Genomic DNA, 115,343 nt, shown 5'->3' with positions numbered 1-115,343 from the left:
ATGAACAAGAGAACAGGCATGGCGATGAGGGCCATGCCGAAGACAGGTCGCGCAATACTATCATGCGTCACGCCGCAGCCGGACAGTGGCGGCACGCCTGATGACGTCAGTCGGACTGGCGACTCTGACGCCGCCTGGCCGTCAGCTGCATCATCAACTCGCGCGAACGCAGCGGACGGTCCCCCAGCAGCGGCGCCAGCGCACGCCGCGCCAGCCATAGGCTCTCGCGGGCAAGCCCTGCATGGCCCCAGTCTTCACTGGCCAGCAACTTCAGGGCGCGCCCTTCGATGCCCGCCGCACCTGGCGGCTGCGCCTGAAAGCGACGTTCACTGACCACATAGTCATAGCGCACATCCGGCATCAGCGGGCTGTCATCCAGAGCGCGAAACTGCGGCAGTTGCTCCAGCGCTTCCAGCAGGCTGTATTCGAGCCGCCTGAGCGCGGGCGCGCGTCTGGCGGGCAGTGCCACCTCATCCAATGTCAGCGAGTAGAGCGCGAACAGCTCCGGCACCGGCATTTCCACCGGCAGCGTGCGGGTCAAAAGCTCATTGGCGTAGAACCCGCACAGCAGCCCCTCGCCCGCCAGCAGACTGGCGCTGCCGCCGGTCTCCATCAGATTGAGAGTCTTGAGATCGCTCTCGCCACGCCAGGTGACATGCAGGGGTGTGAACGGCTGCAGTCGTGCACGCGCCTTGCTGCCCGGGCGCTGAACGCCACGCGCCACCGCGCGCACCCGTCCGTGTTCGAGGGTCAGCAATTCGATGATGGCACTGGTTTCACGGTAGGGCTTGCGATGCAGCAGGAAGGCCGGTTGCGGCGTCATCAGGCAGGCTCATGTCAGACGGTGGCTTGGCAAAAAAAGCTGGCAGAAGGACTGGCAGAGGGGCTGGCAAGAAACGAGACCGCCTGGACAGGGCCAGGCGGTGCGCGGCAGAGACCGCGAGAACATCGGATCAACGACGGGCGGCACACGGCAGTCGCGACCCTTTTGGGTCGCCACCGCCCTGCACCGCTCGCGCGGCGTCGTCAGTCCTTGTCGTGGGTGTAACCCAGACTCTTCAAGGCACGCTCGTCATCCGACCAGCCACGCTTGACCTTGACCCACAGGTTCAGCATGACCTTGGCATCGAAGGCACGCTCCATCTCGAGACGCGCTTCACGACCGATGTTCTTGATGCGCTCACCGTTCTCGCCGATCAGGATCTTCTTCTGACCCTGACGCTCGACCATCATCAGCGCGCTGATGTGCAGGGTGCCGCGCTGATCGGTCTTGAATTCCTCGATCTCGACGGTCATCTGGTAGGGCAGTTCGTCGCCCAGCTGACGCATTACCTTCTCGCGCACCAGCTCGGAGGCCAGGAAGCGAGAGCTCTTGTTGGTGATCTGGTCGTCCGCGAACATGTGCTCGCCCTGCGGCAGACGCTTCATCACGTTCTCGAGCAGCAGATCGATGTTGGTGCCGTTCTTGGCCGACATCGGAATGATGGCCGCGAAGTCACGACGTTCCTGCAGGCTCTGCAGCCAAGGCGCGAGGGTGGTCTTGTCCTTGAGCCAATCGATCTTGTTGACCACCAGGATCACCGGCGCCTTCACGTGGGCCAGCTTCTCGAGCACGATCTGGTCTTCTTCCATCCAGCGGGTGCGGTCGACGATGAAGACGACGGCATCGACATCACGAAGTGCCTGGGTGGCGGCCTGGTTCATGAAGCGGTTGATCGCCTTGTTGCGATCGCGCTGCATGATGTGGATCCCCGGGGTATCGACGAAGACGCACTGGGTGCCCTCTTCGGTGTGGATACCCATCACCTGGTGACGCGTGGTCTGCGGACGACGCGAGGTGATCGAGACCTTCTGGCCCAGGATGTGGTTCATCAGCGTCGACTTGCCGACATTCGGGCGACCGACGATGGCGACGAAGCCACAGCGGGTGTCCGGCAGCGGCTGATCGCTGACACCGGCGGCGGCCAGCATGCCCTCGAGGGCATCCGGGGTGCCGGCGCCGTTATCAGTGGAGTGATCAGGGGCGTCGCCGCTCGGGGTGACGTTGTCTTCTGGGGTATGGCTCATGAGCGGCCTCCGCGGGCAGGTTCGAGCAGTTGCAGCGCGAACTCGGCCGCCTGCTGTTCAGCATGACGACGGCTGGAGCCGACGCCTGTGGTCTTGGTGTCGATCATCTCGACGTGGCAATCGACGCTGAAGGTCTGCGAATGCGCTTCGCCTTCGACGCTGGTCACCTCATAACGCGGCAGTGCCGCCTGACGCGATTGCAGGAATTCCTGCAGACGCGTCTTGGGGTCTTTCTGGGTGTCCTGAAGATTCAGCGCTTCAAGACGGGTGGCGTACCAGCGCAGCACGTGTTCACGCGCCACCTGCATGCCGGCGTCCAGATAGATGGCGCCGATCACGGCCTCCACGGCATCGGCCAGAATGGACTCGCGACGGTGACCGCCGCTTTTCATCTCGCCGGAGCCCAGACGCAGGTTCTCGCCGAGATTGAATTCACGCGCCAGCTCCGCGAGGGTCTGGCCCTTGACCAGGCGCGCACGCAGGCGTGACAGCTGGCCTTCACGGGCCTGGGGGAAGCGCAGGAACAGCGCTTCGGCGATCACGAAGTTGACGATGGAATCGCCAAGGAATTCGAGACGCTCATTGTTCTGGCCACCATAGCTTCGATGGGTCAGAGCCAGTTCCAGCAGGCTCGCATCCTCGAAGGTGTGGCCGATACGCTTTACAAAGGCATTCAGCGGGCTACTCACAGGTCTCCCTACTCTCTTTTTGTCGCTGACGCCCGCGGGCGTCCTGTCGAATGGTGCATCAGTCATGCTGGCTGATGCCTGTCGTCTTCGACATGTCTCGCGATGCCCGAAGCCTACGCGGCTTGAGGAGTTGCCGATTGCCACCATCCCAATCCGATATTCGTCAGCCGCACTGCCCGCAAGCTTGTGGCCACGGGTCCGACATGATGAACAGCAGGTTGACATGGCAGGCACGACGCATCGTCCCATGTCGAAAATCCGCACTGATAAGGCCGGCGGGCCAATGTGGCCCTGCCAGACACGACCGGGCCGCCTCTCGGCGGCCCGGTCAATGCACTGATCAATGAATCAGGCGTACCGAGGAAAAGTCCGGGAACCCTTCTTTCCAGTGCATCCACACCGCCACCGCCTTGCCGACGATGTTCTCTTCCGGCACGAAGCCCCAGTAGCGGCTGTCGTTGGAGTGATCACGGTTGTCACCCATCACGAAGTACATGCCTTCCGGCACCCGGATCTCGCGCATCTGCGGGCCGGGGTCCTGAGGGTTATTGTAGATTTGATGGGCGTGTTTCCCCAGTGTCTCATCCAGCAGGTCTTCACCGGATTGTTCACTGGAGTTGCGCGCATTCAATGTCTTGTCGATGGCCTCACCATTCACGTAGAGCTGCTTGCCTTCGTAGCGAATGGTATCGCCCGGCAGGCCGACGACGCGCTTGATGAAGTTGGTGGATGGATCTTCCGGGAAACGGAACACCATCACATCGCCACGCTCCGGCTCGCCGACTTCCAGCACCTTGGTGTCGACCACCGGCAGGCGCAGGCCATAGTCATACTTGTTGACCAGGATGAAGTCGCCGATCTTGAGCGTCGGCAACATCGAGCCGGACGGAATCTGGAACGGCTCGAACGCGAAGGAGCGCACCACCAGCACCAGCAGCAGTACCGGGAAGAAGGACTTGGCATAGTCCACCGGCCACGGGTCACGCGCCAGCTTCTCACGCGTGCCGGCGTCCAGTTCTCCTTCGACGGAGGCCTCGGCCTTGGCCACACGCGCCTTGCGCGCACTGCGCAGGGCAACCAGGTCTATCAACCACACCACGCCGGCTACCGCTACGGCAATCACCAATACTAGCGAGAAATCCATCGTTGTCCCTGTCTGCCCTGGGTCTTGGTGGCAAGCCGCCAGACGGCGGCCTGCCTCAGTCGTTCATCTTGAGCACGGCAAGGAAGGCGTCCTGGGGAATTTCCACCCGGCCGACCTGCTTCATGCGCTTCTTGCCCGCTTTCTGCTTCTCGAGCAGTTTCTTCTTGCGGCTGACGTCGCCGCCGTAACATTTGGCGGTCACGTTCTTGCGCAGCGCCTTGACGGTGGAGCGTGCCACGACCTGGCCACCGACGGCGGCCTGGATCGCCACATCGAACATCTGACGCGGAATCAGCTCTTTCATCTTCTCGACCAGCAGACGGCCGCGGCCATGTGCATGATCACGGTGGATGATCGCCGCCAGTGCATCGACGCGGTCGCCGTTGATCAGCACATCCAGACGCACCAGCTTGGCCGCCTCGAAGCGCTCGAAGCTGTAATCCAGCGACGCATAGCCCTTGGAAATGGACTTGAGGCGATCGAAGAAGTCCATCACCACTTCCGCCATCGGCAGTTCATAGATCAGCTGGATCTGGCTACCCAGGAACTGCATGTCGAGCTGGACACCACGACGATTGACGCACTCGGTGATGACGTTGCCGACATATTCCTGCGGCACGAGGATGGTAGCGCGGCAGATCGGCTCGCGCAGCTCATCGACGTTGGCCATGTCCGGAAGCTTGGACGGGTTGGACACCGGCAGCACATCGCCGTTGTCCATCAGCACCTCATAGATCACCGTCGGCGCGGTGGTCAGCAGATCGAGATTGTACTCGCGCTCCAGACGCTCCTGGATGATCTCCATGTGCAGGGTGCCGAGGAAGCCGACACGGAAACCGAAGCCCAGCGCGTCGGAGTTCTCCGGCTCGTAGTCCAGCGAGGCATCGTTGAGCGCCAGCTTCTGCAGCGCGTCACGGAAGTCCTCGTAGTCATCGGAGCTGATCGGGAACATGCCGGCATAGACCTGCGGCTTAACCTTCTGGAAGCCCGGCAGACGCTCGACCTTGTCGGCGGTCTTGGTGTGCACGATGGTGTCACCCACCGGCGCGCCCATGATGTCCTTGATCCCGGCGACGATGAAGCCGACCTCACCGGCGCGCAGCACGCCGGTTTCCTTGCGCTTGGGCGTGAAGATACCGATCGCGCCGGTTTCCCAGTCGCGGCCGGTGGACTTCAGGCGGATCTTCTCGCCCTTCTTCAGGGTACCGTCGAAGATACGCACCAGCGAGACAACGCCGAGGTAGTTGTCGAACCAGGAATCGATGATCAGCGCCTGCAGCGGTGCCTCCGGATCGCCCTTGGGCGGCGGAATGTCACGCACCAGACGCTCGAGCAGCGCTTCCATGCCCATGCCGGACTTGGCCGACACCTGACAGGCATCCGTCGCGTCCAGACCGATGATCTCCTCGATCTCCTGGGAGACCTTTTCCGGGTCCGCCTGCGGCAGATCCATCTTGTTGAGGACCGGCAGCACCTCGAGGCCCTGCTCGATGGCGGTGTAGCAGTTGGCCACCGACTGGGCTTCGACACCCTGGCCGGCATCGACCACCAGCAGCGCCCCTTCACAGGCATACAGCGAGCGCGAGACTTCATAGGAGAAGTCGACGTGCCCCGGCGTATCGATGAAGTTCAGCTGATAGGTATTGCCATCGTCAGCGTGGTAGTCGAGGGTCACCGACTGCGCCTTGATGGTGATGCCGCGCTCACGCTCGATGTCCATCGAGTCAAGCACCTGCTCCTTGAGCTCACGGTCGCTCAAGCCTTCGCACAGCTGGATGATGCGGTCAGCCAGCGTGGACTTGCCGTGGTCAATGTGGGCGATGATTGAGAAGTTGCGGATATGCTTCAAGGACGGCGGCGTTACGCGTTCGGTCATGGATCACTGCTCTGTATTTGTGCCCGTCTCCGTGAAATCACACGGCCAACACGGGAGACGACGGAAATCGAATTGCACGCATTGTACAGTCCGACCACAAGCGATGATAGAAGGCGTTGCCTTTTGCGCCCGTCCGGCCCTGTCACAACCCGCCTGATCTCGGGTGAACCGCAGGGCCGCCCGGCAGCAGACGGGGCGCACAGTCGCCCGTGCGCCCCGTCTGCTACCGGAGTGACCGCCTTCGTGCCGGTGGCGGTCACCTTCTGTTGCCTGCGCGCTCGTCGCTCAAGTTCTTGACGCTTGCGTCAGGCGCTGGCTGGCTCACTTGTCGCTGTCGGCACGCATGCGCAGTGCGATGTACAGCGGGCGACCATTGCGCACCAGGCGCAGCGAGACCGGACGGTTGGTCGGCAGCTTGGCGACCACATCGCGCAGCGCCTGCACGCTGGTCAACGGCTGCTGGTTGAGTTCGACCAGCACATCGCCGGCGCTGATGCCTGCCTCGGCAGCCACGCCCTGCGGGTCGACTTCCATCACGCGCACCCCGTGATCGAGGTTGAGCTCGTTCAAGCTGGCCTTGTCGAGCTCTGCCACCGCAACGCCCAGCCCTTGCTTGTCGTCACTGGCCTTGCCGGCATGCGCCTGCTCACTGCCCGGCCAATGGCCAACCTTGGCAGTCAACGTCTGGCTCTTGCCATCGCGCAGGATGGAGAGCTTGAGCGAATCGCCCGGCGAGCTGGCGCCGACCATGCGCGGCAGGTACGCCGAGCTCTCGACCGCCTTGCCATCGACGGCGGTGATGATGTCGCCACTCTTGAGGCCAGCGGCGGCGGCAGGGCCGTCCGGATCAAGATCGGCGATCAGCGCACCGCGCGCACGGTCCAGTCCGAAGGATTCGGCCAGGTCCTTGGAGACCGGCTGAATGACGACGCCCAGCCAGCCGCGATCCACGCGCCCATCGGTCTTGAGCTTGTCGGCGACATCCATCGCCACATTGATCGGAATCGCGAAGCTCACGCCCATGAAGCCGCCGGAGCGGGTATAGATCTGGGAGTTGATGCCCACCACATCGCCATCGAGATCGAACAGCGGCCCACCGGAGTTGCCCGGATTGATCGCCACATCGGTCTGGATGAACGGCACATAGGCGTCCGACGGCAGGGTGCGATCGATGGCGCTGACGATACCGGCGGTGACGGAATGATCGAAGCCGAACGGTGAGCCTATCGCGGCCACCCATTCGCCGACTTCCAGCGCATCACTGTCGCCCATCGGCAAGGTCGGCAGGTCTTCCGCCTTGACCTTGAGCAGCGCGATATCGGTCTTCTTGTCCTCACCGACCACCTGCGCCTTGAGTTCGCGACGGTCGTTGAGGCGCACCATCACCTCATCGGCACCGTCGATGACGTGGGCATTGGTCATGATGTAGCCATCATCGGAGATGATGAAGCCAGACCCGAGACTGGAGCGCTTCTCGACGCCCCCGCGGCCCGGACCAGGCAGCTGATCACCGAAGAAGCGCTTGAAGAATTCAGGCATCTCTTCGCCATTGGGCCCTCGGAACACCGGCCCCGAGCTGCGCTGGATCTCGGTGGTGGTCGCGATATTGACCACCGCGGGCGCCGAGTCCTTGACCAGCTGGGTGAAGTCGGGCAATTCACGAGCCTGAACCAGCTGGGAGCCCATCAGGGCAGCCATGGCCAAGGCAGGTACCATCAGGCGGGAAAGGGATTTCATCAGTGCGGCTCCTGGTACGTCCTGTCATCACTTGTTATCAGGCGTGCAATCACGCAACTACTGACGATGGCAGCGTCACATCGCTGGCGGCGTCCTTCTCATTGACGTCGAAGCGTCGTTGAAGTTCAGCGATTGGTGCCGCGCTGGACGCAACCATGCGTCGCCAACATCCGACAGGTGCCGATGCCAGCCCGATGCAGACTGACGACGCCACCTGCCGACTACGCAAGTCACTCCCCCGATCTGCCGAGAGAGTCGACTACCGCTATCACTTGAGCACGTCATCACTTGAGCACGACGCCTACAGCGCCTTGATCGCCATCGCGTCCATGCCGAGACGACGCATCAAGCGCGGCCGATAGAGTGCCTGCCGCTCAGGGCGCGCGGCATGCCAGCGCACGGCCATCAGACCCGCCGCCAACGAGAGCGCGAAGCCCAACGGCACCACCAGGGTGCCAGCGCCCGCCAGCTGCTCGGCCACGATCCCCCCCAGCATGCCGCTGACCAGCGGCAGGCCATACAGCAGGCCCGCACTGCGCAGAAACGCCGACTCATCGATGCCGATCACCACCCGCTCGCCCACCATCGGCAAGTCTTCGCCTGCCGGCACATGGATCAGCACGCGATGCGGCTTGCGACGCGAAAACTGGCTCAACAGGCCGCTGCCACAGCTACTGCGCGCATTGCAGGCACCACAGGTGGAGCGACGCTGGGTCTCGACCCAGACGCCTTCCTTGCCATGCCCCGTGACCTGCCCCTCTTCCTGCATCATCTTGCTGACTCCTGCAAAAACTCGCCGCGCACTGGCGACACATACGCGTAGAATAGCGTCATTCACGGCGGCACTTCACGCGCCCCAGGCCCGACAAGCGCCCACGATACCATCAACAGGAGCCCGCATGAGCGACGCACCCCCATCCACTTCCCGCCTGGACCCGCTGCACGGCGTCACCCTCAAGGCACTGCTGACCTGGCTGGTGGACCACTACGGCTTCGAGACCCTGGGCGAGCTGATTCCCATCAACTGCTTCCTCAGCGACCCGAGCATCAACTCGAGCCTCAAGTTCCTGCGCCGCACGCCCTGGGCACGCGCCAAGGTCGAGGCACTCTACATCCAGACAGCGGATCGCTATCTGCATGACTGAGGCCGAGCGTGGTCACACCGGCAAGTGACGGCGCTGGCCGGACGCGACCAGGTCATGTGGGCGCAACCAGGATATACAGACAAGAAAAGAGGGGCAGCCAATGGCTGCCCCTCTTTTCTTGTCCATCCATGCTGCTTTCATCTGCCTTGGCAATGACGCCAGCGCAAGCCAGTCATCCAGAAGATGTTACTGGGCAACATCCTGCAGGCTGATCCACTCACTGCGCTCCGGCACCGGGCCGCGCGAGGAATGCTGGCTCAGGTAGGCCTCGAGCAGACGACGCTGGGCGAGATCCGCCGCGGCGACATTGCTGGACGACATGCCGGAATCGTAGCTGCCACTTTGCGGCGCCATGAACATCGGACGTGAGCTGGAGGGCGTCACGCCGACCTGCATCAAGCCGCTGTTGGCACCGGGCTGTACCCACTGAGACGCCTCGGCGTCCACCGACGGCTGGCTGACCTGACGCACGGTGCCGCCCTGGATGGCTGAACCACCCTGGTTGACGGAAGAACCGCTGGCAAGCTCTGCGCCGCTGTTCACGCCGCCGGGCACCCCATTGTCACCGCCATTGAAGACCTGCACGCCGGTGATCACCATCACCGCGACGCCTGCCGCGATGGCCGCGGAGCCGGCAAAGGAGAACAGACTGCGGCGCTCGGCCACGGGCGGTGCGCTCGCGGGAGCCTCGCGGGAGATCAGCTCGACCTCGGCGCTGACCGCCGACGCGATATCCAGAGTGAAGGTGCTTTCACGCTCACGATGCATGGCACTGCGCGCCAGGTGATAGCGGCGCCAGGTGTCTGCAGCCTCAGGAGACTCATCGAGCCCCTTGAGGACACGACGCAGATCCAGCTCGTCACCCTCCGCATCCATCAGCGCGGACAGCGACTCCTTCACGGATTCGGTGGTCTTCAGATTCATGCGTAAATACCCTCACACTCGTCAGATTGAACGACGACTTCAATCTGCACTCCTGGCAACAAATGGCGTCATTCACCATGGCGGCTGATGACCCGAGCGGGCCAACGGCAAACAGCGTTACTGCGCCGTGGAAGAGGGGCTTTCGTGCCCTGCCCCTCACCACTCAACTTTCCAGCGCTCATGCACGCAGTCGCTGAGCTACATGACTACTGAACAGTAAGAACACGCGCCGCACGGATTGTTCCGCCATTCGTTCAGAAAACATTCACTTTAGCTGCAAGATTTCGCCAAGCCACTGAGTTGATTGAATTTAACCAACAAAATTTTTGTGGCTCTTCTCTCACAGGGGCGACGCAGAACAGCGACGTCACTCGACGGCAGACACCGCCGCGGCGGGACTGACCAGCCCCTGGATCGCCTTGTCGACCGCTTCACGTGCGCGGAAGATACGCGAACGCACCGTGCCCACCGGGCACTGCATCACCTCGGCGATATCCTCATAGGACAGGCCATCGAACTCGCGCAGCGTGATGGCGGTGCGCAGATCTTCAGGCAGCTTCTCGATGGCCTCGAAGACGACCTTCTCCAGCTCATCGCGCGCCATGGCAGCTTCCGGCGTCTCGATGTCCGACAGGCGACCGGACTGATCGACCACCTCGGCATCGCCGATATCCATGTCGGTACCCGGCGGACGACGGCCCCGCGAGACCAGATGATTCTTGGCCGTATTGATGGCGATCCGGTACATCCAGGTATAGAAGGCGCTCTCGGCCCGGAAGTTGGGCAACGCACGATAGGCCTTGATGAAGGCTTCCTGGGCGACATCCTGCACTTCTGAATGATCGTGTACGTAACGGCTGATCAGGCCGAGAATCTTGTGCTGATATTTCCTGACCAGCAGATCGAAGGCGCGGTTATCCCCTTTCTGGGCGCGCTCGACCAACTGCTGGTCCGTTTCATTGACACTCATTCACTCGCTCCCTCCGCGGGAGTGGAGGCACCGCTTGCGGACTCCACATCAGGAATCCCCGGGGCATCAGCACCTGACAGGAATTGCGACTCGCGCATGCGTTATCCGGCCCCTTTGATATTCGTTGTGATGGATGCGATGCCTGGCGCGGGGCGAAAAAGCGCCCGACGGCCCGCTGACGCGACCAAAATCAACGCACAGTGTTCCTGTTTATCATTTGTACGGCAAGACGCCATGCCGTCAAAGCCTCAGGTTTTGCGTGTTCACTCCCGCCATGACAGCGTTTGGCGACGCTGACACGTCAAAGCGTAACGATTTCTTTACGATTTACGCTCATCTTGATGCGCACGAGCCCCAAGTCAGCGCCAGTCAGCTTGACAGTTGATTAAATTTGACCCAAGGACGCTGACAAGCCGGCATGCAGCAGATACCATGGACATCATTCAGTACGCACAACACGGATGGCGGGCGCGAAGACGCCCGTCTGACTCTGCTAGCAGCCATGCAGACCGCACACCGCTCAGGACACTGTCATGTCAGAACAACACGTCAACAACCTCAACGTCCTGTCACAGGACGTGCTGATCACCCCCGAAGCGCTCAAGCAGGACATCCCGCTGACCGCCAAGGCCGAAGAGACCGTCATCGAAGGCCGTCGCACCATCCAGCGCATTCTGGACGGTGAAGACCCGCGCCTGCTGGTCGTGGTCGGCCCCTGCTCCATCCATGACCTGGACGCCGCCCGCGATTACGCGCGCCGCCTGAAGGTGCTGGCCGAGGAAGTGAAGGACAGCCTCTACATCGTGATGCGCGTCTACTTCGAGAAGCCGCGTACCACCGTCGGCTGGAAAGGCCTGATCAACGACCCGCACCTCAATGACACCTTCGAGATCGAGGAAGGCCTGCACATCGCGCGCGGCCTGCTGGTCGAACTGGCCGAGATGGGCCTGCCGCTGGCCACCGAAGCCCTCGACCCGATCTCCCCGCAGTACCTGCAGGACTGCATCAGCTGGTCTGCCATCGGCGCCCGCACCACCGAATCCCAGACCCACCGCGAGATGGCTTCTGGCCTGTCGTGCCCGGTCGGCTTCAAGAACGGCACCGACGGCTCGCTGGATGTTGCCGTCAATGCCCTGCAGTCCGTGTCCCACGGCCACAACTTCCTGGGCATCAACCAGGCCGGCCAGGTCGCGATCATCCGCACGCGTGGCAACGCCTACGGCCACGTCGTGCTGCGTGGCGGCAACGGCAAGCCGAACTACGACAGCGTCAGTGTCGCGCTGGCCGAGCAGGAACTGGCCAAGGCCGGCGTCACCGCCAACCTGATGGTCGACTGCTCCCACGCCAACTCCAACAAGGACCCGGACCTGCAGCCGCTGGTGCTGGAGAACGTCACCCAGCAGATTCTCGAGGGCAATCGCTCCATCATGGGCCTGATGGTCGAGTCGCACATCAACTGGGGCGCCCAGAAGATCAATGCCGACCGCAGCAAGATGGAATACGGCGTCTCCATCACCGATGCCTGCATCGACTGGGCCACCACCGAAGACACCTTCAAGACCATGGATGCCAAGCTCAAGGATGCGCTGCGCGCCCGCCTCGAGCAGCCTGCCGAAGCCTGAGGCCGGAAGCTTCATCAACCCGGAAGCATTGGATGAATGAAAAAGCCCCGCCGATTGGCGGGGCTTTTTTTGTGGCCGCTGGGTCGACAGCTGACGGGCCAGCTCTGACCGTTCAGCCCTGCCCCATCAGTTCTGACCCGTCACTTCTGCCCCATCAGTTCTGGCGCACACCATCGATCTCGCGCACGAAGGGCGGCAGTGCCTCGATCAACTGCTGACCATAACGCTTGGTCAGGATGCGTCGATCCAGGATCGTGATACGCCCTTCATCGGCTTCCTTGCGGATCAGGCGCCCGCAGGCCTGCACCAGCTTGATCGAGACATCCGGCACCGCGATACGCATGAACGGATTGCCGCCCCGCGACTCGATCCACTCCGCCAGCGTCGCACCGACGGGGTCATCCGGCACCGCGAACGGCAGCCGCGTGATCACAACGTGGGTCAGATACTTGCCGGGCAAGTCGATGCCCTCTGCGAAGCTCGCCAGCCCGAAGATGATGCTGCCGCGTCCGCCATCCACCGCCTTGCGGTGCTGACTGAGCAGCTCATGCTTGGGCAGACGACTCTGCGCCAGCACCCGCTTGCGGGTCTCGCTGTCCAGCGCCTTGTTGACCGCCGCCAGCTGCTTGCGCGAGCTGAACAGCACCAGCACCGCCTCACGCACATCCAGCGCATTGACGAAGTCGACGATCGCCTGCTCATGCGGGCCGGGTGGCGACGGCTCCACCGCCTCGCGCGGGATGGCCAGCACCGCCTTGCCATAATCGAACGGGCTGGGCAGACGCTGATAGCGATAGCGATTGGCCAGGCCCGCGCGCTCCTGCAGGCGTTCGAAGCGATTGAGCGCCGTCAGGGTCGCCGACGTCAGCACCGCACCGAAACAGGCGCCCCACAGATGGCGTGCCAGCGTTTCCGCGGCCGACACCGGACTTGCCGAGACGGTCATCTCCGGCTCGCCATTGAAGCGCTCGAAGGTCAGCCAGCGCGCATGCGGCGGCCCATCGGCAGGGTCGCTCAGGCCGATGGCCTCCCACAGCGCATGGGCTTCCAGCGCACGCCCGTGCAGCAGGGCCACCAGCGGCAGCCAGTCCTCGGCATTCTCCTTGGGCAGGCCGGTGGCCTTCTCCGGGTCCAGGCTCTCACGCAGGATGTCGGCGATCTGCTCCAGCGCCCGCGACAGCTCCGCGAAGCCCTTGAGCAGGTTGTGGCCAAGATCCTTGAGCGCCTCCGGTGCCTGACCGCGCTCGAAGCGATGATTGGTGACGTCCTCGCCGGCCCCATTGGGCAGATCCGCCAGCTGATGCCCCAGCCCGAACACCTCGCCCAGACGCGGCTCGATATCCGCCAGCAACTCGGGCATGCGCGCCAGCAGGCGGCCGATGGTCGGCTGACTGCCCAGCGCCGCATTCAGCTCGGTGAGCGACTTCTTGAGATTGCCCAGCCAGCGCAGCGTCTGATTGATCGGCGTGCGGTGGTGGAAGTGATCCAGCGCCTTGTCAGGCAGATGGTGCGCCTCGTCGAAGACGTAGATGCAGTCACTGGGCGATGGCAACACCAGCCCGCCGCCCAGCGAGAGGTCCGCCAGCACCAGGTCATGGTTGGCGACGATGATATCGGCCTGCTCCAGCTGACGACGGGCACGGAAGAAGGCACACGCCGAGAAGTGGCTGCAGCGGCGATTGGTGCACTGACGGTGGTCCGTGGTCAGACGCGCCCAGTCGCGGTCCTCGACCTGCAGAGGCCAGCTGTCGCGGTCCCCTGCCCACTCGCCGCTGGCATAGTCCTCGGCCATCTTGCCGGCCAGCTCCACGAAGCTGCCGCCGTCGCTGGCGATCATGTCGCGCTCGAACAGCGCCATGGTCGGGTTGTCCTCGACACCTTCCAGCGCCTGATCCAGCTTCTGCACGCACAGGTAACGGCGACGGCCCTTGGCCAGGGCGTAGTCGAAGGTCAGCCCCGAATGCTTCTTGAGCGCCGGCAGGTCCTGATGCATGACCTGCTCCTGCAGCGCGATGGTCGCGGTCGAGACCACCAGCCGCTTGCCGCGCGCCTTGGCCACCGGCAGCGCGGAGAGCAGATAGGCCAGCGTCTTGCCGGTACCGGTACCGGCCTCCAGCACGCAGACATGCTCGTTGCCGAGGCGATAGCCTTCCGGATTCTGCTCGATGTTGCCCAGGGTGCGCGCGATCTCGGCGATCATCAGCCGCTGCCCATAGCGCGGCGTCAGCTCAAGACCCTCGAGCAACTTGCGATAGGCGCCCTGAATCTCGCCCTTGAGGCTATCTTCCAGCATTGCGTGTCTCTCTCCTCAACTGGCCATCCACCCCTGACCCACGACATCCGGTCGACAACAACTGGCAACTGGCTGCTTGTCGTCAAACGTGCGGGTCATGGAGCGCAAGACGGCGAACAGCCTGAGCTGTCCGCCGTCTTTGCGTGCTACTGCCATCTACCTCGACTGCCCTGCTCGGCCGGACACTCTACGCGTCCGGCCAGAGGCAAGCAGACGTTACAGCAGGCCCTGGGGCGGCTGCTGACGCGGCAGCGTTTCCTGCAGGTAGTCTTCGATTTCCGGCAGCGAGAAGACATCTTCCTCACCGACGAAGCTGATCAAGGTCACATCGCTGAAGCTTGCACGGTGGACGTAGTCTTCCGGCACTTCTGGCAGCGTGAAGTTGATCGCATGGGTCGCGTCTTCGAGTGCGAAGCCACGCCCGGCGACATCGCTGACCACCAGCACCTTGAGCTTGCCGTTGCGGAAGGCCTCATGGGCTTCCAGGCGCTCGGTCTGGGTCTCGGCGCCGGACATCACCGCCGACTCGATGCCGGCTTCCTTGAGCGCGGCGTTGATCTTGCGCACCAACCCACGGCTGTTGCCGAAGACCACGGAGCGCTCCATCTCGCCCTGCTTCACCAGATTGATCAACAGACGCAGCTTGTCATCATCGCTCACGGTGTAGGTCTGCACGGCGTCGTTGTCCGCAGCGATGGCAGCCGTCGCTTCGTGCTCGACCGCGACCTGAGTCGCCTCATGCGTCCACTGCTCGGCCAGCCCCAGCACGTCGGAAGACAGCTCGGCGGAGAACAGCAGCGTCTGGCGCTCTTCGGGACGCGGTGTGGCGCGGATGATGCGCTTGACGTCGGGGATGAAGCCCATCGACAGCATGCGGTCCGCTTCGTCGACCACCAGCACCTCGGTCTCGGAGAGATCGACATCGCGCTTGGTGTGGAAATCAAGCAGACGGCCTGGCGTTGCGACCAGCAGGTCGACCTTGCGCTCGAGGCGTTCACGCTGCTTCTGGTAGTCCATGCCACCCACCACGCAGGCCACCGAGATGCGCGCGAATTCGGAGAACGCCTTGGCGTCCTTCTCGATCTGCAGCGCAAGCTCACGGGTCGGCGCGATGATGACGGCACGCGGCGCGCCCGGCTTCTGGCCTTCCGGCGCCTTCTCTTCCAGGAAGTAGGCCAGGGTGGCGATCAGGAAGGCGGCGGTCTTGCCGCTGCCGGTCTGGGCACGGCCGACCACGTCACCACCCAGCAGTGCCTTCTCGAAGGTCTGGGCCTGGATCGGGGTGCAGTATTCAAAGCCGGCCTTCTGGATGGCTCGCATCAGCGGCAGCGGCAGATCGAAATCATGGAAGCGCCACTGGCCGGCGACCGGCGCGACCGGGAACTGATCGAGGTTCCACTTGGACTGGGAGCGACGCGGCTTGCGACGACGACGCTTGGGCTTTCTCGGCTTCTGGTTCGGGTCCTGCGGCTCTTGCTGAGTCTGTTCAGCGGCTGGCTGGGTCTGATCCGTCTCGCTCATGTAATCCGTTCTTTTCAAGGGTTCATATGCGACAGGCGCGGGTCGTTCTCGGAATCTCGCCGTGACAGGCCACACCCGGTTGGTTCGTCATGCCCAGTCGTCTCACCTGGTTCGCCTGACTCGCGCCTGATGCGCGGTAGTCTCGGGCTGCATGCGCCTTTACCGGATTGGGAGCCATCCCCTGCACTTCTGCGGTAACACCCCCTGGGTGTGCGTCTCCGAGGCCACGCAGGCCTCGGGTGCAGAAGGGCACGAATGCTCTCACCTGTTCTTGACGGATTCACGCATCCAGCGCTCCCCTGCCCGAATGTTCGGCAAGGGACTGGAGCGGACGTCTGCCATGAGGGTCTGCTCACGTGGCACCGGTCATGTCATCGCCGGGCTCACGCAACGGACAGGCTCATGGGTCGCCACAAGGACGGCCGATACTGCGTGTCGGTCGAAAGGGCTTCTTCATCGGGCGGGCATCAGGCTGCCGGACAACCTTGGCCACGCCACGGGACAGTTCGCCGCCGCCCGTCTGTCTATCTGTCTGTGTGGGCCGGGGCGGCGTACCTGCCAGGGTCATTCAGGTAACACTCACATATTGCATATTGCATATTGCATGTCGCTGGCACGGGCAATGGCAGCAAGACTGGCGCGTCCGGCAAGCCGTTGTCTCTGACATGCGTGAGGGGAAGCGCGCCCCGAGGGGCAGGCGACCCGCCATCGTGCATGAGACACAAGGCGCCGATTCAAGCGGCCAGTCACGCACCTCACCTGCGGGCAGCGACGATAACGCCGACATATTGTACCAGCCCGCCGGCGTCTTCGCGCCCCTGCATCATGACGCACTCGGCGCGAGACATCCTCGCGTGCACGACACGCGATGCTTCTCACCACGACGCCCCTCATGGCACCCGCCCCATGCAGGCTGGTAGAATGCCCGACAACTGATGCGGTTGCCCGCGTGCCGCGGCCTTGCCGTGCGACTCAAGGCTGGCGACTGCCGACACCGAACAGGAAAGCCCGAAGATGACACGTAGAAAGAAGAGCCGCTCCATCGCCGACAAGGTGCAGATTCGTACCGGCCGCCGCAAGGACTTCAAGAAGTGGCGCGCCGAGAACCCGGACCAGGTGCATTCCGGCCCGCGTTACGTGGCCAAGAAGAAGGACCAGCGCAAGTCCCAGGCTGCCGCCAAGCTGGAGCGCATGAACGCGGCGCCGCTGTTGCCGCTACACCCTGATGCGCCGGCCAAGGAAGACAGCTCCTCCAAGGATGATGGTGGAGGCGAAGCGTGATGCGTCTGATTTCCTTCAACATCAACGGCATCCGTGCGCGTCCGCATCAGCTGGAAGCGCTGATCGAGACGCATCAGCCGGAAGTCATTGGCCTGCAGGAAACCAAGGTGCAGGACAGTGAATTCCCCCACGCGCACATCGAGGCGCTGGGCTATCACGTGGTGTGGCACGGCCAGAAGGGCCACTACGGCGTCGCGATGCTGACCCGCCAGGTGCCGAAGAAGGTGCACTACGGCATGCCGGATGACGACGAGGATGCCCAGAAGCGCATGATCGGCGTCGAGATCGATGGCCCGAACGGCGAGCCGCTGATCGTCTACAACGGCTACTTCCCCCAGGGCGAGAATATCGAGCACCCGGTGAAGTTCCCCTACAAGACACGCTTTTATCAGCAGCTGTTCCGCCTGCTGGAAGAAGACCACCAGCCCGAGCAGCATGTAGTGGTGATGGGCGACTACAACATCTCGGCCACCGACCGCGACATCGGCATCGGCGAGCCCAACCGCAAGCGCTGGCTGCGCGAAGGCAAGACCAGCTTCCAGCCCATCGAGCGCGAGTGGATGGAGCGCCTCTACGCCTGGGGCCTGACCGACAGCTTCCGCCACGTGCACCCGGAAGTCGATGACCAGTTCAGCTGGTTCGACTACCGCTCACGCGGCTTCGAGCGTGAGCCCAGGCGCGGTCTGCGCATCGACCTGATCATGACCAGCCCCGGCCTGACTCCGCTGATCAAGGATTCCGGTGTCGACTACGCGCTGCGCGGCATGGAAAAGCCGTCGGATCACGCCCCGGTGTGGACCGATATCGGCTGATACGCTGAGCAACGCCAGCGCGAACACGATCGCCAGACACGCAAACGCCGCCTTCCCCGTCTCAGGACGATCAGGAAAGGCGGCGTTTGCGTTGCAGTGACGCTCAGACAGCGCTAGATCGTAAGCGTCTCACGTCATCAGCGCTGCGCGACGGATTTCAACCAGGCATCGGCCCCTTCGGCGCCCCGCGCCTGAGCCTTCTTGAAAGCTTCACGCGCAGGGTCGAACTGCTCCAGCTGACTGGCGACCACGCCGGAGAGCAGCCAATGACGCGCCGAGTCATCGCCACGCTCACCGGCCGCGGCCAGCGCCTGCTGCGCCGTTTCCCAGCGGCCCCAATCATAGGCAAGCTCGGCATACTGCCGAGCATCCTCGAGTGACTGGCTCTGCTGCGAGACGGCTGCCCACGCCTTGAGCGCATGCTCGACATCGCGTGCCGCCGTCCAGGCCTGCGCCAGCTGGCGACGCAGCGCCGGGGTGTCTTCAAGCAGCGGCTGCCCCTCGGGTGTCGCGGATTTCGAAAGCCCCGCCTCGATCAGTTCCGCCGCCCGCGCTGGCGCACCGGCCGCCAGCTGCAGGTCGACTCGCTGCTGGTAGGCGTCACTGCCGCTGACGATCCCCGCCGCCCACGCCGCTTCCCAGGTGCTGGCGGCGCGGGTGTTCTGATTGAGGCGCTGATAGAGCGCCACGGCACGCTGCCAGTCCTGCGGGTCACGTGACTCGCCCAGTCCCTGCTCGACCAGCGCCACCGCCGCGCCATGGCGGCCGGTCTGCTGATAGACACTGACGGCCAGCTTCAGGCGATCGCCGCTCGGCGCACTCGCCTTGCTGGCACGCTCCAGCCAGTCCTCGGCGCGCGCCCAGTCACCTCGATTGGCTTCCAGACTGACCGCCAGCCACAGGTCATCGGCACTCGCCGAGCCGCCGTGCAGATATTCCGCCAGACGAGCGATACCGCTGTCGCGCTCACCGGCGCGCAGGCGCAGCATCGCTTCACGACGCAGCCACTCGCGAGCCTGGGAGGCATTGACGCCCGGCAGGCGACGCGCCTCGGCATACAGACGCGCCGCCTGGGCCTGATCGCCCTGGCGCGCTCGCGCACTGGCCGCCAATGACAGATACAGTGCACGTACCTCGCCGCGCTGGCGCTTGGCCTCACGCTCGGCGCGCTCACCGACCGCGTCATAATCGCCTTCATCCAGCCGTGACTGCAGCGTGCGCAACTGCCCCGCCACTTCGGCGGAGACACGCGTCGCCGCATGGGCCGCGCTGATGCCACCGACTTCCATCATCAGCATCAGGCAGGTCGAGACCAGCGTCACGCGGGTGAGTCGGCGCCCGCCGCGTGTCAGCAGCTGGCGCGCCCGCGCCATCAGGCCACGCGATCGCTCAGCGCTGTCGGCGTCCTGTGGCGGTGTGGATTTCGCTACCATGAGTCTTTCCTCTTGCGTTCATCCGCTGCCATGACCCGGCGCATTGCCGACAAGTCCACGGCATCAGAGATGACGACATATGACACACATCAGACACCCGATGAAAGCCCGCGCCATGGGGTCATGGGTTGCCTCAACGCAACTGGAACTCGAGCCGCTGGCGCGCCTGGCGCGCATTGCCCGCGGCCGGGAATTCCCAGCGCGCGATCGCCTTCATCGCCGCCCGGTCAAACACGCCCGACGGCTCGGCACGCACCACCCGCAGCGAGCCGCCATCGACATTGCCATCCGGACGAATCACGAAGGCCACCTCGACGAAGCCCTCGATGCCGCGGCGACGCGCACGACTCGGATATTCGGGAGCGGTGCGCACGGTGGGCCGCGGTGAACCACCCTGCGCCGCCGGGGCCGCCTTGGGCTTGGACGGCTTCGCCGCGGTCTGTGATGACGCATCAGACGCCGACTGCGCCGATGAAGCGGCCTCGGCCTGCCTGGCGACCGCCTTGGGTTCCGGCTTGGCCTTGGGTGCAGGCTTGGGCGTCGGTTTCGGCTTGGGGGTCGGTTTGGGCGGACGCTCGACTTCCAGCGGCGGCAGGCTGTCATCCATGGTCAGCTCTGGCGTCGGCGGCAATGGTGTCTTGACCTCGGGAATCGCCACCGGGCTTGTCGCCTTGGGCGCCGGCATCGGGGCTGCCTTGGGTGGCGGCGGTGGCTCGGCCGGCGGCGTGGGCAGACTTTCACTCGCCGCCGGTGCGGGCTCCGGTGCCTCTTTAGGCGCCTGAACGGTGGAGACCGACAGCGGCTCCGGTGGCGGCGTGTCGTTCACCGGCGGCGCGACCAGCAAGGCCAGCGCATAGAACAGCACCAGCGCCAGCAAGGCACCACCGACAAGCCCGACGAGTCGATTGGCATACAGGCGTCGCGTCATGTCATTCGCCCTTCGAGGCGGCGACCGCGATGTCCTGCACACCCGCGTTGCGCAGCGCATCCATCGTCTCGACCAGCAGACCGGTCTGTGAGCGGCTGTCGGCCTGGATCACTACCGGCTGACCATCGGCAAGATCGGCCACGGCGTCGCCGACGCGATGGGCATCCACCGGCTTGCCGTCGACCCACACCGCGCCCTCGGCGGTGATGGCGACCATGACCGCCGCGTCAGGGCGCGCCGTGGCGTTGGAGGCTTCCGGACGCTGGATCTCGACCCCGGACTCCTTGACGAAGCTGGTGGTGACGATGAAGAAGATCAGCATGATGAAGACGACATCCAGCATCGGCGTCAGATTGATCTCGCCGCTGTCTTCCGCGGCCTCCATGCGACGTCTACGCATGTGGTGTCTCGCTTGTATCAGAGGAGGAATCAAAGCCGTTCGCAGCGGACATGCCGGAACGTGCATCATCGACGGCGCGCGCCAGACGGTCGTGCAGGCGCTGGTCTTCACGACGCACCACGCGCTCGAAGCGCGTGACGAACATCAGGCCCACCACCGCGACCGCCATGCCGGCCAGCGTCGGCAGCGTGGCACGTGCCACACCATCGGCCATGGCACGCGCCTGGCCGGTGCCGGCGATCGCCAACGAATCGAAGACATGGATCATGCCGGTCACGGTGCCCAACAGGCCTGCCAGCGGACAGATCAGTACCAGCAGCTTGAGCCACGGCAGCGGCGCACGCAGGCGTGACAGCAGCTCACGGGTCAGCACTTCGCGATGGGTGAGCGCCGACCAGCTGTGGTGCTCGCTACGCGCCACCCAGTCGTGGATCAACTGCTGACGCGCCGGACGATGCACGAGCCGCCAGTAGAGGCCGCGTTCCAGCGCCAGCCCGAACAGCACCATGGCGATCAGGCAGATCACCACGATCAGCGGGCCACCACTTTCCACCAGCCGCATCACTGGCGCGAAGCCACCGCTCAGCAAGGAAGAGGCGGCCAACGAATCAGGCATGCTCGGTATCCCGCTGACGCGCCGCCGCGCTGGCAGCCTTGCTCGGGGCGCGCTTCTCGAGGTGGTCGGCCAGACGTGCACTGGCGCGGCCCTCGAGACGGCCCATCAGGCCCTTGGACAGGCTGGAAAGCCCGGTCTGGGCGAACAGCAGCGGCACGGCGGTCACCAGACCCAGCACGGTGGTCACCAGCGCCTGGGAGATACCGCCGGCCATCAATTTGGGGTCGCCGGTACCGAAGACGGTGATCGACTGGAAGGTGCCGATCATGCCGGTCACGGTGCCCAGCAGACCCAGCAGCGGCGCGATGGCAGCCAGCAGCTTGACCAGCGCCTGGCCACGCTCGAGCCTGGGCTGCTCGGCCAGCAACGCCTCGTCGAGACGGGCTTCGAGCGCTTCCGGCTCGTGATCGTGGCGCATGCCTTCAAAGCGATGCAGCACACGGCCCAGCGGGTTGTCGTCACTGAGCTGGCTCAGGTCGGCTTCCTGACGTTTGACTGCCCGGCGGGTCAGCGACAGACGCACCAGCTGGATCAGCGCGATGATCAGGCCCAGCACGCCCAGGCCGACGATGACATAACCGACGGCACCGCCCTGCTTGAGGCGCTCACCGAGACGCGGCGCCCGCGCCAGTGCCTGGGTGACATCGCCACCGGTGGGATCGAAGCTCAGACGATCACTGTCGCCGGCATCGAAGGCCGCCAGCTGCTTGCGAATGCGCAGCGGCGTGGTGCCCGCAAGGCCGAGGGTGTCCAGCGCCGAGGGACCATCCACGGCCTTGTCTTCCGACAGCGGCGCCAGCAGGTGGCGACCACTGAAGGCCATCTGCTCGCCGACGCGCACGATCTCACGCGGCTTGATGCTGCCATCCGGCCCGGCCAGCGGTGCCTGGAAGCGCAGTGCGCGACCGCTTTCGGTGGCGATGCTGCGGATGTCCGCGGTCAGGGCGGCGAGACGCTCGCGGCCCGGCACCTCATCGCGCGGCCCCAGGTCCGGCAGACGTGCCTGGCCGCCGACCAGCAGCCAGTTGCCCGCCAGTGCTTCACGCGTCTCGCGGGCATGCTTGCGCGCCACCTCGAACACCTGACCGAGATCGCCCTGCTGGGCCTGACGCTCTTCGTCCAGACCGCTGAGGGTCGCCTGTTGTTCCTGCGCCTCGGCCTCGAGGGTCGCGCGCGTCTCGCGCAGGCTGTCACGCCGCGCCTCGGCCTCGCTGACCGCCGCTTGCAGTGCCTCGCGATCCGACAACAGGGTGTCGAGACGCGCCTGGTCGCGGCCTTCGGCCTGACTGGCGGCCTGTTCGAACTGCTCGACGCTCAATGACTGCTCGGCACTGCCGGTCGCCGCCAGCACGGCGGGAGACGACAACGTCAGCAGCCCCAGGGTGCCGGCCGTCAGCAACAGGCGTGACAGAGACGCACGTGGCGCTTGTGAATTCGTCGCCATCAGCTGGACTCCTGCGCGGTACGGGTAGAGGTGGTACGTGTGCTGGTGACTGCTGCGGCAGCCTGATCGGCGCTCTCGAGCGCGGACTGCGACAGGCGCCCCTTCGGAGCCAGCTCGACATCCTCGACCGGCACCGACAGCGGCAGGGTCACCAGTGACGGTGCCTGCTGGTCACGCGCCATGCTGATACCCTTGCGCAGCGCCTCCAGGCCGCTGTCATCCAACACCTGCCAGCTGCCATTTCTGGCCTGCCAGGCGCCACCATGCTGACCATCCAGCGTCAGGTAATAGAGGCCCACGCGGCCGACACGCAGATACTGCACCTCGGTGTCTTCCCCACCGACAAGTCCTGCGCGCCAGGTATCGAAGCCCTGACCGTAGCTCAGCTCCTGCTGCCAGGCGTTGAGCAGCTGATCGAGGCGCTCGTCATTGCTCAGGCTGGCATTGGAGAGGTTGTCACGCAGACGCTGGACGCGCGCGAGGCGCTCGTCCTTGAGAAACGGCAGGTCCTGCTCAATGAACTCCGCCAGCTCCTCGACCTGCTGACGCAGCAGGCCCGGCAGCGACTCGCGCGTGGCCTCGAGATTCTCCAGCGCCGTGCGCTGGCGCTCGATACGCGCCGCGCGGTCAGCATTCAGTGGCGTCAGTTCCGCGGTATAGCTTTCCAGACGCGCAGCTTCCTGACGCGCTTCACGCAGGCGCACCAGCAGCGCACGCGTCTCGTCATCGGCGGCGTCGATGCGCGCCTGCAGCTCACGCTGGGTTTCCTGATGAGTGGCGGCACTGTCACGCAGTGTCTCGGCATGCGCCGGCAATGCGGTGGCTGTCAGCGGTGCAAGCAGCACCAGCGCCGGGAGCAGGCCGCCAAGGGCTCGCACGCACGGGAAGGGGAAAGAAGTCGAACGCCGCACGGACATCTCCTGAAGAACTAGGCTTGGTTGCATCCTCGGTCGCCTGCCAGGCCGCTAGTGGCTTCCGAGTGGAAATGCAAATCACTGGCATGGACGGTATTACAAACAAGAACAATTATCAATTGATCTTGCCTCGCTCTGCCCCATCAGCAGGCCCTGAAACCTGCAATGCAGCGTTGCACTTTTCTCCTGACGCTCTCTCCCCTGCCCTCGCCCCAACCCTTGCCCGCAGACACAAAAAAACGCGACCCGCCGAAGCGGGTCGCGTTGATTGGCCAGGGCACCTTGCGGTGTCTCGGCCTCAGCCTTGCGGGGCGTTGCTCAGAGCTTGCCTTCCAGCTCCGGCAGTACCTCGAACAGATCGCCGACCAGGCCGTAATCCGCGACCTGGAAGATCGGCGCTTCGTCGTCCTTGTTGATCGCGACGATGACCTTGGAGTCCTTCATGCCCGCCAGGTGCTGGATCGCCCCGGAGATGCCGACAGCGATGTAGAGGTCCGGCGCGACGATCTTGCCGGTCTGGCCGACCTGCATGTCATTGGGCACGAAGCCGGCGTCGACCGCTGCGCGAGAGGCACCGATGGCGGCGCCCAGCTTGTCGGCGATACCGTTGAGCAGTGCGAAGTTCTCACCGTTGCCCATGCCGCGGCCACCGGAGATCACCACCTTGGCGGAGCCAAGCTCGGGGCGCTCGCTTTCGGCCAGGGTTTCCTCGACGAAGCTCGAGACGCCTGCATCCTCGACCACGTCCACGGCCTCGATGGCCGCCTGTCCGTCGAGCGCGACCGGATCGAAGCCGGTGGCACGCACGGTGATGACCTTGAGCACATCGTCACTCTTGACGGTGGCGATGGCGTTGCCGGCGTAGATCGGGCGCTGGAAGGTATCGGCACTATCGACGGCGATGATCTCGGAGATCTGTGCCACGTCCTTCAGTGCCGCGACACGCGGCATGAAGTTCTTGGCGGTGGTGGAGGCGCTGGACAGCACGTGGCTGTAGTCATCGGCCAGCGCCACGACCAGTGCCGACAGGTTCTCGGCCAGCTGATGGGCGTAGACGGCATTGTCGGCGACACGCACACGCGCGATGCCGGCAAGCTTGGCGGCCTGCTCGGCGACGGCACCTACGCCCTCACCGGCGACCAGCACGTCGATATCGCCACCGATGGCGGTTGCGGCTGCCACGACACTCGCGGTGCTGCTGGTCAGCTGGCCATCATGATGATCGGCAATGACGAGAATGCTCATGAGATCACCTTTGCTTCGTTCTTGAGTTTGTCCACCAGCTCATCGACGGAGCCGACCTTGATGCCGCCCTGACGCTCGGCCGGCGGCGTGACCTTGACCAGCGACACCTTGGAGGCCGTGGAGACACCCAGCTCTTCCGGCGTCTTGACGTCCAGCGGCTTCTTCTTGGCCTTCATGATGTCCGGCAGCTTGGCGTAGCGCGGCTCGTTGAGGCGCAGGTCAGTGGTGACCACCGCCGGCAGGTTCAGCTTGACGGTCTGCAGGCCGCCATCGATCTCGCGGGTGACGTTGACGCTCTCGCCATCGACCACCACTTCGGAGGCGAAGGTACCCTGCCCCATGCCAGTGAGTGCCGCCAGCATCTGACCGGTCTGGTTGTTGTCGGCATCGATGGACTGCTTGCCGAGAATCACCAGCCCGGGCTGTTCTTCCTCGACCACCTTGGCCAGCAGCTTGGCCACGGCCAGCGAGTCGACGGCGTCATCGGTCATCACCTGCACGGCGCGATCGGCACCCAGCGCCAGCGCGGTACGCAGCTGTTCCTGGGCGGCCTTCGGGCCGATGGTGACGGCCACGACTTCGGTCGCCACGCCTTTTTCCTTCAGGCGCACCGCTTCTTCCACGGCGATCTCGCAGAAGGGGTTCATGGCCATCTTGACGTTGGTCAGATCGACGTCAGACTGGTCCGACTTGACGCGAATCTTGACGTTGTAATCGATGACGCGTTTCACCGCGACGAGTACTTTCATGGTGTCCTCGCTGATTTCTCATGGAGTACCAGTGACCGTGAGGCCGCCAGCGCTCGATTCATGCAAGCGTTTGATAGGTGAATATCTTCCACAGATGACCGTGATGACAAGTGTCTCGCCACGATATCCGCTGGCACCCGACGGATGAAGTCAGCCAGACCGGCGTGGTTTTCACTCTCCGGGCGCCGCCATTCTCATGCGGGCATCTTGCGCAGAATTGGTTGCCGGGGTCAAACCTGACAATCACTCTCAACACGCCCGAGCGTGAAACCCATCGGGCGATTTCCTGCAACGCCCCCGGTGGCTATTACGTCAGACCCAAGCATAATAAACAAACGGTCGTTTTAAATGCTACTGTTGCGGCATGCTATGCGGCTGCTTCGCGCCAGCGCCTTGTGTCGAGCGGCCGATCGTCCGTGCAGGACATGGCGTACCAGCGTGAGTCGCACCCCTATTTTCACTCCGACGAGTCGTGCCCTGACGCACGCCACGTCGGAGGTTCACTGCCCAGCGAACGGCCATGGTCGTTCGTGACACGCCCGCCCCGCCGGATCCGCGGGGCCCTGACGGCGCAAAGATTGAGGAGACGGGTCATGGAACGCGAATTCATGGATTTCGACGTGGTCATCGTCGGTGCCGGCCCTTCCGGCCTGGCGGCGGCCTGCCGACTGATGCAGCAGGCCAATGCGGCCGAGAAGGAGCTGACGGTCTGCGTGGTCGAGAAAGGTTCTGAAGTCGGCGCGCACATCCTGTCCGGCGCCGTGCTCGAACCGCGTGCACTGACCGAGCTGTTCCCCGACTGGGCCGAGCGCGGCGCACCGCTCAAGACGGCCGTCACCCGTGACGAGGTCGTGCTGCTCAAGGATGACCAGAAAGCGCAGGTCATCCCCAATGCACTGGTCCCCAGGACCATGCACAACGACGGCAACTACATCATCAGCGCCGGCAACCTGACACGCTGGCTGGGCGAGCAGGCCGAGGAGCTGGGCGTCGAGATCTTCCCGGGCTTCGCCGCCCAGGAAGTGCTGCATGGCGAGGATGGCACGGTGCGCGGCATCGTGGTCGGCGACATGGGCGTGGCCGCCGATGGCAGCGAGAAGGATGGCCACATGCCGGGCATGGAACTGCGCGGCAAGTACACCCTGTTCGCCGAGGGCTGCCGTGGCCACCTGGGCAAGCAGCTGATCTCACGTTTCTCGCTCGACAGCGAAGCGGATGCCCAGCACTACGGCATCGGCTTGAAGGAGCTGTGGGATGTGCCCGCCGAACAGCACCAGCCGGGACTGGTGGTGCACGGCAGCGGCTGGCCGCTCAAGGGCAACGCCGAAGGCGGCTTCTTCCTCTATCACACCGATGACCAGCAGGTGGTGGTGGGCCTGATCGTCGATCTCGCCTACGACAATCCGTACCTGTCGCCCTTCGATGAATTCCAGCGCATGAAGCAGCACCCGACCCTGGCCCGCCATCTCGAGGGCGGCAAGCGAGTCTCCTACGGGGCGCGCGCCATCGCCAAGGGCGGCCTCAACTGCCTGCCCAAGATGAGCTTCCCGGGCGGCCTGCTGATCGGCTGTGACGCCGGCACCCTCAACTTCGCCAAGATCAAGGGTCTGCACACCGCGATGAAGTCCGGCATGCTGGCGGCGGAAAGCGTGTTCGACGCCATCAAGGGCGGCGACGAAGGCGGTGAAGACCTGGTCGACTTCGGCAAGCGCTTCAAGGACAGCTGGGCCTATGAGGAGCTGGACGCCTCGCGCAGCTTCGGCCCGGCCATGCACAAGTACGGCACCTTCCTGGGTGGCGCCTACAACTTCCTCGACCAGCTGACGGGCGGCCGCCTGCCGACCCTGCATGACACCACACCGGACTACGCGCGCATGCGCCCGGCGGCTGAGTGCACGAAGATCGAGTACCCCAAGCCGGACGGCAAGCTGTCCTTCGACAAGCTGTCCTCGGTGTTCCTCTCCAACACCAATCACGAGGAAGACCAGCCGTGCCACCTGCGCCTGTCCGACCCGGAGCTTCCGGTGCGTGACAACCTGCCGCGCTACGCCGAGCCCGCCCAGCGCTACTGCCCGGCCGGTGTCTACGAGATCGTCGAGGAAGCCGGTGAGCCGCAGTTCCAGATCAACTTCCAGAACTGCGTGCACTGCAAGACCTGTGACATCAAGGACCCGGCGCAGAACATCACCTGGGTCGCGCCGGAAGGCGGCGGTGGCCCCAACTACCCCAACATGTAAGCCCCTGCTGCCCGCCAGCTGACAACGCCGCCACGGCCCTGCCGTGGCGGCGTTGTCGTGTCTGGCCCTCCTCATTCCTCAGCGCCGCAGGCGCGGAAGCCTTGCGCCCCGTAAGTGCTTCTTGTTTTATTCCAAAACAATCTCAAAGCGATTGTTGATATAACAGCTTCTCGGTAGCACATTAGCCTCCCTCGAATTCAGACTCACGCCATCGCTTCGGAGCCACCATGTCCGTCACACGCCAGATACTGCACGCCCTGGGGCTGGGCATTCTCAGCGGCCTTGCCCTGAACGCCGGGGCAGGCGCTCTGCCCGAGGGCAGCGTCGCCTGGCTCGACAGCCATCTGCTGACACCGGTGGGCCAGATCTTCCTGCGCCTGCTGCAATTCGTGGTGGTGCCGATGGTGTTCGGCGCCCTGATCATGAGCCTGACCAACCGCGAAGGCGGCGCCGACGTCGGTCGCCATGCCGGCCGCCTGCTGGGCAGTTACGTGGTCACCAGCGCCGTGGCACTGACACTGGGCATGCTGGTCGCGCATTGGCTGACGCCGGGCAGCGGCGCCGAGAGCCTGGTGGATTCAGCGCCTGAAGGCCGCAACGCCGACAGCATCGCCCAGTGGCTGGTGGGCCTGGTGCCCAACAATCCCTTCACCGCGCTGGGTGGCGGCGGCCTGCTGCAGGTCATCTTCGCGGCCGCCCTGATCGGGCTGGCGATGCGCGCCCTGCCGCAGGAAAGCGCGCCGCTGCATCGCGTGATCGAGAGCGGTTACACCGTCAGCCTCAAGGTGCTGTCCTTCGTGCTCAAGCTGGCGCCGGTGGGGGTCTTCGCACTGATCACCTCGGTGATCGCCACCCAGGGGCTGGACCTGCTGATGCGCCTGGGCATGTACGTGATCGGCCTGATCATCGCGCTGGCGCTGATGGCACTGCTCTATCTGGTGCTGCTGGCCGTCACCGGTGCCCGCCCGCTGGCCTTCGTGCGCCACTTCGGCCAGAGCCTGGGCTTCGCCTTCGGTACCGCAAGCTCCGGTGCGACCCTGCCGCTGGCGCTGGGCAATGCCCGCGACTACGGCATGAATGAATCCCTGGCCAGCTTCGCGCTGCCCTTCGGCACGGCACTCAAGCGTGACGGCGCCGCCGTGCTGCAGGGCTTCAATGCGCTGTTCGTGGCGCAGCTGTTCGGCATCGATGTCACCACCTCGCTGGTGATCACCGTGTTCACCACCGGCCTGCTGGTCAGCTTCTCGACGGCTGGCGTACCGGGTGCGGGGCTGGTCGCGATGACCACCGTGCTGGGCGCGGCAGGGCTGCCGCTGGAAGGCGTGGCCGTGGTCGCCGGGGTGGACCGCTTCACCGATGGCCTGCGCACCACCCTCAACGTGATGGGCAACTGCGCCAACGCCGCCCTGCTGGAACGCTTCGATTCCCGCAAGCCCGCCGCTGACCATGAGACACAAGCGTAAGCACGCAAAGAGTCAGAAAAAGCGCTCCACAAACGACAACGCCCGTCAGAGAAACCTCTGGCGGGCGTTGTCATATCTGAACAGCCGTCATCGCACTGGCGCGTGCGGCTACTTCTCGCTGGCCTCTCCGGTGGCGACCGGGCGCGCGGGATCACTGATCCAGTCGCTCCAGGAGCCGGCATACAGGCGCGGCAGCGGCAGCCCCGCGATCGCGAAGGCCAGGATGTTCTGGCAGGCACTGATGCCGGAACCGCAATAGGCGATCACCTCACACTGCGCCGGCAGCAGGCTGCGCAGCTCACGCATCAGACTCATGCGGTCCTTGAAGCGTCCATTGGCTTCCAGATTGCTGGGGGTCGGCCGGCAGAATGCGCCGGGGATATGGCCTGCCACCGGATCGACCGGCTCCTGCTCACCGCGAAAACGCGCCTCGCCGCGGGCATCCAGCAAGCTGTCATCCGTGGCGGCCACCTCCTGGGCGCTGACCAGCAGGCTGTCATCAAAGCTCGGCTGCCAGTCGCTGGGTGTGGGGCTCACCGGTTGGGCAGGCGCACGCTTGAGCTCGCCCATGGCCTGGTTCCAGGCCTGGATGCCGCCATCCAGCACCCGCACATCCAGGTGCCCGGCCCAGGTCAGCATCCACCATAGCCGAGCCGCCGCCATCTGTCCGCCCATGTCGTCATAGACCACCACCTGCTGCTCGGGCGTGATGCCGAGGCGGCGGAACAGCTCGGCCGTCGCCTGATGTGACGGCAGCGGATGCCGCCCGCCCACGCCGTCCTCGCGCACGGCGGCCGAGAGATCACGGTCCATATCGACATGGATGGCACCCGGCAGATGGCCTTCACGCCACAGACGCTCGCCGGCTTCCCCATCATCAAGACGCGCACGGCAATCCAGCACCACGGGCGACTTGAGGCCCGCCATCGCCAGCTGGGTCACCAGCTGACTGGCATCGATCAGAGGCGCCTGGCGCTGGTCCGGCACCAGCAGCGATGAGGCGGAGACGGAGGCTGCCGCCAATGCGGCAGGATCGGGATACTGAGCCATGGGAACTCCTTTTCGGGCAGACGAAGATGCATTGGAGGCATGATGGTGCTCGGCGCAAGGCTTGGCAATCGCGCTGCCTTGTCGCCCGAGTCTCAAGTCCGTTGTCACAAGGGTCACAAGGCTGTCAGCGGGGCACGCGTGGCGATCAGGCGGCGCTTGGTGCCATCGGCGAAGCGCACCTCGATCAGCGGATTGGCCTCATTGCCGGAGACCTCTTCGATCACCCCCTCCCCGAAGCTCTCGTGACGCAAGCGCTGACCGACCTCCCAATCACCGACGCGTCGCAGCACGGCCGGCTCGCCGCGTGGAGTGCGATTGCCCTGTCGAGCGCCACGAGCATAGGTACCGCCCGAGCTGGACTGGCCTTGCGCAGCCGACTTGCTGGCCGGCTTGCCCGAGGACTTGGCGACCTTCTTCGGCAGCGCTTCCAGCGTCGGCGGCGTGATGCCGTGACGCGCCAGAGGCAGCCGCGCCAGATAGGCCTCGCCAAGTGCCGGCGCCGCCACACGCAGGCGCTCGTCACTTCCGTCCGCTGACTCGCGGGCGCCCTCATCGCCGTCCTCGGCCTGCAGACGGGCGAGCTTGGCGCGCTTGCCGGCACCGTGAATCCAGTCACCGAGGCGGGTGCAGTCCTCCACGCACAGCTCCGCGAGGAAGCGGCTTGGCGTATGCGTGCCGCCGTCACGCCACAGGTGCAGCTGCTCGCGGGCACGTGTCACGCCGACATAGCACAGGCGTCGCTCCTCCTCGAGACGCTCCGGTGACAGCGGGTTGTCACGCGAGTAGGCCGGGAAGTCTTCCTCGTTCATGCCCCACAGCCCCACCAGCGGCCACTCCAGCCCCTTGGCCCCGTGCACCGTGGTGATCAGCACGCCGTCGGCGGCGTCCTCGACCGGATTGCGCAGCAGATTGATGAAGGCGTCGGGATCATTGGCCAGCTCCCCTGCCTGCTCGATCAGCACATCCAGCAGGCGCACATCCTCCTCGCCCTTGTCACGCCGGGCCGCGGCGCGGCGCAGCACCTTGTCGGCCTCCAGCTCATCGACCACATGGCGCAGCAGCCGCGCAGGCGCCCAATCGCCCAGCGAGGGCAGATCACACAACAGCTTCCAGCGCTTGTGCAGGTTGCGGCGTTGCAGCGGCTTGAGCCCCTCGAGGATAGGGTCTTCCTTGCGTGGCCAGCGCTGGCTGTCGGCCAGCTGCTGACACAGGCGCTCGAGGCGTTCGCGCGCGACGAAGGCGGTGGGCTGAGTGAACAGCAGCAGCAGGTGCGCCGGGTCGCGCAGACGCGTGGCATCACGCGCCAGCTCCAGATAGCCCGCCAGCGCCTGCACCAGCGGCAGGCGGAACACGAAGCGATCCCCCTGCCCCAGCCGGAAGGGAATGCCGGCCTTGAGCAGCTGCAACTGCACCGGTACCGACAGCGCCCAGCTGCGCACCAGCACGGCGGCCTCGGCGCCACTGCGACCCGACTCTCGCCAGGCCGTGAGCGCCGCGACCAGACTGGCGGCGCCCTGGCCTTCGAACAAACGCGTCGCCGGCGTGCCGGGCGCAGCCAGACACAGCTGGTCCGGACGGCGCGCATTGGCGGCGATGGCGTGATTGGCCGCCAGCGCCAGACGATGGCCATGGCGGAAGGTGTAGCTGAGCGGGAAATCCAGTGGCGCGGCAAAGCTCTCGGCAAAGCGCGTCAGCATGTAGTCAGGCCGCGCGCCACGCCACTCGTAGATGCACTGGTTGGCATCTCCCACGGCCATGACTTCTGCCATGGCGCTGGAGGCTGCGGGCGAGGCAGCTTCGCCGGGCGACGCCTCGCCGCCGGATGGCGCACCCGCCAGCAGCGCCAGCATGCGCTGCTGCGCCTCATTGATGTCCTGATACTCATCGATGATGACGTGCTGCAGATGCCCCTGGATGCGCGCGCGGGTCTCGGGCTCCTTCTCCAGCTGACGCAGCGGCCGGTAGAGCAGATCGGCATAGGTCATCTGGCCGTACTGCTCGAGCAGCTGCTCGAGCTGTGCGAAGGACTCGACGAAGTGGCCGGTGTGCTCGCCGAGGTTCATGCGCTCATACAGCAGCGTCGGCTCGCACATCTCGGCCTTGACCAGATCACAGAACTGGGCGAGCGCTTCGAGACGCTCGCCCTCGAGCGCTGCCTCACGATCGGCGCGATCGGCATCGCCCAGCGCACGCTGGGCGGCCTGCTTGAGCAGACGTTCCAACGCCCAGTCCTGCTGGATGAGTTCACGCGGCTCGAGGCTGCCCCAGCGCACCAGGGTGGTGGTCAGGCGATGGCCGATGGAGTGGAAGGTGCGAATGTCGGGCAGCCGTGCGCCCGGCGGGGCCGACTGCGCCAGCTTGGCGACGAAGTCCTCGCGCGCCGAGCGGTTGAACATCAGCACCAGAATCCGCTGCGCCGGAATGCCTTCCGCCAGCAGGCTCAGCACCCGCGCCACCAGCGTGGTGGTCTTGCCGGAGCCCGCCACCGCCGCTACCCGCGCATGCCTCCCACGATGCGCCACCACGGCGCGCTGCTGATCCGTCAGCCGTTGCGTCAGCTGATCGACGGCCAGCGCCAGTGGCGATGCTGCAACGTCTGGCCCGGAGGTTGCGGTGCTGTCGGGCTCGATGGGAGGAAGTGGTGACGACATGAAGACCTGCAATGGCTGACGGCGAGAGAAAAGGAGCGAAGCAGAACGCGAGGGGCATACGGAAGAGAGAGCAGAAGGCGGCAAGTTCAAACAAGTTCAGACAAGCTCAGACAGGTTCAGACCTCGACCTCATCGGCCGCCAGCTGTCCCAGAATCTGGAAGCGCCCGCCGCTCATGAAGCCGAGTGTCAGGCTGCCGTCTTCCTGCTCATGCGTCTCGGCGCTCTCGAGCAGCCGATAGTAGAGATTGCGGTGCAGGCGCGCGGCAAGGCCGAAGCGCACCGGCACTTCCGGTAGCCACAGGCCGTCCGGCGTCTCGCTCAGCGTCAGGCAGGTCTCCCCTTCCAGTCGCACGACATCGCCCTGATCGGTGACCAGCTGCCAGACGTCCGGCCGAGGCTCTGTCTGTCCGGGCTCCGTCTGTCCGGGCTCGGCCTCTCCAAGCTCAGTCGGCGCAGAATCGCTCTCGATGCGGGAGCAGTCCACCGCCAGGAAGGGGCGGTCCTCGACCTGGATGGTGACCTTTTCCGCCGGCGTGACCAGGCAGTAGCTGCCATCGGGCTCGCGGCGCAGGACACGCGACAGCATGTGCACCAGTCGCGCACGGCCGATGGGCGTGCCCTCGTGCATCCAGCGCCCGTCGGCGCAGATGACGAGGTCCATTTCGCCACAATGCGCCGGGTGCCATTGATCCACCGGCGGCAATGTCTTGCCGCTGGTGGCCTTGTCGCCCAGCTGGGTGAGGATGGCGGCTGGATTCATGACGTTCCCTCCCTGGTGGTCAGATCATGCGGGGTAACACGCTCAATCGATGAGCATACCGCTGCTGGCCAGCGCTTCGCGAACGTTGTCCGGCGCTTCCGGCGCAGCGGCACGGAACAGGCGATAGAAGTTGGCAGTGGTCTGCATCGCCAGCTCATCGACGGTGATGCCGCGCTCGGCGGCGATGCATTCGGCGACCTCGACCACATTGCCCGGCACATTGGAGGTGCCACGGTACGGCACCGGCGCCAGATAGGGGCTGTCGGTCTCGATCAGCAGGCGGTCCAACGGGATGGCACGCGCCAGCTCGCGGACGTGTTCGGCGTTGCGGAAGGTGACGATACCGGAGATGGAGACCATGAAGCCGTGGCCCACCGCGACGCGCGCCATGTCGAGATCTTCGGTGAAGCAGTGCAGCACGCCACCGACAGCGGGGTCCGTGTGCTGCTTGATCAGCGCCAGGGTGTCTTCCCGCGCCTCACGGGTGTGGATGATCACCGGCAGCTCGAGCTCACGCGCGGCGATCAGGTGGCGCGTGAAGCGCTCGTACTGCAGCTCGCGGCTGACGCTCTCGTAGTGATAATCGAGGCCGGTCTCGCCGATGGCCACCGCGCCGAAGCGCTCGGCGCACTTCTTGATGTCCTCGACCGTGGGTTCCGGGTCGACCTGATGCAGCGGATGCACACCGGCGGAAATCACCACATCCTCATGCTGCTGGGCGATGGCCGAGATCTCGGGAACATCGTCGAGCGTGACGGCAATGGCGAGAAACTGGTGCACGTGACGGGCGCGCGCGGCGTCCAGTACGGCCTCGAGGCTGCCGCCGTGCTCTTCCAGTTTCAGACGATCAAGGTGGCAATGCGAATCGACAAACATCCGGAAACTCTCACTACTGATGGCCACGCGCTGCGCGGCGAAAAACGTGCTCGACCGGCGGGCGCTCATGGCACTGCCGGTCGAGATGATGAAACGACGCTGCGCTCGCGCTACAGCGTATAGGTCGCGTGACCCTTGCCGAGCATACCGGCCAGGTGGTTCTCGATATGGTCACGCACCTGGCGGTCCTCTTCACTGAAGTGGATGCCGATCCCGGCAGTGCGCCGGCCACTGACGCCCTGCGGGGAAATCCATACCACGCGCCCGGTGACCGGAATGCGCTCGGTTTCCTCAGGCAGGGTCAGCAGCAGATAGACTTCCTGGCCCATGGTGTAGCGCTCGGTGGTCGGCACGAAGATGCCGCCGCGCACGAGGGTCGACATGTAGGCGGCCAACAGGGTCTTCTGATCACGAATGGTCAGCGAGAGCGCCTTCTGGCCTTGCTGTGGAGCGGTATCCATCCTTCACCTCCGGCCGGTCTCCCGGCACATGCAGTCCCGTGACGAGCGTCAGCGCTCACATGAGGGCTCACGCTGCGTATCAATGCGTATTCTTCGGCCATTGCCTGCTGTTATCTGACGCAAGGCGAGCAAGCGGCCTGGCTGGCTTCAGTCTAGCCTGCCCGCCTTGCCTCGCGCAGCCTCGTGGCTTTCCACGCGGGCATCGCTCAGCCATACCCTCAGCTCTTCGCTCAGACCTTCACTCGGGCCTTCACGCCAGAAAAAGACAGCTGCGCACTCAGGAGCGCAGCAAGGCGGCCCAACGCACCAGCCAGGCTTCCAGCACCAGCTGTGGGTTGGGGTTGCCGCCCGCGGCCAGCAGACGACGCTGCTCGCGGGCGAAATCCAGAAGCTTGAACCAGTCCTGGGTGCGACCGTTCTTGACCGCCTGTCTCAGCAGCGGCTCAAGACTGGGGTCACGCAGGTCGCTGGCGTTGCCGGACAGGCCCATGCGAATCAGGTCTTCCAGCCAGGCAATACCGTACCACAGCACCTGCGCCAGCGGTTGGCGCTCCAGTCGCCACGCCTCGGCCACCGGCTCGCCACCGCGCACCAGCGCATCGAACAGCTCGCGCAAGGCCTGACGCAGCTGACGCTGCTCCGCCTCGCCAAGACGCACCGCCAGCTGCGGCAGACCGCCCGCCATGCGCAGCAGGGCCTGAGCATCCTCGCCCAGCTGCTGCGTGAGCCACGGTAGGCTCTCTTCGGCCGGCGGAATCACCAACGGCCATTGCTGACAGCGCGAGCGGATGGTCGGCAGCACCCGTGACGGCATGTCGCTGAGCAGAATGAACAGCGTATTGGCACCGGGCTCCTCGAGGCTCTTGAGCAAGGCGTTGGCCGAGGCGATGTTCATCGACTCCGCCGGTTGCAGCCGGATGACGCGGTAGCCGCCCTGCTGGGCCGTCTGGGAGACGAAGCGATTGACCTCACGGATCGGGTCGATGCGGATCATCTTGCCGACATCCTGCGGCGCGACCGCCATCAGATCAGGGTGATGCCCGGCCGCCAGCATATGACAGCCATGACATTCACCACAGGCCGCCGCGCCGGGCTTGCCCTGGGCGGTGCGACACAGCACGCGGGCGATCATCGCATCGGCCAGCTCATGCTTGCCAAGCCCCGATGGCCCGCTGAGCATCACCGCATGCGGCAGGCGACCGTTGTCGTGTACCGCGGTGAAGTGTTGCCACAGCGAATGCTGCCACGGCAGCGGTGAGAAGCTCGAAAGCGTGACACCACTGCTGACGTCTGAAGCACTCATGGCTGCTCATCCGTGGCAGTGTTCGCCTGCCAGGCCGCCACGCGAGCCGCCAGTACCGCCGCGATATCGGCCTGCACGGCCTCGAGCGACTGACCGGCATCGATGGTGGCAAAGCGCTCGGGGTCGGCATCACGACGCATGTGATAGCCGACACGCACCGCCTCGAAGAACTGCTCGGCTTCCTGCTCGATGCGGTCGGCGCCTTCACCGGTCTCGGCGCGGCGAGCGGCCAGACGGCCACGCGCCGCCTCGACCGGCATGTCCAGCAGCAGGGTCAGGTCCGGCTGCAAGCCTTTCTGCACCAGGGATTCCAGCGCCGAGATATCGGCCAGCGGCAGGTTGCGGCCACCGCCCTGGTAGGCAAAGGTCGCGTCGGTGAATCGATCGCACACCACCCAGGCACCGCGCGCCAACGCCGGGCGAATGGTCGCGGCCAGATGCTGGGCACGCGCGGCGAACATCAACAGCAGTTCGGCATCATCACTCAGCGACTCGGCCGGCGCCGGGTCCAGCAGCAACTGGCGAATGGCTTCCGCTCGCTCGCTGCCACCCGGCTCACGCGTGCGCACGACCTCGAGGCCATGCGCCTCGAGCTCGGCGACCACGAAGGCGACATTGGTGCTCTTGCCGACGCCTTCACCGCCTTCCAGCGTGATGAAGCGACCAGCGGGCGAAGCCTGGGTGGCCGCCGCGCTGGCGGCGTGGCGAGAAGACGTCGTGCTTGATGCGCTCGGACGTGAAGACATGATGTTTCCTGATTCAGACAGCAGATGACTCGCGACGAAAGCCCCGTGCAGCATGGCAGACCCTGTTCGCCACACGGGTTTCAGCTCATTCGCCACGCATTACCGATTGAGAATATAACGGCGCACGGCATTGTTGTGCTCGCGCAGCGTGCGCGAGAAGTGATGCTTGCCCTCACCCTTGGCGACGAAGTAGTAGGTATCGCCTTCCTTGGGATGCACCGCCGCTTCCAGCGCGGCGCGCCCGGGCATCGCGATCGGCGTCGGCGGCAGGCCGGTGATCACGTAGGTATTCCAGGGCGTCGGCTTGCGCAGATCGGCACGCGACAGCGAACCATCATAGTCCTTGCCCAGGCCATAGATGACGGTCGGGTCGGTCTGCAAGCGCATGCCACGCTCCATGCGACGCTTGAAGACGCCGGCGATCTCGTCGCGCTCTTCCGGCGCGCCGGTCTCGCGCTCGATCAGTGACGCCATGATCAGCGCCTCGTAGGCGCTGGTGATCGGCAGGTCGTCGTCTCGCCCGGCCCAGACTTCCTCCAGCGTCTTGCTCATGCGGCTATAGGCCTGCTTGTAGAGCGAGAGGTCGCTGACGCCCTTGTGATAGCGGTAGGTATCCGGGAAGAAGCGCCCTTCCGGCTTCTCGCCCTCGGCACCGACAGCCGCCATCAGCTCCTCGTCGCTCATGTCGCGAGTCGTGTGCTCAAGCTTGGGTGAGGCATCCATGGCAGTGCGCATCTGGGCGAAGGTCCAGCCCTCCGGCACGGTCAAGGTATAGCTGACCACATCGTCACTGGACAGCAGCGCCACCAGTTCACGACCGTTCAAGCCCGGCGTGAGACGGAATTCACCGGCGCGCAGGCCATTGACGGCCTCAGGCTCGAGGCGCGACCACACCTTGTACGGCCAGCTCGCCTCGATGATGCCCTGTGACTCGAGCTCGCTCACGACCCTGGTCAGGCTGGCGCCCTTGGGCACCTCGAACAGCTGTTCCTTCTCGATCGCCAACGGTGACAGCAACTGCGCCTGCCAATAACGGAAGCCCACCACACCCGCAGCCACGGCCAGCACTACCAGCATCAGGAGGATCTTGAACACTCGCATAATCAGGTTTCCAGTCTTCATGGCGAAGGCGACGACCGCACAGGCATGCCTGCTGACGCTCGTCGTCTTCCGTCAGTTCGCGGGCTCGCCCAGCAAGCGCGCGACAGTGTGATTCAACTCGTCCAGCGCCGGATGCGCCTCATCCTTCCACTCAGCCAGAATCGCGCCATCGGGCTTGAGCAGGGTGCGCAGCGGCCAGACGCCCTGCACGGAATTCATGACGACGACCTGCTCGGCCCACGCGAGTGACTCAAGCCCCTCACGCACTCGCTCGAACACCATCTCGACCTCAAGCGCCGCCAGCAGCGTACCCTCGACCCCGGCACGATCAAGACACGGCGTGAACCAGCGCCCGTCACGATACCAGGCCAGATTCATGCTGGTGGCCTCGATCAGCTCACCCTGCGCATTGAGCAACAGGCCCTCGCTGATGGCCGTGTCGCTCCACTCGCGGCGCGCCAGCACGTTCTCGAGCCGATTGAGGTGCTTGAGCCCCGCCAGTGCCGGTTGCTCGGCCACACGCAGCTCGCAGACCCGCGCCGTGATGCCACGCCGCGCCTGCTGATTGACCGCAAAAGGCGTCGCGCGTGCCCGCAAGCGCGTCTCCGGTGACTCAGGCGCCCTGTAGCCCCGCCCGCCGGAGCCGCCGGTGACGATCAGCTTGAGCACTTCAAGCCCCTCGCCCTGGCAGACCGCCAGACAGCCCGCCAACTCAGCTGACGAAGGCGCTGCAATCCCCAGCCGCTGACAACCGCGCGTCAGGCGCGCCTCGTGCCAGGACCACAGCTGCGGCTGGCCCTCACGCACCAGAATCGTCTCGAACACGCCCTCGCCATAGGCAAGGCCACGGTCATCACTGGGCAGATCGGCGGCGAGCGCCTCAAGAGAGCGCTTGTCACAAGCGCTCCTTTCATCAGAGGCCCGGTCATCTGAGCTCTTGCTGCCAGAGGCATCAGTCGTCATCGATACAGCCCTCCAGAGAACGGTTGCGGGCACGACACGCAAAAGCAGGTGACGCCCCACAGACAAACGCGCCCCCGGATGGGAGCGCGTCTGAGGAGAGAGAACACGAAAGCGTGTGATCAGTCCTTGAGCTTGCCGAACACCAGCGAGCCGTTGGTGCCACCGAAGCCGAACGAGTTGGACAGGGTGTACTCGATCTTCATGTCACGTGCGACGTTCGGCACGTAATCGAGATTGCAGCCCTCGGCCGGGTTGTCCAGGTTGATGGTCGGCGGCGCGATCTGGTCACGCATCGCCAGCACGCAGAACACGGCCTCGACCGCGCCGGCAGCGCCCAGCAGGTGACCGATCATCGACTTGGTGGAGCTGACCGCCACATCACGTGCCGCATCACCCAGCACCGACTCGACGGCGAGGCTTTCCGCCTTGTCGCCGGCATTGGTGGAGGTGCCGTGGGCATTGATGTAGTCGATCTGGCTCGGTTCGAGCTTGGCGTCACGGATGGCGTTGCGCATCGCGGCGGCCGCACCACGGCCGTCTTCGGGCGGCGCCGTCATGTGGTGAGCGTCGTCGGACATGCCGAACCCGAGCACCTCGGCGTAGATGGTCGCGCCACGCGCCTTGGCGTGCTCGTACTCTTCCAGCACGACGACACCGGCGCCGTCGGACAGCACGAAGCCATCGCGGTCGCGGTCCCACGGACGGCTGGCCGCCTGCGGATCATCGTTGCGGGTCGACAGCGCACGCGCTGCGGAGAAGCCACCCAGACCCAGCGGCGTGGTCGCCATCTCGGCGCCACCGGCCACCATCACGTCGGCATCGCCATAGGCGATGGTACGTGCGCTGTAACCGATGTTGTGCGTCCCGGTGGTACAGGCGGTGGTGATCGCGATGTTCGGACCACGATAACCGAACTGGATCGCCAGATTGCCGGAGATCATGTTGATGATGGAGCCCGGCACGAAGAACGGCGAGATGCGACGTGCACCGCCCTTCTCCAGCGCCTTGTGGTTGTGCTCGATCATCGGCAGGCCGCCGATACCGGAACCGATGGCGACACCGATGCGCTCGGCGTTGTCTTCGGTGCATTCAATGCCGGAGTCGGTGATGGCCTGGTGGGCCGCCGCGATACCGTATTGGATGAAGAGGTCCATCTTGCGGGCCTCTTTCGGGTTCAGGTACTGACCCACATCGAAGTCCTTGATGGAGCCACCGAAACGGGTATTGAAACCGCTGACATCGAAATGCTCGATGGCCGCGATGCCACTCTTGCCCGCCTTGATGTTGCTCCAGCTTTCCTCGACGGTATTCCCGACCGGGGTTACCAGGCCAAGACCTGTTACCACTACCCTTCTGCGAGGCATCGTGTCTCCTCCAAAACTATCGAATTGGCACGCCAGGGCCATGGACGCCCGGACGGTAATTGAGCGCATTATACAGAAACCTGGCCATGCGTGGGCAGTCGGTTTTCAAGCGCTTTTCTGGCCACTTTCACGAAGGAATTCCGACACTTGCCACAAGGGGTCATTTGTCACGAAGCCCGCCGCCTACCACCATGCAATACGCGCCCTGTCGGCGCGGCATTGCGCAGCACATCCCTGAACGACAAGAGCCGCACTGAGGAACAGTGCGGCTCTTGAACGTACAGACAATTGCATCACGACCATGAGCAACAGGTTGCTCCGTGATCGCTTCAACACACCTTACTGGTGGTTGACGATGTAATCGATAGCTTCCTGCACGGTGGTGATCTTCTCTGCTTCTTCGTCAGGAATTTCAGTATCGAATTCCTCTTCAAGAGCCATCACCAGCTCGACGGTGTCCAGGGAATCGGCGCCCAGGTCTTCAGTGAAAGAGGAAGAGTTCTGGATTTCTTCTTCTTTGGCGTTCAGGCGCTCAGCCACAACCTTCTTGACGCGTTCTTCAATGGTGCTCATTTAACAATCACTCCTAGTGGTACGGAATCCGCAGCTCGAAAAAGCTGGGCGTAGTTTATAGGCCACCCCAAAAGGACGCAACCACGTCCCTGCGTGGGGTTCAGCGCATGTTCATGCCACCGTTCACCTGCAACGTCTCACCGGTAATGTAGCCTGCTGCATCACTGGTCAGGAAGCCGACTGCCGCAGCAATCTCTTCCGGCTGGCCAAGGCGCGCCAGCGGGATGTTGCCGAGCAACGCTTCGTGCTGCGCTTCCGGCAATGCTTCAGTCATGTCAGTGGCAATGAAGCCCGGCGCCACTGAGTTGACGGTAATATTGCGTGACGCGACTTCGCGCGCCAGCGAGCGGGCAAAGCCTTCCATGCCTGCCTTGGCGGCAGCATAGTTGACCTGACCGAGGTTGCCCATGGTCGCGACCACGGACGAGATGTTGACGATGCGGCCGAAGCGCGCCTTGGTCATGCCGCGCAGGCAGCTCTTGCTGACACGGAAGACCGACTTGAGATTGGTGTCGAGCACCGCGTCCCAATCGTCTTCCTTCAAGCGCATCAACAGGTTGTCACGCGTGATACCGGCATTGTTGACCAGGATGGTCGGGGCGCCGAAACGCTCGCCGATTTCCTTGAGCACGGCGTCGACGCTGGCCTGATCGGTGACGTTGAGCAGCATGCCCGCGCCTTCGATACCGTGCGCCTCGAGGTCAGCGCCGATGGCCGCTGCCCCTTTCTCGCTGGTGGCAGTACCGATCACGATACGGCCCTGACGGCCGAGTTCACGGGAGATGGCTTGGCCGATGCCACGACTGGCACCGGTCACCAGTGCGATTCTGCGTTCGCTCGTCATCTTGAGTCCTGAGTTGGCTGATCCAAGTCACATGGCCGGCCAGATGGGCCAGCCACGAGCTTACTGATTCTGTTCGGCAGCGGTCTCGCGGGCAAGTTCCAGCGCCGCTTCCAGGCTATCCGGATCATTCACGGCCAGGCCACGTGCCTGACGCTGAATGCGCTTGCCAAGGCCGGTCAACACCTTGCCCGGGCCGCATTCGATGAAGCTGCGCGCGCCACTGTCGAACATGGCATTGACGCAGTCGGTCCAGCGCACCGGCTGATAGAGCTGCTCGATCAGACGCTGACGCAGTGTCTCGACATCGTCATGCGCCTTGGCATCGACATTCTGGATGACGGTATAGCGCGGCGCACGGAAATCGATGGCATTCATCGCCTCGGCCAGCTTGTCGGCCGCCGGACGCATCAGGTCACAATGCGACGGCACCGACACCGGCAGCGGCATGGCGCGCTTGGCACCCGCTTCCTGACATGCCGCGATGGCACGCTCGACGGCAGCGGTGCCACCGGCGATGACGACCTGTCCCGGCGCATTGTAGTTGACTGCCGCGACCACTTCACCCTGTGCCGCACTGGCACAGGCGGCTTCGACCTGGGCATTCTCGAGACCGAGAATGGCCGCCATCGCGCCCTGGCCCTGCGGCACGGCAGTCTGCATGGCTTCGCCGCGCAGATTGACCAGCTTGACGCCCTCGGCGAAACCGATCACGCCAGCGCAGACCATGGCGCTGTATTCACCCAGGGAGTGACCGGCCATGCGCGCCGGGCGCGGGCCTTCCAGCTCCTGCCAGACGCGCCAGATGGCGACACTGGCGGTCAGAAGCGCCGGCTGGGTCAGCTCGGTACGATTGAGCTCCTCCGCCGGGCCTTCCTGTGTCAGGTGCCAGAGATCGCGCCCCAGCGCGTCAGAGGCTTCCTCGAAGGTAGTGCGGACCACGCTATAGCGCTCCGCCAGCTCCCGCAGCATGCCGACCTGCTGGGAGCCCTGTCCCGGGAAGATGAGGGCCAGGGAATCTGTCATTGCTGTCACCATTTCCATCTGTTCAGGTGGGACTGACACGGGTCAAGAAACCCGATTTCCACTGGCTCGCAAGCGAGACGACCACTGTCGTGTCTCACGCTTCTGCCAGGGGAAAGCCTGCTTCCTGTCATTTACGTCATGCTGCTGTCCTGCGGGGGCTTCCTGTAGGAGCTACCTGCCCCTGATTCCCGTCCGCCTTCACCGCCCGGCCGCGAAGCGCTGGCATTGTCGCACCGTGTGCGCCGAAGCTCGACCCCAACAGGAACAAATCAGACCAATTTACTCATTCAGCGTGAGTATGTGCCTTCCAGGGCCTGCGCCAGGCGCGAGGGCAACTGCTCGCGAGCCTCGCTGGCCGCCCGCGTGACGGCAAAGGCAAAGCCTTCCGCCGCCGCGCCGCCGTGGCTCTTCACCACCACGCTCGCCAGGCCCAGCAGGCTGGCGCCGTTGTAGCGCACCGGGTCCAGTTCACGCGAGAGTCGTGTCAGCGCCGGGCGCGCCAGCCAGGCCATCAGGCGCGTGCGCCAGCTGGCTGCCAGGGTCGCCCCCAGCTGTGCCGACAGCATCTGCGCCAGCCCTTCACTGCTCTTGAGCACGACATTGCCGACGAAGCCGTCACAGACCACCACATCTACCTTGCCGGAGAAGAGGTCACCGCCCTCAACAAAGCCAAGGTAGTCGAAATCCGACTCGCTGCCAGCCAGCAGGGCGTGCGCTTCCTGCACCTGCGCAGTCCCCTTGACCGACTCGACCCCCACGTTGAGCAGCCCCACTCGTGGACGCTCGACCGCGTCGATGAGGCGGCTGCGCATCGCGCCCATGCGGGCGAACGCCAGCAGATGGTGCGGTGCGACATCGACGTTGGCGCCGAGATCCAGCAGGCTGCAGGCGCGCGCGCCGCGCGTGGGCACCGCGGCACAGATAGCAGGTCGCTCCACCCCTTTCACTCTTCCCACTTCGCGCATGCCCAGCGCCATCAAGGCGCCGGTATTGCCGGCACTGACACAGGCATCCGCCTGGCCCTTCGCCACCAGGCCCAGGGCCTGTGACATGCTGCTGGGCTCGCGGCTACGCAGAACGCGGGACGGGCGAGCATCAGACGCGACAATGCCGTCGACAGCGAGTGTCTGAAGGCGATCACGAACACGGGAGAGTGAAGCAGGGAGGGAGTCTAACTCGGCATCCAGTAGATGCTGCGGGCCGACCAGGATGGCGCTGAGTTGCGAGTCTCGCAACAGCGCACTGGCCGTGCCCCGTAACGTAGCGCGGGGACCGAAGTCCCCGCCCATCGTATCGATGGCGATACGCACGGCGTTACGCCGCGCGCTGCATCAATGCCTTATGCATCAACGACTTTGCGGCCACGGTAGAAACCGTCGGCAGAGACGTGGTGACGCAGGTGAACTGTACCGGTTTCCTTGTCCTGGGACAGGGTCGGTGCAGTCAGGGCATCGTGGCTACGACGCATGCCACGCTTGGAACGAGTTTTGCGGTTCTGCTGAACTGCCATGGGGATTACTCCAATCTTGTCGACAAATTGAGTTCAGTGCTTGTCCTTCAGGGTGCGAAGCACACTGAATGGATTCACAGCGGGTGCGTCCGAGGCCTCGGGTTCCACACCGCTGGCCAGCTGGTCGCGAGAGACGGCACAATCGGCCTCCTCGTGGTAGACCACCTGCGGCAGGACCAGGAGCACTTCATCCTCGATCACTGTCAGGAGATCCAGCTGTTCGTTTTCCACCACTACCGGCTCGTACTCACCGGGCAGCTGCGCCGCCAGCGCATCGCTGGTCACCAGACCCAACAGGAACTCGCTGGAAAGCGGCTCCGGCTCGGTGGGTCCCAGACAACGCTGACATAGCAGACTTGCCTCGAAGGCGATGGAGCCTTCGATGAAGCTGCGACGTTGAGTGTCGATGTCAAAGGTCATGGAGACGCTGACGTCCCCTTCCTGAGCACCGATGGCCTCAACAACACGGGGCATGTTCGCCAGTGGAATCACGCCTTCAAGGCGTTTACCCGCTGACGCCAGCCGGTAGGGCTCGACCTTGGTCGGCAGTCTTGTGGTCAACATAGGCGCGCCATAATAGGGATTCCCCCTCCCGGTGTCAAAATGCATGAGCAACTTGTTGCTTTTGCCAGCCCCCTCACCATCACGCTTTCACGTCGATATGCGGCAACTGACACTGGGCTACACGTCCAGCGCGCGATTGTACGCGCCTGACGCTTCAATGCCGAGAGGATTTACGGCATCCTGCAGCCCTTGTTTTTCAATTACTTGCCGCGCGCCGCCCAGCCAATGCCCGCAACGCGCCCCGACGGGAGAGCCATGATGACTCCACTGGTCCTGGCGTCCAGCTCACGCTGGCGTCGTGAACTGCTTGAACGCCTCGGGCTGCCCTTCACCTGGACAGCCCCCAGTATCGATGAGACGCCGCGGCGCGCAGAAAGTGCCGAGACACTGGTCCATCGTCTGGCACTCGGCAAGGCCAACGCCGTGGCGGATGCCTACTCCCACCACCTGATCATCGGCAGCGATCAGGTCGCCGTCTTCGAGGGCGAGATACTGGGCAAGCCGGCGAATCTGCCAGCCGCACGCGCCCAGCTGGCGCGCTTCTCCGGACGTCGCGTGCGCTTCGTGACCGGCCTGGCGCTGATCGACACCCGGTCCGCGCGTCACTGGGTCTGTCATGAAGACTACGAGGTCGTCTTCCGCTCCCTGACCAGCGCAGAGATCGAACGCTACGTCGAGCGCGAACGCCCCCTCGACAGCGCCGGCAGCTTCCGCATGGAAGGGCTGGGCATCACGCTCTTCGAGCGTCTCGAAGGGCGTGACCCCAACAGCCTGATCGGCCTGCCGCTGATTCGCCTGTGCGAACTGCTGCGCGAGGCAGGCGTCGACCCTCTGCTGGATGCGCCGCGCTCCTGAATGGCACCGCGCCCCTGAGCGACACCGCAGCTCTGAGCGACGAGGGCTGCGGCCCTGGCTCGCCTACCAGGGCAGACGGTAGCTGACCGGCGACACCGTCGTCTCGAGCCCCATCGCACTGGCCATCACACCGGCGAAGCGCCGCGTGAAGCGCTCGAAGGGGTCCTGACGCGGCGTGTAATCGTGCAGCTCTGCCTCTGGCGTCAGCTCCGCCGCCAGCTCTTCCAGCGTACCGGTCCGATCGACCAGCCCCAACCCCCGGGCCTGCTCGCCGGTCCAGATCAGCCCCGAGAACAGCTCGGGATCGTCCTTGAGGCGCTCACCGCGCCCGGCCTTGACCGCCGCGATGAACTGCTGGTGCGTCGTGGCCAGCACGCTCTGCCAGAAGGCACGCTGGTCCGGCGAGATTTCCGAGAACGGATCAAGAAACGCCTTGTTGTCTCCCGCCGTGAACACGCGACGCTCGATATCCAGCTTTTCCATCGGCCCCTTGAGCCCGAAGCTTGAGGAAATCACGCCGATGGAGCCCACCAGGCTCGAGGGTGCCGCGATGATCTCGCCGGCGCCGGCCGCCATGTAATAGGCACCACTGGCGCCCAGGTCTTCGATCACCGCGATCACCGGCTTGTCGCCCCGCTCACGCAGCCGCATCAGCTCGTCATAGACGCGCTGGGACTGCACCGGGCTGCCACCGGGCGAGTTGATATCGAGCACCACCGCCACGGAGGCCGGTGACTCCCAGGCCGCACGCAGCCCCTTGATGATGCGCTCGGCATTGGCTTCGCCATCCGCTTCGATCACGCCCTTCACGCGCACCACGCCCAGATGCTGCTCGCCGGGCAGCGCCGCTGGCTGGCTGCCGAGCGTGAACAGAGTCACCGAGGTCGCGATCGAGGCGATGAACAGCAAGGCGAACAGGAAGCGGAAGAACAGCTTCCAGCGCCGCGAACGACGCTGCTCGGTGACCACGCCCTGCACCCAGCGGTCCATCATCTCGAGCTGCGCGGTGCGCTCGCGCGCCTGCCAGTCCACCTCTCGCTCGGAGGCAGCCGCTGCGCCCTGTCCACTCATGCCCGGCCCGCTCAAGCCCGCTTCGCTCTCGTCCTTGCCACCCACGCTTTCACGCCAGGGATCCTGCGGCCTGTCACTCATCGATTGCTGCTCCTGTGCTGGGCGATCGCGGCCGTTACCTGGCCACGTACAGCCAATCCATCAATTCATCGAAATGCGAGACGATGCGCTGCGGCGCACAGGCCTCAAGGCGCGGCACACTGTGTACGCCGTAGTCGACACCGACACTGTGCATGCCAAGGGCACGCGCCATTTCCAGATCATATTCGGTATCGCCGACCATCAGCGCCTCATGCGCCTCAACGTTCAGCTCGGCCAGCAATTCCTCGAGCATGCGAGGGTGCGGCTTGGACAGCGTCAGGTCCGCGGTGCGCGAGGCATGGAACCAGTCACCGCAGTCATGGGCCATGAACATGCGGTCCAGCCCGCGCCGGCTCTTGCCCGTCGCGACGGCCAGCAGCTGGTCGGGATGGCGACGCAGACGCTGGATGCCGGCCTCGACACCGGGGAAGAAGTCCAGCGGCGTGGTATCGACCGCCACGAAATGCGCCTTGTAGGCCGCGACCAGCGCCTCGCACTGCTCGGCCGTCGCCCCCGGGAACAGGCGCTCCATGGCTTCAGGCAGCCCGAGCCCGATGATGTCGCGCGCCGCATGGGCAGGCAGCTCGCCCATGCCCGTCGCCAGCGAGGCCGCCTGCAGGCAGTCGACGATACGCGCCTCGGAATCCATCAGGGTGCCATCCCAGTCGAAGATGACCAGGCGATAGCGCGGTTGCGGCAGTCCTGCAGCGAGATCAGTCATGACGAGCTCCCAGCTCTCTGGCAGTGGCGAGAACGCGCTTCATCCGCTTGTCCAGCGGCGCGCGCACGGTGACGGTTCGCCCGTCGATCGGATCAGGAAAGCTGAGTTGGGCGGCATGCAGGAACAGGCGTTCCAGCCCGACCTTCTTCGCTAGGGCATTGCCGCGCTCGGTGCCGTACTTGGTATCGCCGAGCAGCGGGTGCCCGGCATGCACCGAGTGCACGCGAATCTGGTGAGTACGCCCGGTAATCGGCTCGGCCTCGACCAGCGTCATGCTCGGATAGGCCTCACGCACCGCGTAGCGGGTGCTGGCCGTCTTGCCGGCCTCATCGACGCGCACCCGACGCTCGCCATTGCCACCGTCATAGCGCTCCAGCGGCGCATTGACGTAATCGCGACGTGAATCCCAGCGCCCCTCGACCAGCGCCAGATACAGCTTGGTCATCTTGTGGGCCTTGAGGTCGGCGTTGAGCTGCAACAGCGCAGCCCGCGACTTGGCCAGCAGAATGCAGCCGGAGGTATCACGGTCCAGGCGATGCACCAGCTCCAGGAACGGCAGGTCGGCGCGAATCTGGCGCATGGCCTCGATCAGGCCGATCTTGACGCCGCTGCCGCCGTGCACGGCAAGCCCCGAGGGCTTGTTGATGACCATGAAGTCATCCGTCTCGCGCACGATGCAGCCCGCCAGTACCTCGCGCAGGTTGTCACTGACTTCCTGCACGGCGGCTTCCGGCGAGAGGCGCAGCGGCGGCACCCGCACCAGATCACCCGCCTGCAGGCGGTAATCGACCTTGATGCGCTTCTTGTTCACGCGCACTTCACCCTTGCGCACGATGCGATAGATCAACGCCTTGGGTGCGCCCTTGAGGCGGGTACGCAGAAAGTTGTCGATGCGCTGCCCGGCCAATTCCGGGGCAACCTCGATCCACTGGACTGATTGGCCTTCGGCCATGTCGCACTCCTTTCCGGCCCCGCCTTCGCGCGGCCTGCTCATCTTGTTGCCGTGCGCCTGGGCGCACTCAGACCGGTCATTCTACGGTGTCATGCGACCAATGGGGAATCATCGTGCCATATGCCGCTCTCATTCGCGGCTCGCCGGGCCTCGTATCTCGGGCGATGTAGCGAAGCGTTTGATCTGGCAGCTGAATTGCTGGTACATACCTTTACTGGTATATTCGAGCGCAGTGAGATGGGCCTTCTCTATATGCCCGATCATCGTCTCCGCAGCCCTGTCACAGCGGCCGGAAAAACGGCGCACCCGGCACTTCAACAAGGTGCTTCACGCCGGCGGAGAGGGTCAGATGGCCCGCAATGAAGCAACGCGCACCGACATCAGCACCGTGCAGGTCACGCAAGCACCCTGTTGTCATCTACTCTGTCGGTAGCGTGCTGTCCCGCGCATCGCACCTGTCAATCACAGGCAGCGAAGGCCGCCCCAAGGACAGTCATTCGCGGCCATTGGCCAGACCAACAGCTGACGCAAAACATCGATGTCGCTCAGGTCTCACAGGACCTGATGACGATATCAGCGGGCGCGGAACGCATGACGCCGCGCGCCGCAGCGCAATCGCCCTTCGAGCCTTCGTTGCAGACTCCACGAGATGATGTCGCGGGAGCCCGAAAGCCGCCTGCGCAGGCAAGACAGCAAGACGCCCAGTCATTCATGGGCCAACGACACAAGACCGCTCGGGCATGAAGCCCGGGCAATCATTCGATATCCGTGCCGAAGGCCGGCGTCGATGAATCGGCAAATGCCAGGTGTTAGGGAAGAGACCGCAGGGCCGGAGGAGTACAAATCCCCGCAACACGTCCTGCCTCTTCCAAGTACTCAACATGATCATGCCGCATGTGGCCCGTCCACGGACTTGCCTGCATGCGAAAAACGCATTCCACGACATGCGCTGAGCACAACACGAAGCGGAAAACGGTTCCTCGTCGCCGACGCACAATGCGGCTGCCCTTCGGCACGCCCAGTCTAGCGAGACGACATGAAACGGATGCTCATCAACGCGACCCAGCCAGAAGAGCTGCGCGTCGCACTGGTCGACGGACAACGCCTTTACGATCTCGACATCGAGTCCGGCGCCCGCGAACAGAAGAAAGCCAATATCTACCGCGGCAAGATCACCCGCATCGAGCCCAGCCTCGAAGCCTGCTTCGTCGACTTCGGCGCCGAACGCCACGGCTTCCTGCCGCTCAAGGAAATCTCCCGCGAGTACTTCTCCAAGGACCCCGGCCAGGGCCGTCCCAACATTCGTGAAGTGCTCAAGGAAGGCCAGGAAGTCATCGTCCAGGTCGACAAGGAAGAACGTGGCAACAAGGGCGCCGCCCTGACCACCTTCATCAGTCTGGCCGGCCGCTTCCTCGTGCTGATGCCCAACAACCCGCGTGCCGGTGGTATCTCCCGCCGCATCGAGGGCGAAGAGCGCGCTCAGCTGAAAGAAGCGATGAACAGCCTGACCCTGCCGGACAAGATGGGCGTCATCGTGCGCACCGCCGGCATCGGCAAGAGCGCCGAAGAGCTGCAGTGGGACCTCGACTACCTGGCCCAGGTGTGGGACGCGGTGACCAAGGCCGCCTCCAGCCGCCCTGCCCCCTTCCTGATCTACCGTGAATCCAACGTCATCATCCGTGCCATGCGCGACTACCTGCGCAATGACATCGGTGAGGTGCTGATCGACTCTCCGGAAGTCCAGGAAGAAGCGCTGTCCTTCGTGCGTCAGGTGATGCCGAGCTACCAGCAGAAGATCAAGCTCTACGAAGACGACGTGCCGCTGTTCTCGCGCTTCCAGATCGAATCCCAGATCGAGACCGCCTACCAGCGTGAAGTGAAGCTGCCCTCCGGTGGCGCCATCGTCATCGACCACACCGAAGCCCTCGTCTCCATCGACATCAACTCCGCTCGCGCCACTCGCGGCAGTGATATCGAGGAAACCGCGCTGCAGACCAACCTGGAGGCCTCCGACGAGATCGCCCGCCAGCTGCGTCTGCGCGACATCGGCGGCCTGGTGGTGATCGATTTCATCGATATGACGCCGGCACGCAACCAGCGTGAAGTCGAGAATCGTGTGCGCGACGCGCTCAAGATCGACCGCGCTCGTGTCCAGATCGGTCGCATCTCACGCTTCGGCCTGATGGAAATGTCGCGTCAGCGTCTGCGCCCCTCACTGGGCGAGACCAGCGGCGTGGTCTGCCCGCGTTGTGACGGCCAGGGCACCATCCGTGACGTGCGCTCCATGGCGCTCTCCATCATGCGTCTGATCGAAGAAGAGGCCATGAAGGAGCGCAGCTCGCAGATCCGCGCCATCCTGCCGGTGCCGGTCGCGACCTACCTGCTCAACGAGAAGCGCGCCACGCTGTTCGACATCGAACGTCGTCAGGGCGTGAATGTCGTGCTGCTGCCGAACCCGGAGCTCGACACGCCGCACTACGAAGTCGTGCGTCTGCGTGACGACCACGTCGATGAAGACGGTGCCGACAAGTCCAGCTTCGAGCTGTCCGTCGAGACCGAAGTCGGCAAGGAACCGGATCCGAACTTCGACAAGCCGCCGGCGCGCACTGAAGCGGCCGTCAAGAGCGTGTCCCACACCACGCCTGCCCCGGTTGCCGCACCGGAAGCGCCTGCCGCAGCGCCCGCCGCCGTGGCAGAGAGCGCTGACAGCAGCAATGACAGCGATAGCCGCAACGGCAACGGCAAGAACAACGGCAATCGTCGTCGCAACGGCAACGGCAGCAGCAACGGTCGCAACCGCCAGGAGTCGCGCAACGAGTCTCGTAATGACACTCGCAGCGAAGGCCGCAACGACAGCCGTCAGAGCTCGCGCAATGACAACCGTCAGGGCAACCGTTCGAGCCAGGGCAATGACACCCGCGCTCAGGCCAGCAAGCAGGAAGTCGTGGCGCAGCCTTCAGCCCAGACTCCCGCCAGGACTGCCGCTCCGGCCGCCGGTGGCGGCCTGCTGTCGCGCTTGGCCCGAGGCTTCAGCCGCCTGCTGGGCAATGACAGCGACACCGCCGTGCCGGCCAAGTCCAGCGAAGCCCGCAAGGCACTGGAAAAGGCCCGCGAGCGTCGCGAGACCGTCAGTGAAGCCAGCGCTCCGGCAGCGGCTCGCAACGACTCCCGCAATGGCCGCAACGCTGAACGTAGCAACGACCGCAACAACGACCGCAGCAACGACGGCCGTGGCAATGAGCGTGATGACAACCGCAAGGACTCCCGTCGTCGCAATGACAACGCGTCACGCAACAACGATGGCGAGTCACGCAACAGCGGCAACGATTCCCGTGGCAACGACGCTGACAGCAGCAGCCAGAACGATGGCCGCAGCAACAACAAGCGCCGTCAGCGCAACGACCGTGGCAACCGTCGCAAGTCCAACGAGTCGCGTCAGGACAGCCAGCAGGAAATCGTCACCAACGACAGCAAGCCGCAGGCCGAACCGGAGCAGACGCCGCAGGCTGACAACAGCCCGAAAGCCGAAGCCAGGAGCAGCGACAGCCAGAACGCCAAGGCCGACAACGCCAGCAAGCGCGATTCCGGCAAGCGCAGCGACAAGCCGGCCCGTGGTGAAAAGCCGGCCAAGACTGACAAGGCCGAGCAGGTCGACAGCAAGCAGGCACGCGAGTCCATCAAGGCGGCCGAACAGGCCGAGCAGGTGGAACAGCAGGTCAGCAGCGAAGACCAGCAGACCCGCAACAACCCGCGTGTGCGCAGCCGTCAGCATGCTCTGAACCCGCAGGCGGTCGAAGAGCAGAAGTCGCTCAAGGCCATGACGCTGGCAGGCCCGCAGGCCGCCGCTGCTCCGGCAGCCGCCGCTGCGGTGCCGGCCATTGCCGAGGAAGGTGCCGAAGCCATCAGCGCCACCACCGCTACCCCGCAAGGCGACGACAGCGCTCCGCAGGCTGAAACCAGTGCTCCGCAGGGTGAAAACAGCACCGCGGCACAGGACGCGCCGGCCAGCGCCAAGCAGTCTGCCAGCGCAGACCTCACGGCAGCCGTTGCACCGGAAGTCAGCGAGCCGAGCAACGAGGCGCTGAAAGAGACGGTAGCCCCTGAGTCAGCGCCATCCGATGCGCAAGCGTCTGAGTCTGAGCCAGCGACAGCGGAAGTGCCCGAGCCGGTCGTCGAAGCACCTGTCGAAGAGGCGTCCGAAGCGCCTGTCACTGGCGTTCACCAGGCGCAGAAGACTGAGCAACACGCCGCCCAGCGCACTGAGCAGCACGCCGTCCAGCAGCCAAGCGTGCACCAGCCGCAGGCCAGCAGCGCAGCTGACGACGCCGTCGACACGCCGGCCGTCACCGCTGCAGAAGTCGCGCCGGAAGCCGCGGCCGATGAGCAGTCGCTGAAGGAAAGCGTGACCAGCGAAGCCGCTGTGTCTGAAGCGCCGCAAGGTGAAGTTACTGCCGGCGAAAACGGCGCTGACGCGCAAGCTGCCGAGCAGACCGAAGCTCAGGCACCTGTCGCTGAAGCAGAGGAAGCGGTCGCCGCTGAAGCAGACACTGCCAGCCAGCCTGCGCAGCCTGTGGCGGAAGAACCTGCCGTGGAAGACCCTGCCGCTGAACAGCCTGTACAGGAGGCCGCGCACGAAGAGGCTCCTCAGCAGACTGAGACCAGCGAGGCGAAGGTGACGCAAAGCGCTAGTACTACTGAAGTGGCCAGCACTGAGATTGAGCCTGCCGTCAGCACTGAGCGCACCGCAGATACTGTCGCTGAAGCTGCGGAAGGCTCTCAATCAACTGAGGGCACTGATTCTGCTGAAGGCTCTGCAAATGCTGAAGGCTCTGATGCTACTGCTGAAGGTGCCGAAAGCGCCGTCAACGTCAGCGCCAGCGTCGAGAATGCGCCGGCCGAGACAGCGTTCGCGACTGCCGAGCGTCACGACAATGTCGCCGTGGCGCAAGCCGTGAGCGACGACTCCCACACAGGGGAAGTCGCTGACAGCGAGCACAAGCAGGCGCCGAGCGAGCAAGACGAGACGACAGTGGCAGAAGGCGCGCAGCAGGACAGCACGCAGCCAGCCACCGAGACCCGCCGTCGCCGTGGCGAACGCGCCTACAACGATCCGCGCGAAGTGCGTCGTCGTGAGCGTGAAGCTGCCGAACGTGCTGCTGCACAACAGGCCAGCGCAGAGACTCAGGACACGACCGCTCAGGATGACAGCAACACGTCTCACTGAGTCCTGAGGCTGGCGCCCTGCCCCTGCCGTCGCTCTGCCGCCCCTTTCAGCCACCAGCGCTGAAGGGGGCGCCAGAAAGGCAGCAAGACAGGGTCTATGCGAAGGTCTATGCCAGCCGCTCCCGTTGAGCAGCAAGTCAGATGAAAACAAGAACGCCCCGCAGGCTTGCCTGCGGGGCGTTCTTGTTTTCAGTGCATGCTATTTTCAGCGCCTTGTGTGCGTGCCTTCACTTCAGCGCAGGTCTCATGTGCACGACTCTGGGCCTCAGCCCTCGTGCCTCACCCTTCAGGCATCATCCCCAGCTCCCGCGGCTCCTGCTCGAGCCAGACCCCGAAGCGGGTGTGGACGGCCTCACGCACCTCCTGCGCCAGTGCCAGCAGCTCCGTGACGGCACCCTCGCCGAAGTGCACCAGCACCAGCGCCTGCTGAGCATGCACGCCGACATGGCCTCTGCGCGCGCCCTTGAGACCACATTGATCGATCAGCCAGCCTGCTGCCAGCTTGATGCTGCCATCGGCCTGCGGGTAATGCGGCAAGCTCGGGAAGCGGGTCAGCAGCGCCTGGGCCTCAGCCTGGGGAAGCTGTGGATTCTTGAAGAAACTGCCGGCATTGCCGAGTTGCGCGGGGTCGGGCAACTTCTCACTGCGCGTGGCAATCACCGCCTGGGCGACCTGCAACGGCGTCACCTCCTCCCATTGCGGCAGCGCCGCGCTGACGCGCTGGGCGAGATCACCATAACCGAGCCGGGGCGACGCCTGGCGCGATACCTGCAACTCCAGACGCGTGATCAGCACGCGATGCTCAAGCGCGCCCTTGAAGATGCTGTCGCGATAACCGAAGCCGCATTCCTCGCGATTCATCCAGCGGCAGCTGCCATCTTCCAGCGACATGACTTCCAGGCGCAGCAGATGGTCTGCCAGCTCGACGCCATAGGCGCCGATATTCTGGATAGGCGCCGCACCGCAGCACCCGGGAATCAGCGCCAGATTTTCATAGCCCCACCAGCCGGCGGCGGCCAGCTCCATCACCAGGGCATGCCAGCGCTTGCCGGCCTCTACGGAGACCGTGGCTGTCAGGCCGTCTTCTGCCGGCGTGATGGTGACCTCATCAAAGGCTGGGCGCATGACATGGGCATCCAGCCACGGCAGCAATACCAGATTGCTGCCGCCGCCGATCACCACCAGACGCTCTCCAGCCTGCCGGGAGGCCAGCACCTGCGCCTTGGCCGCCTCGACGGTGTGTGGCTCACTCAGGGCGCGGGCACGCGCCGAGAAGCCCAGCGTATTGCAGCCATCCAGCGCCACCCCCTCACGTTGCGAGGTGTCGCCAGCGTTCTGATCACTGGAGACCTGTGTCATGAGCGCGCCCGCGCCGTGGTCGCCGCAGGCAGTGCCGCAATGAGCGCCTCGCAGGCCACATCGATCAGATCCAGCACACGCTCGAAGGCATCGGGGCCCCCGGTGTAGGGGTCCGGCACCTCACGACTGCCCGCTGCCAGCGCGGGCAGCGGGGTCGGCAGCAGGTCCAGCAGGCGACCGATCAGCGCCTGATCACCACTGTTGCTGCGTGCAGCCACGGCACGGGTATCGGCAAGATTGGCGTCGTCCATCACCAGAATCAGATCGAAGTCGTGGAAGTCCTGCTCGCACAACTGACGGGCACGCAGCGTGCTGATGTCGTGCCCGCGCTTCGCCGCATGCGCGATGGCCCGCGAATCAGGCTGACCGCCGACATGCCAGTCACTGGTGCCGCAGCTGTCCACCGTGACGACCTGATCCAGACCATGGCGCGTCAACGCCGCACGCAACACGCCTTCGGCACTCGGTGAGCGGCAGATATTGCCCAGGCACACCATCAGGATGCGCTCCAATGGCGCCTGACGCTGGGCCAGTTGCTCAAGAAGCTCGCTCATCAGGCCTCTCCGCTCTCGCTGCCTGCCGCTGCTTGCGCCAGCCAGTCGCGCACGCGCTCGAGATCCTCAGGCGTATCGACACCGGCCGGATGCGCCGTGCAGGCAATGGCCACCTGGATGGCATGACCATGATGCAACGCGCGCAGCTGTTCGAGCTGTTCGAGCTGCTCCAGCGGGGCCGGTAGCCAGTCGACGTAATCGGTCAGGAAGCTGGCACGATAGGCGTAGAGGCCGATATGGCGCAGCCAGGAATCGGTGGCCAGCATGTCCGGCGGCGTGGTGAAGTGCTCGCGGTCCCACGGGATAGGCGCACGCGAGAAGTACAGGGCACGCCCACGCAGGTCACGCACCACCTTGACCACATTAGGATTGAACAGGCTGTCGACACTGGCGATCGACTCCGCCAGCGTGGCGATCGAGGCACCCTCGTCTTCCTCGAGGCGTACCGCCACCTGATCGATCAGCGCCGCCGGCAGCAACGGCTCATCGCCCTGGACGTTGACCACCAGGGTCTCGGGGGCCAGCGCCAGCAGCGTGACCACCTCGGCAAGGCGGTCCGTCCCGCTGGGGTGATCGGCACGCGTCATCACCACCTCGGCCCCGAAGCCTTCACAGGCCTCACGGATGCGCTCGTCATCGGTGGCGATCACGACCCGGCTGGCCTGACTGGCGCAGGCGTTGCGCCAGACGTGCTCGATCATCGGCTGGCCATGAATGTCCGCCAGGGGCTTGCCCGGCAGGCGTGAGGAGTTGAAGCGCGCCGGAATCACGACCACGAAGCCGGACTCGCCCTTTGAACGGCTGTCGTCTGCCTGCCCCTGCTGCAGAAGGTCACTCATCAGCCGCGGCCCCCCTTGAGCTTCTCGTCGGCATCCATCTGGCGCGCTTCTTCTTCCAGCATGACGGGAATGCCGTCGCGTACCGGATAGGCGAGGCCATCGTAGAAGCACTTGAGCTCGGCGTTCGCCGCATCATAGGTCAGCTTGGCCTGACACAGCGGGCAAACCAGTAGCGCGAGCAGTTCCTTGTCCATCGAGACATCTCCGGAATAACAGCAGAAAAGAAAGAAAATTCAGCGATCAAGCACTCAGAGCGCCTCAAGGCGTTTGGCGAGCCAGTCCACCAGCGCCTGATCCGGACGCGCCTCGACATCCAGCGCCCAGCAGCGCTCATTGGCGAAGCTGCGACACTTGACGGCGTCCTTGGCGGTCATCACCACGGGCAGATTGTCGGAAAAGCGCAGATCCGTCGGCGTGAAACGATGGTGGTCCGCCAGCGGACGCGGCAGATGCTCGACCCCGAGGTTGGTCAGGGTGCGGAAGAAGCGCTGCGGATTGCCGATACCGGCCAACGCATGCACCTGACCGCTGAACGGCAGCTGGTGGGCAGGATAGCGCACGTCGTCGATCAGGTGGCGCCAATGGACCGGCGTCAGCTTCATGCAATGCGATTCCACCGGCAGGCGCGAGCAGTCGATGACACCGTTGGAGATCACCGCATCGACACTGGCGAGGCGCGACAACGGCTCGCGCAGCGGACCAGCGGGCAGGCAACGCTGATTGCCGAAGGCACGCTCACCATCCACGACCACCAGCTCGATATCGCGCCCCAGCGCATGATGCTGCAGACCGTCATCGGAGAGCAGAATGTCGCAGCCGGCGGCAATCAGGCGCCGGGCTGCGCTCGGGCGATCCGGGTCGACCGCCACCGGTAGACCGGTCTGCTGGGCCAGCATCACCGGCTCATCGCCGGCATGCTGAGGATCGGTATCGGCCTGCACGTAGAGGGGATAGCGCGGCGAATGCCCACCGTAGCCGCGCGAGATGATGCCCGGGCGCCAGCCCTGCTCGCTCAACCAGCGCCCCAGCCAGGCGACCAGCGGCGACTTGCCGGTACCACCGACGGTGATGTTGCCGATCACGATCACCGGCACCGGCGCCTTCCAGACCTCACGCTTGCCGGTGAGATAGGCATTGCGCTTGCGCGCCACCACATTCTTGTAGACATGTTCCAGCGGGCGCAGCAGATGAAGCCAGCCGGCGCCGCGATACCAGGCGTCTACCAGTCGTTCACTCATGCGTCTGCCGTCTCCCGGAACTGGATGCGATGCAGCGCGGCATAAGCACCTTCCTGAGCAATCAATGATTCGTGGGTGCCGTCTTCGATGATCTCGCCATCATCCATCACCAGGATGCGGTCCGCCTTCTCGATGGTGGACAGACGGTGGGCGATCACGAAGGTCGTACGGCCCTGACACACTTCCTCCAGCGCGCGCTGGATATAGCGTTCAGATTCGGTATCCAGCGCCGAGGTGGCCTCATCCAGCACCAGGATCGGCGAGTCCTTGTAGATGGCACGCGCGATGGCGATACGCTGGCGCTGACCACCGGAGAGCATCACGCCATTGTCGCCGACGATGGTGTCGTAGCCTTCGCTCATGCGCTCGATGAATTCGTGGGCATAGGCCGCGCGCGCCGCCTCTTCCACCCGTGCCTTGTCGACCTCACCGGTGCCATAGGCGATGTTGGCGGTCAGGTCGGCATTGAACAGGGTGACATTCTGCGAGACCAGCGCGATCTGCTGACGCATCGGGCGCAGCTTGTAGTCCTCGATGGCGACATCATCGATCAGGATGCGGCCGGTGGTCGGCGCGTAGAAGCGCGGCAACAGGCTCATCAATGTCGATTTGCCCGACCCCGAACGCCCGACGATGGCCACCATCTGCCCCGGCTTCACCTCCAGATCGATGCCCTTGAGCACCTCCGGCTGATGGTCTGCATAGCGGAAGTGGACATTGTCGAAGCGCACACGGCCCTCGAGGCGACCCTCGGGCACCAGGGTGCCGTTGTCCGGCTCTGCCGGCGTATCCAGCAGACCGAACAGTTCTTCCGAGGCCGCCATGCCCTTCTGGATCTCGCCGTTGACTTCGGTCAACTGACGCACCGGCTTGGCCATCATCGAGGCGGCGGTGATGAAGCCGACGAACTCACCGGCGCTCATGCCGGCCATCAGTTCCGGCGCCATCGCCAGCCACACCAGCGTGGCCAGCGCCACGGCGATCAACAGCTGGATGACCGGCGTGGCGGTGGCCTTGGTCAGCGCTTCCTTCATCTTCTGCTCGCGGTTGTACTCACTGACCGCCGCGAAGCGTGCCTTCTCGTAATCCTCGGCACCGTGGGTACGCACGACACGATGGCCGGACAGCGCCTCGGAGGCCACGTGGGTCACCTCGCCCATCGAGCCCTGGATACGCTTGGAGAGCTTGCGGAAGCGCTTGCTGGCATAGCTGACCACCCAGCCGATCAGCGGCGTGACCGCGATGAACACCAGTGTCAGCTTCCAGTTGGTCCAGAACAGATAGCCCAGCAGGCCGAGCACGAAGAAGCCTTCGCGCAGGATGATGGTCAGCGCCTTGGTGGCCGCTCCGGTGATCTGCTCGACATGGTAGGTGACGCGTGTGATGAGATGGCCGGTGGAGTTCTCGTCGAAATAGCGCCCCGGCAAGTGCAGCATGTGGTTGAACACCGTGGTACGCAGGGTGTGCACCACGTTGCGCGCCACATCACTCATGCAGTAGGTGCCCAGGAAGGTGCCGACGCCGCGCACGGCGAACATGCCGATCACGAACAGCGGCAGGAACAGTCTGAACTGGGCGTCAGGATTCTGAATGCCGTCGATCAGGCGCTTCATCATCTCGGCCAGCGCCGTACTCGAGGCACCGTAGATGATGTAGCCGACGACGGCGGCCAGAAACATCTTCCAGTACGGGCGAACATAGCCGAGCAAGCGGCGGTAATGAATCCAGGTGGAGTCGCGACTCACGGGGTCTCCATAGACTTGGGCGGCGCCCTCATGGGGCATCCGGTGATGATGATTCCGTCCCGATACGCGTACTGATGCGCACACGGGTGATACCCACTTCAGCGGCGGCGTCCAGCGCCGTGACCACCTTGGCGTGGGGCGTGCGGCCATCGGCTTCGAGGATCAACCCGAAGCGATCTGCCTGGTCCTTGTACTGCGCAAGTTGCGCTCCCAGTTCATCCTCGCCGAGGCTTGCCTCGCCGAGCGTAAAATCACCTGCCGCCCCGATGCTCAGGATCAAGGGCGCCTGCTCTACCGCGCTGGCCTGACTGGACTGCGGCAGGATGAGGTCCAGCGCTCGACGGCTATCGAAGGTCGTCGAGACCATGAAGAAGATCAGCAGCAGAAACACCACGTCGATCAGCGGGGTGAGATTGACCTCCACCGACTCACGCTGGCGACGCGGAAACCTCATGACGGCCTCCCGGCACCTGCCCCCTTGCCATCATCGCCACCATAGGGGTCATCGGCGTCACGACGCATGTAGGCCGGCAGGTCTTCCGGCAGGCGCTCATGGGGCTCCGGCACCTGGCCGGGGCGCTGGCCCGGACGACGGTCGATACCGTCATGGCTCTCGGCCAGCCCGAGCTCGCCCTGGTGGTGCGAGATATACTCCACCACCTGCCCTGCCTGCTCCTCCATGTTGACGGTGATGTCCTCGACACAGCGCTGGAAATAGCGATGGAACATCAGTGCCGGAATCGCCACCGTCAAGCCGGACGCCGTCGTCACCAGCGCCTGGGAAATCCCGCCGGCCAGCTCCTGGGCGCGCTCGGCGCTGCCCGCATCGACGATCACGGCAAAGACGTCGATCATGCCGACCACCGTGCCCAGCAGCCCCAAGAGCGGCGTGATGGCGGCGATGGTGCCCAGCGGACTCAGGAAGCGCTCCATGTCATGGATGACGGCCACGGCCGACTCCTGCATGCGCGCGCGTACCTGCTCATTGCCCAGGCGCGCATTGCGCAGCCCCGCTGCCAGCACGTTGCCCAGCGGCGAATGACTCTCCAGCCAGTAGACATTGACCTGTCCCTGGCTGATCAGTTCACACACCTGCTGTCCCAGGCCCTTCGGCGCGATGCGTCGACGACGCAGCGTCCACAGGCGCTCGAGGATGATGGTCAGTGCCACGACGGAACATCCGAGGATGGGGAGCATCAAGACTCCCCCTGCGTACAAGGCTTCCAGCATGTGACCTCTCCCTTGGTCTCGATGCCTCTGCGGGCACCATTGTTGTCGTGTCAGATGTCACGCGCCATCCCTGTCGCGCAGGCCGTATGAATCCGCCATGCATCTGATCATTCAGCGGATTTTACCCCAAGGCACCTCACTCCGATACCGCCAGCCCTGCGCGCTGGTTGCAGCCGCTCCCCCTGCGGCGACCACTCCCAGTGCAAGGCACCATCCAGCCCGACATGCCAGAGACACTCGACATGACGCGCCAGACGCTCCACCACGTCCGGATGCGGATGACCATGCGGATTGTAGCGACCGGCGCTGACAATCGCGTGACGCGCCGCCAGGCTCTCAAGCCAGCCATCACCACTGCTGGAGCGGCTGCCGTGATGTGCGACCACCAGCAACGGCAAGCCGCGCCCGTTCAGACGCTGGCGCAGCGTCGCCTGCAACTCGCGCTCCTGCTGCTGGCCGATATCGCCGGTCAGCAACGCCAGCGGGCGCGCGCCATGTGCTATCAAGACCACACAGGAGTGCGCATTGTCACGTCGGGCCTTCAACCCTGCTGGCGGCCACAGCATCTCAAGGCGCACGGGCTGCCCCTTCAGCTGACCGAGGGTGATGCTGCGCCCAGCGACACACTCCCGCATCGCCATCTCATCGAGCCAGCTTACCTGATGCTCCAGCCGCGCCCGCTGCCCGGCCGGCACCCACAAGACGGCGATCTCCTCGGCAGACAGCGCCTGCAGGCCACCGGCGTGATCGCCATCCCCGTGACTCATGATCACGCCGATAGGCTCTCCCGCCACGGGCATTGCCCCCGGCAAGCGGGCGCTGGCATTGCGCGACGCCGCCCCCAGGTCGTAACGCCAGTGCCTCGGCACCTGCCGTGACGCGTCAGTCGAGGCACTCGTGCTCGACGAAAGATGACTGTGCAGCGACAGCGCCAGCCCCTGCCCGACATCGTGCACCGTCAGACTGAGCGCGGGCGCCCGGGGCGAGAACGAGGCGTCTTCTGTCGCGCGCGTGCCGGCGTCCCGCCCGACGGTGGCCAGCGCCGCCGGTGACCACGGCAAGGCCAGCACCGCCAGTGACAGCCCCCAGCAGAGTGCCACGCTGCCACACAGGCGCTTCAGACGGCCATCGAGGCCCGGCACCCCCTCCGCCAGCCAGGCACCCAGCAGGGCCATGACCGCGAGCGTCAGGATCAGGGCCGAGGGAGTAGCGTCCGACAGGCCCGCCGCCATTGGCACCTGCGGCCAGCGCCCCTGCGTCGACGCAAGCGAAGACAAGGTCTCCATCGTCTGCGCCATGCCCTGTGCCAGCAGCTGCCATAGACCGCCGCTGAACACACCATCGGCGAGCATCGCCGCGGGCCGTGACGGGACGAGTCCCGTGAACAGCAACAGCTGCTCGAGTCCCGCAAGCCCCCAGCCCAGCATGCCAAGCGGCACGATCAATAACGTCACCAAGGGCGCCATCACCAGATTCATCGGCAGCGATAGCCAGGACAGCTGGCCGCGCGAAAGCAGCAGGGCCGCACCCATGACCAGCGTCAGCAACCACTGGCTGCGCAACGTGGCCAGACACCAGCCGCGCATTCCCCGCGGTCGAGAGCGGCCCTGCCAGGCCAGCAACAACACCGCCACGGCGATGAATGATAGCCAGGTACCCGGGCGCCACAGCGCCAGCGGGTCCAGCCCCAGCACCAGAATCAGCGCCAGCATCCAGACCTGCCAGACACCCAGGCCGCTGCGGCCACTCGCCATCCAAAGCCCGACCGTCACCATCAAGGCGGCGCGCAGTGCCGGAGGCGCCAGGCCTGCCAGCAAGGCGAAACTCCAGGCCGCCAGACAGGCAAGCCACCAGGGCGCGACGCTGAATCGCCATCCCCCCGGTCGCCAGAGACGCAGCACGCCGAAACTCAGCCCCAGCACCAGGCTTGCCATCAATCCGACATGCAGCCCCGACACCACCGCCAGATGCGTCAGCCCGGTGGCGTTCAGCGTGTCCCAGTCGTCATGGGTCAGTGCCGAGACCTTGCCCAGCGTCAATGCTGCCAGCCAGCGACAGGGCGAACCCGGCCAGTCGACCAGTTCCTCGCCTTCGCCGCAGCGCTGCCACAGAGCCTGCTCGGCATGCAGGCGCAGTGCTGCCAGCCCGCCGGGTGGCGCCAAGCGCTGCGCAAGGGACAGTTGGCGCACGTAACCCGTGGCGACGATACCTTCACGCCATAGCCAGGCGACACGATCAAACTCCGCAGGGCTCGCTGAGCGCCCGAAGGCCGGGTTGCTGGCGCCATGAGGCGGCACCAGACGCACGACCATGCGCCAGCGCTCACCGGCCTGCCAGGGAGTCGCCAGCGCCTCGCGTGTCGCAACATCGCGAGGCAGCTTGCGTGGCCAGTAGCGCCGAAGCTGGACCCGCTGATCCAGCAGCCGCTGACAGGCGGCCTGACGCCCGGCATCCGCGCTGGGTACGTCCGTCGTCTGGAAGAGATCACAGCGCGAGACACGCAGCACCAGGCGCACCGAGTCATCAGGGGTCGGCAGCGCGCGATTGACCTGCTCGACCCGGCCTTCCAGCCACAGCTCCTGGCGCGTCAGCGCCTCCGCCATCACGAGCGGCTGCTGCAGAAGGCCGATCACCAGTCCGACCCCCAGAGCTGCCGAGAGTCGCAGGCTCAAGGCTCCGAGCCGAGAGCGGCGTGACTCAGCGTCGGGAGCAGAGTGCGGGAAAGCACGGGCGGGAGTGGCGGCCAAGGCCCCTGCCACCATCAGCCAGCAGAGCAGCAAGGCGGCCAACAGCAGGTTGTCGCTCAGCGTCATGAAGGCGGCCCAGCCATGCGCCCCACCCTCTTGCGCGCCGAGCCCTGCCGATGAGCGTGACTGCCAATCCGCGCCCCACTCGCCCTGGCGTGACAGCCAGATGCCCGCCACCAGTCCCGCCAGCAGCTGGGCCAGCGAGGCCGGTGACAGCCAGAATCGAGCGGAATGGGACGATTTATTCACGGTGGCGCCTGACATGTTGCTGGCCTCTTGCAAGGTCACCCGTGGCGCAGCCCGTCAGGCATGGCGCGGGCTTTGCTGTACTCAGTGCCGAATCGAGACACGCGGGTTGCAGATCACGAACCGGATAACTGCGCAGTCAGCATGGCAGTCCTGTAGCCATGTATGGATAATGGCCGGCGTTGAATGCCAAATGGCCAAGTCATGCCTCGTCGTCTACTCAAGCGGCTCATGCCGGAACCGGATGCCCTCAAGCGCAAGAAGTCGCTGCGCTTCATGCATCACCTGATCGCCGATCCCGCACTGTGGGCGTTGTCGCGACGCACTGTGGCCAATGCCTGCATGGTGGGGCTGTTCTGTGCGCTGCTGCCGATTCCCTTCCAGATGGTGGTGGCCGCCTTCGGTGCCTGGGCACTGCGCTGCAACCTCGCGCTGTCGGTGGGTCTGGTGTGGGTGACCAACCCGCTGACCATGCCGGTGGTCTACTACGCGACCTACCGCGTGGGTGCCTGGATGCTGGACACGCCCGCACGGGTGATGCCGGACCAGGTCTCCGCGGCCTGGTTCGCCAACCAGCTGGAAGACATCCTGCCCGCCCTGGCGCTGGGTTCGCTGGTCAGCGCCGTCGTCCTCGCGCTGCTGGCCAACATGCTGGTCCGCCTCTTGTGGCGCTATCAGGTGGTGCGCAACTGGCGCAGCCGCCGCAAGGCGCGCCTGGCCGCCAGACGTTGCAGCAAGGAGCAGTCGTCACGCCAGAACGCTGAGCAGGACACGGACAAGCTCTGAACGCTGCCGACAGACGCGCATGACAAACGCCCCGCCATCTCTCGATGGCGGGGCGTTTGGCTTTCTGGCTAGCGTGAATCAATCAGCGGCTCGACTCAATCCTCGTGCAGCTTGCCGCCGTCCAGGCGCAGCACACGGTGCTGGTGAGCGGCCAGACCGTTGTCGTGGGTCACGATGATGAAGGCCGCCTGCGCTTCACGCGCGATGTCATCCATCAGCTCGAGAATGCGCGCCGCCGTGGTCTGATCCAGATTGCCGGTCGGCTCGTCCATCAGCACCAGGCTCGGGTCCGTCACCAGCGCACGCGCGATGGCGACGCGCTGGCGCTCACCCCCGGACAGCTCGCCCGGCTTGTGATCGGCGCGCGGTGCCATGCCGACCCGCTCCAGCAGCTTGCGCGCCTTGACGGCGGCCTCGGCGCGCTTGTGGCCACGGATGATCAACGGCATCGCCACGTTCTCTTCGGCACTGAATTCCGCCAGCAGATGGTGGAACTGATACACGAAGCCGATGTGCTGATTGCGGAAGCTGCCCAGTGCCGACTCGCTGAGTTCGGACAGGCGCTGGCCGGCCACCTTCACGATGCCCTGGCTGGGGTGGTCCAGCCCGCCGAGCAGGTTGAGCAGCGTGGTCTTGCCGGAGCCGGAGCTGCCGACGACGGCGACTCGCTCGCCGGCATGCACGCGCAGCTCCAGCTCGTCGAGCACCTGTACCTCTTGCGGGCCCTCATCGTAACTGCGACTCAGGCGCTCACAGATCAGCATCGGCTTGCCGTGGGCCTGACCCGGCGCGTGAGTGTCAGAAGCCGGCGTCGGCATGGCGGTGTCTCCAGCAGCGGAACGGATGGATGCATCAGACGGTGTCGACGGATTACTCATAGCGCAGCACCTCCGCCGGCTGGATGCGCGAGGCGCGCCAGGCCGGATACAGCGTCGACAGGAAGCTCAGCACCAGCGCGGAGCCGATGATGATGCCCATGTCGCTCATCTCGAGGCGCGATGGCAGATAGCTGATGAAGTAGACGTTGGGGTCCAGGAACTGGATACCGAAGGTCGACTGCACCCAGGCGATGATGTCGGAGACGCTCAGCGCCAGCGCCACACCGGCGATGGCGCCGATGATGATGCCCATCACGCCGATGGTCAGCCCCTGCACGATGAAGATGCCCATGATGGAACCGGGCCTGGCCCCGAGGGTACGCAGGATGGCGATGTCAGCGTGCTTGTCCGTCACCATCATCACCAATGTCGAGACGATGTTGAAGGCCGCGACGGCAACGATCACCATCAGCAGCAGGCCGATCATGTTCTTCTCCATCTGGATGGCGGCGAACAGGTTGCCGTGGGTACGCTTCCAGTCCATGCCGCGATACTGCGGCCCCAGCTGACTGACGATGTCGCGGGTGACCTGATCGGCGTTGAACAGGTCATCGAGCTTCAGGCGCACCCCCTGGACGTCGCCTTCCTTGAAGCGCGCCAGCTTGGCCATGTCCGAGATATCGGTGTAGGCAAGGCTGGCATCGACGTCCGCGCCGACCTTGAAGATACCGGTCACCGTGAAGCGCTTGAGACGCGGGAAGATACCCCCGGGCGTGATGGAGGCCTCGGGCACCAATAGCGTGACGCGATCCCCCACGCCGACGCCCAGGTTGCGCGCCAGCAGCTCGCCCATCACGATGCCCCAGCTGCCGGGCGTGAGATCCGCCAGGCTGCCCTGCACCATGTGCTCGCTGATGATCGAGACCTGGTCCTCCGCGGACGGATCGATGCCGGTGACCAACGCGCCCTTGTTGCGGCCGTTGGTGGTGAACATGCCCTGCTGCTCGATATAGGGCGCCGCACCGACGACATGCGGCTTCTCGCGCAGCTTGCCGGCCAGCGTCTCCCAGTCGGTGACGCTGTCACGCGCCTCGACGCGCACATGCGGCACCATGCCCAGCACGCGGGTGCGCAGCTCGTGGTCGAAGCCGTTCATCACCGACAGCACCAGAATCAGCACGGCGACGCCCAGCGACAGCCCCAGCATCGAGGTCAAGGAAATGAAGGAAATGAAATGGTTACGGCGCTTGGCGCGGGTATAGCGCAGGCCGATCAGAAAGGGTAGACGATCCAGCAGCATCGAAGTCGATTCCTTGGGTCAGGGTCGCGGGCCATGATACGCATTCCGCAGGCTCGGCGCATGGAGCCATATTCGAATGCAGTTTGCCAGCCTTCGTCTGTGGCCAACATGAACCGCCAGCATGGCAAGACATGTGCACGTCAGGCACCACAGGGCTAGCGTCGGCGCATGGCTCTGCTATCATCGCGCGCCGAGTCCGCGGCATTGCGGCTTGCGCCTTTATCGTTACCTCTTCATCAGGGAGATGCCCATGGCCACCCGTCTGCTCGCCGAATGGCACCCGCAGGACGCCATCCAGCTCAGCTGGCCCAGCCCGCACAGTGACTGGAGCGAGATGCTCGAGAGCATCGAAGCCACCTGCGAGGCCATGGTGATCGCCATCAGCCGCTATCAGCACGTACTGATCAGCGTCAGCGATGACGCCACCCGCGAGCGCCTCGCCGCGCGCTTCGCCGGTTTCGGCGTGCCCGCCGAGCGCCTGCATCTTTTCGTGGCGCCGCTGGATGACACCTGGACGCGCGACCATGGCCCCATCACCATCGAACGTGATGGCCAGCCGGTACTGCTCGACTACACCTTCACCGGCTGGGGCGGCAAGTTCGAGGCCGCCCGCGACAACGCCCTGACCCGCGCCCTCGCCGCGCAGGGGGCTTACGCAAGCCCGGTGGAAAGCCGCGACTTCATTCTGGAAGGCGGCGGCATCGAGAGCGACGGCCAGGGCACCCTGCTGACCACCGAGGCCTGCCTGCTCAACGACAACCGCAATGCCGGCCTGAGCCGCGCCCAGGTCGAGGCGCAACTCAAGGCCGATTTCGGGGTCAAACGCGTGCTGTGGCTCGCCAATGGTCATCTGGAAGGCGATGACACCGACAGCCATGTCGACACCCTGGCGCGCTTCTGCGACCCGCGCACCATCGCCTATGTCCGCTGCGATGATCGCGACGACCCGCATTACCCGGCGCTCAAGGCGATGGAAGCCGAGCTTGAAGCCCTGCGCGATGCCAATGGCGACCCCTACTTCCTGGTGCCGCTGCCGTGGCCGGATGCCTGCTTCGATCCGGACGACAGCCATCGCCTGCCGGCGACCTACGCCAACTTCCTGATCATCAATGGGGCCGTGCTGGTGCCGACCTACGCCGATCGTCACGACATGATCGCCCTCAAGGCCCTCGCCAGCGCCTTCCCCAAGCGTGACATCATTCCGGTCGATTGCCGCGCCGTGATTCGCCAGCATGGCAGCCTGCACTGCATGACCATGCAACTGCCCAAGGGCACGCTGGCCACCTCGAACACCTCTCAAGGAGCACTGTGATGACTGCTTCCCGCCGTACACTCAAGGTCGGTGTCGTCCAGCAACAGGGCTGGCCCGACAAGGACACAAGCCTGGCGGCCAGCGAAGCCGCCATTCGTCGCCTTGCCGCCAATGGCGCTGAGCTGGTGATGCTGCAGGAGCTGCATGCCAGCCACTACTTCTGCCAGACCGAAGACACCGAGATCTTCGATCTCGCCGAACCCCTCGAGGGCCCGACCACCCAGCGACTGGCCGGTCTGGCCGCCGAACTCGGCCTGGTGATCGTCGGCTCCATCTTCGAGCGCCGCGCGGCGGGCGTGTATCACAATACCGCCGTGGTACTCGACAAGGCCGCTGGCCTGGTCGGCACCTTCCGCAAGATGCACATCCCGGATGATCCCGGCTTCTACGAGAAGTTCTACTTCACGCCGGGCGATGCGCCGAGCGCACAGTCCCCGCGCCGCGGCTTCGAGCCCATCGACACCTCGGTCGGCCGTCTGGGCGTGCAGGTCTGCTGGGACCAGTGGTATCCCGAAGGCGCACGCCTGATGGCGCTGGCCGGTGCCGAGATGCTGCTCTACCCCACCGCCATCGGCTGGGACCCGCGCGACGATGAAGCCGAGCAGACGCGCCAGAAGGATGCCTGGACCCTGATCCAGCGCAGTCACGGCGTCGCCAATGGCGTGCCGGTGATCGTCGCCAACCGGGTCGGTCACGAAGCGGACCCGACGCCTGCCAGCGAAGGCATCCAGTTCTGGGGCGGCAGCTTCATCTGCGGCCCCCAGGGCGAGCTGCTGGCGCATGGCGGCACCGAGCCCGAGGAGCTGCTGGTCGAGGTGGACCTGGCGCGCGGCGAAGATGTGCGCCGCATCTGGCCTTACCTGCGCGATCGTCGCATCGATGCCTATGGTGATCTCACCGAGCGCTACCGCGACCGCTGAGCCCATCGGGCTTTGCAGGTGCCGGCCTGACAACAGCGCCCTGTCGAGATCACACAGACCCCCGCAGAAACAGAAGAGGGCGCCCGGCGTGGCGCCCTCTTCTGTTTCTGTCTGTCGGCGCCGGCGCAGCCGGCCTATCCCTTCACTCCATCCCGGGTGATTCAGCCTCTCGGAGCCCTTCTTCTGCCCGCGCATGCCGCCATGGTCTGACTTGCCATCCCGGTCACGCTAGGCTAAACAAGATAACGCGATAAAAAATCACGTCTCCCTTGCTGCAATCAGGACGCAGAGCATGCCCGAATACCAGTTGATGGCCAGAATAGAAGCGGCCTTCGATACGCAGATCAGTGCCGCCGATCAGGTCATCACCGCGGTCAGAGAAGAGAATTCGCCACTCTGGCGGCTGGATGGCGTCAGTGCCGATAGCGAATGGCTCAGCCAGGCGTTGCAGGACGTGTGGTATCAGGATGGCCAGGACGGCCGAGTCACCCGCCCCTATCTGGGCGTCGTCGCCGCCGGCCCGACGGTGATCGAGCGCGTCGCGGCGCTCAACGCGGCCAAGGAGCAGCTGGCGGAGCTCTTCGCCGAGCTGCGCGAGAAGTATCCCGACCAACTGGCCGAGCTGAAGGCGATTCTGCCCTTCCGCCATCCGGGGCTGAATCAGCACCTGAGAGGCGATGGACTGGCGCGGCTGCATCTCAAGCAGTGCTGGCGGCGGGTGCCGGTGGCAGAAGCGGCGGTGGCGCGGGTGCGCTTCGCCTGGTACAGCTCCGGGCGTTCGATCCAGCGCGTCAGCGTGGCGGAGTGTGAAGCCTTGCTGATGAAGCTGGATACCGAGGCCGAGCACGTCCGCCTGCAGCTCAAGCTACTCGCTGGCTTGCCATCGGATGAGATTCTGGCCCGCATCCAGCCCCAGGCACCGCTGATGCGCGCCAACCTGTTCTATCGTGAGCCGGTGATGCGCGAAGACGGCGAGCTACGTACGCGCCGCGCGCTGAATGTCTCTCTGCCGCTGTTCCTGCCGCATGATGACCTGCGCCTGCCCGCTCTCAACCAGCCAAGCCCGACGCCGCCCACCGAACGCACACGCGCCCGCCGCGGCGACGTGCGCATCGAGGACACGCCCTTCCTCAAGAGTCTGCGCGTGCATCGCTATCGCTGATCCCTAGAGCAAGAGAGCCGGAGAGCCGGAGAGCCGGTGAGACAGCCAGGCCGTGAAGTCGCCTGCTAGAGGTCCAGCGCCGATTCGGGCATCCGCTTGAGGTGCATGCGGCGCGCCAGGCGAATCACCGGCTTGAGCGTCAGCTGCAGCGAGCCGATCACGAACAGCCAGATTCCCAGTGTCATCCACTCTTCCCAGAAGAAGCACACGCTGCCGATCGTGAACAGCAGGCCCAGCACCAGCTCATTGATGATGCTGGCCAGCTCATAACGGCGATGGATGATCAGCTCCTCATGGCCAAGCCGCAGCGTGAGGTCCGAGGTCGGATCATCCTGCAGTGTCTCGCGTGACTGCGTGCCCGACTGGCGAGTGTCGTGTTGCTGCGAATCATCCTGCATGCGTGATTTCCTCAAGGCTCATCAACAAGGTTTCCCAGTTGGGAGCCCGACAACCACAAGGCCCCGACATCAATGATGTCGGGGCCTTGTGACGTGCCTTCAAGTCAGCGGGCAAGTCAGTGGACGCGAGACCCACACCGCTCAGAACAGACGGTTGAGCCCATTCATGGCCGCGACCCGATAGGCTTCCGCCATGGTCGGGTAGTTGAAGGTGGTGTTGACGAAGTACTTGAGCGTATTCGCCTCACCCTTCTGCTGCATGATGGCCTGACCGATGTGCACGATCTCGGACGCCTGGTCACCGAAGCAGTGGATGCCGAGAATTTCCAGCGTATCGCGATGGAACAGGATCTTGAGCATGCCGACGGTATCGCCGGTGATCTGGGCACGGGCGGTGTCCTTGAAGAACGCCTGCCCCACTTCGTAGGGGATGCGCGCCTCGGTCAGTTCGGACTCGCCACGCCCCACCGAGCTGATCTCGGGGATGGTGTAGATGCCGGTCGGCACCTCATTGACGAACTTGAACTCTTCCCCCAGCAAGTTGGCCGAGGCGAAGCGGCCCTGATCGTAGGCGGCGGATGCCAGGCTCGGCCAGCCGATCACATCGCCCACCGCATAGACGTGGTCCAGCTCGGTGCGGTATTGGTCATCGACGGTCAGCTGACCGCGGCCGTTGGCCTGCAGGCCGACATTCTCGAGACCGAGGCTGTCGGTGTTGCCGGTGCGGCCGTTGGCCCACAGGAAGGCGTCAGCACGCAGCTTCTTGCCGGACTTGAGGTGCACGACCACGCCGGACTCGTCGCCCTCGATGCGATCGTATTCCTCGTTGTGACGAACCAGCACGCCGTTGTTGCGCAGGTGGTAGGACAGCGCGTCGGAAATCTCGTTATCCAGGAAGGACAGCAGACGATCACGCGTATCGATCAGGTCGACCTTGACGCCAAGGCCGGAGAAGATCGAGGCGTACTCGGAGCCGATGACACCGGCGCCGTAGATGATCAGCGTGCGCGGCGTGTGTGACAGCCCCAGGATGGTATCGGAGCAGTAGATGCGCGGGTGGCGGAAGTTGACGTCCGCCGGGCGGTAGGGACGCGAGCCGGTGGCGATCACGACCTTCTCCGCGTGCAGCTCCTCGACCCCTTCATGGGCATCGCGCACCACGACGGTGTGCTCGTCCTTGAAGCGCGCGGTACCGAAGAACACATCGATGCGATTGCGGGCGTAGAAGCGCGTACGCATCTCGACCTGCTGCTCGATGGTGCGGCGTGAACGCTCCAGCACCTTGGGGAAGGAGAACCAGCGCGGCTCGCCGATATCGCGGAACATGCGATTGGTGTTGAACTCGATGATCTGCTTGACCGCGTGGCGCAGCGCCTTGGAAGGGATGGTGCCCTTGTGGGTGCAGTTGCCGCCCACGGAAGACTGAGCCTCGATCACGGCGACACGCTTGCCATGCTTGGCCGCGTTGACTGCCGCGCTTTCCCCTGCCGGACCGGTACCGATCACGACGACATCGTAGTTATAGACTGCCATGAGACTCGCTTTGCTCCTTGATTGTTCGTAGACCGGCCCTGACACGTACGGTCTCACCTCGCGGTGACACTGCCATGTCAGGGCCGGTAGCAGGCCTTGCGGCCGGCGGGCTCTGAGCCATCAGAGCAGAAATCAGCGACGTGCGGCGTCGTAGGCCAGATCGCTGGCCGGCTTGCCGCCACTCTCTGCCATCAGACGCTGGCGATCCTGCTCCTTCTCGCACTCCTCGTCCTTGCCGCCACAGATGTCGCAGCCATCCTTGAGCCCGAGGTTGTTGAGACCACCGCAGGAGCCGGCGATCGGCTTGCGGCCCATCAGGACACCGACGGCCATCACGCCAATCAGCAGCAACATCGCGGCGAACACCAGTAACCAGATCGTCATGTCATTCCTCCCGGGGCATGGCCCCATTGTGAACCTCTCGTGCGGGTCGGCTCCAGCGCAGCTTGCATCCTGTCGATCCTGTGGATCCTTCAGGACAGCATCCAGAAGATGCCATGCAATCCGAGTACCCGACCCTGTCGGAGGCGTGTCTCGACAGATGGCAGATGAGAGAGCCCGGCCGGCTGCCTCTCGGCAGACCGGCTCTCGATAGACCGGCTCTCGGTAGACCGAGCTCAGGCGCCGGCTTCATCTGCGGGCTTCGTATCGCCTGTCGCCGGCGCGTCCTTCAGGTAGGGCGCGAATGCCGGACTCCAGGACTGTTTGAAGCCATCATCCGTTTTGACAATGAAATAGGCGGCAATGTTCTCGCGAATTGCGATCGTCATTGCCTTCTCGGCGCCCAGCACGTTGAGTGCCGTGGCCCAGGCGTCCGCACTCGCGCAATCCGGCGTGATCACGGTAACCGAGGCCAGGTTGTGCTGGATCGGTCGACCGGTACGTGGATCGATCGTGTGCGAGTAACGTACGCCGTCCTGCTCGAAATAGTTGCGGTAATCACCGGAGGTGGCAACCGCGGCATTGCCGGGATCGATGATGCGCTGCACCGAGCGCTCGAAGGATTTCGGCGCTTCGATGGCGATCCGCCACGGCTTGTGGCCGGGCTTCTCACCCTTGACGCGGATCTCGCCACCGACTTCGACCAGATAGTTCTCGATGCCATTGGCCTCGAGCACATCGGCGACTCTGTCCACCCCATAACCCTTGGCGATCCCCGACAGGTCGGCATACACCGGCTTGCGCTTGATCACCGTATTGCCATCGAGCTCCAGCGCCAGATGATCGACCTTCTCGAGCGCCTGCGCGATCTGCTCATCGCTCGGCGCCTTGTCGAGACGCTCATCCGGGCCGAAGCCCCACAGATTGACGGCCGGGCCGACGGTGATATCGAAGGCCCCGTCGGAGCGCTTGCCGATATCCTGCGACTCGGCCAGCACCTGCGCCAGGCCATCCGACAGCGTGATCGGCGTATCCAGCGGCGCCTGATTGAGCTTCGAGAGCTCCGAGGCGTCCTTGTAGGTCGACATCTGCCAGTCGACCTTGTCGAGCGCCTCGAGACTCGCCTGCTTGAGCGACGCCACCTCATCGGCATCCAGATCCGCGGCCACCGTGACATGGAACCCGGTGCCGAAGATGGGGCCGGCGAAGCGATGCAACTCAGGGTTGCTGGAATTTTCACAGCCTGCAACCAGCAGGGCCAGCCCCATGAGGGCCGGCCCTGCCAGTCGTCTTGCGACGCGTGACATCATCGATCAACCACCGAAGTCATCGAGCAGGATGTTCTCCGGCTCTACACCCATGTCGGTGAGCATCTTGACGACGGCGGCGTTCATCATGGGCGGCCCGCACATGTAGTACTCGCAATCCTCAGGCGCCGGGTGGTCCTTGAGGTAGTTTTCGTACAGGACATTGTGGATGAAGCCCGTCGGGCCTTCCCAGTTGTCCTCAGGCTGCGGATCGGACAGCGCCAGGTGCCATTCGAAGTTCTCGTTCTCTTCGGCCAGCTTGTCGTATTCCTCGTTGTAGAACGACTCGCGCATGGAGCGCGCACCGTACCAGAACGACATCTTGCGCTTGGAATTCAGACGCTTGAGCTGATCGAAGATATGGCTGCGCATCGGCGCCATGCCGGCACCACCACCGATGAAGACCATCTCGGCGTCGGTGTCCTTGGCGAAGAACTCACCGAACGGCCCCATCACGGTCACCTTGTCACCCGGCTTCAGCGAGAAGACGTAGGTGGACATCAGACCCGGCGGATGCTGGGAATTCGGCGGCGGAGTGGCGATACGGATGTTGAACTTCAGGATGCCGTACTCTTCCGGATAGTTCGCCATGGAGTAAGCGCGGATGACCGGCTCTTCGTTCTTGTGCTGAACGTTGAACAGACCGAACTTCTCCCAATCACCACGATACTCTTCTTCGATGTCGAAATCGGAGAACTTGATGTCGTAGGCCGGCGCTTCCAGCTGCACGTAACCACCGGCGCGGAAGTTGACTTCCTCGCCTTCCGGCAGCTGCAGGTTCAGCTCCTTGATGAAGGTCGCGACGTTCGGGTTGGCGGTGACGGTGGTTTCCCACTTCTTCACGCCGAAGATCTCTTCCGGCACTTCGATCTTCATGTCCTGCTTGACCGGAACCTGGCACGACAGGCGCCAGCCTTCCTTCTTCTCACCCATGGTGAAGTGGGATTCTTCGGTCGGCAGGATGGAACCGCCGCCTTCCGAGATCCGGCACTTGCACTGGGCACAGGAGCCACCGCCACCACAGGCGGAGGACAGGAAGATGCCGTTGGCGGCCAGGGTCTGCAGCAGCTTGCCGCCGGCCTGGGTCGTCAGGGTGTTGGCGGGGTCGTTGTTGATCTCGATCTGGACGTCACCACTCGAGACCAGCTTGCTGCGTGCCGCGAGAATCACGAGCACCAGGCCGATAACGACCACGGTGAACATGACGACGCCGAGCACGATGATGGAGGTATCTACCATTTCGATTTCCTTATGCTCGGTTGCGTTACAGCTGGACGCCGGAGAAGGACATGAAGCCCAGCGACATCAGGCCAACGGTGATGAAGGTGATGCCCAGACCCTGCAGGCCAGCCGGCACGTCAGAGTACTTGAGCTTCTCGCGGATACCGGCCAGTGCAGCGATGGCCAGTGCCCAACCGAAGCCGGCACCCACGCCATAGATGACGGACTCACCGAAGGTGTAGTCACGCTGCACCATGAACAGGGCCGCACCGAGGATGGCGCAGTTGACCGTGATCAGCGGCAGGAACACGCCCAGCGCGTTGTAGAGCGCCGGCACGAACTTGTCGAGGAACATCTCGAGGATCTGGACGATCGCCGCGATGACGCCGATGTAGGACAGGTAGCCAAGGAAGGACAGGTCGATGCTCTCCGCCCCTTCCAGACCCGTCCAGGTCAGCGCGCCTTCACGCAGCAGGTAGTTCAGGATCAGGTTGTTGACCGGAACGGTCACCGCCAGCACGACGATGACGGCCACGCCCAGACCGATCGCGGACTGGATCTTCTTGGACACCGCCAGGAAGGTACACATGCCCAGGAAGAAGGCCAGTGCCATGTTCTCGACGAACACGGCCTTGATGAACAGGCTCAGATAGTGTTCGAACATGTTACACAGCCTCCTTGATCTTGGTGTTGGCGGTAATCTTGTACTCCGCCTTCTCGACCTGCTCCGGGTAGATGCTGCGCAGCACCCAGATGAACAGACCGATGACGAAGAACGCGGACGGCGGCAGCAGCATCAGGCCGTTCGGGATGTACCAGCCACCGTCGTTGACGGTCTGCAGGATGGTCACGCCGAACAGGGAGCCGGAACCGAACAGCTCACGCACGAAGCCGACCACCAGCAGGATCACGGTGTAGCCGAGACCGTTGCCGATACCGTCGATGAAGCTCATCGTCGGGCCATTCTGCATGGCGTAGGCTTCAGCGCGACCCATCACGATGCAGTTGGTGATGATCAGACCGACGAAGACCGACAGCTGCTTGGACGTCTCGAAGGCGAAGGCCTTCAGCGACTGGTCGACCACGATGACCAGCGAGGCAATGATCGTCATCTGCACGATGATGCGGATGGACGACGGGATGTGATTGCGGATCAACGAGATGAACATGCTGGAGAACGCTGTCACCAGGCACACCGCGATACCCATGATCAGGGCGGTGTTCATCGAGTTGGTCACCGCCAGCGCGGAGCAGATACCGAGGATCTGCAGCGCGATGGGGTTGTTCTTGAAGATCGGCGTCGTCAGGACACCTTTAGGAGTTTCGGCTGCCATCATTACGCTCCTTTGACGTCACGGAACTGGGTCAGGTACTTGGCGAAGCCATTCTCACCCATCCAGAACTGCAACAGGTTGGTCACGCCGTTGCTGGTCAGGGTAGCCCCTGACAGCGCATCGACCTGGTACTTGGCATCCGGAGAAGACGGATTCACGCCGCCCTTCTTCAGGTGCACTTCCGGGTCCATGCTGCCTTCGGGATAGATCTTCTTGCCATCCCACTGGGCCTTCCACTTCGGGTTGTCGACTTCGCCGCCAAGCCCCGGAGTTTCGCCCTGCTGGTAGAAGGAGAGACCGACCACGGTGTTGCCGTCACCCTTCAGTGCCAGATAGCCGTACATCATTGACCACAGGCCGTTGCCGCGAACCGGGACGATGATCTCGTCCGGCTGCTCGACATCGCCGACCAGATAGACCACGGAGTACTGCTCACGACGCTTGATGCCCGGCAGGTCTTCGTCGCCAGACAGGGTGCGTGAGGTGGCCGGGTCCTTGGACATCTTGGCCTGGTCGTACTTCTCCGGGTCGATGTCGTCGACGTATTCACCGGAATCCAGGTCCACCACCTTGGCGGTGACCTTGTCACGGAACTGCTGACCGATGTCTTCGCCCGGCTGCAGCAGCTCGGCGACCGCGAGGATGTTGCTCTTGCGGTCCAGCTCGGCATTGGTCAGCTGCATCGGACGCAACACGACCGCTGCGGTGGAAACCACCACCGAGCAGACGATGCACAGCCCGAGCGCGACGCCGAGGGTTTTCTTGATGGAGTTGTTGCTGGCCATGTCAGACGGTCTCCTCGTTCGCGATGCCGGCAGTCTCGCGCTTGACGCGGCGCTTGATGTTGGCCTGCACGACGAAGTGGTCGATCAGCGGAGCGAACAGGTTGGCGAACAGGATCGCCAGCATGATGCCCTCCGGGAAGGCCGGGTTGGCGACACGGATCAGCACGGTCATCACGCCGATCAGTGCACCGAATACCAGCTTGCCCTTGTTGGTCATGGACGCGGAGACCGGATCGGTGGCCATGAAGACCATGCCGAAGGCGAAGCCGCCGATGACCATGTGCCAGTACCACGGCATCTCGAACATGGCATTGGTGTCGCTGCCGATGGCATTGAACAGCGCCGAGGTCGCGATCATGCCCAGCAGGACGCCCAGCATGATTCGCCACGAGGCGATACGCGTCCACAGCAGCACTGCCGCACCGAGGAAGATCGCCAGTGTGGAGACCTCACCCACCGAGCCCGGAATGAAGCCGAGGAAGGCGTCGGTCCAGCTCATCTGCTGCATCAGGGCACCCATGCCATCCTGCGCGGCAGTGGAGAGCGCGGTCGCACCGGTGAAGCCGTCCGCCGGCACCCATACCGCGTCGCCGGAAATGCTGGCCGGATACGCGAAGTACAGGAAGGCACGGCCGGACAGTGCCGGGTTAAGGAAGTTCTTGCCGGTACCACCGAAGACTTCCTTGCCGATCACCACACCGAAGGTGATACCGAGCGCGACCTGCCACAGCGGAATGGTCGCCGGCAGTGTCAGGGCGAACAGTACCGAGGTGACGAAGAAGCCTTCGTTGACCTCGTGGCCGCGACGCATCGCGAACAACACTTCCCAGAACCCGCCGACCGCGAAGGTCACCAGATAGATGGGCAGGAAGTAGGTGGCCCCCAGGATGAAGTTGGCCCACACGCTGCCGGCATCGTGGCTGCCCGCCAGCAGCATGACGATGGCTTCACGCCAGCCGCCCAGTGCGCTGTAACCGCCAGCGATGGCCTCGTTGGCCTGCAGACCGGCGTTGTACATGCCGAAGAACATGGCCGGGAAGGTACACATCCAGACCGTGATCATGATGCGCTTCAGGTCGATGCCATCACGCACGTGGGTGGTGCTGCGCGTGACGCTCGCCGGCGCATAGAAAATGGTGTCCACGGCTTCGTAGAGCGCGTAGAACTTCTCGTACTTGCCACCTTTGTGGAAGTGCGGCTCCAGGTTATCCAGAGTCTGTCGAATGCCCATCATCAGACCTCTTTCTCGATCGTGGTGAGGTTGTCACGCAGGATGGGACCGTACTCGTACTTGCCCGGGCACACGTAGGTGCACAGCGCGAGGTCCTCTTCATCAAGCTCCAGGCAGCCAAGCTGCATGCCGGTCTCGATATCACCCACGATCAGCGAACGCAGCAGCTGCGTCGGCAGAATGTCCAGCGGCATGACCGCCTCGTACGCGCCCACCGGCACCATGGCACGCTCGGAGCCGTTGGTGGAGGTGTTCGGGCGGTAGTCGGTCAGACCGGTCAGCTTCGACAGGTAGATACCCAGCACCGAGTGACGCTTGGCGCCCATCGACAGCCAGCCCATGAAAGCACGCTTGTTGCCTTCCTCGAGCAGGCTCACCTGATTGTGGTAGCGGCTGACGAAACGCAGCGCCCCTTCACAGGTCAGGCCGGAGAACACCGAACCGGAGATGACACGCGTGTCTTCCGGCTGCTCGACTTCGCCCTTGAGCAGCTCTTCGGTGCTGGCGCCCAGACGGGTGCGCAGCAGACGCGGCTTGGTGGCACGCGGGCCACCGACGGCGATGACGCGCGTGGTGTCCAGGCGACCTTCCGCCAGCAGCGTACCGATGGCGACCACATCCTGATAACCGACATGCCAGACCTGACGCTGCAGGCTGACCGGTGCGAGGTGATGGATGTGCGTGCCCGGCAGACCCGCCGGGTGCGGGCCCTTGAAGGACTCGCTGACCACACCGGAAACGTCGCCACCCGGGATATCAGCACCCGGTGCCTGGCACAGGAACACCTTGCCTTCGGTCAGACGCGTCAGTGCGACGAGCCCCTGACGGAAAGCGGCTTCCTGACCCTTGAGCACCACGGCCGGATCCGCGGACAGCGGGTGGGTATCGATGGCGGTGACGAAGATGGCTGCCGGCTTGGCATCCAGCGCCGGCACGCGCGAGAACGGACGGGTACGCAGCGCCGTCCACAGGCCGGACTCGACCAGCTGGTCGACCACGACCTGACGTTCGAGACCTGCAATGGCGGCGTCGCCATGTGCAGTGAATTCCACAGCTTCGCCCTGCGCGTCGATCTCGATGACCACGGACAGAAGCTTGCGCTTCTCGCCACGATTGATCTCGACCACAGTACCGGCAGCAGGCGCGGTGTAACGGACGCCCGGGGTCTTCTTGTCGGTGAACAGGAGTTGCCCCTGCTTCACCTTGTCCCCTTCGCGGACTTCCATCGTCGGCTTCATGCCGACGTAGTCAACACCCAGGATCGCTACGCGACGAACGGGCTGCGCATCCTCGATACGCTGCTCCGGCGCCCCGGCGATGGGGAGATCCAGGCCACGTTTGACTTCGATCATAGACTCGCCCAATTGTCGGATCTGATGTTGTTCAGGAAAGATCACCCATCGTAGATACGCCTCGAGGCCGATAATTGACCAGGCAACCTCGCGATTTTCGCGTATCAGGCAATGTGAATGCTTTTCTTATCAGACGGTTGGAGGTGTAGCCCAGAGATTGGACCGGCCCAAAAAAATCCGGCTCATTATAAAGATGCGAGGCCGGAAAGACCATACGACACTAAAGTGGTGCACACGCCGAAAACGCCAACGCCCCCGCCATCATTGAGGGCGGGGGCGTTGTAACAGCAGGTATTTATTTCAATTTTTCGCAAGTCACGCCACAGACGCGGCGCATTGACTCAGCGCGTCGGGAAGTAGCTGAAACGCACGTTGGACATGTGCTGCAGAATACGCACCACCTGACAGCTGTAACCGAACTCGTTGTCGTACCACACGTACACGACGGCCTGCTTGTCGGTGACGATGGTCGCCTGGCCGTCGACGATGCCGGAATGGCGGTTGCCGACGAAGTCCGAGGACACCACTTCACAGGAATCGACGTAGTCGATCTGCTTCTGCAGCGAGGAATGCAGCGAGGCGGTGCGCAGGAAGTCGTTCATGCGCTCGGCGTCGCTGGCGGTGTTCAGCGTCAGGTTGAGGATCGCCATCGAGACATTGGGCGTCGGCACGCGGATCGCGTTGCCGGTCAGCTTGCCGGAAAGCTCCGGCAGCGCCTTGGCGACGGCCTTGGCGGCACCGGTCTCGGTCAACACCATGTTGAGGGCCGCGGCACGGCCACGACGATCACCACTGTGGAAGTTGTCGATCAGGTTCTGGTCGTTGGTGTAGGAGTGCACCGTCTCGACGTGACCCTGGCTGACACCGTACTCGTCGTGCAGCACCTTCAGTACCGGCACGATGGCGTTGGTGGTACAGGAGGCCGCGGAGATGATGCGGTCATCATCGCTGATGTCGGTGTGGTTGACGCCGTAGACGATGTTCTTCAGATCGCCCTTGCCCGGCGCCGTCAGCAGTACCTTGGCCACGCCCTTGCACTCCAGGTGCTGGCCCAGGCCCGCTTCGTCACGCCACTTGCCGGTGTTGTCGACCACGATGGCGTTGTCGATGCCGTGCGCGGTGTAATCGATCTCGGTGGGCGAATTGGCGTAGATGATCTTGATGTAGTTGCCGTTGACGATCAGCGCCGAGTTTTCTTCATCGACGGTGATGCTGCCCTCGAAGGGACCGTGCACCGAGTCGCGACGCAGCAGGCTGGCCCGCTTCTCCAGATCATCCTTGCTGCCACGCACCACGATGGCGCGCAGACGCAGCAGGTTACCGCCGCCGGCCTTCTCGATCATGATGCGCGCCAACAGGCGACCGATACGCCCGAAGCCATACAGGACGACGTCCTTCGGGTCGCCGCCCATGCCGCCTTCGACATAGCCACCGACGATGTCGGCCAGCTCACGCTTGAGGAAGGCGGTGATGTCCGTCTCGTCAGAGCGCTTGAAGGCGACCGCCAGCTTGCCGATATCGACGTGGGCCGGGCCCAGGTTGAGCTCGATCATCGCGCGCACCAGCGGGAAGGTATCTTCCACTGACAGCTCGACGCCTTCGGCCTTGCGCACCCAACGGTGGTTCTTGAGGATGCGCACCATCGAGCGATTGATCAGCGAACGCCCGTAGATGGAGGGCACGACGTTGAAGCGGCGGTAGAGATCTCCCAACAGCGGGATCATCTGCTCCGCGAGGGCTTCATTGTCCTGCCACTGCTTGAAACAGGCTTCGAGATTCTCTTGGCTCACGGGTGCATCCTCTCACGTGCGGGCAAATAATGATGGTCGTCACCGAGCGCTTGGCGACGCCGGACAAGGCCAGCTGAGTATGCGTAACGCGGCTATGCACCACAATGAAAGGATGGTCGCACGCAGGGTAGTAGTGCTACAGAATCAACGATTTGACTACAAAAGCGTTTCCCCCATCCCGCGCTCGGCCATCTGTGTCCACGGTGCTGAAAAGCACATCACTTGCCCCCATATAGCGACTGACTTGCTATGATCAAGCGCGACTCCTTTCATGGCGGCGACTGACGTTGCAGCCCCTTGCGCTGCGACAGCTTGCGTTGAAGCGCGCCTGGCAAGCCAAGGCATCGCGTCTGCCTTGTCGCGCTCATGAGTATTCTGCGCGCTATTGAATGTGCCGCGCGCTCACCAATGTGCCGTGCACCCGAGAGACTGCCTTGCGCCCATGAGTCGCTCAGCGTCATCTGCATGCGTGGGCCGCTCATCGTGAGCGACTGACCCAGCACCTTATTCACTCGGGCCCTGCCCGTGACGTCATCCCGTGCCGTGAACGCCGCAAGGCGTTGCGCCCAAGCCCAGGACACAAGACACCAGAGCCCATGTTCGAGACTCCGCTGACGCCCCCGTTGCCGCGCTCGCGCCGCGAAACCACCTTCTGGATGCTCAATGACCCCAGCGCCGCGGCGCTGGCGCTGGCGCGCCTGGCCGATGCCGATGAAGCGCCGCTGATGGTCATCACCCCGGACACCGCCAGCGCCCAGCGCCTGGAAGCCGACCTGCGCTTCTATACGCGCCATCCCGAGCGCCTGCTGCCCTTCCCCGATTGGGAAACGCTGCCCTACGACAGCTTCTCGCCGCACCAGGACATCGTCTCGGAGCGTCTGCGCACCCTGCGCACCCTGCAGACCAGCCGCCGCGCCATCGTGCCGGTGCCGGTCAACACCCTGATGCAGCGCCTCGCGCCGGTGGATTACATCGCAGGCCAGGTCTTCAGTCTCGCCAAGGGCGACATACTCAATCGCGAAGACTTCCGCTCACGCCTGTCGCGAGCCGGTTACCGCGCGGTGGAGACGGTCTACGAGCCGGGCGAATACGCTCTGCGCGGCGCATTGATCGACCTGTTCCCCATGGGCAGCGAGCAGCCGCTGCGCATCGACCTGTTCGATGACGAGATCGACACCCTGCGTGCCTTCGACCCTGACACCCAGCGCAGTGGCGACAAGGTCGAGGCGATCGAGATTCTGCCCGCACATGAATACCCGCTGACGCGTGGCGCCATCGCCTGCTTCCGCGAGGGCTTCGAGACGCTGTTCGATGTCGACCCGCGCCAGTGCATTCTCTACAACGACGCCATCAAGGGCATTCCCTCGCCGGGGCTCGAGCAGTACCTGCCGCTGTTCTTCGACGAGACCGCGACGCTCTTTGATCATATGGGCGACGAGCTGCGCATCGCCATGCTGCCCGGCGTGCGCGAAGCGGCCGAGAGCCACTGGGACGCCATCACCACCCGCTACGCCAATCTGGGCGTCGACCCGACACGCCCGCTGCTGCCACCACACCGCGCCTTCGTGCCGGTCAATGAGCTGCTGGGCCTGATCAAACAGCATGAGCGCATCGAGCTGGTACGTGAGCCCAATGCCCACGCCATCGAATTCGGCCATCAGACGCTGCCGAGCCTGGCCATCGATGCGCGCAGCGCCGACCCGACCCAGGCCCTGGCCAGCTTCCTCAAGCAGCGCCTGAACGGCGAACATGCCCAGCGTGTGCTGTTCGTCGCCGAGACCCAGGGCCGCCGCGAAGTCGTCGAGGAGCAGCTCACCCCGCTGCTGCGCGGCTTCGGGCTGCGCAGCCTGGATGACTTCGCAAGCTTCGAGCACTTCGTGGATAGCCCAGCCGCCGTCGGCCTGACCGTCGGTGGCCTGACGCATGGCACCTGGGTGGCCAGCGCACAGGCAGAAGATGCCCTGTCCAGCGATGACAGCGACAGCCACAAGGGGCTGGTGGTCATCACCGAGACCGAGCTCTACGGCGAAGTGGTACGTCAGAGCCGCCGCCAGGCGCGCGCCACCGATGACAACGAGCTGGCCGTGCGCCACCTCTCGGAGTTGCGTGAAGGCGCGCCGGTGGTGCACCACACCCACGGCGTCGGCCGCTATCTGGGGCTGGAGACCATCAACGCCGGGGGGCAGGAGGCCGAGTTCCTCGCGCTCGAATACGCCGATGGCGCCAAGCTCTACGTGCCGGTGGACAGCCTGCACCTGATCTCGCGCTATTCCGGGGCCAGTGACGAGCTGGCGCCGCTGCACAAGCTGGGCTCCGAGCAATGGGAGAAGGCCAAGCGCAAGGCCGCCGAGAAGATCCGCGATACCGCCGCCGAGCTGCTGGATGTCTATGCACGCCGCGAGGCGCGTGTCGGCCATGCCTGCGACTTCCCCGCCGAGGACTACGCACGCTTCGCGGCCAGCTTCCCCTTCGAGGAAACCCCGGACCAGGCGCAGACCATCGGCGCGGTGATCCAGGACATGTGCGCGCCCCAGCCGATGGACCGCGTGGTATGTGGCGATGTCGGCTTCGGCAAGACGGAAGTCGCGATGCGCGCCGCCTTCCTCGCCGTCAACTCCGGCCGTCAGGTGGTGGTGCTGGTGCCCACCACCCTGCTCGCCCAGCAGCACTACGACAACTTCCGCGATCGCTTCGCCGACACCGCGGTGGAGATCGCCCTGCTGTCGCGCTTCACCAGCGGCAAGGGCCAGGAAGCCTCGCTCGAGCGCATCAGGAACGGCCAGGCCGATATCGTGATCGGCACTCACAAGCTGCTCTCCAAATCGCTGGAGCTGCCCAACATGGGGCTGCTGATCATCGATGAGGAGCACCGCTTCGGCGTCTCCCAGAAGGAGCGCCTCAAGAGCCTGCGCGCCGAGATCGACATCCTGACCCTGACCGCCACGCCGATTCCGCGCACGCTGAACATGGCGATGAGCGGCATCCGCGACCTGTCCATCATCGCCACGCCACCGGCGCGCCGCCTGTCGGTGAAGACCTTCGTCCAGCAGCGCAACGACGGCGTGGTCAAGGAAGCCATCCTGCGCGAGCTGCTGCGCGGCGGGCAGGTCTACGTGCTGCACAATGAGGTCAAGACCATCGAGGAGAGCGCCGCGCGCATCGCGGAGCTGGTGCCGGAGGCCAATGTCGGCGTCGCCCACGGCCAGCTGCCGGAGCGCAGCCTGGAGCGGCGCATGTCGGACTTCTATCACAAGCGCTTCAACGTGCTGGTGTGCTCGACCATCATCGAGACCGGCATCGACATCCCGAGCGCCAACACCATCATCATCGAGCGCGCCGACAAGTTCGGTCTGGCTCAGCTGCACCAGCTGCGTGGCCGCGTCGGGCGCTCGCATCACCAGGCCTACGCCTACCTGCTGACCCCGCACCCCAAGGCGATGACCCGCGATGCGGTCAAGCGCCTGGAAGCGATCAGCGAATCCCAGGACCTCGGTGCCGGCTTCACGCTGGCCTCCCATGACATGGAGATCCGCGGCGCGGGTGAGCTGTTGGGTGACGAGCAGTCCGGCCAGATGGAAACCATCGGCTACTCGCTGTACATGGAGATGCTCGATCGCGCCGTGAAGGCCATCAAGGCGGGCAAGACGCCCAATATCGAGTCGCCGCTGGATGAAGGCGTCGAGGTCAGCCTGAATCTGCCGGCACTGATTCCGGCCGATTATCTGCACGACGTTCAGCAGCGCCTGATGATGTACAAGCGCATCAGCAACGCCGAGAACGCAAGCGACCTGCGCGAACTGCAGGTCGAGATGATCGACCGCTTCGGCCTACTGCCGGAGCCGGTCAAGACGCTGTTCCGCCAGACCCAGCTGCGCCAGCGCGCCCAGGCGCTGGGCATCATCAAGCTGGAGGCCGGCGCCGGACGTGGTCGCATCATCTTCGGCGCCCAGACGCCGGTCGATCCGCTGACGCTGGTCAACCTGATCCAGCGCCAGTCGGATGTCTACAAGCTGGAAGGTGCCGACACGCTGCGTTTCGCCACCGACATGGACGACGCCGAGGCGCGCTTTAGCTTCTGCGAGACCTTGCTGGACCTGCTCAACGCCAAGACCAAGGCGGCCTGACGCGCCCTGCGCTGCCAGGCGCCTGGGTTCGAACTTGGGCATGAACTTGAGCGTGAGCGTGAGCTTGAACGAAAAATGAAAACGGCCTGCATCGCGGATGCAGGCCGTTTTTTCGTGCGGGCATACCCTCTACACCCTCTACACCCTCTACACGCCCTCCCTACACCACCGCCTACCTACAACCACAGCCTCCCCCACTCTCCTCCTGAGGTCAGGCAGCTCAGGCACGGCGTGCCAACAGCGTCGCCAACAAGCGCTGCACCCTGGGCATGCCGGCCTCGATCACGGATTCCGTGCCCGCGCGGGTCGGCTCCTCTTCGCCGACGCCTGCGGCATGGCTGATCACCAGACACAGGCTTGCGTATTCCATCTCGAGCTCGCGGGCCAGCACGGCCTCGGGCATGCCCGTCATGCCGACCAGCGTATTGCCATCACGCGCCATCAGGCGGATCTCGGCGGCCGTCTCCAGCCGCGGCCCCTGCACCACGCCCAGCACCCCGCCGGCCGTGAGGGGCAGCCCCGCCTCGGCGGCCGCCGCATGCAGCTCCTCACGCCAGACCCGATGATACGGCCAGGCGAACGACACATGCTGGAATGGCTTGAAACGCCCATCGAAGAACGAACCCTCGCGGCCGGTGGTGTAATCGATCAGCTGGTCCGGCACCACCAGCGTGCCCGGGGCCAGCGTCGGGTCGATGCCGGACACACAGTTGACTCCCACCACATGGGTCGCGCCCGCCTGCTTGAGCGCCCACAGATTGGCGCGATAGTTGATGCGATGCGGCGGCACCTTGTGCGGTTGGCCATGACGGGCCAGAAACAGCAGCGACTGACCATTCAGTCGCCCTTCCACGACGCCACAGGAGGCCGCCCCCAGGGGCGTTTCCTGCCCGCCGCGCCTGAGCACTTCCATGCCTGCCCAACTGCCGAACCCCGTCCCACCGATCACCGCCAGCATCGCCCGCCTCCTTGCCACCCATGTGCAGGAATCTCTCGGGACCGGACACTCCGATCCTCAGCGAACGCTACTCCGAGCCAACCGGCGACGACAAGCACAATCGTCACGCTCTGCGCCAGGAGAACAGAAAAGGCCCCGAAAACGACACCACCCGCCGCGGTTGCCCGGGCGGGTGGTGAACGAGTGTCATATCGCGGGATGGCGGCTGCCATCCAGCAAATCTTACAGGCCCTTGGGCGCGTAGATGCCCGGCGCGTTACGCCAGTAGCCCTTGTAGTCCATGCCGAAGCCGAACAGGAAGCGGTCTTCGACGTCGAGACCACAGAAATCGGCCTTGAAGCCCGGGTAGGCCTTGCGGTCATGCTTCTTGTCGACCAGCACACAGCTGGACACGCTGCGCGCACCGGCTTCACGGCAGTACTCGAGGATCGCGGCCAGGGTGCCACCCTCATCGAGGATGTCATCGACGATCACCACGTCGCGACCGGCCATCGGCAGCTCCGGGTTGACGCGCCAGAACAGCTCGCCGCCGCGCATCGCGCCACGGTAGCGAGTGGCGTGCAGATAATCGACTTCCAGCGGGAAGTCGAGGCGGGTCAGCAGCTGGCCGGCGGTGATCAGGCCGCCGTTCATCACGCAATAGAAGATCGGCATGCGATCGCCGAGGCGTTCCGTCAGCTCAACGGCCATGCGGTCGAGTGCCACTTCAAGGTCAGCTTGCGGGATCAGGCAATCGGCGTTGTCCATCACCTCACGCATTTCGTCATGCAGGGCGGTGAGGGTCTCAGGCGTCGGAGTCAGCATCGGGAGTTTCCTGGGTGTCACTGGCCTCATCTCCACGCCGGACGGGCGCAGAGGAGGATGTAGCAGCGGCGGTTGAATCAGAACGGCGGCGGGACCCGCGCGTCTGCGTGTCTGATGACGCCGCGGCATTCTCAGCCTCGGCGTCGTGTTCATGGTGGCGTCCTTCGAGGGACAGTACATCGGCAAAATGCAGACGCTGGCCAGGCAGCGCCACCTGGGCATCATGCTCACGGATGATGTCGTGCACCCTGAGCAGGACATCCTGCTTGATCGCGTGGTACTTCACCCAGTCGGTGGTGCGCGTGAAGACATAGACGAAGAAGTTCAGCGAATGCTCACCGTAGGTGGTGAAGTTCACGATCTGGGTGCGCGTCTGGTCGATCTCGTCATGGCCTTCCAGCATCTCGCGTACCGCAGCAACGATGGGGCCGACCTGGGCGGCATCCTCATAGCGCAGCCCCACGGTCTCGAAGATGCGGCGATTGTACATGCGCGACGGATTCTCCACCGAGATGCTGGTGAAGATGGCGTTCGGCACGTAGAGGGGCCGCATGTCGAAGGTGCGGATGCGCGTCAGGCGCCAACCGATATCCTCGACGGTGCCCTCGATCTCGCGGTCCGGTGAGCGGATCCAGTCGCCGACCTTGAAGGGCCGATCGAGATGGATCATCAGGGCACCGAAGAAGTTGGCCAGCAGATCCCGCGCCGCAAAGCCGACCGCGATACCGCCGACACCCCCGAAGGCCAGCACCCCGGACAGCGAGACGCCGAGATTCTGCAGGATGGCCAGCCCCACCAGCACGACCACGACCGCCCGCAGCAGCTTGCTGATCGCCGAGGCCGTGGTGGCATCCATCGCGTTGACGTTGGTGCCGGGCGGCGGCATGGTGCGCAGCGCCTCGAAGCGCTTGACCATGCGGATCAACGCCCAGGCTAGTGCCAGCAGGGTCACGATCTGGCGCGCCGTGCCCAGGTACTTCTCGGCCCCGCCGAGGCTGAACTGGCCGGCGATGATGCCGAGCGCCAGCAACACCCCCATGCTGTAGAGCCAGAATGACAAGGGATGACGCAGGCCATGCACCAGGGCGTCATCCCACAGGTTGCGACTCTTCTCGGCATGCGTCGCCAGGCGGCTGAGCACCACTCGCTCGATGAGGTGCAGCAACAGCACCGCCAGCAGCAGCAGAGCGAGATTGATGCCCCACAGCGGCAGACCAAAGGTCTGCTCGACCCAGTGGCGCAGCGGCTCGACCCATTGATTGATCATCTCTTCGGCAGGCGCTGCCAGCTTGTCGGCAGCAGCCTCGGTGGCGGATTGCTCAGCCATGGGGATTCCTTGCCAGTCTTCGACTCGAAAGAGGCACCGCGTGCCTGATTATTGCGCGCTACCGGACTCAGAGGCCGACCGTGCGTCAGACGCCTCGGCAGCGCCTAGCGTGCCCGAGGGCATGGCAGCCTGCTGTGATGCCTGACTGGCCGCCATCGATTCGAGGCGCGCGTGGGTGCGCCGCCAGCGCGCCAGCCCCACCAGACCATCAAGCGTCGGGCGAGCTCGCGCATAGCGCAGCCGCGCCTGGCGCTTGCCACGGTGGCGCTGCTCATCGTCATCGAGGCTGTCGAGCACTTCGCGCGCGGCAACCGGGTCATTGCAGACCAGCGCCATGTCACAGCCGGCGTCCAGCGCCAGGCGCGCACGCTCTGCCGGGCCGCCTTCCGCGACGGCCGCCGCCATGCCGAGGTCATCGGAGAAGATGGCGCCCTTGAAGCCGAACTCTTCGCGCAGCAGGCCCAACCAGCTGGGCGAGAAGCCCGCGGGGCGTGCATCGAAATCCGGATAGATCACATGCGCCGGCATCACGCCGCCCAGACGCTCGGCGAGGGCCGCGAAGGGCTTGAGGTCATGCTCGCGCAGCTCGCGGAACGGCCGCGGATCGACCACGCGCTCCAGATGGGTATCTGCCGAGATGCCACCATGCCCCGGGTAGTGCTTGCCGACGGCGGACATGCCCGCTTCCTGCAGCCCGTCGATGAAGGCGCCGCCCACCGCGATGACGTCTTCCGGCGTGGCGCCGAAGCTGCGATCGCCAATGATGGTCGAGCCCGCCACATCGATATCGAGTACCGGCGCAAAGGTGATATCACAGCCGATGGCTGCCATTTCCATGCCCAGCAACCAGCCGGCATCGCGCGCCAGCCCCAGACCCACGGCCTGGGCGTCTTCGCCGCAACCATCACAGTCACGCCCGAGACAGCACTGTGCCAGGCTGCGCATCGATGGCAGGCGTGTCACGCCCTCGCGCAGACGCTGGACGCGCCCGCCTTCCTGATCGATGGCGATCAGCAGGTGGGGATTGACGCTGCGAATCTCGCGGCTCAGCTCCAGCACCTGCTCGGGAGAGGCGCAGTTGCGCGCAAACAGGATGACGCCCCCGACGGCAGGGCGTGCCAGCAGTTCACGTTCGTCGCGGGCGAGGGTCAGCCCCGCAACATCGACCATTACGGAGCCCAGTGGCTGTGTCATGTCATCCTTCCTGTCCATGGCCTGCGGCAGTGATGTCCCGTGAAGAGAGGAATCACGACCGCCAGGACTTCATGTCTTGTACGGGGCTCGGCAGCCTGGAAGAAACGTGATGAATCAGGCTGCCAGCGCGAGGAAAGGCGCAATTCTAGCCGACTGAACCCCCATCGAACAGTCGCGGCCAGCTGCGCCCCGGCAAGGGGCTGTCACGCAGATTCCTGTGACAGCTCATGGAGGGTATCAGACTCGGATACCAACGCCTTCAGGCATGCAGCAGCACCGGAGTGCCGGGCACAGCCTCGGCAAAGAGTCGCAGCAGGTCGTCATCACGCAAGCGAATGCAGCCGTGGGACGCCACTACCCCCATGGGCTCCGTGCTGGGCGTGCCATGAAAATAGATGTAGCGACGCAGGCTATCGACCCGCTCGCCGCGGGCATTGCGACCACGATTGACGCCGGGCTCGCGGCCGCTGAGCCACAGAATGCGCGTCAGGATCCAGTCACGCTCAGGATGCTCTAAGGCAAGCTCGGGCGTGAACACCTCGCCCGTGAAGCGCCGGCCGCGATAGACGGCGCCACACGGATTGCCCGCCCCGATGGCGGCACGAATCACATGCCAGCCGGTTGGCGTGCAACCGCTGCCGTCGAGCTCGCCGATACCGTTGAGGCCGCTGGAGATCGCGCAGGCGTGCACCAGCGCGTCAGGGTCAGCCGCGGGGGGCGGCGTATCACGACTGCCACTCGGCGCGTCACTACGTATCTCAAGGCTCTGGCGCGAGAGGTCCACCGCTACCCAGCAGGCCATCAGCTGGCCGCCTGGGTGACCGCCTCACCATCCCCGAGCGAGGCCGGCAGCGGCGCTGCCATTGCCGCGACCACCACCGGACGCATGTGCTGGATCAGCTCGCGCACCGTGGTGTGATGGCCGTACTCGGCCTCCTCGATATCGCGCAGCGCATCCAGGCCCGAGAAGGTGAAGATCACGCTGCCGAGCATGAAGTGCAGACGCCAGAAGCGCTCGTTGTCCGGCAGATTAGGCGTCGCCAGCTTCAGAAGCTCGGCGAAGCGGCTGAAGACCGTGCCGTAATGCTCGCGGATATAGCGTCGCATGTGGCCCTGCCCCTGGGTATAGGCCAGCCCGAGCAGGCGCATGAAGGTACGCAGGCTGTTGCGCTCGGCCGGCACCTCCAGCACGGTACGCGCCATCACCTCCAGCAGGACCTCCAGCGGCACCTGACGCCCGGCGTATTGCTGCTCGACGCTGTCGAGTGCCGCGTGGAAACGCTCACTGAAAGGGTCGAGATAGCGCGCGAAGACCGCCTGGATCAGCGATTTCTTGGAGCCGAAGTGGTAGTTCACCGCCGCCAGATTGACCTTGGCCTTGCTGGTGATGTTGCGCAGTGAGGTCTCGGCGAAGCCGCGCTCGGCGAACAGCACCTCGGCAGTATCGAGGATGCGGGTAACGGTATCGGTCTGGGCCATGGGCGGAACCCTTGTCAGGTAGAAAAGGACTGGAGTCGTAGGTCACGGCGCAAGCCCCGCGCGGCGACTCTCTCATGAGGTGGTGCAGGTTCACCGCAAGGCGCGTTCGATCATGGCACCCGTGAGCACCGCCATCGGCGAACATTCGTTTGAAACACCTTGATTCTAGCGCGCCATGCCATGACTGACAATTCTCTCGCGTTTCAAACGCCAGAGGTTTAGCCAAGCCTGATATTCCCTCAACGCTGACCGAGCCGATTCAAGGGCTCGTCATGCTCGGTGACTGACCACCCCGCCAGAGCCAGGCCGGGTTCATCTCCAGGCATTCATCTCCAGGCATTCATCTCCAGGCATTCATCTCCAGGCATTCATCTCCAGGCATTCATCTCTAGGCATTCACCTCCAGACATTCCCTTCAAGAAAGAATGCCTCGGATATCGGCAGGAAAAGTCGCCAGACAGCGATATCCCGGCGACTACCTGCCCTTTGAGGCCACCACGCAAGCCACGATGCCTTGCATGACCGCCATGACTGGATACAATGACAGTTGTATGGATGCACACCCCGTGCCGTCAGCTCAAGATGCCGCCCAGGCCAAAGGCAATGCCATGACCCAGCCGCTTACTCCGCGCCAGCAGGATGTCTTCGACTTCATCATCAAGACCATCAAGTCCTCTGGCTACCCGCCGACGCGGGCCGAAATCGCCCAGGCGCTGGGCTTCCGCTCGCCGAATGCCGCCGAGGAGCATCTGCGTGCCCTCAAGCGCAAGGGCGCCATCGAGATGGTGCCGGGCACCTCACGCGGCATTCGCGTGCCGTCGCTGGCTGACGTCGACGACAGCGCCAACGATGGCCTGCCGGTGATCGGGGAAGTGGCCGCCGGCAGCCCGATTCTTGCCAGCGAGCATATCGACCGTCATTGTCCGCTACCGAGCGACTACTTCTCGCCGGCTGCCGACTACCTGCTGCGTGTGCGCGGCGTGTCGATGAAGGACGTGGGGATTCTGGAAGGCGACCTGTTGGCCGTGCACCGCACCACCAGCGTGCGTGACGGCCAGATCGTGGTGGCACGTCTGGGGGATGAGGTCACCGTCAAGCGCTTCCGCCGTGACGGGCACTACGTGTGGCTGGAAGCCGAGAACGAGGACTTCTCGCCGATCAAGGTCGACCTGCGCACGGACAGCCTGGAGATCGAAGGTCTCGGGGTGGGCGTCATCCGCGATGGCGGCCTGCACTGAGGCTTTGACCAGCAGCGCTTTGAGCAACGAGCTATGCCCAGCAGCACCTTTCTCGCAGAGCTCTGAGCAACAGAAAAGCCGCACGCATTGCACAAAAAAACCCGCCTCGAGGCGGGTTTTTTTGTGCGCGAAGCGCGAGCGATGAATCAGTGCACGATGCCTTCTGACTGCTCGTCCTCGTCTTCTTCGCCATCCCAGAGGCGAGTCCGGGTGATGGCGTGGTCGATCATCTCACGCGCGACCTCGAAACGATTGTCACGCAGCAGATCGGCGGCCTCGTCCGAAATGCGAATGCTGAGCAGCGGCTCACCTTCGCTTTCCGCGGCGCGCAGAATCACTTCACCATCTTCCATTTGCACAATTTCAAGTACGGCGGGATCGGACACGTCATTCCTCCTGCACGGCATCTCGCGAGATACCGGCGTCGTTGTAATCGTCAGCGCGACGGCTGGCAAGCCCGGCACCGCGTTGCCATCAGCGACGCAGAAAAAAGTACGACCACAGCCAGAGCCATGGTCGTACCGGAGAATGCAGGGCTTGCCACAATGCGATCAGTCTAGCACCCGTGAAGGCGAAACGTCACCCGATTGCCATGCGCCAGTCATCACCAGCGTGCAGCACCAGATCAACGCCTTGACCTACCACTCGACACTCGACTCGCGCAGCTGCGGCAGCAGCGCCTTGAATGCCGTGATGGCGGCGCTGAGACGCTCGGCCAGCGAGGCGCGCGAGGCTGCCGCGATGATCAGACCATCACCACGCGAACGCGATTCCTCGCGGCGAGCGACGCCGCCCTCTTCATGCAGGCGGGTCACATCCGCGACCAGCTCAGACAACCAGCTGTCGGGGCGCTCCAGCAGGCTGCGCAGCTGCTCGACCTCGGCGATGGGCGTCGGCGGCGACGCCAGGCGCTCGCGCCAGCTACCCTGCGGCCAGCGCGCCGTCACGGCACATTCTTCCAGCAATGACGCCAGCGCCAGCTCCAGCAGGGCGAGCGCGCCCTCTTCACCGGCCATGCGACGCGCCACGGCATGCTCATCGTCGCCAGAGGCTGCTGACTGGGCCAGCAGCAACTCGGCCTGATACAGCAGCTGATTGGTACGGGCACGCTGGCTCATCAGCTCTTGGCTCCCTTGCGCTTGTCCTCGACGACCCAGCGGCCGTTGTCGTAGGTCGCCTTCCAACCGGTCGCCTTGCCTTCCTCATCGGTCATGACGTACTGAGCCTTGACCTTGCGCGAGAAGCGAATCTGCGCCGGACGTCCGTCCGGGTCCTGATCCGGGGCCTCGAGAATGAAGTGATACTTCTCCGGCAGCTCGTCGGCATGCGCCTTGAGCTCCTTGACCAGCGGCGGACGCGTCTCGCGATTCTTGGGGAACTGACTGGCCGCCAGGAACAGGCCACTGGCGCCATCGCGCAGCACGTAGTGGTCCTCGACCTTGACGCAGGCAAGTTCCGGCATCGGAATCGGGTCCATCTTCGGCGGCGCCACTTCACCGGACTTGAGCAGCTTGCGGGTGTTCTTGCAATTCTCGTTGGTGCAGCCGAAGTACTTGCCGAAACGCCCGGTCTTGAGCTGCATGTCGGAGCCGCACTTGTCGCACTCGATCACCGGGCCATCGTAGCCCTTGATGCGGAACTGACCTTCCTCGACCTCGTGGCCGACACAGTCCGGGCTATTGCCGCAGACGTGCAGCTTGCGCTGCTCATCGATCAGGTAGCTGTCCATCGCGGTGGCGCAGATCGGGCAGCGACGCTTGGCGCGCAGCGCATCCGTCTCGGCATCTTCACCGGCATCGGCCGCCACGGCTTCATCGCCCGGCAGCAGATCGATGGTGGTCTTGCAGCGCTCCTTGGGTGGCAGGTTGTAGCCGGAACAGCCCAGGAAGACCCCGGTAGAGGCGGTACGAATCTGCATCTCACGGCCACAGGTCGGGCAGGCGATGTCCGTCGGCACCGGCTGGTTGGGACGCATGCCCTCTTCGGACTGGGCGTGGTCCAGCTCGGCCTTGAACTCGGCGTAGAAGGTGTCCAGCAGCTCGCGCCAGTTGCGCCCGCCATTGGCCACCTCATCGAGATAGTCTTCCATGCGCGCCGTGAAGCCGAAGTCCATCAGGTCCTTGAAGGACTCGCTGAGGCGATCGGTAACGATGTCGCCCAGCTTCTCGGCATAGAAGCGACGGTTTTCCAGCGCCACGTAGCCACGGTCCTGGATGGTGGAGATGATGGCGGCATAGGTGGACGGACGACCGATACCGCGCTTCTCCAGCTCCTTGACCAGGCTGGCCTCGGTGTAACGCGCCGTGGGCTTGGTGAAGTGCTGCAGCGGCTGCAGCTCGACCAGGTCCAGCTTCTCGCCGATGGCGAGGTCCGGAAGCGACTGGTCCTCTTCCTTCTTGCCCATCGGCTTCATGACACGCGTGTAGCCGTCGAACTTGAGCACACGGCCCTTGGCGCGCAGCTCGTAGCCATCCACTTCGATGGTCAGCGTGGAGGACAGGTATTCGGCCGGCAGCATCTGACAGGCGACGAACTGACGCCAGATCAGCTCATACAGACGCTCGGCGTCACGCTCCATGCCGGCGAGATCGGTGGCGCGGCGCGACACTTCGGAAGGACGAATCGCTTCGTGCGCTTCCTGGGCGCCTTCCTTGCTGGAGTAGACGTTGGCCGCTTCCGGCAGGTAGTTGCTGCCGTATTCTTCGCTGATGAAGTCGCGCGCCGTGGCGACCGCGTCCGCCGACAGATTGGTCGAGTCGGTACGCATGTAGGTGATGTAACCCGCCTCGTAGAGACGCTGGGCCATCATCATGGTCTTCTTGACCGAGAAGCCGAGACGACCACTGGCCGCCTGCTGCAGGGTCGAGGTGATGAACGGCGCGTTCGGCTTGGAGCGCGTCGGCTTGTCTTCACGATTGGTGATCGCGAGCTTGGCCGTGCGCAGCGCCGCGATGCGGTCCATCGTCTCCTTCTCGCTGGTCGGACGGAAGGCCTTGCCATCCTGACGCGCCAGCTCGAAACGGATCGCTTCACCACTGGCGGCGGCCAGCTCAGCGTGGACATCCCAGAACTCTTCGGGGATGAAGGCGCGGATCTCGCGCTCACGCTCGACGATCAGACGCACGGCAACCGACTGCACACGCCCGGCGGACAGGCCACGAGCGACCTTGGCCCACAGCAGCGGCGAGACCATGAAGCCGACGACGCGATCCAGATAGCGGCGTGCCTGCTGGGCATGCACGCGGTCCATCTTCAGCTCGCCCGGCTCATCGAAGGCCGCCGTGATCGCCTTCTTGGTGATCTCGTTGAACACTACGCGCTTGTAACGCGAATCGTCGCCACCGATGGTCTCGCGCAGGTGCCAGGCGATCGCCTCACCTTCGCGGTCCAGATCCGTCGCGAGATAGATGGTGTCGGCTTTCTCGGCCAGACGCGTCAGCTCGGAAACGACCTTTTCCTTGCCGGGCAGGATCTCGTAATGCGCCTCCCAGCCATTCTCCGGGTCGACCCCCATGCGGCGGATCAACTGGGTCTTGGCCTTCTGCGCCTTGTGAGCCGCCTTGACCTCGGGCGACATCTTGCGAGTCTCCGCCGCCTGACGGGCACGTTCCTTGGGGTCGGTGGCCTGCTTGCCGCTACCGCTGGTCGGCAGGTCGCGGATGTGCCCGACACTCGACTTCACCACGAAGTCGTTGCCGAGATACTTGTTGATGGTCTTGGCCTTGGCGGGCGACTCGACGATCACCAGTGACTTGCCCATGGTTGCTCGCATCTCCTGGCCGGCGCTGATTGCGCCGGCGAATGACTCGTCGCGCTGGGTTTTGTCCCAGCCGAAAAATGCGCCTACCCTACCCCAGCATTTCAGCGCTGACCAGCAATGTTGAGACTGACGCCTCGACAGGGCGGCTCGACAGGTCGCCTCTGCGCCAGCCTCGAGACATGCCCTGCCACCCGCCATGTCAGCATGCGGCTTGCGCCGAATGACATCGACAGCCGTCAGGCATGTGGTCGTGGCAATCCGGCATCCGAGCCGGGTTTGAGCATAGGTCATCAGCGCATGGCAGCGGTCAACGGGCCCGATACACGGGGCCGGTGCACGGTCTGCGCTGGGCCGATGAGCGGAAATTTCGCTCAGCAGGGTATTGCCACTATATAGGTAGCACTGGAATGGCTGTCAGTGAAAGCCAGCCGGCGGACATTGGCGTGACGGGGCGGTCACCACGACGTTGCCGCAGAGAACATGCGACGCCTGGCCGTCAGGCGTCGAAATGACGGGCCGCGCCCGCATGGCGTAGCGCGGCATACCCTCACGCCCCAGCAGACGTCCGCGTACCCGCGACAACGTATTCGCAACAATCGCTCGGCATACTTCACGTCACCCCTTGCAGTCCCGATCGTGATCACGAGAATGAACAACGACAGCCGACGATACTCGACAGGCTCCCTTTCAGCCTTCAATGTAGTAAAATGACAACAACCTGGTTTGCGTTTTCAGCCAGTCCATCACGCCAGTGTTCAAGGAGTATGCTTTCATGCCGCACGCGTTCAACGGCCCGATCCGCCGCACCAAGATTGTCGCCACTCTCGGCCCTGCCAGTGACAAGCCGGGTGTGCTCGACGCGATGATTCGTGCCGGAGTCGATGTGGTACGCCTCAACTTCTCCCACGGTAGCCCCGAAGATCACCGCATGCGCGCCGAGGCCGTACGTCAGGCTGCCGCCGCACAGGGCCGCAGCGTCGCCGTACTGGGCGACCTGCAGGGTCCGAAGATCCGCATCGCGCGCTTCAAGGATACCGCCGTCAAGCTGAGCGAAGGCCAGCCGTTCATCCTCGATATCGGCCTGGGCCGTGATGAAGGTACCGTCGAGCGTGTCGGCTGTGACTACCAGGAACTGGCCGATGACGTGGTCGCGGGCGACGTGCTGCTGCTCGACGATGGCCGTGTGGTACTTGAGGTCAATGAGCTCAAGGGCAACGAGATCCACACCACCGTCAAGGTCGGCGGCAAGCTGTCCAACAACAAGGGCATCAACAAGCAAGGCGGCGGCCTGTCTGCCGAAGCCCTGACCGACAAGGACAAGGCTGACCTGAAGACCGCCATCGATATCGGCGTCGACTATCTGGCCGTGTCCTTCCCGCGCAGCGGCGCCGACATGCAGCTGGCCCGTGAACTGCTGGGCGAGGAAGGTCGTGACATCGGCCTGATCGCCAAGGTCGAACGCGCCGAAGCCGTGGCCGACGACGCCGTGCTGGATGGCATCATCCTCGCCAGTGAAGGCGTGATGGTGGCGCGTGGCGATCTGGGCGTCGAGATTGGCGATGCTCAGCTGATCGGCGTGCAGAAGCGCATGATCCGCCGCGCGCGCAGCCTCAACCGCGTGGTCATCACGGCCACCCAGATGATGGAATCCATGATCAGCGCGCCGCTGCCGACCCGCGCCGAAGTCTTCGACGTCGCCAATGCCGTGCTCGACGGCACCGACGCCGTGATGCTGTCGGCCGAGACCGCCGCCGGCGACTTCCCGGTCGAGACCATCGAGACCATGGATCGCGTCTGCCTGGGCGCCGAACGTGAGCGTGCCGCGCAGGAATCCCAGCACCGCATCCACGAAGGCTTCAGCAAGACCGATGAGACCATCGCGCTGTCCGCGATGTATGCCGCCAACCACCTGACCGGTGTCGTGGCCATCGTGTGCATGACGGAATCCGGCTATACCCCGCTGATCGCCTCGCGCATCCGCTCCGGTCTGCCCATCGTCGGCCTGGCGCAGGACCAGAAGACCCAGCGTCGCATGGCCCTCTACCGCGGTGTGGTGTCACTGCCCTTCGATTCCAGCGAATTGCCGGCGGCGGAAATCAATCGTCGCGCCATCGCGGAGCTGGAAGCCCGTGGCATCGCGACTCGCGGTGACCTGGTGATCCTGACCCGTGGCGACCAGATGAACGCACATGGCGGCACCAACACCATGAAGATCGTCACTGTCGGCAGCACCATCGACTGATCGGCCTCGCTGGCCTCCCGCCCCGGGCCTTTCGAGGCGGGAGGCCAGCGACATTGCCCCATCCTCAGGAGGTCAGGGAATGAGCGAACAACGACCCAAGCGCCAGGCACGGCGCACCCTGCCAGCACGCAAGCGCATTGCGCTGGTGGCGCACGATGGCAAGAAGGATGAAATGCTGGCGTGGGCCAATCGCTGGCGCGATGAGCTGTCCCGCCACCAGCTGCTGGGCACGGGCACGACTGCCCGCCGCATCAGCAAGGAGCTGGGCCTCGAGGTCGAGAGCCTGCTGAGCGGCCCGCTGGGCGGTGATCAGCAGATCGGCGCGCGCATCGCCGAAGGCAATCTGGACCTGCTGGTCTTCCTGTGGGACCCGTTCGCGCCGATGCCGCATGATCCTGACGTCAAGGCGCTGCTGCGCCTGGCGGCATTGTGGAACGTGCCGGTCGCCAGCAATGCGGCCAGCGCGGACTTCCTCTTCCACTCGAAGTTGATCTCCGAGGAAGTCGAAGTCGCCGTGCCCGACGCCAACGACTGGGTCAGCACCCGCGCCTGAATGACGCTGGCTGTCGCCCCATGAAAACGCCGCCTGCTCGCAAGAGAGGCGGCGTTTTCATGGCCAGATGTTGTAATCAAACTACCTTTTGCGCAGACGAGCAGTATTGCCTGCGCGGCAGGTGGCGAAATTGCTGCCTTCCTGCCACCACCCCTGCTCTTCCTCTCTCTTCAATTACTCTCTAATCGTCTACCCCTCTCTCCGGCGACGCTACGAGAGACGCAGCTCAATCCATGACAGCAGCTCACGACATCTGCTCAAGAAGTCAGCTCAAGCTGACTGGCGATCACCGCACCACGCGCCGCCATGCAGTAAAGTCCGATGTGATGACTGTCTGCCTGGGGATGCGTCGCCGTATCGGGGAGCCCCAGCTGCTCAACCACTTCGGCCGGCAGATCGTAGGTGGCACAGCCGGGCTCCAGCACCACGATGTCACGCACCTTGCCCAGCAGGCCGTGATTGCGCGCCGACAGCAACGTCAATACCAGATCCATCACGCAGATATCGGTGCAGATGCCTACCACGACCAAGGTTTCCAGCCCTTCGTCGCTCACCCACTCCTGCAGCGCATTGACCTGGGTATGGGGATCAATCGCGCCGACATAGCCATTGATGCAGTCCTTGCGCACCAGCGTGGCCTGCGGCTCCTCCTCCAGCCAGGCAAGTTCCGCCACCAGCTCATCCTCGCCGCTGCCCTGCTCACAATGGGCGGGATAAGGCGGCTCCGGCTTGCCCGGCGCATGAGAATCAATGAAGGCCAGCAAGGGACGCTTGCGCTCACTGAAGGTTCGCGCCAGAGCATCGCTGAGGGCAATCATCCTGCTGACCTGGGCATTGGGCGTCTGAGGCGCCAGCGCACCGCCTGCGACCTGACAGAAGCCGTTGATCTCATCGACGATGATCAGCCCGGCCGTCGGCAGCGAGACCGGCACCACGGCCGGCCGCACCGGCAGGCGGGCATCAAGCTCGCCGGGGGTCTTCCACTCGGCGGGAGTGGCAGGAATGCGTTGCACCACGCAGGACGCCGCGACATCGGATGAAGTCGCGGCGTCCTGCGTCTCTGATGTAGGGGATACGGAGGGTGCGGATGAGCGCTGGTCGGAAGACACCATACAAAAGGCCTCTGATGACGAATGGCCTTCAGCATAACGGAACTCAGGGCCGAGCGGCGACCCTCACCCGGTGGGCTCGCTGGTACCGGACAGCACGGCGTTGCCCGGCCCTTCATCCACCGTGGCATCACAGGAAAAGCACTGGCCGCGCACCCGCGAGTGATCACGCCTCAGCACCGCGAATTGCGCCACACGGCCGGGGTCATCCTCGATGCGCTGGGCGAGGCACACAAGCCCCGGGCGACGCGCCAGCGATGGCGGCGCGATGGCCAGCGTATCGCTGCGACTCTCTGCCATGTCCAGCGCATCCGCCATGTGCAGACACTCCACCCGCTCGACCTCCGGCAGGTTCTGCTGCAGCCAGGCATCGCACTCTTCGAACAGGGCCTCCCGTGCCACGATACGCCTCACCGCCGACGGCGAAGCCCCGGGCGGCCCGAGCAGACTGAGACTGATGGCTCGGAAGACGCGCCGCTCGACGCAGATGCCCGTCCAGAAGGCCAGCGCCTGATGCGTGGTGCGCACCGGACGCTGATGCCCACGCGACCAGGGCACCACGGCGGTATCGATCTCGCCTTCCGCCAGCGCCCTGATGACCTCATCGATGCCTGCGTAAGCCTTGAGCTGGGCGTCGTTGGCATAGAGCTTGAGCGCGCACTCGCGCGAGTAACCCCCAAGGTGCCCGGGATAGCCCACGCGCAAACCATCGGGAGCCGGGATCACGCCCTGCGGCGAGATATCGCCGTGGACTTCGCTAGCTGTCACCTTCATACCAGCCCCTCATGCCAATGTCTGAACAAACCTCATCCTGACAACAGCATAGCCGCAAACATGGGCGGTGTTAGGCAAAACCCACCTCGGTGACCTCAGGCAAAGCCGCCATTGGCACCGATGACCTGGCCACTCACCCAGCCGGCATCTTCGCTGGCAAGCCAGGCCACGACGGCTGCGACATCCTGCGGGTCCGCAATGCGCCCCAGCGCCGCCATGCCCTTGAGGCGCTCGATGGTCTCTTCACTCTTGCCGTGACGAAACAGGCCGGTGTCCGTCGGGCCCGGTGCCACGGCATTGACCGTGATGCCTCGCTCGCCGACTTCCTTGGCCAGCACCCGCGTCAGCTGGTCCACTGCGGCCTTGGAAGCCGCATAGGGCCCGTAGGTCGCGAACATCTGCCGCGTCACCGAGGTGGACATGTTGATCACGCGCCCGCCATCACGCAGATGCCGCGCCGCCTCACGCATCAGATTGAAGGAACCGGTCAGATTGGCCTGCATCAGGTTGGCGAAGTCGTCATCCGTGAAATCGGCGATGGGCTTGTAGATGCTCATGCCGGCATTGTTGACCAGGATATCCACGCCGCCGTACACGCGCTGGGCTTCGGTGAACAATTGTGCCGCGTCGCTGCTGACACCGACATCGGCCTGAACGGCGATCGCCTTGCCGCCCCGCGACTCGATATCCGTCACGACCTGCAAGGCGCCATCACTGTCGCTGCGATAGTTGACGATGACGTGAGCGCCGTCCGCCGCCAGGCGCTGCGCGATCCCGGCGCCGATCCCGCGTGAAGACCCACTGACTACCGCCACCTTGCCGCTCAACCGCTGTGCATTCTCCGACATAGCTGTCTCCTCTTTCGTCATGGGCGATCGACCTCAAGGGCCGTCCATCTCAAGGGCGATCAATAATGAGCGCCTTGCGAGTGTCAGTCAGACATCATCATTGCAGCAAGCGAATGCCGCTGACACCCCTGCAACGCGGGGTTTCGCATAAACGAAAAACCGCCACCCCGGGCATGCCGGTGGTGGCGGTTGTTTTACAGCGGCGGCCTGCCTCAGGCTTCGCCGTTGGCCTGACGCTCGAAGGTATCGGCACGCAGGATCTCGATCCAGTAGCCATCGGGGTCCTTCACGAAGGCCAGACCCTTCATCTTGCCATCGTCGGGACGCTTGACGAACTCGACGCCCAGCGACTCGAAACGCTCGGCAGCCGCGTAGACATCCGGCACGCTGACCCCGATATGGCCGAAGCCCTGCGGCTGGGCGTTGCCGTCATGGTAGGCGAAGTCCGGGTCATTCTCGGTGCCCCAGTTATGGGTCAGCTCCAGCATCGCCTCACGCCCGAAGGTGTAGGTGGTGCGCTTCAGGTCATCACCGGGCACTTCACTGGCCTGGTCGTCATCCAGATAGGCGAGGAAATAGAGGCTGAACTGCATTTCCGGGAAGTCGAGCTTGCGCACCAGACGCATGCCCAGCACGCGGGTGTAGAAATCCAGGCTGCGCTCGGGGTCCTTGATGCGCAGCATGGTCTGGTTGAAGACGTAACCACGGGTGGCCGGGTCGATCTGCTCACTCAGGCCGGGAGCCTGCTCGAAATGTGTTGCCATGTTGGTCCTTCCACAGGAAAGGACAGCAGGACATCAAAGATGCCCGGCCGCCCCTGGTGATCGTATAGCTGTCAGATGGTGACGGCGGCCAGATTTTGCAACCTCGCCGCCGTTGGCATCACGCGATCTCGATCAGCACTTCCCCCGGCGTGACACGATCGCCACGCGCGACATGAATGGCCTTGACGGTACCGTCGACACGCGCGGCGATCTCGGTCTCCATCTTCATCGCCTCACTGATCAGCACCGACTGGCCCGCGGTGACGCTGTCACCGACCGCGACCAGTACCTCGACGATGTTGCCCGGCATCGCGGTGGTGACATGGCCCGGCGCCGAGGCGCTGGCACGTCCGCCGCTCTGGCCGCCCGCCACGTAATCGTCCTTGGCCTCGAACACCACCTCTTCCGGCATGCCGTCCAGGGTCAGGTAGACGTGACGCTTGCTGCCCTTGGCACCGCCGACGCCGGTGATCTGCACCGCGTAGGACTCGCCGTGCACGTCGATGACGAACTCTGTCGGCACGCCAGAGGTCACCGGACGTTCCGCCTCGCCCTGGGGGATGATTTCCGGTGTGAGCGTGCCGGCACGGCGCTCATTGAGGAAGTCACGTCCCAGCTCCGGGAACATGGCGAAGGTCAGCACGTCCTCGGGGGACTCGGCCAGCTCGCCCAGCTCCTCGGTGAGGCGCGTCATCTCCGGCGCGAGCAGGTCGGCCGGGCGCCCGACTTCCACCGGCGCGTTGCCGATGGCACGCGAGCGCACCTCTTCGTTGACCGGTGCCGGCGCCTGACCATAGCCGCCCTGCAGGTAGCGCTTCACCTCGTTGGTGATGCTCTTGTAGCGCTCGCCGGTCAGCACGTTGAGTACCGCCTGGGTGCCGACGATCTGCGAGGTCGGGGTGACCAGTGGCGGATAGCCGAGATCGGCACGCACACGCGGAATCTCATCGAACACCTCGCGGATGCGCTCCAGGGCGTTCTGCTCCTTCAGCTGGCTGGCCAGGTTGGACATCATGCCGCCGGGGATCTGACTGATCTGGACCGAGACATCCTCGCGGGTGAATTCGCTCTCGAAGGCTGAGTACTTGCTGCGCACCTCGTGGAAGTAATCGCCGATCTCGCGCAGCGACTCCAGCTCAAGGCCGGTATCCCACTGGGTGCCGCGCAGCGAGGCCACGAAGGATTCGGTGGCCGGATGGCTGGTGCCGCCGGCGAAGGCCGAGATGCAGGTATCGATGTGGCGACAGCCCGCCTCGACAGCCTTGATCTGGCACTGCGGCGCCAGGCCCGCCGTGGCGTGGCTGTGCAGGTGGACCGGCACCTCGACCGCCTCGACCAGCGCGCTGACCAGATCATAGGTGGCGTACGGCGTCAGCAGGCCGGCCATGTCCTTGATGGCGATGGAATCGGCCCCCATCTCGACCAGCTTGCGCGCCTGCTCGACATACATCTCCAGCGTATGCACCGGGCTCACGGTGTAGCAGATGGTGCCCTGGGCGTGCTTGCCGGCCTTCTTGACCGCACGCATGGCGGTTTCCATGTTGCGCAGGTCATTCAGAGCATCGAAGACACGGAAGATATCGATGCCACCTGCCGCGGCGCGCTCGACGAAGGCCTCCACCACATCATCGGCGTAGTGACGATAGCCGAGCAGGTTCTGGCCGCGCAGCAGCATCTGCAGCGGGGTATTGGGCATGGCTTCCTTGAGCGCCTTCAGACGCGCCCAGGGGTCTTCCTTCAAAAAACGCACGCAGGCATCGAAGGTCGCGCCGCCCCACACTTCGAGACTGTAGAAACCGGCCTGATCGAGGCGCGCGGCAATCGGCAGCATGTCCTCGGTGCGCATGCGGGTCGCGATCAACGACTGGTGGCCATCGCGCAGCACGACTTCGGTGACCTTGACGCGCTCGGCGTGATCGACGGCGGGAGTGTTGGGAGTTGCAGCTGTCATGTCTGGGGTCCTTCTAATTGTTGGCTACGTGAACCGGGGGAAGCTCAGGGAAGATTCACGACATCAGGGGCATCAGGTGCGCATCAGAGACCGGCGTGGGCCGCGATGGCCGCCGCGATCGCCAGCGCCGTCTGTTCCGGCAGGCGCTTGACCGAGTACTGGGTCAATTCCGGGTGGGCGGCCACGAAGCCGGTATCGAAGTGCGCGTTGCGGAAATCAGGGTGCTTGAGGATTTCCTGATAGTAAGGCGCCGTGGTCTTGACGCCCTGCAGACGCATGTCATTGAGGGCACGTGAACCACGATTGATGACCTCTTCCCAGGTCAGCCCCCACACGATGAGCTTCAGACACATGGAATCGAAATACGGCGGGATGGTGTAGCCGGTATAGATCGCGGTATCGGTACGCACGCCAGGCCCGCCCGGCGCGTAGTAGCGCGTGATGCGCCCGAAGCTTGGCAGGAAGTCGTTCTTGGGGTCCTCGGCGTTGATGCGGAACTGGATCGCATAGCCGTGATGGCGAATGTCTTCCTGACGGAAGGCCAGCTTGTGACCCCAGGCGATGCGGATCTGCTCGCGCACGATATCCACGCCGGTGATGGCCTCGCTGATGGTGTGTTCCACCTGCACGCGAGTGTTCATCTCCATGAAGTAGATCTCGTTGCCCTTGACCAGAAACTCCACGGTACCGGCGTTGCGATAGCCGACGGCGCGGGCGGCACGTACCGCCATCTCGCCGACGTAGGAGCGCTGCTCCGGTGTCAGTTGCGGGCTGGGAGCGATCTCGATCAGCTTCTGGTTGCGACGCTGGATGGAGCAGTCACGCTCGAACAGATGAATCACGTTGTCGTGATTGTCGGCCAGGATCTGCACCTCGATATGCAGCGGGTCGACCACGCAACGCTCGAGGAACACATCGGCGCTGCCGAAGGCCTTGGTAGCTTCCGAGATCACGCGCCCCCAGGCCTGCTCGAGCTGATGAGCATCATCACAACGCCGGATACCGCGCCCCCCACCGCCTGAGGTAGCCTTGAGCATGACGGGGTAGCCGACCTGCTCGGCGACACTCAGCGCCTCCTCGACATCGGCCAGATTGCCGGCCGAGCCCGGCGTCACCGGCACGCCGGCCGCCTTCATGGCATCGCGGGCCTGGGTCTTGTCACCCATGCGGGCGATGACACTGCTGGCCGGCCCCACGAAGGCGATACCCGCCGCTTCACAGATGGCCGCGAATTCGGCGTTCTCCGACAGGAATCCGTAACCCGGATGGATGGCGTCACAGCCGGTCTCGCGCGCGAGATCGACCAGGCGGCGGGCATCCAGATAGCCGGCCAGCGGGTCTTCGCCGATGAAATGCGCTTCATCGGCGCGTTTGACGTGCAGGGAGAAACGATCAGGTTCGGTGTAGACAGCGACTGAGCGGATGTCCATCTCGGCACAGGCGCGTACAATGCGCACTGCGATTTCCCCTCGGTTGGCAATCAGCAACTTGCGAAACATGGTGACTCTCCCGGACGTGACGCGTGATCTTGTTGTGGTGCTCTGGTCGTGCGCTTGTCATTGACCGCCAGACGCGACAACGGCGCTGACAGACACGAGGTAGCATGCGTTCCACGCTACCCAGCGAGAGACCAATAGAAAAGTTGATATTTTTTTGCCAATCTATAAGTAAAACCTTATGACTGGGTGTGTCATGTCGCGTCCAAACTTGTTGAATCGCTTAACTTTCAGACAGTTACAGGTGTTCCAAGCGGTTCATCGCCAACAGTCCTACTCCCGTGCGGCCGAGCAACTTGGCCTGACGCAACCCGCCGTCAGTGCCCAGATTCGTCAATTGGAGCAGGCACTCGAGCAATCGCTGTTCAAATATGCCGGCAAGACGCTGCATATCCTGCCGGCGGCTGACGCCCTGGCGAACTCGGTGCAGTCGATCTTCGGCGAGGTCTCGAGCCTGCAGATGGAGCTGTCGGAGATCGCCGGCACCATCCGCGGCGAGCTCAATCTGGCCGCCGTGTCCACCGCTCAGTACGTGGTGCCGCATATTCTGGCGCGCTTTCGGGCGCGGTATCCGGAAGTGTCGGTGCGCCTGCGCGTCTGCAATCGCGGTCAGGCGCTCGAGCGCCTCGCCGAGCGGCGCGATGACCTGGTGATCATGGGCATGGTGCCGGATGACGCCAATCTGGCCTTCATGCCGATCCTCGACAACGAGCTGATCCCCGTCGTCTGGCCCGGTCATCCGCTGCTGGAGGTCAAGGGCATCACCCTGGAAGACCTCGCGCAGTACTACATGCTGATGCGTGAACCCGGTTCGGGCACGCGCACCGCCTTCGAGGAGTTCGCCGCACGCGAGCGCGTCTCGCTGCGTCATACGCTGGAGTTGGGCTCCAATGAGGCCATCAAGCAAGGCGTGATGGCGCACCTGGGCGTGGCGATCCTGCCGCGACTGTCGGTTCAGCTCGAGCTGGCCTCAGGCCTGCTGGCCTCGCCCTCGCTCCCGGGCTTCCCGCTCAGACGCAGCTGGTGCACCGTCTACCCCAAGGACCGCTACCCCACGCCGGTCACCGAGCTGTTCCTGCGCTTCGTGCGCGAGCTGCTGCCGGAGCTCAATGCTCACTTCAGCGCGCCGATGGAGCCCATCCCCGGGCACAGCGTGGCCTGCCTGCCGCTGGCGACCGAGCAATGAACATAGCGACCTGATGGCGCAAGCCACATGAAAAAACCGCCATGGAGACAAGCTCCATGGCGGTTTTTTCGTTCAGGCAACTGACGTCATGTCAGCAGTGCGGCTTACTTCACTTCCACACCGTGCGCCTGCTTGTCGGCGTGGTAGGAAGAGCGCACCAGCGGGCCGGAGGCGACATGCGAGAAGCCCATCTCGCGCGCCTTCTGACCGAGCCAATCGAAGGTGTCCGGGTGCACCCAGCGGTCGATGGGCAGGTGGTTGCGCGACGGCTGCATGTACTGCCCCAGGGTCAGCATGTCGACACCGTGGTTGCGCAGGTCCTGCATGACTTCGAGCACCTGCTCGTCAGTCTCGCCGACACCCAGCATCAGGCCGGACTTGGTCTTCACTTCCGGACGACGCTCCTTGTAGCCCTTGAGCAGGTCAAGTGACCACTGGTAGTCGGCACCCGGACGCACGCGACGGTAAAGGCTCGGCACGGTTTCCAGATTGTGGTTGAAGACGTCCGGCGGCGTCTGCTCGAGCACGTCCAGCGCGACCTGCATGCGGCCACGGAAGTCCGGCACCAGCACTTCGATCTCGGTGCCATCGCACTTCTCGCGAATCTCGCGGATGCACTCGGCGATGTGGTTGGAGCCACCGTCGCGCAGGTCATCACGGTCGACGGAGGTCACGACGACGTAATTCAGGCGCATCTCGGCGATGGCCTCGGCCAGCTCGCGCGGCTCGTCGGCATTCAGCGCGTTGGGGCGACCGTGCGCCACGTCGCAGAACGGGCAACGACGGGTGCAGATGTCACCCATGATCATGAAGGTCGCGGTGCCGCCGCTGAAGCACTCGCCCAGGTTCGGGCAGGAGGCTTCTTCACAGACCGTGTGCAGGCCGTGCTTGCGCAGCGTCTGCTTGATGCGCGTGACTTCCGGCGAGGCCGGCATGCGCACACGCAGCCAGTCCGGCTTCTTGGGCAAGGTCTCGGTGGGAATCACCTTGACCGGAATGCGGGCAACCTTCTCGGCGCCGCGCAGCTTCACGCCACGCTCCTTGCGGGCAGGAGCAGCGGAGGGAGCGGGCTTCGTGGTAGCGATGGTCTCGGTCATCAGTTCTGTCCTGCTGTTCGAGAAATGTCAGCCAGTGCCGCGGGTAGGCCGCTCACCGGAGTCAGGGTCACATCGCCCAGGCTTGCGCCCAGACAACGCACCAGGCGGTCACGCTCGCTGGCAAGATCCACCGGTGCGCGAACGAGATCGCGCAGCTGGGTCATCGCCATGCCGGCATAGCCGCAGGGATTGATGCGCCCGAAGGGCGCGAGGTCCATGTCCAGATTGATCGCCACGCCGTGAAAGCTGCAACCACGCCGGATGCGCAGTCCCAGCGAGGCGATCTTGGCCTCTTCCATCGAACGACGCGGGTCATCGCCACGCTGCGCCGACTTCTTCACATAGACGCCAGGCGCGTCCGGACGCGGATAGGCCTCGATGCCATGCTCGGCCATCGCCGCCACCACCGTCTCTTCCAGCGCCGTCACCAGCTTGCGAACGCCGATGCCGCCTCGCTTGACGTTGAGCAGCGGGTAGAGCACCAGCTGGCCGGGCCCATGATAGGTCACCTGGCCGCCACGGTCGGTCTGCACCACCGGAATGTCGCCCGGCATCAACAGATGCTCCGGCTTGCCCGCCTGGCCCTGGGTAAAGACCGGAGGGTGCTCCACCACCCACAGCTCGTCCGGCGCATCGGCCGCACGCGTATCGGTGAAGTGGCGCATGGCCGACCACACCTCATCATAGGCCTTGAGGCCGAGGTGGTAGACGTGAATCGTGTTCATGCATGCGCTCCTGTCATCAAGGCGCAAGACAAGGAAATCCAGCGTTTCATGCCTGGATCACAGCACCATGTGGATGCGACCGGTGGCCTTGAGGTCACGGTGCAACGCATCCAGCTGATCAGTACCGGTGGCACGGATCACCACACGGATGCTGCGGTAGTTGCCGTTCTTGCTGTCCTGCCAGGTGATGGCCGTCGCATCGAAGCCCGGCGCATGCACTTCCAGGATATTGCAGACCACTTCGACGAGATCTTCTGCGGCGGTGCCGACGATCTTGAGGGAGAAATCACACGGGAATTCAATCTTGGGGGGCGTCTGCCCACCAGCTGCTGGCGTCTTGGCCATGGGGATAGCCCTTCAGGTAACTCTATTTCCGACCATTCTACTCAACAAAGGGCGATCCGTCAGCCGGATCGCCCTTTGTTGAGTACACGACCGCGATATTCAGGGGCGCGCGCCTGGCACCGCCAGCACGCGCGCCCCACTGCCATCACTGAATCATGTCATCGGCCGCGTCACTTCACACAGCCAGACGACTGACTCAGTTGAACAGGCCGTGGAAGAACAGCATCAGGGCATCCCACAGACGCTTGAACAGGCCGCCCTGCTCCACCGGCTCCAGTGCGACCAGCGGTTCTTCGGCCAGCACCTTGTCGTCCAGCTTGATCTGCAGGGTACCGTACTGCTCGCCGGCCTGAACCGGGGCCTTGATGGTGTCCTTGAGATCAAGACGCGCGGTCAGCTTGTCTGCCTGACCACTCGGCACGGTCAGGAAGACATCCTGAGCCATGCCCAGACGCACCTGGTCCTTCTCGCCACCCCAGACACGCGCCTGGTTGAGCACCGCGCCCTTGTCATAGAGCTTCTTGCTCTCGAAGTAGCGGAAGCCGTAGGTCAACAGCTTCTGGGATTCCTGCGCACGCGCCTCTTCGGACTTGGTGCCCATCACGACACTGATCAGGCGGGTATCTTCCTTCTTGGCGGATGCCACCAGGCAGTAGCCGGCTTCTTCGGTGTGGCCGGTCTTCAGGCCATCGACATCCTTGTCACGCCACAGCAGCTTGTTGCGGTTCGGCTGCTTGATGCCATTCCAGGTGAAGTACTTCTGGGAGTAGATCTCGTAGTGATCCGGGTAGTCCTTGATGATGCGACGCGCCAGAATCGCCAGGTCGTGCGCCGTGGAGTAATGCTCCGCGTGCGGCAGACCAGTGGCGTTCATGTAGTGGGTGTTCTTCATGCCCAGACGCTTGGCGTGCTGGTTCATCAGGTCGGCGAAGGAACCTTCGCTGCCGCCGATGCGCTCGGCCAGCGCGACGCTGGCGTCGTTGCCGGACTGGATGATGACACCGTGCAGCAGGTCATCGACGGTGACGCTGGTGCCTTCGCGGATGAACATGCGCGAGCCACCCGTCTTCCAGGCATTGACGCTGATGCGGACCTTCTCGTCCGGGCTCAGCTTGCCGTCGTCCATCTCGCTCTCGACCAGGTAGGCCGTCATCATCTTGGTCAGACTGGCCGGCGGCAGGCGCTTGTCGGCGTTGTGCTCGACCAGGATACGCCCGGAATTGGCGTCCATCAGGATCCAGGAAGAAGCCGCCAGCTGCGGCGCCGCCGGAATCAGGGTATCCGTCTCGATGGCATGGGCCGGGGTGGCGGCAACGCCTGCGAACAGCGCAATGCCGCTGGCCGCCATCAGCGCGGAGAATCGACGCCGAAGAGGAAGAAGTCGGGCTTTCAGGGACATGTTGGAATCTCTTTGACACTCATGCATAAGCCGAGGCTTGCGCCTCGGCCAGGTTGCGCCTCTTCATGAAGCGCATGATGGATGAAAACGGGCCTGCGGCCCTTATCGCTCTGCCGTGACGCTGAAGGCCCCGGCATAGCCAGCATCGGCCAGCGCCGACTTGAGCGATTCAATACGGACATTGTCTTCCAGCGGGCCGACCTGAACCTTGTAGAGGTCGCCGCTGCCCAGCACACGAGTCGGTCGTCCCAGACGGGAGCTGACACTGGCACGAATGCTGTCGGCCTTGCTCAGATCACTGACCGCCGCGACCTGCAGGAAGGTAGCTTCCCCGTTCGCCACGGAGGACGTGCTGCTCGGCGCAGCAGAGGCTACCACGGGCTTGGCGGCAACGCTCGCGCCGGAAGCGCTCGAGGCCACGGAACCGCCGGTTGCCTGCATCGCGTCAAGCCCGGCAATGCCCTGCTCGCGGCGTACCGCCTGGCTGCGCGCCAGCAGACGCTCGGACTCTGCCGTGCCCTGGGTCGGGCTCGGGCCCGGCTTCCAGGTCGTGGCGTCGAGGGTCTCGACACGCACATGCCCGGTGCCATGGCCCAGCATGTCCAGTCGCCACGCCGCGCTGTAGGACAGGTCGATCAGGCGGTCTTCATGGAAGGGGCCGCGGTCGTTGACCTTGACGATGACCTGCTTGCCGTTGTCCAGATTGGTGACACGCGCATAGGTCGGCAATGGCAGCGACTTGTGGGCCGCCGTCATGGTGTACATGTCATAGATCTCGCCACTGGCGGTGGCGTAGCCATGAAACTTCTTGCCATACCAGGAAGCAGTGCCCTCGGCCACGTAACCGCGCGGATCATCCATCACGTGATAGGTCTTGCCCCATACCTCGTACTCGCTGCGATTGCCGCTGCGGGTATAGGGTTCGACACGTGGCACCTCATCGGGCACCGCCGAGACATCCGGCGCATCATCGGGATAGGCATCGCTGTCCATCTCGTAGCGGCTGTTCTTGCCCGCCTTCTTGCCGGTGCTCGCCGAGGCACCATCACTGACCTGGGTGCCACCCCCACTGCTGGCACAGCCGGCCAGCAGGGCAAGCGCGAGGGTCAGCGGTAGCGCACGTGACCAGCTCATCCCGCACCTCCGTCCTCGAGACGACGCTTGATCGCCCGGGAGAGCTCATCCACGGCCATCGCATACATGTGGCTGTGGTTGTAGCGCGTGATGACGTAGAAGTTGTCGTAGCCGACGGCGTAGCGGTAGCCCTGCTTCAGGTCCAGCGCCAACGGAATCACCTGGGTATTGCCGGCCACGTCATCTGCCACCTGGACACCGGCCGCCTCGAGCGCGGAAACGCTCATGTACGGCTTTTTCGTCTTGTTGAAGGTGACGGAGGACGGCGGCGTCCCGGGACCATCCGCGGCGCTGACCACCGGCGCACCGGCCTTCCAGCCATGACGCGCGAAGTAGTTGCCGACGCTGCCGATGGCATCGACCGGGTTGTGCCACAGATCACGCACGCCGTCGCCATCGAAATCGACCGCATAGGCCTGATAGCTGGTCGGGATGAACTGCGGATAGCCCATCGCGCCGGCGTAGGAGCCCTTGATGGAGAGCGGGTCGATGCCCTGCTCTATCGTCAGCTGCAGGAAGGCCGCCAGCTCGCCACGGAAGAACTTGCCGCGACGCGGATGATCGAAGGCCAGCGTGGACAGTGAATCGATCACGCGGTGAGTGCCTGTGTGCTTGCCGAAGAAGGTCTCGACACCGATGATGGCGGCGATGACTTCCGGCGGCACGCCATACTCGGCCTGGGCGCGATCGAAGGTCTCACGATGCTCGGCGATGAACTTCACACCAGCTTCGATGCGTGATTGCTTCATGAAGATGGCGCGGTACTGGTCCCAGCGCAGATGACCTTCCGCCGGACGCGACATGGCATCCAGCACCTTCTGGCTGTAATCGGCCTGATTCATCAGCTCGGTCACGCGATCGCGATCCAGCCCCTTGGCCACCAGCTCGTCAACCAGCTTGGCCGTTTCCGGGTGAGTCGCCGGGGCGAAGCCATCAGGCGCCGCCTTGGCCACGCCTGACATTCCCAGCAGCGGTGCCACCATCACCAGGGCTGCGCCCCAGTGCTTCAGACGTCGCCCACGCGCATTGATCACCGTCATCGACTCTCTCCTTGCCTGTCTGCGAGCTTGGGCTCGCGAATGTCCTTGCCACTCGGCAACTGGCCGCCACGTCATCGCGACAATAGGCGCCGGTGGGTATGAATGCTCATGAGAATACCGAAGCCTGCCAGCAAGGTCACGCTGGAGGTCCCACCATAACTGACCAGCGGCAACGGGACGCCAACGACCGGCAAGATACCCGATACCATGCCGATGTTGACGAAGACGTAGACGAAGAACGTCAGGATGATCGCGCCCCCCGTCAGCCGGGCAAAACTGTCCTGGCCATTGTTGGACATCACCAGCCCGCGCAGCACGATCAGCACGTAGAGCCCCAGGAAGAAGCTCATGCCGATCAGGCCGAATTCCTCCCCGATGACCGCGACGATGAAGTCGGTGTGGCGCTCCGGCAGAAACTCGAGCTGGGACTGGGTCCCCAGGGTATAGCCCTTGCCGAAGATGCCGCCCGAGCCGATGGCGGTCTTGGACTGGATGATGTTCCAGCCCGCGCCGAGCGGGTCAGACTCCGGATTGAGGAATGTCAGCACACGGCGGCGTTGATAGTCGTGCATCACCATCCACAGAAGCGGCAATGCCGAGGCGATCAAGGCGCCGAAGAAGGCGATCAGCTTCCAGGAAAGCCCCGCCAGCAGGATCACGAACACGCCCGCCGCGGCGACCAGCAACGAGGTGCCGAGGTCCGGCTGGCGCGCGATCAGCAGCACCGGCGCGACGATGATCACGGCGCAGATGGCCAAGTCTCGCCAGCGAGGGGGCAGCGGGCGCTGACCGAGCCAGCAGGCGACCATCATCGGCATCGCCAGCTTCATCAGCTCCGAGGGCTGGAAGCGCACCACCCCGGGGATGACCAGCCAGCGCTGGGCGCCCATGCCGACATCCCCGAGCACCTCCACCGCCACCAGCATCAGGAAGCCGGCGCCGTAGGCGACCGGCGCCCAGCGGTAAAGGGTCGCGGGTGACAGCTGGGCGAGCCCGATCATGATCACCAATGCCAGCGCCTGGCGTGAGGCCTGGCGCAATGTGAAGTCGATATCCTGACCGCTGGCGCTGTAGAGCACGATCAGCCCGCAGCCGAGCACGGCCAGCAGCAACAGCAACAACCAGGGGTCGAGGTGGATACGCTCCCACAGACTGGTGCGGCGGCGATGACTGAGATCTCCACCTACACCACGCATCGAGCGCTGATAATCAGTCGGCATCGTTCTCTCCTTGCTCACCCTCGCCCGCCGGTGTCTCCGGGGGTGCCAGAGCGGCAGCCAGCGTGAGCGCCGCCTCACGCGCCTCGGGGTCAATGCGCGGCAATAGCCAGTAATCGGTGACGGCGCGCGCCATCGGGCCCGCCACGGAGCTGCCGCCCTGGCCGTTCTCGATCACCACGGAGACGGCTATCTCCGGGTGTTCGACCGGCGCAAAGGCGGCGAACAGGGCGTGGTCACGCAGACGCTCCGCGAGCTCCTTGCCGTTGTATTTCTGGTCCTGCCCGAGGGTGAAGACCTGCGCGGTACCGGACTTGCCGGCCATGCGGTACTTGAGGCCGGGCCCGACATACTTGCGCGCCGTGCCTTCTCGCCCGCTGACCACGTCCTCGAGCGCGGCGATGACATCGTCCCACCACGCCGGATTGTCCAGCACCACATCCGGCTTTTCCTCGCTTCTGGGCAACAATACCGTCTCGTCACCGATGCGCTTGGCCAGGTGAGGCGTCACGTGCCTGCCGCGATTGGCCAGCACGGCCTCCGCCGAGGCGAGCTGCAACGGCGTGGCAAGCCAGTAGCCCTGACCGATACCGATGGAGATGGTCTCGCCGGGGTACCAGGGCTTGTCGTAGCGATTGCGCTTCCATTCCTTGGACGGCATCAGGCCGGGCAGTGCGCCCTGCACGTCCAGCGCCGTCTGCTCACCGAAGCCGAACTTGTGCATGTACTCACTGATGCGGTCGATCCCCAGGCGATAGGCGACGTTGTAGAAGAAGGTGTCATTGGAC

Annotated in this window: 100 protein-coding genes (1 of these 100 running past the window's edge); 17 read left to right on the top strand and 83 right to left on the bottom strand. The window is 64.4% G+C overall.

Annotated features, from left to right (window positions below; translation table 11 throughout):
• Positions 1–106: 106 nt before the first annotated feature.
• From recO to H2O77_RS04610, 7 genes are all read right to left on the bottom strand, one after another.
• A complete protein-coding gene (recO, locus tag H2O77_RS04640; protein ID WP_200019205.1) occupies positions 107–823 on the bottom strand; it encodes a DNA repair protein RecO in 717 nt (238 codons plus the stop codon).
• A 203-nt stretch (positions 824–1,026) separates the two neighbouring features.
• Positions 1,027–1,971 carry a GTPase Era gene (gene era / locus H2O77_RS04635; RefSeq protein ID WP_052384345.1) on the bottom strand — a complete coding sequence of 315 codons (945 nt, stop codon included), beginning with the start codon at positions 1,969–1,971 and terminating at the stop codon, positions 1,027–1,029.
• A gap of 92 nt (positions 1,972–2,063) precedes the next feature.
• Positions 2,064–2,756, bottom strand: coding sequence for a ribonuclease III (gene rnc / locus H2O77_RS04630; protein ID WP_043331866.1), 693 nt, complete (start codon positions 2,754–2,756; stop codon positions 2,064–2,066).
• A 340-nt stretch (positions 2,757–3,096) separates the two neighbouring features.
• A complete protein-coding gene (gene lepB / locus H2O77_RS04625; RefSeq protein ID WP_054554987.1) occupies positions 3,097–3,900 on the bottom strand; it encodes a signal peptidase I in 804 nt (267 codons plus the stop codon).
• A 55-nt stretch (positions 3,901–3,955) separates the two neighbouring features.
• The gene (lepA, locus tag H2O77_RS04620) at positions 3,956–5,776 is read right to left on the bottom strand and encodes a translation elongation factor 4 (protein ID WP_043331869.1); all 1,821 of its coding nucleotides are present in this window, start codon (positions 5,774–5,776) and stop codon (positions 3,956–3,958) included.
• Positions 5,777–6,097: 321 nt separating this feature from the next.
• Positions 6,098–7,513 carry a DegQ family serine endoprotease gene (locus H2O77_RS04615; protein ID WP_107335313.1) on the bottom strand — a complete coding sequence of 472 codons (1,416 nt, stop codon included), beginning with the start codon at positions 7,511–7,513 and terminating at the stop codon, positions 6,098–6,100.
• A 301-nt stretch (positions 7,514–7,814) separates the two neighbouring features.
• Positions 7,815–8,285, bottom strand: a complete 471-nt coding sequence (locus tag H2O77_RS04610; RefSeq protein WP_215824004.1) for a SoxR reducing system RseC family protein — start codon at positions 8,283–8,285, stop codon at positions 7,815–7,817.
• A gap of 127 nt (positions 8,286–8,412) precedes the next feature.
• Between H2O77_RS04610 and H2O77_RS04605 the strand changes: the two genes are divergently transcribed.
• Positions 8,413–8,658, top strand: a complete 246-nt coding sequence (locus H2O77_RS04605; protein WP_043331871.1) for a VF530 family protein — start codon at positions 8,413–8,415, stop codon at positions 8,656–8,658.
• 186 nt (positions 8,659–8,844) lie between these two features.
• On the opposite strand, the gene H2O77_RS04600 is transcribed toward H2O77_RS04605, so the two are convergent.
• Positions 8,845–9,582 carry a sigma-E factor negative regulatory protein gene (locus tag H2O77_RS04600; RefSeq protein WP_215824003.1) on the bottom strand — a complete coding sequence of 246 codons (738 nt, stop codon included), beginning with the start codon at positions 9,580–9,582 and terminating at the stop codon, positions 8,845–8,847.
• Between the two features lie 367 nt (positions 9,583–9,949).
• Positions 9,950–10,552, bottom strand: coding sequence for an RNA polymerase sigma factor RpoE (rpoE, locus tag H2O77_RS04595; protein WP_043331873.1), 603 nt, complete (start codon positions 10,550–10,552; stop codon positions 9,950–9,952).
• A gap of 533 nt (positions 10,553–11,085) precedes the next feature.
• Here rpoE and H2O77_RS04590 point away from each other — a divergent pair.
• Positions 11,086–12,174, top strand: a complete 1,089-nt coding sequence (locus H2O77_RS04590) for a 3-deoxy-7-phosphoheptulonate synthase (protein WP_215824002.1) — start codon at positions 11,086–11,088, stop codon at positions 12,172–12,174.
• 154 nt (positions 12,175–12,328) lie between these two features.
• On the opposite strand, the gene dinG is transcribed toward H2O77_RS04590, so the two are convergent.
• Together dinG and H2O77_RS04580 are read right to left on the bottom strand one after the other, a co-directional pair.
• Entirely contained in the window at positions 12,329–14,467 is a 2,139-nt protein-coding gene (gene dinG / locus H2O77_RS04585; RefSeq protein ID WP_107335318.1) for an ATP-dependent DNA helicase DinG, read from the bottom strand.
• Between the two features lie 216 nt (positions 14,468–14,683).
• Positions 14,684–15,988, bottom strand: coding sequence for a DEAD/DEAH box helicase (locus H2O77_RS04580; RefSeq protein WP_131431459.1), 1,305 nt, complete (start codon positions 15,986–15,988; stop codon positions 14,684–14,686).
• 1,014 nt (positions 15,989–17,002) lie between these two features.
• On the opposite strand from H2O77_RS04580, the gene H2O77_RS04575 reads away from it, so the two are divergent.
• Positions 17,003–17,269: a hypothetical protein gene (locus H2O77_RS04575; protein ID WP_043331879.1), complete on the top strand. Its 267-nt coding sequence runs from the start codon at positions 17,003–17,005 to the stop codon at positions 17,267–17,269.
• Positions 17,269–18,081, top strand: a complete 813-nt coding sequence (xthA, locus tag H2O77_RS04570; RefSeq protein WP_054554994.1) for an exodeoxyribonuclease III — start codon at positions 17,269–17,271, stop codon at positions 18,079–18,081. The genes H2O77_RS04575 and xthA overlap by 1 nt, the downstream gene beginning before the upstream one ends.
• A 137-nt stretch (positions 18,082–18,218) precedes the next feature.
• On the opposite strand, the gene H2O77_RS04565 is transcribed toward xthA, so the two are convergent.
• The 8 genes from H2O77_RS04565 to H2O77_RS04530 form a co-directional block, all read right to left on the bottom strand.
• A complete protein-coding gene (locus tag H2O77_RS04565) occupies positions 18,219–19,514 on the bottom strand; it encodes a hypothetical protein (RefSeq protein WP_213113330.1) in 1,296 nt (431 codons plus the stop codon).
• Between the two features lie 133 nt (positions 19,515–19,647).
• Entirely contained in the window at positions 19,648–20,442 is a 795-nt protein-coding gene (locus H2O77_RS04560) for an energy transducer TonB (RefSeq protein ID WP_215824001.1), read from the bottom strand.
• A gap of 1 nt (position 20,443) precedes the next feature.
• Positions 20,444–20,842 carry a biopolymer transporter ExbD gene (locus H2O77_RS04555; RefSeq protein ID WP_043331884.1) on the bottom strand — a complete coding sequence of 133 codons (399 nt, stop codon included), beginning with the start codon at positions 20,840–20,842 and terminating at the stop codon, positions 20,444–20,446.
• Positions 20,835–21,458 carry a MotA/TolQ/ExbB proton channel family protein gene (locus H2O77_RS04550; protein WP_082388107.1) on the bottom strand — a complete coding sequence of 208 codons (624 nt, stop codon included), beginning with the start codon at positions 21,456–21,458 and terminating at the stop codon, positions 20,835–20,837. The genes H2O77_RS04555 and H2O77_RS04550 overlap by 8 nt, the downstream gene beginning before the upstream one ends.
• A complete protein-coding gene (locus H2O77_RS04545) occupies positions 21,451–22,902 on the bottom strand; it encodes a MotA/TolQ/ExbB proton channel family protein (RefSeq protein WP_153635267.1) in 1,452 nt (483 codons plus the stop codon). The genes H2O77_RS04550 and H2O77_RS04545 overlap by 8 nt, the downstream gene beginning before the upstream one ends.
• Positions 22,902–23,813 (bottom strand): DUF3450 domain-containing protein, encoded by a 912-nt coding sequence (locus tag H2O77_RS04540; RefSeq protein WP_240548714.1) that lies wholly within the window; start codon positions 23,811–23,813, stop codon positions 22,902–22,904. The genes H2O77_RS04545 and H2O77_RS04540 overlap by 1 nt, the downstream gene beginning before the upstream one ends.
• 321 nt (positions 23,814–24,134) lie before the next feature.
• The gene (locus H2O77_RS04535; protein WP_215824000.1) at positions 24,135–25,061 is read right to left on the bottom strand and encodes an FAD-binding protein; all 927 of its coding nucleotides are present in this window, start codon (positions 25,059–25,061) and stop codon (positions 24,135–24,137) included.
• Positions 25,058–25,810: an electron transfer flavoprotein subunit beta/FixA family protein gene (locus H2O77_RS04530; protein ID WP_215823999.1), complete on the bottom strand. Its 753-nt coding sequence runs from the start codon at positions 25,808–25,810 to the stop codon at positions 25,058–25,060. Before H2O77_RS04530 ends, H2O77_RS04535 begins: the two co-directional genes overlap by 4 nt.
• Positions 25,811–26,403: 593 nt before the next feature.
• Here H2O77_RS04530 and H2O77_RS04525 point away from each other — a divergent pair.
• On the top strand, positions 26,404–28,047 hold the full coding sequence (locus tag H2O77_RS04525) for an electron transfer flavoprotein-ubiquinone oxidoreductase (protein ID WP_153635265.1): 1,644 nt from the start codon (positions 26,404–26,406) through the stop codon (positions 28,045–28,047).
• Between the two features lie 227 nt (positions 28,048–28,274).
• A complete protein-coding gene (locus H2O77_RS04520) occupies positions 28,275–29,510 on the top strand; it encodes a dicarboxylate/amino acid:cation symporter (protein WP_215823998.1) in 1,236 nt (411 codons plus the stop codon).
• 108 nt (positions 29,511–29,618) lie between these two features.
• Here the strand turns inward: H2O77_RS04520 and H2O77_RS04515 are convergent, their stop codons facing one another.
• From H2O77_RS04515 to H2O77_RS04440, 16 genes are all read right to left on the bottom strand, one after another.
• Positions 29,619–30,560 carry a sulfurtransferase gene (locus tag H2O77_RS04515; protein WP_240548713.1) on the bottom strand — a complete coding sequence of 314 codons (942 nt, stop codon included), beginning with the start codon at positions 30,558–30,560 and terminating at the stop codon, positions 29,619–29,621.
• 113 nt (positions 30,561–30,673) lie between these two features.
• Positions 30,674–33,211 (bottom strand): ATP-dependent helicase, encoded by a 2,538-nt coding sequence (locus tag H2O77_RS04510; RefSeq protein WP_240548712.1) that lies wholly within the window; start codon positions 33,209–33,211, stop codon positions 30,674–30,676.
• 116 nt (positions 33,212–33,327) lie between these two features.
• Entirely contained in the window at positions 33,328–33,972 is a 645-nt protein-coding gene (locus H2O77_RS04505) for a DUF1285 domain-containing protein (protein ID WP_215823997.1), read from the bottom strand.
• A gap of 42 nt (positions 33,973–34,014) precedes the next feature.
• Positions 34,015–34,848 carry a TatD family hydrolase gene (locus H2O77_RS04500; RefSeq protein ID WP_213113335.1) on the bottom strand — a complete coding sequence of 278 codons (834 nt, stop codon included), beginning with the start codon at positions 34,846–34,848 and terminating at the stop codon, positions 34,015–34,017.
• Positions 34,849–34,958: 110 nt separating this feature from the next.
• Positions 34,959–35,309, bottom strand: a complete 351-nt coding sequence (locus H2O77_RS04495) for a PilZ domain-containing protein (protein WP_215823996.1) — start codon at positions 35,307–35,309, stop codon at positions 34,959–34,961.
• A 277-nt stretch (positions 35,310–35,586) separates the two neighbouring features.
• Positions 35,587–36,612, bottom strand: coding sequence for a DNA polymerase III subunit delta' (locus tag H2O77_RS04490; RefSeq protein WP_054555003.1), 1,026 nt, complete (start codon positions 36,610–36,612; stop codon positions 35,587–35,589).
• On the bottom strand, positions 36,609–37,358 hold the full coding sequence (gene tmk, locus H2O77_RS04485) for a dTMP kinase (protein ID WP_213113336.1): 750 nt from the start codon (positions 37,356–37,358) through the stop codon (positions 36,609–36,611). The genes H2O77_RS04490 and tmk overlap by 4 nt, the downstream gene beginning before the upstream one ends.
• 99 nt (positions 37,359–37,457) lie before the next feature.
• Entirely contained in the window at positions 37,458–38,459 is a 1,002-nt protein-coding gene (mltG, locus tag H2O77_RS04480) for an endolytic transglycosylase MltG (RefSeq protein WP_199852376.1), read from the bottom strand.
• 72 nt (positions 38,460–38,531) lie between these two features.
• Complete coding sequence (pabC, locus tag H2O77_RS04475; protein WP_215823995.1) at positions 38,532–39,422, bottom strand: aminodeoxychorismate lyase; 891 nt, start codon at positions 39,420–39,422, stop codon at positions 38,532–38,534.
• 119 nt (positions 39,423–39,541) lie between these two features.
• Positions 39,542–40,786: a beta-ketoacyl-ACP synthase II gene (gene fabF / locus H2O77_RS04470; protein ID WP_043331892.1), complete on the bottom strand. Its 1,245-nt coding sequence runs from the start codon at positions 40,784–40,786 to the stop codon at positions 39,542–39,544.
• 339 nt (positions 40,787–41,125) lie between these two features.
• On the bottom strand, positions 41,126–41,359 hold the full coding sequence (gene acpP / locus H2O77_RS04465) for an acyl carrier protein (RefSeq protein ID WP_024950601.1): 234 nt from the start codon (positions 41,357–41,359) through the stop codon (positions 41,126–41,128).
• 100 nt (positions 41,360–41,459) lie between these two features.
• Positions 41,460–42,203 carry a 3-oxoacyl-ACP reductase FabG gene (fabG, locus tag H2O77_RS04460; RefSeq protein ID WP_043331893.1) on the bottom strand — a complete coding sequence of 248 codons (744 nt, stop codon included), beginning with the start codon at positions 42,201–42,203 and terminating at the stop codon, positions 41,460–41,462.
• Between the two features lie 60 nt (positions 42,204–42,263).
• Positions 42,264–43,226: an ACP S-malonyltransferase gene (fabD, locus tag H2O77_RS04455; protein WP_043331894.1), complete on the bottom strand. Its 963-nt coding sequence runs from the start codon at positions 43,224–43,226 to the stop codon at positions 42,264–42,266.
• 287 nt (positions 43,227–43,513) lie between these two features.
• On the bottom strand, positions 43,514–44,536 hold the full coding sequence (gene plsX / locus H2O77_RS04450; protein ID WP_082388113.1) for a phosphate acyltransferase PlsX: 1,023 nt from the start codon (positions 44,534–44,536) through the stop codon (positions 43,514–43,516).
• 29 nt (positions 44,537–44,565) lie between these two features.
• Positions 44,566–44,736, bottom strand: a complete 171-nt coding sequence (gene rpmF, locus H2O77_RS04445) for a 50S ribosomal protein L32 (protein ID WP_065392644.1) — start codon at positions 44,734–44,736, stop codon at positions 44,566–44,568.
• Between the two features lie 33 nt (positions 44,737–44,769).
• Positions 44,770–45,345, bottom strand: coding sequence for a YceD family protein (locus tag H2O77_RS04440; RefSeq protein WP_346428200.1), 576 nt, complete (start codon positions 45,343–45,345; stop codon positions 44,770–44,772).
• Positions 45,346–45,558: 213 nt separating this feature from the next.
• Here H2O77_RS04440 and H2O77_RS04435 point away from each other — a divergent pair, with 213 nt between their 5' ends.
• Positions 45,559–46,155 carry a nucleoside triphosphate pyrophosphatase gene (locus H2O77_RS04435; protein ID WP_215823994.1) on the top strand — a complete coding sequence of 199 codons (597 nt, stop codon included), beginning with the start codon at positions 45,559–45,561 and terminating at the stop codon, positions 46,153–46,155.
• Between the two features lie 63 nt (positions 46,156–46,218).
• On the opposite strand, the gene H2O77_RS04430 is transcribed toward H2O77_RS04435, so the two are convergent.
• Genes H2O77_RS04430 through H2O77_RS04420 form a run of 3 tightly spaced genes read right to left on the bottom strand, consistent with a single transcriptional unit; the run spans position 46,219 to position 48,980 of the window.
• Entirely contained in the window at positions 46,219–47,307 is a 1,089-nt protein-coding gene (locus H2O77_RS04430; RefSeq protein ID WP_215823993.1) for a S49 family peptidase, read from the bottom strand.
• Positions 47,308–47,341: 34 nt separating this feature from the next.
• A complete protein-coding gene (locus H2O77_RS04425) occupies positions 47,342–48,028 on the bottom strand; it encodes an HAD-IA family hydrolase (protein ID WP_215823992.1) in 687 nt (228 codons plus the stop codon).
• Positions 48,021–48,980: an RluA family pseudouridine synthase gene (locus tag H2O77_RS04420; RefSeq protein ID WP_054555007.1), complete on the bottom strand. Its 960-nt coding sequence runs from the start codon at positions 48,978–48,980 to the stop codon at positions 48,021–48,023. Before H2O77_RS04420 ends, H2O77_RS04425 begins: the two co-directional genes overlap by 8 nt.
• 1,036 nt (positions 48,981–50,016) lie before the next feature.
• On the opposite strand from H2O77_RS04420, the gene rne reads away from it, so the two are divergent.
• Positions 50,017–54,204: a ribonuclease E gene (gene rne, locus H2O77_RS04415; protein WP_240548711.1), complete on the top strand. Its 4,188-nt coding sequence runs from the start codon at positions 50,017–50,019 to the stop codon at positions 54,202–54,204.
• Between the two features lie 278 nt (positions 54,205–54,482).
• Here rne and murB read toward each other — a convergent pair whose 3' ends face one another.
• The 9 genes from murB to H2O77_RS04370 form a co-directional block, all read right to left on the bottom strand.
• Positions 54,483–55,562, bottom strand: a complete 1,080-nt coding sequence (gene murB, locus H2O77_RS04410; RefSeq protein ID WP_215823991.1) for a UDP-N-acetylmuramate dehydrogenase — start codon at positions 55,560–55,562, stop codon at positions 54,483–54,485.
• The gene (locus tag H2O77_RS04405) at positions 55,559–56,116 is read right to left on the bottom strand and encodes a low molecular weight protein-tyrosine-phosphatase (protein ID WP_215823990.1); all 558 of its coding nucleotides are present in this window, start codon (positions 56,114–56,116) and stop codon (positions 55,559–55,561) included. Before H2O77_RS04405 ends, murB begins: the two co-directional genes overlap by 4 nt.
• Positions 56,116–56,955, bottom strand: coding sequence for a 3-deoxy-manno-octulosonate cytidylyltransferase (gene kdsB / locus H2O77_RS04400; RefSeq protein ID WP_215823989.1), 840 nt, complete (start codon positions 56,953–56,955; stop codon positions 56,116–56,118). Before kdsB ends, H2O77_RS04405 begins: the two co-directional genes overlap by 1 nt.
• Complete coding sequence (locus H2O77_RS04395) at positions 56,955–57,149, bottom strand: Trm112 family protein (protein WP_215823988.1); 195 nt, start codon at positions 57,147–57,149, stop codon at positions 56,955–56,957. Before H2O77_RS04395 ends, kdsB begins: the two co-directional genes overlap by 1 nt.
• 54 nt (positions 57,150–57,203) lie before the next feature.
• Positions 57,204–58,193 carry a tetraacyldisaccharide 4'-kinase gene (gene lpxK, locus H2O77_RS04390; RefSeq protein ID WP_054555010.1) on the bottom strand — a complete coding sequence of 330 codons (990 nt, stop codon included), beginning with the start codon at positions 58,191–58,193 and terminating at the stop codon, positions 57,204–57,206.
• Positions 58,190–59,938: a lipid A export permease/ATP-binding protein MsbA gene (gene msbA, locus H2O77_RS04385; protein ID WP_225347686.1), complete on the bottom strand. Its 1,749-nt coding sequence runs from the start codon at positions 59,936–59,938 to the stop codon at positions 58,190–58,192. The genes lpxK and msbA overlap by 4 nt, the downstream gene beginning before the upstream one ends.
• Before the next feature lie 28 nt (positions 59,939–59,966).
• Positions 59,967–60,392, bottom strand: coding sequence for a biopolymer transporter ExbD (locus tag H2O77_RS04380; protein ID WP_153635253.1), 426 nt, complete (start codon positions 60,390–60,392; stop codon positions 59,967–59,969).
• On the bottom strand, positions 60,389–61,168 hold the full coding sequence (locus tag H2O77_RS04375; protein ID WP_215823987.1) for a MotA/TolQ/ExbB proton channel family protein: 780 nt from the start codon (positions 61,166–61,168) through the stop codon (positions 60,389–60,391). The genes H2O77_RS04380 and H2O77_RS04375 overlap by 4 nt, the downstream gene beginning before the upstream one ends.
• A 107-nt stretch (positions 61,169–61,275) precedes the next feature.
• Positions 61,276–64,164, bottom strand: coding sequence for a ComEC/Rec2 family competence protein (locus H2O77_RS04370; protein ID WP_215823986.1), 2,889 nt, complete (start codon positions 64,162–64,164; stop codon positions 61,276–61,278).
• A 201-nt stretch (positions 64,165–64,365) separates the two neighbouring features.
• Here H2O77_RS04370 and H2O77_RS04365 point away from each other — a divergent pair, with 201 nt between their 5' ends.
• Positions 64,366–64,947, top strand: a complete 582-nt coding sequence (locus tag H2O77_RS04365; protein ID WP_043331907.1) for a DUF2062 domain-containing protein — start codon at positions 64,366–64,368, stop codon at positions 64,945–64,947.
• 95 nt (positions 64,948–65,042) lie between these two features.
• On the opposite strand, the gene H2O77_RS04360 is transcribed toward H2O77_RS04365, so the two are convergent.
• The gene (locus H2O77_RS04360; RefSeq protein WP_054555014.1) at positions 65,043–65,765 is read right to left on the bottom strand and encodes an ATP-binding cassette domain-containing protein; all 723 of its coding nucleotides are present in this window, start codon (positions 65,763–65,765) and stop codon (positions 65,043–65,045) included.
• Between the two features lie 52 nt (positions 65,766–65,817).
• Entirely contained in the window at positions 65,818–67,062 is a 1,245-nt protein-coding gene (locus H2O77_RS04355) for a lipoprotein-releasing ABC transporter permease subunit (RefSeq protein WP_215824486.1), read from the bottom strand.
• A 253-nt stretch (positions 67,063–67,315) separates the two neighbouring features.
• Between H2O77_RS04355 and H2O77_RS04350 the strand changes: the two genes are divergently transcribed.
• From H2O77_RS04350 to H2O77_RS04340, 3 genes are all read left to right on the top strand, one after another.
• Positions 67,316–68,377 (top strand): agmatine deiminase family protein, encoded by a 1,062-nt coding sequence (locus H2O77_RS04350; RefSeq protein ID WP_107335343.1) that lies wholly within the window; start codon positions 67,316–67,318, stop codon positions 68,375–68,377.
• Positions 68,377–69,297, top strand: a complete 921-nt coding sequence (locus H2O77_RS04345) for a carbon-nitrogen hydrolase (RefSeq protein WP_213113350.1) — start codon at positions 68,377–68,379, stop codon at positions 69,295–69,297. Before H2O77_RS04350 ends, H2O77_RS04345 begins: the two co-directional genes overlap by 1 nt.
• A 292-nt stretch (positions 69,298–69,589) precedes the next feature.
• On the top strand, positions 69,590–70,459 hold the full coding sequence (locus H2O77_RS04340; protein WP_215823985.1) for a DNA replication terminus site-binding protein: 870 nt from the start codon (positions 69,590–69,592) through the stop codon (positions 70,457–70,459).
• A gap of 65 nt (positions 70,460–70,524) precedes the next feature.
• On the opposite strand, the gene H2O77_RS04335 is transcribed toward H2O77_RS04340, so the two are convergent.
• The 11 genes from H2O77_RS04335 to H2O77_RS04285 form a co-directional block, all read right to left on the bottom strand.
• Positions 70,525–70,857, bottom strand: a complete 333-nt coding sequence (locus H2O77_RS04335) for a YrhK family protein (protein ID WP_054555017.1) — start codon at positions 70,855–70,857, stop codon at positions 70,525–70,527.
• Between the two features lie 141 nt (positions 70,858–70,998).
• Positions 70,999–72,390: a Si-specific NAD(P)(+) transhydrogenase gene (gene sthA / locus H2O77_RS04330; protein WP_043331912.1), complete on the bottom strand. Its 1,392-nt coding sequence runs from the start codon at positions 72,388–72,390 to the stop codon at positions 70,999–71,001.
• Between the two features lie 132 nt (positions 72,391–72,522).
• Complete coding sequence (gene nqrM / locus H2O77_RS04325) at positions 72,523–72,774, bottom strand: (Na+)-NQR maturation NqrM (protein WP_043331913.1); 252 nt, start codon at positions 72,772–72,774, stop codon at positions 72,523–72,525.
• A 233-nt stretch (positions 72,775–73,007) separates the two neighbouring features.
• Positions 73,008–74,081, bottom strand: coding sequence for an FAD:protein FMN transferase (locus H2O77_RS04320; protein ID WP_240548710.1), 1,074 nt, complete (start codon positions 74,079–74,081; stop codon positions 73,008–73,010).
• A gap of 3 nt (positions 74,082–74,084) precedes the next feature.
• On the bottom strand, positions 74,085–75,317 hold the full coding sequence (gene nqrF / locus H2O77_RS04315; protein ID WP_043331915.1) for an NADH:ubiquinone reductase (Na(+)-transporting) subunit F: 1,233 nt from the start codon (positions 75,315–75,317) through the stop codon (positions 74,085–74,087).
• Between the two features lie 25 nt (positions 75,318–75,342).
• The gene (gene nqrE, locus H2O77_RS04310) at positions 75,343–75,963 is read right to left on the bottom strand and encodes an NADH:ubiquinone reductase (Na(+)-transporting) subunit E (RefSeq protein ID WP_043331916.1); all 621 of its coding nucleotides are present in this window, start codon (positions 75,961–75,963) and stop codon (positions 75,343–75,345) included.
• Between the two features lies 1 nt (position 75,964).
• Positions 75,965–76,633, bottom strand: coding sequence for an NADH:ubiquinone reductase (Na(+)-transporting) subunit D (locus H2O77_RS04305; RefSeq protein WP_043331917.1), 669 nt, complete (start codon positions 76,631–76,633; stop codon positions 75,965–75,967).
• A gap of 2 nt (positions 76,634–76,635) precedes the next feature.
• Positions 76,636–77,418, bottom strand: a complete 783-nt coding sequence (locus H2O77_RS04300; RefSeq protein WP_153635247.1) for a Na(+)-translocating NADH-quinone reductase subunit C — start codon at positions 77,416–77,418, stop codon at positions 76,636–76,638.
• A gap of 1 nt (position 77,419) precedes the next feature.
• The gene (locus H2O77_RS04295; protein ID WP_043331920.1) at positions 77,420–78,652 is read right to left on the bottom strand and encodes an NADH:ubiquinone reductase (Na(+)-transporting) subunit B; all 1,233 of its coding nucleotides are present in this window, start codon (positions 78,650–78,652) and stop codon (positions 77,420–77,422) included.
• Positions 78,652–80,001, bottom strand: a complete 1,350-nt coding sequence (locus tag H2O77_RS04290) for a Na(+)-translocating NADH-quinone reductase subunit A (protein ID WP_054555019.1) — start codon at positions 79,999–80,001, stop codon at positions 78,652–78,654. Before H2O77_RS04290 ends, H2O77_RS04295 begins: the two co-directional genes overlap by 1 nt.
• A gap of 341 nt (positions 80,002–80,342) precedes the next feature.
• Positions 80,343–81,791: a glyceraldehyde-3-phosphate dehydrogenase gene (locus tag H2O77_RS04285; RefSeq protein WP_043331922.1), complete on the bottom strand. Its 1,449-nt coding sequence runs from the start codon at positions 81,789–81,791 to the stop codon at positions 80,343–80,345.
• A 596-nt stretch (positions 81,792–82,387) separates the two neighbouring features.
• On the opposite strand from H2O77_RS04285, the gene mfd reads away from it, so the two are divergent.
• Positions 82,388–85,915, top strand: coding sequence for a transcription-repair coupling factor (gene mfd / locus H2O77_RS04280; protein ID WP_215823984.1), 3,528 nt, complete (start codon positions 82,388–82,390; stop codon positions 85,913–85,915).
• A gap of 220 nt (positions 85,916–86,135) precedes the next feature.
• On the opposite strand, the gene H2O77_RS04275 is transcribed toward mfd, so the two are convergent.
• The 6 genes from H2O77_RS04275 to H2O77_RS04250 form a co-directional block, all read right to left on the bottom strand.
• Positions 86,136–86,873, bottom strand: a complete 738-nt coding sequence (locus tag H2O77_RS04275; RefSeq protein WP_054555021.1) for an S-methyl-5'-thioinosine phosphorylase — start codon at positions 86,871–86,873, stop codon at positions 86,136–86,138.
• A 222-nt stretch (positions 86,874–87,095) separates the two neighbouring features.
• Positions 87,096–87,677, bottom strand: coding sequence for a hypoxanthine-guanine phosphoribosyltransferase (locus H2O77_RS04270; RefSeq protein ID WP_043331927.1), 582 nt, complete (start codon positions 87,675–87,677; stop codon positions 87,096–87,098).
• Positions 87,658–89,004, bottom strand: a complete 1,347-nt coding sequence (locus tag H2O77_RS04265; protein WP_240548709.1) for a mechanosensitive ion channel family protein — start codon at positions 89,002–89,004, stop codon at positions 87,658–87,660. Before H2O77_RS04265 ends, H2O77_RS04270 begins: the two co-directional genes overlap by 20 nt.
• A gap of 48 nt (positions 89,005–89,052) precedes the next feature.
• Positions 89,053–90,198, bottom strand: coding sequence for a beta-N-acetylhexosaminidase (gene nagZ, locus H2O77_RS04260; RefSeq protein ID WP_215823983.1), 1,146 nt, complete (start codon positions 90,196–90,198; stop codon positions 89,053–89,055).
• Between the two features lie 259 nt (positions 90,199–90,457).
• Complete coding sequence (locus H2O77_RS04255) at positions 90,458–91,000, bottom strand: L,D-transpeptidase (protein ID WP_215823982.1); 543 nt, start codon at positions 90,998–91,000, stop codon at positions 90,458–90,460.
• On the bottom strand, positions 91,000–91,677 hold the full coding sequence (locus H2O77_RS04250) for a TetR/AcrR family transcriptional regulator (RefSeq protein ID WP_215823981.1): 678 nt from the start codon (positions 91,675–91,677) through the stop codon (positions 91,000–91,002). Before H2O77_RS04250 ends, H2O77_RS04255 begins: the two co-directional genes overlap by 1 nt.
• Positions 91,678–92,285: 608 nt before the next feature.
• Here H2O77_RS04250 and lexA point away from each other — a divergent pair.
• Complete coding sequence (gene lexA / locus H2O77_RS04245) at positions 92,286–92,915, top strand: transcriptional repressor LexA (RefSeq protein ID WP_166019261.1); 630 nt, start codon at positions 92,286–92,288, stop codon at positions 92,913–92,915.
• A gap of 146 nt (positions 92,916–93,061) precedes the next feature.
• Here the strand turns inward: lexA and H2O77_RS04240 are convergent, their stop codons facing one another.
• From H2O77_RS04240 to topA, 3 genes are all read right to left on the bottom strand, one after another.
• Positions 93,062–93,301: a hypothetical protein gene (locus H2O77_RS04240; protein WP_052384340.1), complete on the bottom strand. Its 240-nt coding sequence runs from the start codon at positions 93,299–93,301 to the stop codon at positions 93,062–93,064.
• 252 nt (positions 93,302–93,553) lie between these two features.
• Positions 93,554–94,033 (bottom strand): DUF6586 family protein, encoded by a 480-nt coding sequence (locus tag H2O77_RS04235; protein ID WP_215823980.1) that lies wholly within the window; start codon positions 94,031–94,033, stop codon positions 93,554–93,556.
• Positions 94,033–96,675, bottom strand: coding sequence for a type I DNA topoisomerase (topA, locus tag H2O77_RS04230; RefSeq protein ID WP_107335351.1), 2,643 nt, complete (start codon positions 96,673–96,675; stop codon positions 94,033–94,035). The genes H2O77_RS04235 and topA overlap by 1 nt, the downstream gene beginning before the upstream one ends.
• A gap of 772 nt (positions 96,676–97,447) precedes the next feature.
• On the opposite strand from topA, the gene pyk reads away from it, so the two are divergent.
• Entirely contained in the window at positions 97,448–98,917 is a 1,470-nt protein-coding gene (pyk, locus tag H2O77_RS04225; protein ID WP_043331933.1) for a pyruvate kinase, read from the top strand.
• A 79-nt stretch (positions 98,918–98,996) separates the two neighbouring features.
• Positions 98,997–99,470: a methylglyoxal synthase gene (locus tag H2O77_RS04220; RefSeq protein WP_043331935.1), complete on the top strand. Its 474-nt coding sequence runs from the start codon at positions 98,997–98,999 to the stop codon at positions 99,468–99,470.
• Positions 99,471–99,727: 257 nt separating this feature from the next.
• On the opposite strand, the gene H2O77_RS04215 is transcribed toward H2O77_RS04220, so the two are convergent.
• The 6 genes from H2O77_RS04215 to H2O77_RS04190 all read right to left on the bottom strand — a co-directional run bounded on the left by H2O77_RS04215 (position 99,728) and on the right by H2O77_RS04190 (position 106,415).
• A complete protein-coding gene (locus H2O77_RS04215; RefSeq protein WP_215823979.1) occupies positions 99,728–100,582 on the bottom strand; it encodes an isochorismatase family protein in 855 nt (284 codons plus the stop codon).
• Positions 100,583–100,645: 63 nt separating this feature from the next.
• Positions 100,646–101,353 (bottom strand): prephenate dehydratase domain-containing protein, encoded by a 708-nt coding sequence (locus H2O77_RS04210; protein ID WP_215823978.1) that lies wholly within the window; start codon positions 101,351–101,353, stop codon positions 100,646–100,648.
• 95 nt (positions 101,354–101,448) lie between these two features.
• The gene (locus H2O77_RS04205) at positions 101,449–102,201 is read right to left on the bottom strand and encodes an SDR family oxidoreductase (RefSeq protein WP_240548708.1); all 753 of its coding nucleotides are present in this window, start codon (positions 102,199–102,201) and stop codon (positions 101,449–101,451) included.
• 212 nt (positions 102,202–102,413) lie between these two features.
• Positions 102,414–102,965, bottom strand: coding sequence for a lactoylglutathione lyase (gene gloA, locus H2O77_RS04200; RefSeq protein ID WP_215823976.1), 552 nt, complete (start codon positions 102,963–102,965; stop codon positions 102,414–102,416).
• 118 nt (positions 102,966–103,083) lie between these two features.
• Positions 103,084–104,916, bottom strand: coding sequence for a sodium-extruding oxaloacetate decarboxylase subunit alpha (oadA, locus tag H2O77_RS04195; RefSeq protein ID WP_215823975.1), 1,833 nt, complete (start codon positions 104,914–104,916; stop codon positions 103,084–103,086).
• Between the two features lie 83 nt (positions 104,917–104,999).
• Positions 105,000–106,415 carry an acetyl-CoA carboxylase biotin carboxylase subunit gene (locus tag H2O77_RS04190; RefSeq protein ID WP_043331944.1) on the bottom strand — a complete coding sequence of 472 codons (1,416 nt, stop codon included), beginning with the start codon at positions 106,413–106,415 and terminating at the stop codon, positions 105,000–105,002.
• 193 nt (positions 106,416–106,608) lie between these two features.
• Here H2O77_RS04190 and H2O77_RS04185 point away from each other — a divergent pair, with 193 nt between their 5' ends.
• Entirely contained in the window at positions 106,609–107,598 is a 990-nt protein-coding gene (locus H2O77_RS04185) for a LysR family transcriptional regulator (RefSeq protein ID WP_043331946.1), read from the top strand.
• A 104-nt stretch (positions 107,599–107,702) separates the two neighbouring features.
• Here H2O77_RS04185 and lipA read toward each other — a convergent pair whose 3' ends face one another.
• The 8 genes from lipA to mrdA all read right to left on the bottom strand — a co-directional run.
• Positions 107,703–108,695, bottom strand: coding sequence for a lipoyl synthase (gene lipA, locus H2O77_RS04180; protein ID WP_052384342.1), 993 nt, complete (start codon positions 108,693–108,695; stop codon positions 107,703–107,705).
• On the bottom strand, positions 108,695–109,420 hold the full coding sequence (lipB, locus tag H2O77_RS04175; RefSeq protein WP_215823974.1) for a lipoyl(octanoyl) transferase LipB: 726 nt from the start codon (positions 109,418–109,420) through the stop codon (positions 108,695–108,697). Before lipB ends, lipA begins: the two co-directional genes overlap by 1 nt.
• A gap of 57 nt (positions 109,421–109,477) precedes the next feature.
• A complete protein-coding gene (locus H2O77_RS04170) occupies positions 109,478–109,765 on the bottom strand; it encodes a DUF493 domain-containing protein (protein ID WP_043331948.1) in 288 nt (95 codons plus the stop codon).
• 196 nt (positions 109,766–109,961) lie between these two features.
• A complete protein-coding gene (locus H2O77_RS04165; protein ID WP_054555032.1) occupies positions 109,962–111,164 on the bottom strand; it encodes a D-alanyl-D-alanine carboxypeptidase family protein in 1,203 nt (400 codons plus the stop codon).
• Positions 111,165–111,266: 102 nt separating this feature from the next.
• On the bottom strand, positions 111,267–112,298 hold the full coding sequence (locus tag H2O77_RS04160) for a septal ring lytic transglycosylase RlpA family protein (protein WP_213113364.1): 1,032 nt from the start codon (positions 112,296–112,298) through the stop codon (positions 111,267–111,269).
• Positions 112,295–113,338 (bottom strand): lytic murein transglycosylase B, encoded by a 1,044-nt coding sequence (gene mltB, locus H2O77_RS04155; RefSeq protein ID WP_225347665.1) that lies wholly within the window; start codon positions 113,336–113,338, stop codon positions 112,295–112,297. Before mltB ends, H2O77_RS04160 begins: the two co-directional genes overlap by 4 nt.
• A 71-nt stretch (positions 113,339–113,409) precedes the next feature.
• Entirely contained in the window at positions 113,410–114,558 is a 1,149-nt protein-coding gene (gene rodA, locus H2O77_RS04150) for a rod shape-determining protein RodA (RefSeq protein ID WP_043331958.1), read from the bottom strand.
• Positions 114,548–115,343: the end of a penicillin-binding protein 2 gene (mrdA, locus tag H2O77_RS04145; RefSeq protein WP_215823973.1), read on the bottom strand. Its footprint extends 1,151 nt past the window's final position; only the last 796 of its 1,947 coding nucleotides appear in the window; the start codon falls outside the window, past its right edge; its stop codon occupies positions 114,548–114,550. The genes rodA and mrdA overlap by 11 nt, the downstream gene beginning before the upstream one ends.

Origin of the sequence: Cobetia sp. 4B (assembly GCF_018831605.1) — a bacterium.
Lineage (GTDB): Bacteria > Pseudomonadota > Gammaproteobacteria > Pseudomonadales > Halomonadaceae > Cobetia > Cobetia amphilecti.
This window is presented reverse-complemented; position numbering and strand designations above follow the sequence as displayed.

Excerpts from the sequence above, each read along its gene's own strand:
- mltG (WP_199852376.1), bottom strand. The coding sequence starts at position 38,459 with ATGCGAGTGTTCAAGATCCTCCTGATGCTGGTAGTGCTGGCCGTGGCT.
- nqrE (WP_043331916.1), bottom strand. The coding sequence starts at position 75,963 with ATGTTCGAACACTATCTGAGCCTGTTCATCAAGGCCGTGTTCGTCGAG.
- sthA (WP_043331912.1), bottom strand. The coding sequence starts at position 72,390 with ATGGCAGTCTATAACTACGATGTCGTCGTGATCGGTACCGGTCCGGCA.
- H2O77_RS04420 (WP_054555007.1), bottom strand. The coding sequence starts at position 48,980 with ATGGCCGAAGGCCAATCAGTCCAGTGGATCGAGGTTGCCCCGGAATTG.
- xthA (WP_054554994.1), top strand. The coding sequence starts at position 17,269 with ATGCGTCTGATTTCCTTCAACATCAACGGCATCCGTGCGCGTCCGCAT.
- rpmF (WP_065392644.1), bottom strand. The coding sequence starts at position 44,736 with ATGGCAGTTCAGCAGAACCGCAAAACTCGTTCCAAGCGTGGCATGCGT.
- kdsB (WP_215823989.1), bottom strand. The coding sequence starts at position 56,955 with ATGAGTGACCTTCTGCAGCAGGGGCAGGCAGACGACAGCCGTTCAAAG.
- H2O77_RS04510 (WP_240548712.1), bottom strand. The coding sequence starts at position 33,211 with ATGTCGTCACCACTTCCTCCCATCGAGCCCGACAGCACCGCAACCTCC.
- H2O77_RS04505 (WP_215823997.1), bottom strand. The coding sequence starts at position 33,972 with ATGAATCCAGCCGCCATCCTCACCCAGCTGGGCGACAAGGCCACCAGC.
- pabC (WP_215823995.1), bottom strand. The coding sequence starts at position 39,422 with ATGACGACTGATGCCTCTGGCAGCAAGAGCTCAGATGACCGGGCCTCT.
- mltB (WP_225347665.1), bottom strand. The coding sequence starts at position 113,338 with ATGACGGTGATCAATGCGCGTGGGCGACGTCTGAAGCACTGGGGCGCA.
- lexA (WP_166019261.1), top strand. The coding sequence starts at position 92,286 with ATGACCCAGCCGCTTACTCCGCGCCAGCAGGATGTCTTCGACTTCATC.
- H2O77_RS04545 (WP_153635267.1), bottom strand. The coding sequence starts at position 22,902 with ATGGCGACGAATTCACAAGCGCCACGTGCGTCTCTGTCACGCCTGTTG.
- H2O77_RS04295 (WP_043331920.1), bottom strand. The coding sequence starts at position 78,652 with ATGATGGGCATTCGACAGACTCTGGATAACCTGGAGCCGCACTTCCAC.
- H2O77_RS04340 (WP_215823985.1), top strand. The coding sequence starts at position 69,590 with ATGCCCGAATACCAGTTGATGGCCAGAATAGAAGCGGCCTTCGATACG.
- H2O77_RS04555 (WP_043331884.1), bottom strand. The coding sequence starts at position 20,842 with ATGCGTAGACGTCGCATGGAGGCCGCGGAAGACAGCGGCGAGATCAAT.
- H2O77_RS04615 (WP_107335313.1), bottom strand. The coding sequence starts at position 7,513 with ATGAAATCCCTTTCCCGCCTGATGGTACCTGCCTTGGCCATGGCTGCC.
- H2O77_RS04345 (WP_213113350.1), top strand. The coding sequence starts at position 68,377 with ATGACTGCTTCCCGCCGTACACTCAAGGTCGGTGTCGTCCAGCAACAG.
- H2O77_RS04520 (WP_215823998.1), top strand. The coding sequence starts at position 28,275 with ATGTCCGTCACACGCCAGATACTGCACGCCCTGGGGCTGGGCATTCTC.
- tmk (WP_213113336.1), bottom strand. The coding sequence starts at position 37,358 with ATGTCTTCACGTCCGAGCGCATCAAGCACGACGTCTTCTCGCCACGCC.
- lipA (WP_052384342.1), bottom strand. The coding sequence starts at position 108,695 with ATGACCGAGACCATCGCTACCACGAAGCCCGCTCCCTCCGCTGCTCCT.
- H2O77_RS04440 (WP_346428200.1), bottom strand. The coding sequence starts at position 45,345 with ATGCATTTTGACACCGGGAGGGGGAATCCCTATTATGGCGCGCCTATG.
- H2O77_RS04320 (WP_240548710.1), bottom strand. The coding sequence starts at position 74,081 with ATGATGTCACGCGTCGCAAGACGACTGGCAGGGCCGGCCCTCATGGGG.
- H2O77_RS04210 (WP_215823978.1), bottom strand. The coding sequence starts at position 101,353 with ATGAAGGTGACAGCTAGCGAAGTCCACGGCGATATCTCGCCGCAGGGC.
- H2O77_RS04565 (WP_213113330.1), bottom strand. The coding sequence starts at position 19,514 with ATGGTAGCGAAATCCACACCGCCACAGGACGCCGACAGCGCTGAGCGA.
- H2O77_RS04610 (WP_215824004.1), bottom strand. The coding sequence starts at position 8,285 with ATGATGCAGGAAGAGGGGCAGGTCACGGGGCATGGCAAGGAAGGCGTC.
- gloA (WP_215823976.1), bottom strand. The coding sequence starts at position 102,965 with ATGGCAACACATTTCGAGCAGGCTCCCGGCCTGAGTGAGCAGATCGAC.
- H2O77_RS04375 (WP_215823987.1), bottom strand. The coding sequence starts at position 61,168 with ATGCTGGAAGCCTTGTACGCAGGGGGAGTCTTGATGCTCCCCATCCTC.
- H2O77_RS04575 (WP_043331879.1), top strand. The coding sequence starts at position 17,003 with ATGACACGTAGAAAGAAGAGCCGCTCCATCGCCGACAAGGTGCAGATT.
- lpxK (WP_054555010.1), bottom strand. The coding sequence starts at position 58,193 with ATGAGTGAACGACTGGTAGACGCCTGGTATCGCGGCGCCGGCTGGCTT.
- H2O77_RS04350 (WP_107335343.1), top strand. The coding sequence starts at position 67,316 with ATGGCCACCCGTCTGCTCGCCGAATGGCACCCGCAGGACGCCATCCAG.
- H2O77_RS04235 (WP_215823980.1), bottom strand. The coding sequence starts at position 94,033 with ATGAGCCAGCGTGCCCGTACCAATCAGCTGCTGTATCAGGCCGAGTTG.
- H2O77_RS04335 (WP_054555017.1), bottom strand. The coding sequence starts at position 70,857 with ATGCAGGATGATTCGCAGCAACACGACACTCGCCAGTCGGGCACGCAG.
- H2O77_RS04405 (WP_215823990.1), bottom strand. The coding sequence starts at position 56,116 with ATGAGCGAGCTTCTTGAGCAACTGGCCCAGCGTCAGGCGCCATTGGAG.
- H2O77_RS04425 (WP_215823992.1), bottom strand. The coding sequence starts at position 48,028 with ATGACTGATCTCGCTGCAGGACTGCCGCAACCGCGCTATCGCCTGGTC.
- era (WP_052384345.1), bottom strand. The coding sequence starts at position 1,971 with ATGCTGGCCGCCGCCGGTGTCAGCGATCAGCCGCTGCCGGACACCCGC.
- rne (WP_240548711.1), top strand. The coding sequence starts at position 50,017 with ATGAAACGGATGCTCATCAACGCGACCCAGCCAGAAGAGCTGCGCGTC.
- H2O77_RS04550 (WP_082388107.1), bottom strand. The coding sequence starts at position 21,458 with ATGCCTGATTCGTTGGCCGCCTCTTCCTTGCTGAGCGGTGGCTTCGCG.
- H2O77_RS04530 (WP_215823999.1), bottom strand. The coding sequence starts at position 25,810 with ATGAAAGTACTCGTCGCGGTGAAACGCGTCATCGATTACAACGTCAAG.
- mfd (WP_215823984.1), top strand. The coding sequence starts at position 82,388 with ATGTTCGAGACTCCGCTGACGCCCCCGTTGCCGCGCTCGCGCCGCGAA.
- H2O77_RS04380 (WP_153635253.1), bottom strand. The coding sequence starts at position 60,392 with ATGAGGTTTCCGCGTCGCCAGCGTGAGTCGGTGGAGGTCAATCTCACC.
- acpP (WP_024950601.1), bottom strand. The coding sequence starts at position 41,359 with ATGAGCACCATTGAAGAACGCGTCAAGAAGGTTGTGGCTGAGCGCCTG.
- topA (WP_107335351.1), bottom strand. The coding sequence starts at position 96,675 with ATGGGCAAGTCACTGGTGATCGTCGAGTCGCCCGCCAAGGCCAAGACC.
- nagZ (WP_215823983.1), bottom strand. The coding sequence starts at position 90,198 with ATGACACAGCCACTGGGCTCCGTAATGGTCGATGTTGCGGGGCTGACC.
- nqrF (WP_043331915.1), bottom strand. The coding sequence starts at position 75,317 with ATGGTAGATACCTCCATCATCGTGCTCGGCGTCGTCATGTTCACCGTG.
- recO (WP_200019205.1), bottom strand. The coding sequence starts at position 823 with ATGACGCCGCAACCGGCCTTCCTGCTGCATCGCAAGCCCTACCGTGAA.
- H2O77_RS04600 (WP_215824003.1), bottom strand. The coding sequence starts at position 9,582 with ATGAATCTGAAGACCACCGAATCCGTGAAGGAGTCGCTGTCCGCGCTG.
- H2O77_RS04560 (WP_215824001.1), bottom strand. The coding sequence starts at position 20,442 with ATGACGCGACGCCTGTATGCCAATCGACTCGTCGGGCTTGTCGGTGGT.
- H2O77_RS04360 (WP_054555014.1), bottom strand. The coding sequence starts at position 65,765 with ATGCCGACGCCGGCTTCTGACACTCACGCGCCGGGTCAGGCCCACGGC.
- H2O77_RS04300 (WP_153635247.1), bottom strand. The coding sequence starts at position 77,418 with ATGGCCAGCAACAACTCCATCAAGAAAACCCTCGGCGTCGCGCTCGGG.
- fabG (WP_043331893.1), bottom strand. The coding sequence starts at position 42,203 with ATGACGAGCGAACGCAGAATCGCACTGGTGACCGGTGCCAGTCGTGGC.
- H2O77_RS04490 (WP_054555003.1), bottom strand. The coding sequence starts at position 36,612 with ATGAGTGCTTCAGACGTCAGCAGTGGTGTCACGCTTTCGAGCTTCTCA.
- fabF (WP_043331892.1), bottom strand. The coding sequence starts at position 40,786 with ATGCCTCGCAGAAGGGTAGTGGTAACAGGTCTTGGCCTGGTAACCCCG.
- fabD (WP_043331894.1), bottom strand. The coding sequence starts at position 43,226 with ATGACAGATTCCCTGGCCCTCATCTTCCCGGGACAGGGCTCCCAGCAG.
- H2O77_RS04160 (WP_213113364.1), bottom strand. The coding sequence starts at position 112,298 with ATGAGCTGGTCACGTGCGCTACCGCTGACCCTCGCGCTTGCCCTGCTG.
- H2O77_RS04515 (WP_240548713.1), bottom strand. The coding sequence starts at position 30,560 with ATGGCTCAGTATCCCGATCCTGCCGCATTGGCGGCAGCCTCCGTCTCC.
- H2O77_RS04275 (WP_054555021.1), bottom strand. The coding sequence starts at position 86,873 with ATGCTGGCGGTGATCGGTGGGACGGGGTTCGGCAGTTGGGCAGGCATG.
- H2O77_RS04365 (WP_043331907.1), top strand. The coding sequence starts at position 64,366 with ATGCCTCGTCGTCTACTCAAGCGGCTCATGCCGGAACCGGATGCCCTC.
- H2O77_RS04205 (WP_240548708.1), bottom strand. The coding sequence starts at position 102,201 with ATGTCGGAGAATGCACAGCGGTTGAGCGGCAAGGTGGCGGTAGTCAGT.
- dinG (WP_107335318.1), bottom strand. The coding sequence starts at position 14,467 with ATGCTGGAAGATAGCCTCAAGGGCGAGATTCAGGGCGCCTATCGCAAG.
- H2O77_RS04525 (WP_153635265.1), top strand. The coding sequence starts at position 26,404 with ATGGAACGCGAATTCATGGATTTCGACGTGGTCATCGTCGGTGCCGGC.
- oadA (WP_215823975.1), bottom strand. The coding sequence starts at position 104,916 with ATGACAGCTGCAACTCCCAACACTCCCGCCGTCGATCACGCCGAGCGC.
- H2O77_RS04255 (WP_215823982.1), bottom strand. The coding sequence starts at position 91,000 with ATGGCCTGCTGGGTAGCGGTGGACCTCTCGCGCCAGAGCCTTGAGATA.
- H2O77_RS04265 (WP_240548709.1), bottom strand. The coding sequence starts at position 89,004 with ATGGCTGAGCAATCCGCCACCGAGGCTGCTGCCGACAAGCTGGCAGCG.
- H2O77_RS04430 (WP_215823993.1), bottom strand. The coding sequence starts at position 47,307 with ATGAGTGACAGGCCGCAGGATCCCTGGCGTGAAAGCGTGGGTGGCAAG.
- H2O77_RS04190 (WP_043331944.1), bottom strand. The coding sequence starts at position 106,415 with ATGTTTCGCAAGTTGCTGATTGCCAACCGAGGGGAAATCGCAGTGCGC.
- H2O77_RS04305 (WP_043331917.1), bottom strand. The coding sequence starts at position 76,633 with ATGGCAGCCGAAACTCCTAAAGGTGTCCTGACGACGCCGATCTTCAAG.
- H2O77_RS04500 (WP_213113335.1), bottom strand. The coding sequence starts at position 34,848 with ATGTTTGTCGATTCGCATTGCCACCTTGATCGTCTGAAACTGGAAGAG.
- lepB (WP_054554987.1), bottom strand. The coding sequence starts at position 3,900 with ATGGATTTCTCGCTAGTATTGGTGATTGCCGTAGCGGTAGCCGGCGTG.
- H2O77_RS04220 (WP_043331935.1), top strand. The coding sequence starts at position 98,997 with ATGAGCGAACAACGACCCAAGCGCCAGGCACGGCGCACCCTGCCAGCA.
- rpoE (WP_043331873.1), bottom strand. The coding sequence starts at position 10,552 with ATGAGTGTCAATGAAACGGACCAGCAGTTGGTCGAGCGCGCCCAGAAA.
- H2O77_RS04215 (WP_215823979.1), bottom strand. The coding sequence starts at position 100,582 with ATGGTGTCTTCCGACCAGCGCTCATCCGCACCCTCCGTATCCCCTACA.
- H2O77_RS04290 (WP_054555019.1), bottom strand. The coding sequence starts at position 80,001 with ATGATCGAAGTCAAACGTGGCCTGGATCTCCCCATCGCCGGGGCGCCG.
- H2O77_RS04535 (WP_215824000.1), bottom strand. The coding sequence starts at position 25,061 with ATGAGCATTCTCGTCATTGCCGATCATCATGATGGCCAGCTGACCAGC.
- H2O77_RS04170 (WP_043331948.1), bottom strand. The coding sequence starts at position 109,765 with ATGGCCAAGACGCCAGCAGCTGGTGGGCAGACGCCCCCCAAGATTGAA.
- pyk (WP_043331933.1), top strand. The coding sequence starts at position 97,448 with ATGCCGCACGCGTTCAACGGCCCGATCCGCCGCACCAAGATTGTCGCC.
- H2O77_RS04395 (WP_215823988.1), bottom strand. The coding sequence starts at position 57,149 with ATGGACAAGGAACTGCTCGCGCTACTGGTTTGCCCGCTGTGTCAGGCC.
- H2O77_RS04580 (WP_131431459.1), bottom strand. The coding sequence starts at position 15,988 with ATGAGCGAGACGGATCAGACCCAGCCAGCCGCTGAACAGACTCAGCAA.
- H2O77_RS04495 (WP_215823996.1), bottom strand. The coding sequence starts at position 35,309 with ATGGATACCGCTCCACAGCAAGGCCAGAAGGCGCTCTCGCTGACCATT.
- H2O77_RS04250 (WP_215823981.1), bottom strand. The coding sequence starts at position 91,677 with ATGGCCCAGACCGATACCGTTACCCGCATCCTCGATACTGCCGAGGTG.
- H2O77_RS04185 (WP_043331946.1), top strand. The coding sequence starts at position 106,609 with ATGTCGCGTCCAAACTTGTTGAATCGCTTAACTTTCAGACAGTTACAG.
- murB (WP_215823991.1), bottom strand. The coding sequence starts at position 55,562 with ATGACACAGGTCTCCAGTGATCAGAACGCTGGCGACACCTCGCAACGT.
- H2O77_RS04165 (WP_054555032.1), bottom strand. The coding sequence starts at position 111,164 with ATGTCCCTGAAAGCCCGACTTCTTCCTCTTCGGCGTCGATTCTCCGCG.
- nqrM (WP_043331913.1), bottom strand. The coding sequence starts at position 72,774 with ATGACGATCTGGTTACTGGTGTTCGCCGCGATGTTGCTGCTGATTGGC.
- lipB (WP_215823974.1), bottom strand. The coding sequence starts at position 109,420 with ATGAACACGATTCACGTCTACCACCTCGGCCTCAAGGCCTATGATGAG.
- H2O77_RS04590 (WP_215824002.1), top strand. The coding sequence starts at position 11,086 with ATGTCAGAACAACACGTCAACAACCTCAACGTCCTGTCACAGGACGTG.
- H2O77_RS04605 (WP_043331871.1), top strand. The coding sequence starts at position 8,413 with ATGAGCGACGCACCCCCATCCACTTCCCGCCTGGACCCGCTGCACGGC.
- H2O77_RS04435 (WP_215823994.1), top strand. The coding sequence starts at position 45,559 with ATGACTCCACTGGTCCTGGCGTCCAGCTCACGCTGGCGTCGTGAACTG.
- H2O77_RS04270 (WP_043331927.1), bottom strand. The coding sequence starts at position 87,677 with ATGCTGACTCCGACGCCTGAGACCCTCACCGCCCTGCATGACGAAATG.
- lepA (WP_043331869.1), bottom strand. The coding sequence starts at position 5,776 with ATGACCGAACGCGTAACGCCGCCGTCCTTGAAGCATATCCGCAACTTC.
- rodA (WP_043331958.1), bottom strand. The coding sequence starts at position 114,558 with ATGCCGACTGATTATCAGCGCTCGATGCGTGGTGTAGGTGGAGATCTC.